Below are 115343 nucleotides of genomic sequence, written 5' to 3'. Positions count from 1 at the left end.
TAAAGCAGTGTTGCATCCCCTGCTAATTGTTGGATTCCAGCAAGTCCATCCGTATCAGCATTAAGAGAAGCTTTGATCATACGCAAGGCAAGTGGGCTTTTCTTCAACATTTCTTCGGCCCATTCCATCGTAACATCTTCCACTTCTGCTAATGGTACCACAGTATTTATCCAGCCCATATCCAATGCTTCTTCCGCTGAATATTGTTTGCATAAGAACCAGACTTCTTTGGCTTTTTTATGACCGATGACACGCGCTAAATAACCGGAACCATAGCCACCGTCAAAACTTCCTACATTCGGTCCTGTTTGTCCAAATTTAGCATTATCCGCTGCGATCGTTAAATCACACACAAGTTGCAGCACATTTCCGCCACCAATTGAATAGCCTTTAACCATAGCAATTACAGGTTTTGGAATCACACGGATCAAACGTTGTAAATCTAAAACATTCAAACGAGGAACACTATCTTCCCCTACATAACCACCATGTCCACGAACTTTTTGATCGCCGCCAGAACAAAATGCTTTGTCTCCTGCACCAGTTAAAATAATCACGCCAATATCTTGCTTATCACGACTAATGTTGAATGCATCGATCATTTCCATCACTGTTTTCGGTGTAAAGGCATTGTGTACATGAGGACGATTGATTGTGATTTTCGCCACTTTACCTTCTTGTTCAAATAAAATTTCATCGTATTCTTTGATCGTTGTCCAGTTTCTCATTGGGAAACCTCCTTATAGTTTTAAAAGCGAAGCAGGCTCGTTCAGCTCCGACAGAAAAATAGGAAAATAAGACTAAGGCGTTTTTGGCCTTATTCTGATTTTATCTTTTTTCCGAAGAGTTAGCCTGCGAAGCTAGACAGTTTAAAAGCGGAACAAGCCCGTTCAACCTCGACAGAAAAATAGGAAAATAAGACTGAGGTGGTCTTTACCTCGTTCTGATTTTATCTTTTTTCCGAAGAGGTTAGCCTGCGAAGCTAGATAGTTTAAACGCGGAACAAGCCCGCTCAGCTCTGATAGCAAAATAGGACTGAGGACTTTTTGGCTTTATTCATATTTTATCTTTTTCCGAAGGGTTGATTTGTATAACCTATTTATTTTCCAATGCTTCTATTATACACAAATATACGATTTTTAGAATGATAGACGGTTTATATAGTGATGAAAAATATGGTGAGACACATCTAAAATAAAGCAGAATTTTTAGAAAATAGCATGAAAAAACATTTATTTAAAGTATAGTTACTTTTTTCTCTGAAAAACACATACAAAAAAACTGTCTGATACAAACTCCACAAAAAGCTTGTATCAAACAGTTTTATTTTCCTTTAATCTATAGCTAGCTGTTACCCCAACTATAAACGACCTTTCGGAAGGGTCTTTCATCTAACAACTATGTTACCATTTGAATTAAGCTCGGTCAACACTAAACTCTGTCATAATTCTCCCAAAAATCAATAGTTCTTAATTATTTCATCAAACATAGCATATTTTTCACGCAACCAAGGTTGATTTATGTATATATGCTTATTACGCTTACATCTAGTCATCAACTCTTCTAACTCAATTTTTCTATTCTTTCTAATACCAGATGATTCTACATAAACATCATGGAGAAATAATACTGAAACTAAATCATGCACTCTCATATTTGTTAAATTATGATAAATACGATTATTTCTAAATTCAGTTCTTTTGACATATTCTGTCAGTTTTCTATGAGGAAACCTTGGCTTTTCTTCATCATTAAATTGAAATTCTTGTTTTAAATATAATAAAATAGGTCTACTATGAGCTGCGCAGTTTCTTACATTTTTTGCATACGGAAGAAAAATTTTAGCCAATTCATATTTATTTGATTCAAACAAATTTTGTTCACAATAAAACTTGATAAATGATGACAATTGACCGAAAGTCATTAATTCTAAAAGTACCCAAATAGATGGATTATCGATTCTTTTGCAGTACAAGTCGTAATCATAATTCTTTGTATTACTTCTCCCTTTCATTATGTTATCCACTACCTGAATATAATTCGTCTTCATCTCTAGTTTTTCTTTATCAGAAATACATTGTCTGTCTATTCGAAGATTAAAACTGTTTTGCTGGTAATTATTATATTCATTCACAATTGAATAGCCATCATCATCACCTTCTGTGATAGTTGATATAATTTTTGTTTTTAATGAATGCTCAATATCTAATGTTAATTTCATAAGAAGATACCTTAAATGCATATCGATAGTGGCTAAATCAGACAAGTGCTTAAAATCTAGATTCACGTATTTTCCATCAGCAGCTCTCTCAAAATTTTTTCTGAATGCCGTTATTTTATAATAATACGTATTTTCAGATAGTATTTTTATTGCGTTTGATTCATCAATTTCATTAAATCCAATATGTTTAAAGCGCATATACTTTATTTGTTCTTTTACACTAATTTTCTGTTGCTGCTTTATCTTTTCAAGTATCTCTAAAATATCACTATCCATTTTTATTCTCCTAAATGTATTTATCTTTATTATACTTCCGGAAAAGATATTTAACAATATGAAAGATGAATCATTTATTTTAACTAATCTATAATTATTTATTAAAAAAACTATATAACTCTCTCAAATAACTCTGCACCATTTACTTCAAAGGTTTTCTATCAAAGAAAATTAATGAAGGTTATATATGCACTGCTTCAATGAAATATACAAAAAAAGACTAGTTTAACCTAATTTCAGCTCAACTAGTCTTTTTTCCTATTCCATATACGTACTATTCGTAGGCACCACCTGAGCGCCAAAAGGCATTAACGCAAGCTTAGCCAATTTAAATGATTGCATCCCAAATGGAATACCAATAATCGTTGCACACAAGATAATGCCACTGACACAATGACCGACAGCTAGCCAAAAACCACTGAGGACAAGCCAAAGAATATTTACCAAAAACGACATACTACTTGTACTATAAACAACTCTTTTGCCAAACGGCCAGAAGCTTAGCCCAGCCAATTTAAAACACTGTAAACCAATTGGAATCCCTACAATTGTAATACACCAAAGAACTCCTGCTAAAACCCAAGTCAATCCGCCAATAAAGCCACCAAAAATAAACCAAATAATATTTCCTAGACACCCCATTTGTACTTCTTCTCCTTTCGTTCAAACTAAACATCGATTATACTACAAAAACTCAAAATATGTGTTAGCTTTTTTAAACAAATTTATTAAAAATCACAAAATCCCTTGTTATTAATCCAGAACTTGTTTACTATTTTTATTAAAGATAAAAAAGGAGTTTTAATGATGAATACAGCAATCGTTGTTTATCAAAGTACACCTATGCTTGGTAAAAATATGCGCCCAAATGGCAATATTTTAGGTATGTTCAAGCAAAAGAAACTCGTCACACAATTGAATCAAGAACTTGCTAAGAGAAATAGTCATTGGCAGGTTGTGCTGGATGATTCTATAGCTGATATAGATAGTATTGCGCAAAAAGCAGAGGCGATTATTTGTGTGCCAGGACTACAAAAACAGTTTGATCTAAAAAATTATCCTAAAAATAAGGTATTTTATTTTGATTCCTTAAGTTATCATCATTTGACATTAGACAAGGTTATTGATTTTCTAGAAACTATTTAGTGTTCTATCGCAAAAAGAAAGGATGAGTTTCATGCATTTATTAGACTATTTACAGATTGAAACAACTGAACTGTCTAAAGACAAAGTTATTTTAACCATGAAAATAGAGGATTTTCATAAACAACCTTATGGAATTGTACATGGAGGAATCAATGGTATTTTAATTGAAACTGCTTGTAGTCTAGGAGCCAAAGAACAACTAGATTCAGAATCTTACGCTGTTGGTGTAGATCTTCAAATCAATCATCTAAAAAGTGTTGCCACAGGGACTTTAACTGTGATTGCAACAGCCGATCGTGTTGGACAAGCCATTCAAGTTTGGGAAGGAAAAATTTATACGGATTCTGGAGAGTTAACTGCGGTTGGCCGCTGTACGTTGATGAGCCGCAAACAAAAATAAGAAACGCCATGGAAATTAAAGATAGATTCACTAAAGTAGCTCTTTCCCTTTTGTGTGTCTGATCTTATTTTCCATAGCGTTTTTTTATTAAAGCCTAGTAAATCCATAACTCCTTTTATCTCTAAATATTTGCTAGTTTAAAGACCTGCTGATTGGTCCCCAATTATTCGATTGGAACGCTCGAACTGTAATAAGTGCCTGATCACTCACAACAGCTTGTGCATCAAACTTCACAGCACGTTCTGAGACAACTCCATCTGGCCCCATCGGATCCGTGCCATCTAACGTATAATATGCTTCTGTTTTTGCATTTTTATTCTTAAGAATCAACTGATTATTTTCTTTGATGATTTCAACAGGATCTAATGTGTGCGCCATATTGTATTTTTGCCACATTTGAAGAGAGAATTTTACGCGATCCTCCACTTGGGGAATAACCTTCTCTTGTTGTTTCAACCAGTCTGTATAAATTGTTTTTCTCGTTGCCATAAACGCTGCGTCTAATTTATACGGAAGTTCTAGTTCTTTTATATTCTCTTTGATTACACGCTGTACATTATCAACAGAAAGAGGCGCGCCTTTTGCTCCTCTAAAATCTCCTTTAGTAGGACCGATTTGTTGAAGAACTTGATCTTTAACAAGGGTTTTAAATTCTAAATTTCCTACAGCAGGGTTGGTGCTATCGCCAGAAAAAACACCAAACATACCGCCCGCACCTTTTCTTGAAGTGGTGTCACTGTTCCATTTATAACGATAGGTACCGCCACCTCCAATTAAGCTAGATTGACTTGTTCCAGTTAAATTATTATTATGAAAAGCGCCATCTGTATCATTCACATTAAACATCATCTTCGTTGCATTGGGATCACCGTGCACTGTGGCATTTCCAATAACCGCATCTATTTCTCTTTCTGTATCGACAAACATAAACAGAATTTGTGTTTTAATAAAATCATCGACATCTATATACTGTTTCGCTTCTTGAAAATCTTTGGTTTTAATAATAGCTGTTACACGTGCCTTAATCGCCGCATCTTCGCTTTCAATCGTACCACTTGGGAAACTGCCATCTTGGAATCTGATTTTAGTATAGTCTGTATCGTTTCCACCAAAGTACTCTTCAAACATTTTCTCCCCAAAATCTTCCTTCAATGTTTTTAAGCCCATATAGCTTCCATTGTAAAAATAATGAACGTAACGGGAATCCAGCGCCAACTTTTTCATGTCTTTTGCAAGAGTGTTGGTTACTTTTTCATCATAACGATTGTAGCCTAAGTTATAAATATCATTTTGGGGTCCATCTTGTCCTTCCTTTAGTTTAAGTCTTGCAAACTTGTTCACTACAGGAAAAGCATCGTTAGGATATGGTTCAAAAAAGGAGAACTTGGCTTTTTTAGTATTTGCATTACGATTAAATTTGACTGTTACTCCTGAATTTTCTTGATTGGCACTAAACTGCCCGTATTTTTTACTTGCAGCTGAGCTGACGTAATTCTTATTGCCCTTTTTCAAATGTGCATCAATGTATTCAAAAGTACCGATTGCATCCTTATTTTTATCTAGTTTTTTTAAATCGCTTGTTACAGAAATAATCGGGAATTGTTTCAATGAAGTAGCATATTCTTCTTCCGTAACAATTTGTTTGTATCGCCATTTTATTCCACTTGCTTTTTCATTTTTATAGTTATCCTGTAAAACAAATGTATGACTACTTACCTCGGTTGTTCTGTCATTATCAAAAGCTACTGCTTTTACTACACATGTTTGCGTAATTGCAATGGGTCCAGTATATGTTTGACCATTCGTTTTTGTTGGATCACTGCCATCTAGTGTATAAGCAATGGTTAATCCTGGATCTGCTGTTAATGAAAGGCTAAAACCAGTTTCATAAATTCCTCGTTCATGATCAAAAGTCAAGGTTGCGTCTGCTTTTGCTTCATTATTGGAATAATTGAATGTCGGCGTATTTAAAAGTGTCATATTAGAGCTACCGTCTGGCTTTCGGCCATAGGTTTGATTATATTTTTGTTTTACAAAGGCAAGAGTATCTATCACTCTATCCTTCCCTTGGCTTTTTTCTAAAAGATTGACCTCTCCTTGAGCACTTAATTCAAAAGCAAGGTGATCATTGCCTCGTTCTGGTTTTTTATCCAGATAAAGAACGCGATGATCTTTCGCTGGGATAATTAGTTTATTAAGCTCAGCTTGTTTCTTTTTGTTCGTTATATAAACATTCTTATCTAATAAAACAGCTTGGTCATTATTGTTATAAAGTTCGATCCAAGTATCTTTAGACTCCTTTGTTCCTTCAGAAGAAACTTCATTGATAAACACTTGATCAATTGCTTTAGCATCAGTAATTACGTTATTAAACAACGGCGGTGAGGCATTATATTTATAACGGATCACCAATTTTGGGGCTGTTTCTTTACCAGAAGAATACACGCTCCCAATAAAATTATTTCCATCAACTTTAAATGCCAAAGCATTTCCGGAGTTCCAGCCATTTAGTCGTTGTTCATTGATTAAATCACTAAGATCCGCTGTTCGAACCACTTCTTTACGATTTATAAACGCTTTTTGATCATATCGTGTGACTAATTGCCCATATGATCGATTGCTAATGTTTTTAGCCGTACTTTGATACTCTTTAGCATCACCTGTCTCAGCACGAATTTCCATAGCAGAAACAGCATTATTCTTAGTCGTTACAGAGGTAACAAATTCCAGGTAGGCTTCTTCAATCTCTGCTTCTTTTGGAAGTTGTACATTATTGAAACGAAATCCCGTAATCTGCTTATTACCTGGCGTCAATGAATTAGAAAAATATCCTCCAATTTCTAAATTGCCTCCCTGTGTTACATACTGCGCTGCTCCGTATTCTTCCGCAATATTTTTAGGTGTATCAATAGCATTGACTGTTTCTCCAAAAGCAGATTCATATTCAATAACCAATTTTGGTGCTAGTTGAGCATTCGCTTCAAAAGAATGTGCAATAAGTGAACCTTGCCCATCTCCAACTACTTTAAATACACTATTTTTAAGAGAGGTATTACTTGCTCTCATCTCATTTACAATAGCAAGAAGACTTACCGTTGTGACATTCTGATTAGCAACGATATTATCCGGTGCACTCATTTGCGCAACATTTTGGCTCATTGTTCTACTTGTAAAAGAAGCTACTTGCGTACCAAACTCAAGACCTTCACCAATTTCACCAAAAATACTTAAATTGGTCGGTTTATTAGACGCATTTCTAGCTGAAAAAATTAAATAAGCTTCTTTGATTTCAGCATCTTCTGGAATGGATAAGTCTCTAAATCGAAGATACGTATCAAATTGCGCTGGTCCGTGAAGGTCCAATCTACTACTAGTTAAGTTGACTGAACTTTTGTTAACTTTCCCATCATCTTTTCCTGTAGCAATAGAAACTTCTTTTTTTATTATAAAGCGATTATTTTCAAGAGAAAATGAACTTTGCACAGCATTAAAATTATCCAAATCACTCTCTTGGGCGTTAACACTTTCTTCTTCTACCGACTCTTGCTCTTCAGCAAATCCATGAATCGGTAAGATCAACAAACATAAAACTAGCAGATAACATTTAGTGATCATCTTTGACAACACGTTTATATTTTTCATATAGCACCCCTAATTAAAAATTGTTTTACCCCAACTATCAAATAATTTATTTCTGACCTACAACTCATCTCTATTCGTAGAAACTTTTCCAGAAACAATGGTCAAATTCCCATTTCTTACTCGTAGTGCATCTAATAATTCTTTTTCATCTTGTTGATCTTTTAACATCACTCGATAACGTAACTCATACAAACTACCCATTGTTGTTGTTTTAACTGAATTTAATGTTGCATAATACGTGTATTTTTGAAATAAATCATCAAATAATCCTGGATAATCCAAATCTTCTGGAATCGTGATTTTTAATTCTCGTTCTGTGATTTTTTGTTTCTCACCAAAACTCAATGTATTCAAAATAATTAAAAAACAAGCAATTACAAACGAAAATAATACAATGTATGTCACATACCCCATTCCTGTTGCTAAACCAATCCCCATTGACCAAAAAATACTCGTAATTTCCCGAGCACCTCCTGCAACCGAACGAAATCTTATCAAACTAAAAGCACCTAAAACAGCTACACCTGTACCTAAATTACCGTTTACTAATATAATGACTAATTGAACCAATGTCGGTAGTGCTGCCAAGGTTATAACAAAATTTTTACTATAGACATTTCTATACATATGAACACAGGCTACTAGAATACCTAATAAAATAGACGCACTAATACAAATCAACAGCTTACGAAATGACAAATCCACTGTAGCTCCTGCTGTTGAACTTTCCACCAATAAACTAGACAACATAATTAAAATCCTCCTTACAATATAAATAACGTTGATATGTTTGAGCATATTTCGAAAATGATGTGGGATAAATCATTAATTCTGCTAATATATTAGAGAACCAAATAGGATAAGCGCCTAAAGCTTTGACTTCCATCAATACATCAATTTCAGGTGCGACACGGTCTCCTATGTCAATTAACTCACCTGTCAAACATTCTTTTTTGTATCGAATATTAAAATCAAACGTAATTCGAAAATCCTCATCACTAGAATCAAATAAGGCTCGTCGATCGTAGGCGATCATGACTTTTGACTCCAAGTTATTTTGTGTCATTACCCAATCTATTTCTTGTTTTATTTGCTGATCTTTCCTATCCAATAATTCAACTGATTGAGAATTCTTGATATATTCTTTAGCTGCTGAGTACGTCAACGCTATTCTTCTTTTATAAACAACACCTTGGACTTTCTTTTTTATTTCTAAAAAAACAGTTGAATCTTCTTTAGGAACACCGTAACATCTCATTCGAAACTTCTCTTTATAAAGCGGCTTACTTATTGAATGACGAATCATTTTGTAGCATTTTGTATCAAAATAAACAGAAAGAATTGTATGAAGACCATACTCATCTTCTTGCATATAAGGTGATACTTTTTCTCTTAATTTATGATACATTTCTTCAGTAAGTGCATACTTTTTTTCTTTTCTTTGAAAACTTTTTTTTAATTTAACCATTTACCTCTAACTCCTTATTTATAGCAGTGTCTCCTCCATATACTTGTTCTACATTTCTCGCAGATTCATTCAATGTTTCTCATTTGTTCCCTTCCATTTCCCATTTAATCCCTCCATTCTGTTCATTTTTCATTATGCTATTCAAATCTAGTATTTGATGATTGCTAAATTTGTTTAACATTTGCCTTAAATGGGCTGAAACATCTTTGTCAGATCAGTAAAGAGCGTGGCCTCATAAAAAAATGATCTACTTTTTTTAGTCTATTTAAGAACATACCCACAATTAACCACTTCAACCTTTGAAATCTAGTATAAGTAGCCCAATATACAAAAATACTATCTAATGATAAATTAAAACAAATCCAAAAGCAATGTTTTCTTTTTTTAATGTTAAGTTTATATTATAAAGTAAATTTACAAAACAATAAATAACAAAAATAAAAAATTACGAGAAGAAAAACCGTAAAAAATACACATAAAAAGGATTCTTATTAATGGATAAAAACTAAAAAATGTCTATTAGTTGGTACTAACAGCCATTCTTCAACTAATTATATATATGCTTTTTTTCATTTAATTGCCAACTACTTTCAAAAAAATATTCAAATCATTCCTCTTGTTCTTTACTAAACAATTGGTTAAATGAGGAGGATAAGATGAGCTTTTGGAAGAATAACACTTACGTTTATTTACAACACAAATAAACAGGGAAGCTATAGTTCAGTTATTCTTCTGATCTATAGCTTCCCTGTGCATCAAAGGACAGTGGAAACAACTTATTCTTATTTCTCGGAGTAAACCTAGATAATTTCTCCAGTTATTATTTTTAATTTCATCAACAATGACGAAACAATGTCTAGTTCATTTTGATCTACTGTGGAATACTTTTGATTTATAATCAATTCTCTTTCTTGTTTTACAAGTGAACGCATAATACTCAATTCTTCCAAAGACAGATTGGATAAATAACCATGATTCGGTTCAGAATATGCAGTTGCTTTTATTTCAAACGTTTCCGGATCTCTTTCAAGACTGGTTCGGACTTGAAAGCCATTGGAAAAAGTAATTAATTCAACATAAAAATATTCCGAAAAGGTAATCGGTCTACGTTCAAAAACAGTTGTCTTCTCTCCAAATATATCGAGGATGCTTTCGATGAAGTTTGATAATGCGGTTCCAATGTTCAATTGCTTTGAAAAAGTTTTAGACAGTAATAATTTTTCTTGTATCATCTCTTCACCTCATACTTCTTATTACTTTCTATTATAAACACACTTTTTTTCAAAACAAATAAAATGCTAATAAATTTTTTATAGATAAGTGAAATTTATACTTCGGAAAATAAGCGGAAAGGGAGGGTAAAGCAAAAGTATTTTTTTACTTTTGTCTTACCCTCCCTTTCTTTTTCACACGCTTTGTTCGAATTTTTGATTATTCTTCCGTTGTATCAGCATCTGGTGTTTCTGTTTCAACAATTGTTGTTTCCACACCTTCAACTTCTTCTACAAGTTCTTCTTCTGGCTCTGGCTCAACTACAGCCATCGTAACAACTTTTGCATCTTCTTCCATTCTCATCAAACGGACACCTAATGTAGCACGTCCTGTTTGAGAAACTGAATCTACGTTGAAACGAATAATTACACCTTTATTTGTGATTACTAAAATATCTTCGTCCCCACGAACAGTTGTAAGTCCTGCTAACGGACCATTTTTCGCTGTAATGTTTGCTGTCTTGATTCCTTTACCGCCACGGCCCTTCACAGGGTACTCAGAGGCTTTTGTACGCTTCCCGTATCCATTTTCCGTCAACACTAGAACTTCCGTGTCAGCGTCCAGTAAAGAGGCTCCTACGACGTAATCATCTTCTCTTAGACGAATACCGCGTACACCTGATGCAGTACGTCCCATATCACGGACGGCTGTTTCAGCAAAGGTCACAGAATAACCATTATGTGTTCCAATGATCATATTTTGTTCACCATTCGTTAAGACAACATTGACTAACTCATCATCTTCTTTTAAACCGATCGCAATCAAACCATTACTTCTAATATTAGAGAATGCTTTAACAGCTGTACGTTTAACAGTCCCTTTACGGGTCGTGAAGAATAGATAGTGTCCTTCTTCTGCTTGTCCTTCAACAGCGATGATTGCTTGGATTTTCTCACTAGAGTCGATCCCTAGCATATTGATTACTGGAATTCCTTTAGCCGTTCTGCCGTATTCTGGAATTTCATATCCTTTGGCACGATACACTTTACCGTTATTTGTAAAGAATAGCAATGTGTCATGCGTTGAACAAGAAACCAGGTTTTTCACGAAGTCATCATCATGGACACCCATTCCTTGAACCCCACGTCCACCACGACGTTGTGCTCTAAATTCGCTATTTGCTACACGTTTGATATAGCCATTATTTGTTAAGGTAATAACTACTTCCGCTTCCTCAATCAAATCTTCGTCTTCTAGACTTAATACTTCACCGACTAATAGTTCAGTACGACGAGCATCACCGTATTTATCACGAATTTCGCCTAGTTCCGTTTTGATGATTTCTACCACACGTTCTGGACGCGCTAAAATATCATTCAAATCAGCAATAAGTTTTAATAACTCTTGGTATTCGTTTTCGACCTTGTCTCGCTGCAAACCTGTTAAGCTACGTAAACGCATGTCTAGGATTGCTTGCGCTTGACGATCTGAAAATTCAAAACGTTCGATTAATGACGCTTTAGCTTCATCATCTGCTCTTGAATTTCGAATAATTGAAATGATTTCATCAATGTGATCTAACGCAATACGTAAACCTTCTAAGATATGTGCACGCGATTCTGCTTTTTTCTTATCAAATTCAGTACGACGTGTGATAACTACTTTTTGGTGTTCTACGTAGTTTTCAAGAATTTGTTTCAAGCTTAGAATCTTCGGTACACCTTTTTCGATGGCTAACATATTAAAACCAAAAGAAGTTTGCAATGCAGTCATTTTATATAAATTGTTCAAAATAACTGAAGCACTCACATCACGGCGAACGTCAATGACAATACGCATCCCCTCACGAGAAGATTCATCACGTAAATCAGTGATTCCTTCAATCCGTTTTTCACGATGCAATTCAGAAATTCGTTCGATTAATTTCGCTTTGTTGACCATATAAGGTAATTCAGATACTAAGATCCGCTCTTTCCCATTCGGCATTTCAGTGATATCCACTTTTGCCCGAACAGTTATTGAGCCGCGGCCTGTTTCATATGCGCGACGAATACCGGATTTCCCCATCACTAGACCACCTGTCGGAAAGTCAGGTCCAGGGAGTACTTCCATCAATTCATTCGTTGTAACGTCTGGGTTTTCCATCAATAAGCCAACTGCTTCAATGACCTCAGTTAAATTATGTGGTGGGATATTTGTCGCCATCCCAACCGCAATCCCTGTTGTTCCGTTAACTAAAAGGTTAGGGAAACGGGCTGGTAATACATCTGGTTCTTGCTCAGAATCATCATAGTTACCATGAAAATCAACTGTATCTTTGTTGATATCACGGAGCATTTCCAACGCAATTTTACTCATTCTTGCTTCGGTATAACGCATTGCCGCTGCTCCATCCCCATCGACAGAACCAAAGTTTCCGTGACCATCTACTAACATACTACGATAACTAAAGGGTTGGGCCATCCGCACCATGGCTTCGTAAATTGATGAATCTCCATGGGGATGATACTTACCCATTACGTCCCCTACGACACGGGCAGATTTTTTATGTGGTTTATCAGGTGTTACGCCTAACTCATTCATTCCGTATAAAATACGACGGTGAACGGGCTTTAACCCATCACGGACATCTGGCAGCGCACGGGCTACGATAACGCTCATTGCATAATCAATGAAGGATTCTTTCATTTCACTGGTCAGATTGACGTCTTGAATGTTCTCTTTCATTTCTTCACTCATGAATTTGTCTCCTTTAAATTTGTAGGTCTGACATCCTTATCCCTCATTCGTTTTACTCAAAGGATAGAGGTTTTTCTTCTTCATTAGATATCTAGATTCTTCACGTAATGGGCATTTTCTTCAATAAATGCTCGGCGTGGTTCAACGCGGTCTCCCATCAGCATTTCAAAAATTTGATCGGCTTCAATCGCATCATCAACACTAACACGTGACATCAAACGTCTTTCAGGGTCCATCGTTGTTTCCCATAATTGATGATCATCCATCTCCCCAAGACCTTTATACCGCTGAACGCTTGGTTTAGGACTTGCTGGTAAAGATTCTAAAATTTTAGCTAATTCTTCTTCAGCATTTTTTCCTGGCTGTACGTAAGTGATATTTTTCCCTTGTTTGACCCCATATAAAGGCGGTTGCGCGATATAAACGTAACCAGCTTCAACAACAGGACGCATAAAACGATAGAAAAGCGTCAAGAGTAGGGTACGGATATGCGCGCCATCGACATCGGCATCGGTCATGATGACTAATTTGTGGTAACGAGCTTTAGATACATCAAAATCAGCACCAAATCCTGTACCCATCGCTGTAAATAGTGAACGAATTTCTTCATTGGCTAAAATTTTATCCATAGTTGCTTTTTCAACATTTAAGATTTTCCCACGAATTGGTAAAATGGCTTGGAATTCACGGCTACGTCCTTGTTTTGCTGAACCGCCGGCTGAATCTCCTTCGACGATAAAGATTTCGCATTTTTCAGGATCTTTACTTGAACAATCGGCTAATTTACCAGGTAAATTACTGATTTCAAGTGCGCCTTTACGACGAGTCACTTCACGTGCACGCTTCGCTGCTAGTCGTGCTTTAGAAGCTAATAGACCTTTTTCTACGATTTGTTTCCCAACGGTTGGGTTTTCCATCAAGAATTTATTGAAATACTCAGAAAATAGGCGGTCAGTTACTGTCCGAACTTCTGAATTTCCTAGTTTTGTTTTGGTTTGTCCTTCAAATTGAGGCTCTGGATGTTTGATGGAAATAACAGCTGTCAGTCCTTCACGAACATCTTCCCCTGTTAGATTTTCATCGTTTTCTTTCATGATCTTTTGTTTACGAGCGTAATCATTGATCACACGTGTTAACGATGTTTTGAATCCAGATTCATGGGTTCCGCCTTCATAAGTATGAATATTGTTCGCAAAACTCAACAAGTTAGAGTGATAACCATCTGTGTATTGCATCGATACTTCAACAGTAATATCTTGTTGTTCCCCTTCGATAAATATCGGTTCTGGGAATAATACCTCTTTATTGGCATTTAGATGCTCAACATAACTCTTAATCCCGCCTTCATAATGGAACTCTTTTAAAACAGGCGTTTCTTCACGCTTATCCTCAATAGAAATTTTTAGACCTTTATTCAAAAAAGCCAACTCTCGAACACGTGTTGCTAACTTATCAAAGTTAAAAACTGTCGTTTCTGTAAAAATTTCTGGATCAGGTACAAAATGGACGGTGGTTCCGTGACGATCAGTATCCTCAATGACTTTCAAATCATTGATTACGGCACCTCGTTGAAATTCTTGATAATACACTTTGCCGTCTTTGTAGACTTTTACATCTAAAGTTGTCGACAAAGCATTAACTACGGAAGAACCAACCCCGTGAAGTCCACCAGAAACTTTATATCCACCACCGCCGAATTTTCCTCCGGCATGAAGTACAGTAAAGACAGTCTCTACGGCTGGGCGTCCAGTTTTTACTTGAATATCGACTGGGATTCCACGACCATCATCGATAACTGTAATACTGTTATCTGGTTCAATGATTACTTGAATACTTGATGCAAAACCAGCTAAGGCTTCATCGATGGAATTATCTACAATCTCCCAAACTAAGTGATGTAAACCTTCTGAACTTGTTGATCCTATGTACATCCCAGGACGTTTACGAACAGCTTCAAGACCTTCTAATACCTGAATCTGACTGGCATCATATTCTTGTGCACGTTCTTTCATGTTTTTTTCTTCTTCTGTCATATAGATGCTTCCCTCTCTATCTCTCCCTGATGAACGTAAAAAATATCTGGTTCAACAGTTAATTTATTGTTTAAATGATCCAAACTTGTGGTTGTTAAAAAAGTCTGAACCTTTCCTTCAATCGTTTCTAGTAGGTGCAATTGTCGTTCATTATCTAATTCACTCATGACATCATCCAATAACAACACAGGATATTCTCCTGTTTCTGAATACATTAAATCAATTTCCGCAAGCTTTACGCTAAGCGCCGTGGTTCGTTGTTGTCCTTGTGAACCATATGTCTGAACATTTTGCCCGTTGACATTGAAAATCAAATCATCTCGATGAGGGCCTAAAAAGGTATTCGCTTTAAACAACTCTCGTTTCCGACTATCAATAAGGCTTTGCAGCAACTGCTTTTGAATTTTTTCTAGTGAAACATTTTCTTTGTCTAATGGGATACTTGAAAAATACTCGATTGCTAATTCTTCTTTTTCATGGCTAATTTTTTTATGGAGCAAATTCGCCCAATGCTCTAATTTTTTGATAAACTCTAAACGAGCAAATAGCACTTTACCGCCAAATTCCGCCAATTGTTCTGTTAAGATATCTAAATAAACAAGATCTGATTGTTTTTTTTCAGCTAATTGCTTCAAGTATTGATTCCGTTGTTTTAAGACAGACTGAAATTGAACAAGATCGTATAAATAAATTGGATTAACTTGCCCTAATTCCATATCAATAAATTTACGTCGCAGCTGTGGTGAGCCCTTGACTAAGGATAGATCTTCCGGCGCAAATAAAATCACATTCAATTGACCGATATATGAACTCAAGCGTTTTTGTTCAATGTGGTTGACCTTCGTTTTACGACCTTTATTAGAAATAATGATTTCCAGTGGAACTGTACCCGTCTTTTTTTCAACGACACCGCTGATTCTTGCAGAATCAATATCCCAATGAATCAGTTCTTTTTCATTACTTGTTCGATGGCTACGGGTCATCGCCAAAACATAGATACTTTCTAACAGATTGGTTTTGCCTTGCGCGTTTTCTCCTAGAAAGATATTCAATGTTTTAGGAAAATCTAAGGTCAGCCCATCATAATTACGATAATGCTGTACCTCGATTTCATTCAGTCTCATCGACTGTCTCGCCTTTTTTCACCATAAAAAAAGTACCTTCTTCAGGTATCTCGATCATCATGCCTGCATATAATTTTCTTCCGCGGCGATTCTCTAATTCCCCATCTACGAAAACACTATTTTCAGCTAAATACCATTTTGCTTGGCCGCCGCTGCCGATAACATTGACTTCTTTTAAGACTTGACCAAGTGTCATGAAATCCGTCTCTAAAACAATCGTTTTTTTCAAAATGCATCCCTCTTTTTTGTTTTCACTTTCACTCTAATATTATACCCTTTTTTACATCAGAAAACAAATTTATCCGTCTAATTTTGTTTCTAAGCAATTTTAAATACAATCGACAAAAAATATTCTAACGATAAAAAAAGCCTTAAAATGCATTTTAAGCTGAAATTTAGAAGTTCATTCTATTGAGTTTTTTCAGTAATTTTCAAGAAAATAGAGAGAAAACTCATCAAAAATGAATTTTCCCTCTATTATTTTATTTATTTTCGTTCTAATTAGTACGAACAGGTGTAATCAATTGAATAAAATCTAAATCAGTTTCTGTCGGTTCCAACGTAAATGGACGGATCGCAGAAATAAATTTAACCGTGATGCTCATATCACCAAAGGCACGTAAAGCATCTTTCATGTAATCTGGGTTGAAAGAAATTTCCAACGGATCACCCGTTACTTTTTCATAATTCAATGGTTCTTCTACTTTACCAATTTCTGGAGAGTTTCCGTATAAGACAACAGAATCAGAAGCAATCGCTAAACGAACAATATTATTACGTCCTTCATGAGATAACAAGGATGCACGATCGATCGCTGATAATAATTCAGGTACATAAAAATCGATTTCTGTGTTGAAGCTTGTTGGAATCAAACGATTAGTGTCAGGATAGTTTCCTTCAAGTAAACGAGAATAGAAATACATATTTTGTGTTTTGAACAATACTTGATTTTCCATGATGCTGATTTCAACCATTTCTTCTTCGTTTGTAAATGAACGAGAAAGTTCTGTTAAGCTTTTTCCTGGAATAACAATGTTGAAATCCTCAGCTGCTTGCTCAATTGGAATAATTCGTTGACTCAAACGATGTGAGTCCGTTGCAACAGCCAATAATTTTTGATTTTCTAGAATAAAATGAACCCCAGTTAAAATGGGACGACTTTCATGCATAGAAACAGCGAAGCCTGTTTCATTAATAATTTTTGTCAACAGGTGGACAGGTAATTGAATTTGATTTTTCGCATCAATAACAGGAAGATGTGGATAATTATCTGCATCCAAACCATTAACGGTAAAATCAGCTTTTCCTGAAGTGATAGCTACTTGATTGTTTTCTAAAACTTCTAATGTGAATAACTCTTCTGGTAATTTACGGATGATTTCTCCAAAGAAACGAGCTTGTAAAACGATACTACCTGTAGATTCAATGGTCATTTGTGCTTTCTCGTCTTCTTGACTTAAGAAGCTTTCAATAGAGATATCTGCGTTACTACCTGTAAGTGATAAGCCTTCTTCTGTTAAAACAATTTTTACACCCGTTAAAATAGGGATTGTTGTTTTAGAAGAGATAGCTCGTTGAACCGTTTGTAATTCTTGTAAGAATGTATTTCTTTTTACAGTTACTTTCATAATGCTTGAACTCCTTTTTCGTTTAGTTTTATATGTGTAAATTCTGCTAAGACAGTTTTGTATTTATATATAAATAAATAATAAAAGTAGTAGGGCTTGTTAATTCTGTGGAAAAGTCTAAAAACGAAATGAAAGATAAGTTTTCCACCTGTGCATAAGTTGTGGAAAACTTTTTTCTTTTTCTTCTTTTTATCCACAGGCTATGAATTTAGCAAGTTTTTAATTTCGCTCACTTCTTTTTGAATGGCTGGATCTTTTTCCATTAATTGCTGAATTTTTTCATGAGCATGAATTACGGTTGTATGATCTTTTCCGCCAAACTCGGCACCGATTTTTGGTAAGGAGTTATCGGTCATCTCTCTAGAAAGATACATTGAGATTTGTCTAGGCACAACGATTGATTTCACCCGTTTTTTGCCTTTTAAATCTTTTAATTGGATATGATAATACTTGGCGACTTCTTCTTGAATCTGTAAGATCGATAGATGATTTTGACTGCCGACCGATTTTAAAGATTTCAATGCATCTGCTGCCAGACTTGTAGTAATATCTTCGCCATTGATTGTAGCAAAGGCTTGTACTCGAACAAGTGCGCCTTCTAATTCCCGAATATTGGAGTCGATTTGGCCAGCAATATAACTAAGTGTATCGTCTGGGATTTCTAGACGCTCTGCATCGGCTTTTTTCCGTAAAATGGCAATTCGGGTTTCCAAATCTGGTGGTGTGATATCCACAGACAAGCCCCAAGCAAAACGGGAAACCAAACGTTCTGGTAATTTAGGAATATCATTAGGTGGTCGATCACTAGTTAAGACAATTTGCTTGTTTTCATTGTATAGGTCATTAAAAGTATGGAAAAATTCTTCCAATGTTGCCTCTTTTTCTGCAAGAAATTGAATATCATCAACTAATAGAAGGTCGACATTTCGATATTCTTTTCTAAATTGTTCAGAATTTTTTGTTTGGATTGAATTGATGAACTCATTTGTAAAGGTTTCGCTGCTGACATATTTTACTTTGGCATCGGGTTGATTTTGCAACATTTGATGACCGATTGCATGCATCAAATGGGTTTTTCCTAACCCAACCCCACCATAAAAGAAGAGCGGATTATAAATGGAACCAGGATCTTCTGCTACGACTAATGCTGCGGCATGAGCCATTTGATTTCCTTTTCCGATGACAAAGGTATCAAATGAATACTTTGGATTTAATAAAGCTTTTTTGCCGTGATCATCAAGTTTTTCTTGCGTTACAGGCGCTTTTTTTTCTTCCTGGGCTGGCAGTGTTTCTTTTTCACCAGTAACAACAAAGTGAGGCATCACTTCAGCACCAGTTAATTTAAAGCCAGTTTCAACAATTTTCGCAGCTAAATTTTTTTCCCAATAGTCCTTATGAACAGCTGAAGGAACTTCTAACCATAATTGGTTATTCTCCAGCTTTAATGGTTGTGTCGTTTTTATCCAAGCATCAAAACTTGGTGCAGATAACACAGATTGGTAAGTATCTTCTAGATCTTTCCAGAAACTTTCCATATCGGGCATGTAGTGACCTCCTTAATTTAAAAGCGTAGTGCTTCTTTTCAGTGCTAAACAGAAAAGTAAGAAAAGTTGACTAGGATATTCCTTATCATAACCAGCTTTTGTTTTTTTTCTGAACCTCATGACAAGTTCACAAAAAGGAATAAAATTTTCTATATAAAATTGCTGTGCAAATATAAATAGATAAGCAAATAGAATTTTAGCATTTTTTTAGAACTTTTTCCACAGGCAAATTGTGAATTGTGGAAAAAAAATGCACAGAGGGGAATAAACTTATCCACAAAGAGAAAATAAATAGTGGATTTCTCATGAGGATTTCATTTATCCACAGCAACATCTGTAAAACAAAGCTTATAAATCAAGCATTTTTTTGAGTTATACACATTTTTAAAATAGGATGTGCATAACTTTTTAACAGCCTGTTTTTTTGTGTAAAAGAGGGGAGAAAAGTAAAAATAGATGATCGTTATTAAAAAAACTATCCACAAGTTATCCCAAACCATTTTCATTTTGTGGATAACTTTTTTTATTAAGAAGAAAAATTTATTCCAGAAAATTTATTGACAAATCTACCTAATACTAGGTATACTATCAAAGTATGTCTATGTATTGATGGATAGTTACAATTTCAGGAGGTGGAACAAGAGATGAAAAGAACGTATCAACCAAACAAACGTAAACGTCAAAAAGTTCACGGTTTCCGTAAACGCATGAGCACAAAAAATGGTCGCAACGTATTAGCGAGCAGACGTCGTAAAGGCAGAAAAGTTATTTCAGCATAATCTATGTTGACTTTAAATAACGAATCAAGTTTAAACTAAGAACCCTTTATTATCTTCACAATCTATGTGTGGAAATAATAAAGGGTTCTTTGATTTTTCGTCATAGAAACGTTATGACCTTATAAGAAATAAAGTGAAAAAAAACCTAAAAAATGATAATATATGAAATTAGAGTCACTATCACCAAAATCTGTGGAGATTTTCCCTGAAATTTGGAAAAAAATGACGGAAATATGCTATTATTGTAAAGTGAGCAAAAAAGAAAGATAGAAAGAAACAAAGGGATGCATATGAAGAAATCCTATAGAGTAAAAAAAGAAAAAGAATTTCAAGCAGTGTTTCAACACAAACAATCTTGTGCGAATCGCAGATTTGTTGTCTATATCCTAGAAAAACCAGAACAAAAGCACTTTAGAGTAGGGATTTCCGTGGGTAAGAAGATTGGTAATGCAGTTGTCAGAAATGCTGTGAAACGCAAGATTCGTACATCGATCTTTCAGTTAAAGGAATCCATCGCTCCAACTTGTGATTTTATTATCATCGCAAGACCAGGTGTGGAGAAATTAACATCTGAGGAAGTGCACCAAAATGTAACACACGTTTTAAAACTTGCAAAAATTTTGAAATAAGAGAGGAACAGTTTTGTGAAGAAGTATAAACGCTTATTATTAATGGCAGGTTTAGTGACACTTGTTTTTGTATTGTCTGCCTGCGGAACAGCTCCGATTAACGAGAGCAGTACAGGAATTTGGGATCGTTATATTGTTTTTTATTTTGCTGAAGCAATCAAGTTTTTATCTGTGTCAGCAAATACAGGGATTGGGATTATCCTATTTACATTAGTCATTCGGGTTATCTTGTTACCATTGATGCATTTCCAGACGAAAAGCATGCGTAAAACCCAAGAATTGCAACCCAAATTAAAAGCACTACAAAAGCAATATTCATCAAAAGACCCAGAAACACAACGTTTGTTCCGTGAAGAACAACAAAAATTATATGCTGAAAATAATGTAAATCCATATGCAGGATGTTTACCATTATTAATTCAAATGCCAATTATGATGGCGCTGTATCAATCCATTTCTCGTGTACCAGAATTGAAACAAGGAAGTTTTATGTGGTTAAACCTAGGTAAACCAGACCCGTATCTGATTTTGCCAATTCTAGCGGCTGTCTTTACATTTGCGAGCACATATCTAACAAGCATGAGTCAAATTGAGTCAAACGCTTCATTGAAAATTATGAATTTCGTAATGCCTGTTATGATTTTTGTTATGGGGATGAGTTTAGCCAGTGGATTATCTCTTTACTGGGTAGTTTCAAATGCGTTCCAAGTAGGACAAACCTTACTGCTTAACAATCCATTCAAAATTCGCAAAGAACGTGCAGAAGCAGAAAGACAAGTCAGAGAACGAGAAAAAGCATTGAAGAAAGCAATGAATCCTAAGAAAAAAAATAAGAAAAAATAAAAGGAGGTTTTCCAGATGCCGGTATATGAGGGAAACACAATAGAAGAAGCAACAACTAAGGGCTTACACGCACTGAGCTTATCAAAAGAAGATGTAGAGATCAAGGTGATCACTGATGCGAAGAAGGGTTTTTTAGGTTTTGGTAAAAAACTTGCCCAAGTGTCCATCGAACCAACAGTCAGTGAACAAATCGCAGAAGCAGTTGAAGAAACAGTCGAAGACATTATTGTGACAGATGAGGAAGTCAAAGCAGAAACCACAGTTGAAGAACTGCTAGCTGCTAAAACATCAGATTCTGATGCCTCCAAACCAAAAGTCTTGGAAAATCTTGAAGATGAAGAAGCAATCACTGAATTAGCTTTATATCTAACAACCATTTCAAAAGAATTGAATGCACCAGCCTTGGTTCGTTTAGAGCGTAAAGATGGGCTACTTGTTTTCCATTTAGACACGGATAAACAAGGAATCTTGATTGGAAAACACGGAAAAGTTTTAAATGCCTTGCAATATTTAGCACAAGTATTTGTTCATCGTGTAGCTGCGAATAAATTATCAGTCGTAGTTAATGTCGGTGATTATCGTGAAAAACGCCAAGCAATCTTGCAGCGTTTAGCAGAAAGAACAGCCGAAAAAGTCAAACAAACTGGTCGTCCTGTTTTTCTAGAACCAATGCCAGCATTTGAAAGAAAACAAATCCATTTTACCTTGAGTAAAGACGAAGGAATCCAAACCCATTCAGAGGGGGATGAACCTTACCGTTATTTGGTTGTTGAACCTGCCAAAAAACATGTGTAACTAAATAAAAAGCCTCTTTAAAAAGTAATTTTTTAAAGGGGCTATTATTATTTAGTTTAAGGAAATCGATTAAAAAAATACATTGACAAATGCTGATAAACAAAGTATATTTTAAACGAAATCATTCTTATCAACGTACAAAATACGATGATAAAGTAGTTGGAGCATTCGTGCTTCTTCCAGCCTGGTTCTTTTGGATCAGGTTTTTTTATTATCAAAAATGATGACAAATGTCATAAAAGACGGTGACAAAAGAATCTAACGCAAGATGAGGATCTCCTGCATAATAAGTGTATCAACTACTAAGGGAGAGAACAATATGAATAATCACACAAACAGAATCGAAGAATTAGAATTGGAAAACGAAAATTTACGTTTAAGATTAGCAACAATCAAAGAAGAAAATAAAGATGCTTGGACCAGTTGGGTGTGGGTGTTAGTACCTGTTGTGGGAATGTTGGTCGGTGCATTTCACACGATGATGTAGATAAAAAATAAAGAGTACGAAACAAAACTAAAAATCAGTTTTGTTTCGTACTCTTAACCTCGTTATTTAATCAACCAATATTTGTTTGAGTAAATTGAACCACAGTTCCATAAGCAAAAATTTCCACGACCCATTGGCCTTGATATTCCACGTATTTCTCTTCAAAATGGCAATTAATCACCGCATCTGCTTCATATTCAAAGGCAATTTCTTTTAACTGACGATAAACCCCGCTAAAGACCTCATTTGGATTTACCTCCGATGAAAATAAATCAGTTTCGATACGATCAGTCGCAAATACAATATCTCGAAGAATATATTTTTTATTGACATTTCCTGTAGACAAAGTGATACTACTTAAGCGATTTTCTAATTCTTGTTCAGTCAATTGCTCTTTTTTAGCTCGTCTCATCATAGAAACCTCCTCACTTACTTACATATAGTTTAATGATAGTTTAAAATAAAAGCAACGCTAACGAATGGTTTTGGGAAATAAACAATGTTGCGAAAAAAATAAAAATATGCTATTATTTGTCAAGAAATTAATAGGAATTGATGCAGTGAAAGTGCTAGATCCAACCTGAAAAAATAGGGGTGGAGTGGGCGCTTTTTTTGTAGTCAAAAATAGATGTATACATAGTTAAAAAAAATAGTAGTTCTTTAACGTAGTAATTATTACGCAAAAAACTGCTCAAGCCATTAACGAAAGGAAGTCAATTATGCAACAAATAACGTTAGAATTCGATACGATTGCCGCAATTTCAACCCCACCTGGCGAAGGAGCAATCAGCATTGTCCGTTTAAGTGGTGATGAGGCCATCACTATCGCAAATAAAGTTTATCGCTCTGGCAGTAAACAGTTGCTGGATGTACCTACGCATACCATTCATTACGGGCACATTTTTGATCCAAAAGAGGATACACTGGTAGATGAAGTAATGGTTTCTGTCATGCGCGCACCAAAAACATTTACTCGTGAAGATGTTGTTGAGATCAACTGTCATGGTGGAATCGTAGTGGTGAATCAATTACTGCAATTGCTCCTAAGAGAAGGCGCTCGATTGGCTGAACCTGGTGAATTTACGAAAAGAGCCTTTTTAAATGGGAGAATGGATCTATCACAAGCGGAAGCTGTAATGGATTTGATTCGAGCAAAAACAGACAAAGCTATGCATGTGGCTTTAGATCAATTAGATGGGAACTTATCTTCGTTGATCCGCTCGCTAAGACAAGAAATTTTAGAAACATTAGCTCAGGTTGAGGTAAATATCGATTATCCTGAATATGATGACGTAGAAGAATTGACAACAAAATTATTGCTTGAAAAAGCTGGATTTGTTAAAGCACAAATCGAAGGTTTATTAACGACAGCGAAACAAGGGAAAATCTTACGTGAAGGCTTAAGTACAGCTATTATCGGTCGTCCAAACGTTGGAAAATCAAGCTTGTTGAATCATTTATTACGAGAAGAAAAAGCGATTGTAACAGATATTGCAGGAACGACTCGTGATGTAATTGAAGAATATGTCAATGTCCGTGGTGTACCGTTAAAATTGATTGATACAGCTGGTATTAGAGAAACAGAAGATATCGTAGAACGAATCGGTGTGGAACGCAGCCGTAAAGCGTTAGCTGAATCAGATTTGATTTTGTTGGTTCTTAATCAAAATGATGAACTAACAGAAGAAGATCGCCAATTGTTAGCTGCAACAGAGGGCTTAAAACGTGTGATTCTATTAAACAAAATGGACTTGCCTTCCAAACTAGATCGAGAAGAATTAAAACAGCTAGTGAAAGACGAAGAAATTTTGCCAGTATCTGTTCTGTCCAATACAGGAATGGAACAATTGGAACTGAAAATCGCTGATTTATTTTTCGGCGGTCAAACTGGGGAAAAAGATGCTACATATGTATCCAATACCCGCCATATCGCCTTACTAGATCAGGCGGCCATCGCATTAGACGAAGTTATCCGCGGAATTGAAGCGGGAATGCCAGTCGATCTCGTACAAATGGATATGACCCGCTGCTGGGACTTTTTAGGTGAAATCGTCGGTGACAGTGTCCAAGATGAACTGATCACCCAATTATTCAGTCAATTTTGTTTAGGAAAATAGAGAGGAAGAGTCGATGAATCAATTTAAAGCAGAATCTTATGACGTAATCGTAGTCGGAGCAGGTCACGCAGGCTCAGAAGCCGCCTTAGCATCCGCTCGCATAGGCAGTAAAACCTTACTTTTAACGATCAATTTAGATATGGTGGCATTTATGCCATGCAACCCATCTGTGGGAGGCCCAGCCAAAGGCGTCGTCGTTCGAGAAATCGATGCATTAGGTGGAGAAATGGGGCATAATATAGACAAAACATACATCCAAATGCGGATGCTAAACACAGGAAAAGGTCCAGCGGTTCGCGCCTTGCGCGCCCAAGCGGACAAACATGCTTACGCCACTGAAATGAAACACACGATTGAACGTACTGACAACTTATCTTTACGTCAAGGTATCGTAGAACGCTTGATTGTAGAAGATGGTATCTGCAAAGGGGTCATTACAACAACAGGCGCACAATACCAAAGTAAAGCGGTAATCATTACAGCAGGAACAGCTCTTCGTGGAGAAATCATTATTGGAGAACTAAAATATTCTTCAGGTCCTAATAATTCATTACCATCCATTGGTTTAGCAGATCATCTAAAAGAATTAGGACTTGAAATGGATCGGTTTAAAACAGGGACGCCGCCGCGTGTAAAATCCAGTACAATCGATTATTCTGTGACAGAAGAACAACCAGGGGATGAACAACCAAATCATTTTAGTTTCAGCACGCCAGATGATGCGTACAATTTAGAGCAACGTTCTTGTTGGTTGACTTACACGAATGAAGGAACCCACGAAATTATTCAAGAGAATTTACATCGTGCACCGATGTTTACTGGAATTGTTGAAGGTGTTGGGGCACGTTACTGTCCTTCGATCGAAGATAAAATCGTTCGTTTCTCTGACAAACCTCGCCATCAATTATTTTTAGAGCCAGAAGGATTGAATACAGAAGAAGTTTATGTTCAAGGACTTTCAACGTCATTACCGGAAGATGTCCAAACAGATATTTTACACTCGATTGCTGGTTTGGAAAAAGCCGAAATGATGCGAACAGGTTATGCGATTGAATATGATGTAGTTGTTCCTCATCAATTACGTCCAACTCTAGAAACAAAAGTCATCGACGGTTTATTTACAGCAGGACAAACCAATGGCACAAGCGGGTATGAAGAAGCTGCAGGACAAGGGCTGATTGCCGGAATCAACGCAGCGTTAAAAGTGCAAGGCAAAGAGCCTTTTGTAATGAAACGTAGTGATGGATATATTGGTGTCATGATCGATGACCTTGTAACGAAGGGAACCAATGAACCCTATCGGTTACTCACATCCAGAGCAGAATATCGCTTGATTTTACGTCATGATAATGCCGATTTACGTTTAACAGAAAAAGGACACGAAATCGGTTTAGTCAAAGAAGACCAATATACAGCGTATCTTGAAAAGAAAAAAGCAGTCGAAGCAGAAATTGCTCGTTTAAGTTCAGTTAGAGTGAAGCCTACAGCAGACGTACAAGCATTTTTAGAAGCGAAAGGTTCTGTTCTATTGAAAGATGGGGTATTAGCCAGCGACTTCTTAAAACGCCCAGAAATGACCTATCATGAAGTGATTCAATTTATTCCAGCATCTGAAGTAGAATTAAATGATAAAGTCATTGAACAAGTAGAAATCCAATTGAAATACGAAGGCTATATCAAAAAAGCCTTAGAAAAAGTGGATAAACTAAAACGAATGGAAGCCAAACGCATCCCAGAAAATATCGATTATGAAGCGATTAATGGACTAGCGACAGAGGCAAAACAAAAACTACAAAAAATCCAACCAGAAACAATCGCTCAAGCAAGTCGAATTAGTGGGGTTAATCCAGCAGATATTTCGATTTTGATGGTTTATATTGAACAAGGGAAGATAGCGAAAACTACTTCTAAAAGTGAGTAATAGCAAGTCTTTAAATCGTTCAATATAAGGTTTCTATAGAGATATTGGAAAATGTGAATGTTAGGAACTGATTGAATCCATCACCTATCCTTAATCTATATTGCGCTAGTATTATTAAAGTGACAATAATCAATTCCTGAAGCGTTATGGATATATGATATATAAGAGCAAATATATCGTTGTTCAAGTATCAGGCGTAACAGGATATGCAGCAAGAGTGTATATGAGAACTGATTTTCAAACAATTAAAAATCCATACTTTGTTATCTATGGAATCAAATAGAGACAAGAAGTCTTTCTGTAATGGAAAGGCTTTTTTTATGTATTTACTCTATAGAAAAATATTTATCCTATATCTATATGGTTGGTTCGTTTGAAAATCATTTAATTATACTTATTTTATAATATTATTTATTTATGATATAATCTAAATGTAATTTTTTTATTTATAATTGTAAAAGGAGTTGTGTTTTGTGATGGTTGAAAAAGTTAAGAATTTAACAAGTAATGGGGAATGGATAAAAATCGTTTTTATTTCTATTGTAGTTCTGGCTTTGCTAATTTTATTGGTTTTAGGAATTGAAAAATTGTTATTATTTATACTATCAAAAATTGATGATAACAAAAATTACGATGAAGATAGATTACTAAAGCAAGTATTAAAATTAAAAGGAAAGAAAAAAAAACAGAAACATTATTGGCAAAGAGACAAAAATACAGGAGAGCTGTATTATTGCACTGACCATTGGTGTTGGCAATACAATAAAGTAAATGTATTATCCGGAATGTTCAAAAGGGACAAGAAAATTGATTATACAGATAACATAGTTGTTAGAGTTGCTGAAACAGATAAGTTAAACAAAAAAAATAAGATTCGTAGATATAGAAAAGAGTTTCGTGTCTACTTTAGATGAAAATTACTATAAATGTTTCTAGCTAATCCTTTTGTTAAAAACTTATGTATCAATAGTTACGAGTGTTCAATATAAATAAAACTAGATTTAAAAAGCCTTGTATTTAGAAGAGCTATAGACTATTTCATATTTCACCATAATATTCGGACAATTATCAATAAAGATATTGTTATTCTTGATATATAGAATGATTAAAGTTGTAAAAATGATTGATGAAAAATATGAAAAATCAACAACGGGATATGGAATTATTGTTAATATTTATCACCAGTAGAAAGGGAATAGGGTTAAGTGATACAAACCAAAAAGAAATTTATTAGTGATAACAAAGTTATCATAATAAATGAGTTATCCCATAAAATAGAAGATATAATGATATATCGAAGTGTCACAGTATTTGAATGCAATATGAAAATTTAACAGCTGGAGTAAAACGAAGTTTAATATTACTGATGATGATAGATTTTTCAAGTAAATAATGTTGATTGATAGCTTTTCCTCTTGGAAAGGCTATTATTTTTTTACCCGGAGCACTTTTCTTTTAAAATGCTTATATAGTGGATAATAATGTGGTTTTAGCTACTTTGTTTCATGTGAAACATTTTTATTTAATCATTTATACAAAGACAGGCAACCAAATTATCATAATACTTGCATCTTCATAGACAGCAATGGCGGGCTGGATATATAATGAAGACACGATAGAGGAACTTGGAGGGAGTTTGGCATGAAGGAATTTATTACCGAACAGGATAATAATAAAATCCAAGTATTAGATTTTTTGATCAATGAAAATAAAAGTGTAAATATGGCAGAAATTTGTTCTGCCACACAGTTGTCTTATAAAACGGTGCGCAGCGTGATTGATTCTTTTGAGGAGAATACACATATTGATAAAAAAAACTTAGAGATCTACTATAACAAGGTTGGAAAAGTTGAATCTGTTAAGCTAAGTAATAGCTCTCATGTAGATGTTTCATTTTTTTATTTAGAGAAGTCGATTTTATTTATTATGATCAAAGAGTTGTTTTTAAAAGGGCGAATTGATAATAAATACATTTGCGAAACGTACTATATAAGTATGACTACTTGTGCCAGGTATAAAAAAAAGCTTAGGAGCTTATTAGAAAGTTTTGGACTTGAGATGACGAGTAGTGGTGAGTTAACAAGTGAGGAATACCGTATTCGGAATTTTTTCATCCATGTGTTTTCTAATGCAAGTTCTAACTGGATTTTTTCCCAAGAAGCGTATCATTTTTTGGAACATTCATTAGAGTCTCAATTTCCAACCCTTGTTCATATGGATTCGGCTCAAAAAGAATTGATGAGATTACTATTATACATAACAATAAAAAGAAATAGTCAAGGAAATATTCTTGCAAAAGAAAGTGAATTAGATATATATACCCAAGGAAAATTATCGAAAATATATGAGAATGTTTCTACTTATGTAAATAAACATTTTCCTTATTTTGAAAATAAAGAATCTGAAATTCTATATCTATTTGTTTCGATGTTCAGGATTCAAATCATTAGAGCGAATAGTAAAAATGAGGAAAATGAATTAAAAGTAGTGATTAAGGATAGACCCGACTTTGATGAGATCTGTGATTCTTTAACAGAGTCAATCATCACTACTTTTTTTCAAAAAGATAAAGAGTATTTTAGTTTTATCCGTTCCAATGTGACCTTGTTTTTGGTATATGCAACAGCTAGTTTTTACGATACCAGAAGATTTTTTTACGTTTATGAAGAAGAGATTTTTGTGAAGCGAAATACTTATGAGGAACAAATGTATCAAAAAGTATTCGAAATAGTTGAACGATGGGAAAATGAACATAAAGGATTTTCCACTGTTTTAGAGATTCAAGGTGAACAAAATCAAACCTCTTTCAAGCGGCAAGTTTATTTGTTAGTTTATAGTCTTTTGTGTAGGATCAAACCTGTGCAGCATAAGGAAAAGGTCAAAATATATGTGCAAAATTCTAAAGTATATATAGCAGATATTATCCGAAGAAAAATTGAAAAGCTCTTTTCTGACAAGATCACTATTTTAGACACATACAGCTCAGATGTTGATATTTTTGTAACAGACAAGGAATACAAAACAATGAACGAATCCGGCAATAAAGTATTCGTTCAAACATTTTCTGATTCCTATGCTATTCACCGACTGATAGAAGCAGTAGATAATGAGATATTGAAAAAGTTAGACTCGGAGCCCTTTGATGACTAGGTATGGGGGATGGAGGGAATAAAGAATCTCTTTTATAACCTTGATTACACTACTTATCTGAACAAGGCAGCAATTTATTTCCGAAGGGATTAACTCGTACGTAAGGTGTAAAACAAAAGTGTTCTTTACTTTTGTTTTACACTTTTTTTGTCATTGAGGGAGAATACATTGGAAAAAAATGGATAATTTTTATTTAAAAAAATGATATAAATAATAAAGAAAACAAAAAAACATTTCTTGTTCTTCACTAAAACAAGAAATGTTTTTATTTTATTTTTTTACAATGTAAAGAATAGTTTGACTCGTTACCATTCTATTATTATTTTATCAGGAAATCAATACTATTTTTTAATTTCATTGTAAAAATATTTAAAAATTGTAGAAAGTTTTTATTGTTTTTGCTTTAAATATTTTTGTTTTTCGGAAAAATTATACACTAGTCAAATTTATTCAAGAATCGATCGGTTTTTGTAGCCGTCAATTCCGCCGTCAAAATATGAAAGGATTGAACATAAATGGCAAGAGGAGAAAATATTTATAAACGTAAAGATGGTCGCTGGGAAGGTAGATATCCTAAGGCAAGAAAAATGGATGGTTCTATTCACTATGGCTACATCTACGGACGTAATTATCGGACCGTACGCAATCAATTGATAGAGAAAAAAGCAATATACTCTATTCAAAATGAAAAAGGAAATCATGTATTTCATGGTACTGTAGGTGATTGGGTCAATATTTGGCTAAATCAACAAATGGTAGAACAGCTAAAAGAAAGTACGTATGCTAGCTATCAAAGTAAATTAACAATTCATGTTTTACCTGTAATTGGAAGGATCCCGCTAAATAGCTTGCATACAGGACACTTAGATCAATTAGTAACCCAACTTAATGAAAAATTAGCTCCTAATTCCGTACATATCGTCTTTCGTATTATTAAAAGCTGTTTAAAAGTAGCGCAAGAAAGAGGCCATATCTTTTTGAATCCAGCAGAACATACAAGACTGCCAAAAATTGAGAAAAAGCAACTCCCTGCGTTAACACGTGGACAGCAAGCACAAGTGATAAAAGAAAGTAAGAAAAATACCAAAGGGCTTCCAATCCTTTTAGCACTAGAAACAGGTATGCGGATTGGTGAAATTTGTGCTTTAAAATGGTCAGACATAGATTTTGAACAACAAATTATTAACGTTCGTCGAACAAAACAAAGAATTACCTCTCGATCATTTGGAAAAGAAAAAACAAAATTAATTGAAACAACACCAAAAACAAGAAAAGCAATACGAACGATTCCAATCACTGAAACCTTGATGGAGCAATTGTTAAAAGCAAAAGATCAAGCATCTTCTGCAGCTGTTGTTGAAATAAATGGTCACGCAGTTGAGCCACGGACGATTAGCTACCGTTTTGAAAAATTGAAAAAGAAACTTGGACTTTCAGATATTGTGTTCCACTCATTGAGACATACCTTTGCGACTCGTTGTGTTGAAATCGGTATAAATATTGCAACTGTAAGTGCATTATTAGGGCATGCCTCTATCAAAATGACATTGGATACGTATACGAGCTCATTTATTGATGATCAACGAAACGCTATGCGTCAATTTGAAGGTATTATATTATAAAAAATTAAATTTTTTTAATTTTCACCTCTTTCTCATCTCCCTTTTTTTCATTTTAAAATAACTTGAGTAATTTAATTTACTCTCTTTTTTTATGCGTTTTGGCTGTTCATTTGGTAGGTATAAAAACAAGTACTTGTTTAATAACCGTCAATATAGCCGTCAAGCTTTTTTACAAATGCATATAAAAAGAGGATAAAGAACAGAAATTCTCGTTTTAGTGAAAAACGAGAATTTCTGTTCTTTATCTATTTATAGTATATCTTTTAAAGAAAAATATAGCAATTAGCGAATACATGTAAAATAGATCGACAACATTAACTAATCTACGAAATAGTTTCCTTAAATATATGAAGAAACTAAATTTTTCGCTCAGAGTTTAAACCAGGGAGGACTTTAACAATGAAACAAGTTGTATTAATTGCATTAAACAAAGAGTTTGCACAACCATTTAAAGAGGAAGTTGAACGCTTAAACGGTCAAGCAGAGGTACTATTACCAAGCGAACTTGATTATATAAAAGAACGAAATCTATCCCCTGATATTCTATGTATTTTAGAAAGTGAGACATGTTCAGCTGGGGAAGTTGGACAATTGCTTTTACAAGCAAAACAATATAAACCATCGTATCTATGGGTCTTTTCTTTATCAGATCAGCTCCCTTACCGATTAGTTTACGCTGGATTAGGCGCTGATGGCACGATATGTATGAACGAACTAGCGGCAATTCAAGAGTTGTTTCGATTCACTTTTTGCCAAATAGAGAAAGTAGAAAATTTGAAAAACAATCTTTTAGAAACAGCTGTGAATGAAAAGCAAGAATACCAAAATAGAAGGAAAACAAAGAAAACAGAGTATCAATTGAAAGAAAATAATTTGAGTATCTGCATTGATGAAACAGAAATATTTTTGACTCGACTTGAGTTTCGTTTGATGAGTATTTTAAAAAGAAATTGTGGAAAAACCGTTACATATCAAGAATTGGGAAACTTTATTTGGAATGAAGACCAAGCTGATTGGCAAACAAGTAGATACCGAACAGCCAATATTATTTATAAAATACGCTATAAAATTGAACAACGGAATCAAAGTTCAGACTTTATCCAAACTGTACGTTCAATGGGGTATCGTTTAGGCAATGAATGAGAATCTCTAAATTTGGGATGGGTGGATGGGGAAAAAAAGTGAAAGGGGTTGTTGATGTAACTATTTTTGAACGCCAAAAAGAGGATTTTTTAAGGAAGGAGGTAAATGATGAGTAAGTTCATCTATCTTAAGAGCGCAAGTAAAATAGCTATTTGTTTCGGTGTAGTGTTAGGATTTGCTGGTGTTATTTGGCTAACTAATCATTTCAATACAGCAATTAAAGCACATCCAGTTGAAGAAAGCGTGATTAATACTGGTTCAGATTTGTCTGTGACGGTTCCTAAAGATTCCCCACCGATTTACGAACCAGAGTTAAAACCTAAATATCCAGATTATTTTCAAGGTGATACTAGTTTGATCAATTTGACGAAAGAAGAGCTTTATGGGAGTAGTTCACCAATCAATGATACTGTATCGGCTGCAGTTAAAACGCCAAACGGCAATGTATTAGAGATCTGGTCCCATTCTACTTATGGCTTAGAAACATCAGATTGGATGACGGTCGCTGAGATTGTTTTGCTCTCAAAAGACAACAAAATACTCAAAAGATTGTGGATTGATGGGAAAACACCTGATTTAGACTCAACGAAAAATAATCTGGAAATCCAAAAATCAGAGAGTAGTTTTGAATTAATTGGCGATAACAAAGATGGAACCTTTAGTATTGTGTATTCGGGATATGTTGAGAATGAAAAAGGGCCAGCCATTTTGACCATTGATAGTGATTTGAACGTTATTAGTCGCAAAATAATATCAAGTGATACGTTTCCTTTAGAAGGACAAACGTATAACCGATCAAGTATAGACTTTGAGGATACAATCTATAAAACATCGTACATCTCTTGGCGATCCAGTGAAAAGAACAATTATAATGTGTTTACTGTGTCAAAAAATGCTGTGTATTCAAAATTAGATAAATTAGAAGCCACGGATGCAAATGATTTGTATTCAAAAAAGTTAGGATTTCCTAAACCTTCTTCAGCTTATGATGGTTTAGCTCAGTTGACAAAGACTAGAAATGGCGATTTTGTCGGAGTGACAACATTAGGAAAAACAGATCGAACATTAGATATACCACAATATAGTTTTTTAAATGTCTGGGATTCTACGGGAAAACTGAAATATGTGTATGAACCAGATGAAGGAGATAAATCGATCAATATCAAAAAAGAGATTTCAGATGTTGATACTATCTATTTTTTTGAATCAAGTTCAACTAAAAATCCATTGTATTTGAAATGTTTAGATACAGCTACAGGACAAATACGATTGGTAAAAGAATTTCCAAAGGGGACCAGTCCAAGCTCGTTTCACTTTTCCAAAAATGATCAGACAGGAAAAATTGTATTTTTCGGGTACATATCCTCCTTTACAGGTGACTTCGTAGGGTATGGCACTGAGCCAAGTGTTGTATCAGGATTCATGGATAAAAACTTTAAAATTGAAAGTATGTCCACTATAAGTACAGATGGGGAACGAGTGTTACCTAATGTGGTTGTTTCCATGGAAGGTGATAATGTCCATCTTGCTGGAACATTACAAGGAACGAAATTTGTTCATTCCTATCCAAGTGGTGGACCAACGACCAAAAGAGTAGATACAAAAAATAATATTTTTTATGGAAATATCAAACAAGTAGCGGATTTTCCACCAGTTATTCGAGCACCCAAAGAGCTTTTGATCAACCAAAATAACCCGGTTTATCAAATTCCAGAAAATGTGGAAAGAAAACTACTCACAGGTTCTCCAACTGGGAAATTTGACCACAGTAATGCAGTGAAGGTTTATGATTTCTACGATTTTAATAAAAGTATGGATTTAAAAAAACAAGAGTGGCTCAATGCCAGAATAAATCGAAACCCCCATGATATTACCCAACCGATTGACTGGAAAGCACTTGGTTTTGATATAAAAAAAGTAGGACCACAGCATGTTACTTATTTTGTAACGGATTCACAAAAACAGTTTTCAGTGACATCAAGTGTTGTTAGTGTTCTATCAAGTAACTCTGTGTACAATGACAAAGCGGTTATGGATGCACAAAACTTTGCGATTAGTTTTGAACAAGCTCAAAATTTAACTGAAAGTATGTTGCGCAGAACCAATGATTTTGCGAAGTTGTATGCTTGGAATATGCTCACAGGTTCAAGAATTTCTGGTGGTGTATTAAATGTGGAAATTGATCAAAATGATCTAAAAAAAATCAATAGTGCGACTTCAACAAATCCTGCAGAAACGCAGATATATGATTTAACGTTTCGACTAAAATTTGGTGCTGTGAGCGGCGTAATGAAAGAAATAACGGTAAAGGTATTTGTTGGTGGAGAGATTGCTGGTGATTATGTTTTTAGCTCTAATAATTTTCCAATATTTTGGGATACGTCTAAAACTATTTCAGGTGATCAACTTTTAAGCCCTCAATATGGAAATGTTAAAGTATATCAAATCTCTAAAGGAAGTTTAATTGATGAGACCCAAGATAAAATAAAAATAAAAGATGAGTCCCTTCAAGCATTCCAAAAAGCAGAACCAACTTCAGGTACTTTAAAACAACCGCTAACCCTTCAAGTTGTTGGAAAAGATAATACTGTATTAACTGAAACGAAACGTCTGGATCAAAGAGTCGGAACGATAGACTATCGTTATGAAGATGTCACCGTTTCTTTTATAGATGAAGAAGGCATGAAACTTTATGATGAGAATAATCAAGATTTGACCAAGAACGTAGTTAACTTACCTAAAAAAATCGTAGGAAAGCCATTGATTTTTGAGCAAGAGCCTACTTTAGTGACGGAAGTAGAAAAAGCAACCAAAAGCCAAGGATATGTGTTTAAAAATTATCTTTTAGAGGATAAAACAACCGTCTATCCTACTGGAACGGAGATTCCTTATAAAGGCGGAAATGGCTTACAATTGTATGCTTCATTTAAGGGTGTATTGCGTTTTATTTCTGTGCCCAAACAAATGCAATTTCAAGATAGCCGTGTTTTAGCGAAAGATCAAGTTGTTTTACCTGCGGATAATAATCAAGACATCGTGATTGGTGACAACCGAATTACTGGAGAAAAAAAGGATAAGGGCTGGCAATTGTATGCGCGTTTATCGAGTGATTTTACGTCGGTCACGAAAGATAAGCTAAAAAATGTCTTGTATTATGACAAGGATTTACTTGGCTTTGAAAATAGTCGAATCCAAACGAATCGAATGCAGACAAAATCTAGAGTCAACTTAACCAAAACGGGTCACTTCCGACTACAGGTACCTATCGGAATGGCAAAAAAACAGTCTTATTCTGCCACAATTACCTGGGAATTGGCGACAGGACCATAGAAAGGAGTAGCAGTAGAAATGAAACAAAAACTATCTATCTTTCTGTTTTTACTGTTGTTGGTAGGGCTATTATTTAACAAGTCGATGATTAGCTATGGGGCTGAAATGGCGTCCAATGTTGGTTTGACCTTTACGGATGACGTTTCTATAAAAGAGGATACCAAGTTTACTGGAAATGGTGATGTTTCGATAAAAAAACAAACGAGTAAGAGTGCAAATAGGAAATTACCTGCAACAGGAGAAACAATTGTTTTCTTTTTTCTATGTTTAGGGCTTCTTGTTCTTTTGATTTGGGCAACGATCATTAGCAAGAAATATAAAGGGGCGAAGCATAAATGGTAAGGGGTAGCCGCATTGTTATAACGTTGTTGCTGTTACTGTTGTTGTTCTTTGGTATTGAAACAAAGGTGTTTGCTCGTGAGACGGTCACAAACGGGACGATTAACTTTTATCCTGATGAATCCAAAGTAGATCCCATTGATCCAACAGATACAAAAAATGACATTTACCCTAATCAATTGCCGATAGCTTCGGCGTTGAGCTTAAGTTATGTTAGTGATCTTTCATTTGGGACGCATGCAACGGCGAATCATTCTCAAGAGTTCTTTGCCACACCAGATAAAATTACCGATAAAAACACAAATCACACGAAGCAAGTGCCTAATTTTGTACAGTTAACAGACAAAACAGGGAAAAATTTAGGGTGGGAATTAACTGTGGCACAAAGTAAACCATTAACAAATGAGCGAGGCTTTGCTTTAGAAAATACACGATTTATTTTTAGAAATATAGTCCTTAAAGGTTTATTACCTGAAGCGAACTCACCTATTATACCGGAGCAAGAAATCACGTTAACTAAAGTAAATCAGCCTGTATTGATTGCTCGGGCAGCAAAAGAAACCGGTCAAGGAACATGGTTTGTGCAATTTGGAAAGGAGGGGAATGAAGCAGCTAAAAGTATCTCACTATATATTCCTGGGAAAGTCAAAAAAGAGCCTGGGTCGTATAACACAACATTGACTTGGACATTAACAAATAGTTTATAAAGAAGGAGAGAGTTCATGAAAAAAAGGATAGTAACAGTTTTTGCACTAGGTATCGCACTATTAGTGATTATTCCAAAAGCAAATGTAGCCGAGGCAGCAACAACTAAAGGGGATATCCATTTCTTAGAAGGAGATGGTTTTGATGCATCAGAGATAGAAGTTAATGATCCAGGAAAAGGGGGACAGCATGAAGGGGATGGCAGCATCATTATTCCACCTGCTGGAGGAAGCTTTACTACTGGAGCTTTACGTTTTAACTATATTCCTTCAATTAGATTTGGTCAAAATCGCTTATCCACTAAGACACAAGAGTTTTTTGCCTTATTTGATGAGATTGAAAGAGATGGTAAAAAAGAAGAACGTCCCACTTTTTATGAAATTGTTGACTTAAGAGGGGGGACTAAGGGATGGACAGTGAATTTGAAAAATGACCGTATTTTCCGTTCAGCCGATGGTAAGCAATTTAAGGCAACCCTAGCATTTAAAGACATGACGATTCAAAGTAATAGCTCAATTAGTAACAAACAACAATATCCAATAGTTCCAAAAAGTACAGAAGAAACAGCAATTGGAACAGATGCAGGAAGCTCAGTAAAAATTACCGAAGCTAAAAATACAGAAAGTCAAGGGTATGGTAGTTGGTCTGTTCGTGTAGGGGATGTTACTAAGAAAATGACGAACCAAGGCAAATCAGGTTTTCAAAAAACGACGGAAGTTGATGAGACAAAAGAAGCTAGAAATACGTCAATAAAGCTGATTATTCCAGGTGGACAAATTATTGATACCTCTAAAGATTACAGCACAGATTTAGTGTGGGAATTGGTTTCAGCACCGTAATTCCAAGGAAGCAAAATAAAGAATATAAGGAGAATAAAATGACAGTTCGTGTATGTTTATTTAGTGCGGCAACAATGTTTATGATTGGAGGAATTCACCAGTCATTTGTTCCTGCAGCAGCAGAAACATCAACAGAAACCACTTTAGAATTTATACCAAACGATGCAAATGGAGGAAATCCTGTTATTCCAGGGAAAGGACCAGATGAAAAAGCGCGAATCTATCCAGAAACAACAGATGGAAGCTATACGAATGGCGCATTACGTATTGAACACATTCCTTCTATCCGTTTTGGACAACAGAAAATTAGTTCGAAAATAGAATATTATCAAGCATTATGGACAATGGGAACTGTAGGCGAAGAGGAAACAAAAGTAAAAATTCCAACGTTTGCACAAGTTACCGATGAACGAGGGATTCAAAGTTCGTGGAAGTTAACAGTCTATCAAGAAAAAGCATTTCAAAATACGAAGAATGAAAAAAATGTATTAGAAAATACACGAATTGAAATTCATGAAGGGCAATTGTTTAATACAGTAGAACCTGATGCTAGTGTTTTAGTTAGCGGTGTTTTAGGTTTAAGTCCAGCAAAACCAGTAGACATTCCAGTAGGAGCCAAAGGAAATGCTCTACAAGTAATGGCAACCAAAGAAGGTAAAGATACCGATGGCTCTAAAACATCCGTTGTTTTTGCTTCACCAACAGATTATGACAACGAAGCTACATTTTACGCAAAAGAAAAACAGGAAACACTGTTAAACGATCACGGGGGATTGAAACTTCGCACACCAGGGAAAGACAAAAAAGAAAAAGCGACTTACTCTGCGAATTTAGTTTGGACATTAACAGATAGTATTTAATAAAAGAGAGATGGGGAAAAAAGAATGAAAAAGAAAAATATATCAAAAATTATTTCAAGTATGATTTTAAGTAGTATAGTACTTCTACCTATAACTAGCTTGGCAGCAACAGAAGAAAAAAATACAGAATCAACAGTGACGTTTAAAGAAAATCCAATTGATCCAGAAAATCCAGCGCCAGAATCATTAGGGTTAGTGAAACCAGGTACGGTAGAAGATAATATTTGGGTAGGAAATGATGGTTCTTTTACTACAGGCAGTTTACGTTTTTCAAATATCCCTCATATTCGATTTGGTGAAGTGAACATCAAAGCACAATCTATGCGTTATGATGCATTAATGACGACTTATCAAGTTGCTCCAAATGGCGAAAAGCCCAAAGAAACCGATCCAAAAATCAATATTCCTCACTTTGCTCAAGTCGTTGACGAACGTGGAACGACAGGACAATTTGAAGTGAAAGTTTCAGCAACAGAATTTGCTCAAGTTAATGATGCAACTAAAAAATTAAAAAATACGCGAATCGAATTGTACAATACAACCCTTAGAAATAACAAAGTAGATAAAGATAATGCATCTAGCCACGATGGAGATGCGTCTACGCTTTTAGATGCTCCAGGGGTTAAAAATGACGAGGCTACAGCTATTCCAATTAGTAAACAAAGTAGTATTTCTTTATTGAAAGTAAAAACTGGAAAAAATGCCAATGCAACAATTTCTTCTGTTGTATTTGATAAAGGCTATACATCTACAACAGATTATAAAGCGATAACGAATAACACTAGCTTGAAGCTGTTTGTCCCTCAAGGAGAACAAGCTGAAAAAGGTAAAAATTACAAAGCAACATTAACATGGGAATTAATTGATTCAATTTAAAATATAAAGGATTGAGAGTGGGACAGAAGCTTATTTTTGAAGGAAAAGCTTCTGCTCCCAACATTTATTCAGTTCAATAACTTAGTAAATAAATAGAGGTGGAGATTATTTTGTACATATTAAAAATGACACATAGCTCAAAGCAGTTGATTTTAAAAATCGCCATTTTAGTGAGTTGTATAATCAGTGCTTTATGCATGTTAGCTACTCAAAGTCAGGCAACAGAAGATGATACTGGTGGTTTTTCCGTGAAGGCAATCTTACCAGAAAATCAATTAAATAAAGATGTTACATATTATGATTTACGTGTGAAACCTAACTTAGAACAAACACTGGATTTAGAATTATATAATTCAACCAAAGAAGTCCAAAATGTTTCGGTTACGATTAATCCAGGGATAACCAATGATAACGGCTTGATTGACTATTCAGAAAGAGAAAAAGAGTATCAATATGACGACTCTTTAACCCTTTCAATTACGGATATAGCATCAACAGATAAAGAAGTCAGCATTCCAGCATTAAGCAAAGTGACAACTAAAATCCATCTAAAAACGCCAAGTCAACCTTTTAAAGGAATGGTTTTGGGTGGAATTTATGTCACATCACTTTCGAAAGATAAAGAGAAGCAAGAGAGTTCAGAAGGCGGGATGCAAATCAAAAATAAAGTTGTGTATTCTGTAGGAATCAAGTTAACCGAAAGTGATGAACCTGTGGAAGGTGATTTGTTATACGAAAAAGGGCAAACAAAAGCTGGACAAGAAGCTGGGCGCAATATTATTAAATCAAAAATTCGAAATCTTGCTCCGATTAATGTAGACGAGTTATCTTATCACGCTAAAATTTATGCTGAAAATGCTCAAGAGATAGTAGCCGAACGTGCTGTATCAGGCTACCGAATGGCACCAAATTCTTATTTTCATTATCAAGTTCCTTGGGGAAGTCAACCCTTTAAAGCGGGAAAATACCGAATGGAATTGTCAGCAGAATCAAAAGTAACTGGACAAAAATGGCAATGGAAAGATAATTTTGAAATTACACAAGAAGAAGCGAAAACATTAAATGAATCAGCAATCGATCTAGAAGAAACCACAAATTGGCTATTGTATGTGGCGTTAGGAATCGGATTAATTCTGTTGATTGGTTTAGTTATTGTGTTTATCTGGTTACACAAGAGGAAAAAAGAAAAACAAAGAAAACTTAAAGCTCAAAGAAATCGAAAAAAACGTAAAAAGAAACAAAATCAACGATCTACTGAAAGAAAACGTGTAGAATCTTCATCTAAGAAAGTTAGGCGCTAAGAATGAATGAAGAAAAAGAAGCTATAGCCACAGAGGAACAAACAAACGCAACAGCTGCTGAGCGAGGTACTGATTATTCTAATTCGAAAAAAGTGTTAGTATTTCAACTATGTTTAGGTGTAATTATTTTATCATTGCTCCTTTCGTTAGCACTTTTAAGCTACCGTTTAGTGCCAAACAATCACAAGCTGTCAGGGGATTGGCAAACCGTGGATCAAGTGTACCAACTAAAAATAACAGGTGATGAGGCAACGTTGCTCGTAGAAGAACTTAATGGAATGACTGGAGTCCAAATGGAGATAAAAACTACGGTTCATCCAACAGATTCAACGTACTATCAAGGTAAAGGGACTTCGGTATCTTTAATGATTACTAAAGACAAGCAAGATCAACAAACATTAGAAGCCATAAAACAACAAAATAACTACTATAAAGTTATTAGTGAAACAGCTAAAAAATTAATCGTAGCATATACACCAGAAGCAACAATTGCAGCGTTTAACGTTGAAAGCCTGGACGCTTCTTTTCGTTTCAATATAAAGAAATGGCAGTATGGTGTAATTCCAAAAGAAATCCATTTTCAAAATGATACATTTGCGGCGAACGGATTACGTTTGATTAAAAAATAGATAGTAGATGAAGGGATAAAAAGTAAAGCTTCTGACTTCCCTGTTTATCGAAGATATAAACGACTGAGAAATGACTTACAAAGTCATCTCTCAGTTTTTTATTAGAATATTTTTAATACATATAAAAAAACATTTGTTTTTATATGTTAAAAATGATAAGTTGAAATATGTAAAAAAAGACAAAAAGATATAAAAAAATATCTTTTTTTAATTTTTAAAACATTGTGATGTTTTGATCAATGAATATTTTTTATAAAAAGGAGAGAAACAATGAAAAAAAAGATCATAGCACTATATATGCTAATGAGTTTGGTCATACCTATTTTTTTAGGTCCAATTAATGCTTACGGAATATCTGCAGATGCAAGGGAAGAAGGCGTTGAGCAGACTTCTGAAATTGAGAGTCAACCTTTATTGAACGATCAAGAACCCTTAGTAAGTACGGACATAATGAATCCTGTTGAAGAAAAGATATCTAATGTTGTCGATCCTGTGAAAGAAAATCATTTAACTCTCTCATGGTTATCGGCAGATGGCACTAAAACCAATCATCTTGATGAAGCAATCACGCAAGAATATTGGAAAGGACAGTTACAAATAACAGGCAACCTCTCATTGAATGAACAATCTGAATTGAACTATATTATTGACATGGGCAATAAGTTCCAAGGAACGTTGTCTAGCCAAAACCCAGATGTTCATATTCGCAATCTAGCGCAAAAAGGTCAATGGGAAGTAAGTGGTTATCCCTCCGTTGATAAACAAGCGGATTATCAAGAAGAGATTGATGTTGTTATTGAAAAACAAGCATTGAAAGAGATGTTGACTCAAAATAATGTGTTTTCACTTGATGCTATCCAGTTAGTGTATGAGAAAAATCAAACAGAAGTACCAACATTAACATTATCACTAACGCTTCCCTTAGATGAGCCAATTGTAGAAGAAACACCAAAAACTGAGCGTCCTCTTCAAGAAAGTCCGCTAACTATAAATGAAGAAGCAGAGAATAAAACAAGTAAACAAATAGTAGCTAATCTTTCTGTATCAGAAGTTTATTCTAATACTTCACCACTTGCAGGAGAATATTTTGATATGACTGTCCGTGTCAATAGTGGGAGTATCGGTGAGTTTGAAGAATCGATCAAGAATACTCAAATCACAGTCACATTTCCTGATAGTATAGATATTATCTCCTTGCCTACCAGCAATAATTACCGAGTAAAAACGGAAAAGGTTGGTTTAGAGACAAAAGTCACCATCGATTATTTAAATGAATTACCCGTAGGAAAAATGCTTGCGCTCCCTTTTGGTTTACGTTTTAAACAAGGAATTAGCCTACCTACAACGACATTGAATGGTTCACTCAAAGTTACCGCAAGCAACGCTAATGGTAAAGACAAGCTATTGAACGGTATTCATCCACGAATCAATGTGCCGACGAATCATTTAGTTGCTGAAAAAGATCCTGATGCAGAGCCAATTGAAGTGCATACATCCAAAATAACGATTATTCCAGAAGCCGAAATTGGTGGAGTAAACATCAAAAATGGCAAGCTGCACATTGAGTTTCCAGCAGATATTGAGCTTTACAGTGTGGTGTATCAAGGGGTAAATTATCCAGTTAGCGGACCGGTGAATGGTGTGTATGCGGTCGATATTTTAGTCGGTGATATTCTGGTGTCCAATACCTCAACAACCGTCGAATTGACATATGAATATCCTTATTCCTCCACAGGTGCATCCAAAACACATGAAATCAAAGCGACTTTAACCGGAGAACGATTGGATGGAACACTTGTAAATGACGATGGGGTATTATCTGAGACGGTTCCAGCACTTGGAAATGTATCTGGTTACCCTGGAATCAAATTTTTTACAAAAACCGCTCCTGAAAAACTTTTGAAAAACAAAGATCAAACATTGGCTTACACATTGACCTTTACACCAAGATTAGATATGCGTGATGTGTACTTAGTGGATGATCCTATTAGACAAACCAATGAACCTGATTTTTTTGAAGGATTCCGTTACCAAAGCTTCTCTTGGTCTGCTCAAAAGAGCAAAAACCCAGCAATTAAAGGTTTGGTTAGTACAGAAATAGTGTACCAAACAAAAAAGAACCGTAATTGGCAGTCAATGGGTGTGACAAGAGTGGCTAACACGATTTCAGTAGCCAGTTTAGGATTAGCAAATGACGATTATATTACGACAGTGAAATATATATTTACGTATCAAGGATCAACAAAATTACCTAAGGATGCGGGAAAAGTATCTATCTCAGCAATCGGAAAAACGGCTGATGGTGTCAAAAATTCTACCCTATCATTAGCAGATGGCTTGACCAATACGCTGCATATTTATGGCGATCGTAAACATGCCAATGCTCCTGACAGTTCTTACGAAGCGTTTGTTGAGGGTGGTTATGAAGCGAATCAGGATGATGCGAATAATACTCAGACCGCTACAACGATTTTTACAGGTGAGGGAGCATATGCTGGGTACTCTAATTGGGAGCAACCTTTTTCACCACGTATCAATGACATTGATTCAACGTTTATCTATCAAATCAACGTAAATAATGTATCAGGTTCTGGTCCTTTGAAAGATGCCATTTTGTATATTACGGTACCAACTAGTATTAATATTGAAAAGGTCGAACTTGTCAATCCACAACATGATCCTAATGCTCAAATCGAAATTAGACGCGTGAATGATAATCTACAATTAGTAGTCATTCGCTACAATAATGATTGGCGTAATAATGAAGGACATAATGACAATCACGCCATAAAAATCACTGCTAATGGTTCTGAAAAAGTCAAAAAAGTAGAAGAGTTTAACAATTATTTGGTATCAGGAGACAAAAAGCAAAATTATGATGGCGGAGCGGCTTGGGTTCCCAATGTTCCTGGCGTTGGCGGGGTCGTAGCAACGATGTCTAAGGAGCGAAAAGTAGAGTTTAATCGTTCTGTAGGACTAGATAGTCAGAAAGAAATCTCTAAAGATGGCGTGAATTTTTCTCGTGTAATCAATCTTTCAAATCAGCAGCAAGGAACAGATGTTACCTACCGCTTAACTGTGCCAAATAATGGCAGTATTAAAATTAATGAACTGCATATTATTGATAGTCTTCCTAGTACCAATGATACAATGACCATCTCAAATAGTGATCGTCATTCTACTATTGGAGGACAATTGAAAGCAATCGCTTTGGCAGATGGGACAGCACTAGGAAGCAACTACGAGCTATACTATTCCATGGATGCATCTGCTGAAAATAATCTAATAGAATTAACAAACCTAACCAATGGCCAATCCACTTGGCACATATGGGATGGGCAAACACCTTTAGATAAAACGACAACAGCCATCAAAATCATAAAAAAAGATGGCTTAGATAAGCAACAAGCTGTTTCTTTCCACCTGTCATACCATATTCCTAAAATTGAGGGTGAATTAGAAACCGTTTGGAATAGCTTTGCAGTAGGAGGTAGTTATATAGATGGGGCAACCAATGCCACTTTAGAAGTGGGTGAGCCTATAAAATCGGGTGCTTATGTAGGACAAGAAGAGCCGACTAAAAAAATAGCAGGCATTATTTGGTCAGATGAAAATGCTAATGGATTGAGAGAGCAATCAGAAGCAAGAATCCCTGATACGGAAGTCAATCTTTATGACTGGAACAATGATTTAGTCAGCACAACCAAAACAGCTGCCGATGGATCATATGCATTCAATCATTTGTACAATAAAAAATACCGTGTAACGATTAAGCGCGTCCGTTCAACATTTAGCTTAACAACGTATCAAACAGGTTCAGATAAAAAAGTAGATAACGACTTTTTAGAATTAGATGAAGATAATCAATACGGGCAAGCAGTTGTTGACTTACAAACGGAAAATGAACCATTAAATATTGATGGAGGCTACACTGAGCCAACAACGATCGATGGCTATATCTGGTATGACAGCGATCGAGACGGGGTACAAACAGCTGGCGAACGTCCTGCAAGTAATATTTCTGTTTCTCTTTATCGTCTGGATAATACTAGACAAGAAACCTTTGTACAAACAGTCCAAACAGGAGCCAACGGGAAATATTATTTTACAGGAGCCCAAATCAAACCTGGAAATTACTTGATCCATGCTAAAATTCCTGAAAATCATGCAGCAACTATCAAGGGAAGCAACACGGAAACACAAAATTCAAAATTCAACAGCAATGGTAAAACAGATGAAATAACAGTAAAAAAAGGGACGAACAGCGATTGGGATTTAGGCTTAGTGATAGATTTACCAACATATACACAAGTTGAAGGAAAGAAGATTTGGAAAGGTGATCAAAATAAAAAGAAACAACGACCAGAGTCAATTCTTGTTCAAGTACTTCAAGACGGAATAGAATATGGTGATCCAATTTTAGTGAAGTCAAACCAAACAGATGAATGGCACTTTTCTTTAGATGGATTACCAGAATATCAGCCGCAAAGTGATCAAAAATACGTTTATACAGTAAAAGAAGTCAATGTGCCGAAAAACTACACTAGTGAAGTGGATAATGCTACATTTACGATTACAAACACATACTTAGATAATGATGTGCCTACAGAGGAGTCTACCTCTAGTGAGCCAGAAGAATCAACAAGTGAGACGCAAGGTAGTACCGCAAGTTCTGATAAAAAAGGACAGAGCAGTAACACAACTGAAAGTTATGCTAGTACTAAAGGCTCTGACACAATTGATCCAAGTAAAAGATCTAACAACAATAACCGTACAAATCAAACAACCCTGCCCAAAACAGGTGAAAAAGTTGAAAGATACATTCTTATGGGGATAATGATGATGACTGGAACAATTGGTTTTTCTCTATTAAAAAGAAATCAATACAGAAAACTTTGAAGAAAAAATGAATTTACGCAGGAAATGGCTAAAAAAGTCTAATTTTAAATAAATGATTGTAAAAAAGAAACCAACCTTTCTGCATAAATAATTCACAATTTCTGGTTATTATATATTCATACCAAACAACAACCCTAACAAAACACTTTTTCATTTTTAACTCCTTTTCCCGCTCTTTCCCCAAAGAGCGGGTCTTTTTTTATTTCTTTTAAAAAGGGTGTTTGAGAAGATAGATAGTCATTTTTGACACTAGAATCTTGTCTTCGGAAATAAGCTTCCATTTTAGCCTTAATTAAGGAAATCTAAATAACCTTCAGAGTTTCGTTAAATAATCGTAAAAAAGAAACCAATCTTTCTGCATAAATAATTCACAATTTCTGGTTATTATATATTCATACCAAACAAACAACCCTAACAAAACACTTTTTCATTTTTAACTCCTTTTCCCGCTCTTTCCCCGAAGAGCGGGTCTCTTTTTGTTTCTAGGAGATAAATAGTCAGACTTTACTTATCTCATTTGATTTTTCGAAGCCCGAAAATCAACGGAGCACTTAAAAGAACCGTAAGTATGACAAAACTTAGAATGAAGGTAATTACCATAGAATAGATAGAACCTTGCATAATTGCGTTATGATTTTCTAAGAAGTTACCAAGCAGTATAATAAAAGAAAAACTAGCGACTGCAAAAAATAGATATCGTTTTTTACCCTTTTCTTTTACCCGTTTTACAAGCGCCATCACTACATACACCATTACCAAAAACAGTATTGTTTCATTCATTTTAAAAACTCCTTTTTTATTTTATTTGATAAAACAACTATATCATCTGGATTCTCAGAAACACACTTACACTTCTCTGTGCAAAATGACAATTATGAAAGATTGAAAAGGATGTGCATGTTTACATAAAAAATTGATGTTCATTTTTCGAATGAATATTCTTCCTATTAGCAGTAAAATATAGAAGTAATCTATTACTAATGAACTCAGGTTGTGAATCAAATTTGACTCTTCAATATAAATTAAATGAGAAAGGAAGGTTTCCGATGATTAGTGAAAAAGACAAACAACACTATTACCAAGCATTACTGGCAAAAGATTCCACCTATGACGGAATTTTCTTTGTGGGCATCAAAACAACTGGTGTTTTTTGCCATGCAACATGTCCAGCAAGAAAACCTAAATATGAAAACTGTACCTTCTACGAAACAGCAGAAGAAGCTCTCTTATCTGGCTACCGTCCTTGTAAACGATGTAAACCCTTGTCTTTCCCAAGAGAAATCCCGCCATTGGTTCAACAAATGGTAGAGTTAGTGGAAGAAAATCCTGAAAAACGTTGGAAAGACCAAGATTTTGCTGAATTAGGGATTCATTCGATGACAGCTAGAAGACAATTTAAAAAAGTGTACGGGATGACATTTGTTCAATACGCCCGTTCAAGAAGGATGGGGATAGCGTTGAAATCAATCAAAAATGGCGAAAAACGTATCGATACACAATTAGATATGGGCTATGATTCGCCCAGCGGCTTTTATGATGCTTTTTCAAAAATCATGGGTAGAAACCCAAAACAATCAAAAGAGATGAAAATCTTATCGGCTGACTGGATTGATACGATTTTAGGACCAATGATGAGTATTGCGGATGATGACTACCTATATTTACTCGAATTTGTTGACCGCCGAGGACTGGAACGAGAAATCGAGCGATTAAGGAATCGTTTGAATGCATCAATTGTTCCAGGAAAAACCAAGATCAATGAACAAATCAAAGAAGAATTAACACTGTATTTTGACAAGAAACTAGAGACCTTTCAAACACCCTACAGTTGTTTAGGTTCCGATTTTCAAAAAAGTGTTTGGCAAGCGTTGACTGAAATTAAGCGAGGGACAACGTCTTCTTATAAAGAGTTAGCCACTGCCATTGGTAATCCAAATGGCATGAGAGCTGTTGGAAACGCCAATGGAGCCAATCAGTTGGCGATCATTATCCCATGTCATCGTGTGATTCAGACAGATGGCAGTTTAGGCGGTTATGGCGGCGGTATCGAACGAAAGAAATGGTTATTAAAACACGAGCGAGAGTATCATCAAAAATAGCAAGAAAAGGTCATTTTCCTGTGAGTTGGGGAAATGGCCTTTTTAAAACGTTTATTATATTAATTTGGCTCAAAAAGGGAATAGGTTTGTACTATTTTGAGCTGAAACATTCGGAAAAAAGGATTAACATAAAGATATATTTAAAAGTCTTTAAGAAAAAATTTAAGGAAAGAGTGGTTAGTATTTTGAAAAAAACGTTATTAAATGTCTTGTTTATGTGTATTGGGAGTGCAACTTTATTTTCTGCAGGTGTACAAGCAAGTGCTCAAAACATAGCGATTAATGAAGCAAACAACCATGTTATGGGAAACAATTTGCCTTCTAAGAAAAGTCCGCAAACCCGTTTACCTTTTACACAAGAGCTTCATCCAAGAGCTGATTTTATCGATATTTCCTCTTGGAATGGCGAAATATCTGTGGAATCATACAAAAAAATGAATGCACAAGGTGTTAAAGGCGTAGTTGTAAAATTAACAGAATACACAACCTATAAAAATCCTTTTGCTAAAATCCAAATCGAAAATGCTAAAAAAGCAGGTTTAACTGTTTCAACCTATCACTATTCTTGGTTCGTAGATGAGCAAAAAGCAGTTGAAGAAGCCAATTATTATGCGGATTTTGCACAAGAACTTGGTTTAAACCCTGATACAGTCATGGTGAATGATGCAGAAGAAGGGGAGATGATCCCAGCTGACGTTACGATTACATCAACGGCATTCAAAAATCAATTGAATAAACGTGGGTTTAGCAATGTCATCCATTATAGTATGGCTAGCTGGTTTACAAACAACTGGTTGGAATTTCCAGTTTTAGGGAAAGAAAATAGCTGGGTAGCAGAATGGCCGAAGAATCCTTCAAGCGACAATCTATTACATTCAGACACAGCAGCGTGGCAATGGAGCTCTCAAGTAGAATTTACCGGAGTGACAGGTGTATTTGATGCCAATGTGGACTATCTTGGTCGATTTGTAGACATCCTTGAGTTTAAATTAGGAACAGATGTGAAACCGATCCAATATTATCAAGGGGAAGAAGTAACATACCAAGGGAAAACATATACAGTGATTCAAACACATAAAAACTATGGTGATCCATGTGGTGTACCTGGTGTTGCGGAATCGTTGTTTGCGGTGAAAAAATGAGTGTAAAATTAATTGTAAAAAAATAAATAAAAAATAAAAAAACAATCAACAAAAGCTATATTTAATGTAGCCGATATTGATTGTTTTTTCTTACATTTAACGCTTTAACCTTTGTGTTTCAAATGTATTTATCCTTTTTAAATAATTACTATATATTTTTTATCTCAAATGAATTAAATTAAAAATATATATTACTAATAAATTTGTTTTTATGACTTAAAAACTTCTAAAAAAGACTATTAGGTTTATGATATCTTCCTAAAATAACAATTTTTTTCTAAAAAACATTGACAAACTTACTAATTGACAAATATAATATATTGTAGTAACAATTTTATTTACAGATAGGAGAGATATACATGGCAGGAGCAATTTCCGTCACACCCGAACAACTGAAATCACAAGCAAAGGTTTATACACAATCACAACAACAAATTCAAGATGCGATTCGTAAAGTTAACTCTATGAACCAACAAATCGCTCAAGAATGGAAAGGTCAAGCGTTTCAATCGTATTTAGAACAATACAATCAATTAGAAGGAAACGTGAAGAAAATGGAAGAATTATTGCTTAGCATCAACAGTCAATTGAACAAATATGCTGATACAGTGGCACAACGTGACCAACAAGATGCAAGTTCTTTCGGCTTAAATTAATTTAATTTTAAAATAAAAAGCGTCAGTGCAATTCATTGCGCGGACGCTTTTTTCATTATCGAGCTGTACGAGCTAGTCTTTAGAAAAAAGAATATACCTATTTTTCTATGAGCCAAAACGAGCTCGTTACGCTTTTAATTAAGGGGAGAAGAGTAAATTGAAACATAAACTAAAAAAGTATCTTCCTGTTATTTCAATCATCGTCGGCAGTGTGTTGTTCTTATCCATCCTTTCTTATATCGGGTTTAAAAGTGAGAGTGTCCAACAAACCTCTAATGAAAAAATAAAAAAAATGCAGTATGTATTGGTAAATGAGGACAAAGGAACTCTTTTTGAAGGAAGAAAGTATTCATTAGGAACAGACTTTGTCACGTTGATTAATCAAGATACTGCTAATCGATGGGAAACAACAACGAGAGATATTGCTAGTCGTGGTGTGGCAGATGGACAATTTGATGCGCAAATTATTATTCCACAAGATTTTTCTGAACGACTACTTTCATTGCAAAGTATTAATCCGGAAAAAGCACTAGTGGAGTATCAAGTACGGGAAGGTCAAAATGAAATAACCAATCAAGCCATTCAGGTAAAAGTGAATGATATTTTAAAAGATTTTAATCAACGAATTGTCCAGATGTACTTTTCAAGTATTGTAGGAAATTTAACAGAAGCACAACAAAACGTTAACCAGATTGTGGGACTAGAGGCAGACCATAAAAACAATTTGGAAAAAACAATTTATTTGCCTTTTAAAGAAGTACCAACGAATTTTTCAGGTGTTATCGATACTGCAAGTATTTTAGAGGAAGACAATAAAATGTTCACATCAGAACAAGAAGCATTTGTTCAATCTGTGAAGCAGTTGATGGAAAGTAATAATACTAGTTTAGAAGAAAATAGTCGATCGACTGAAGAAGTACAGAAATCTGTGAATGATTACGCAGACGAAGCAAATGAAAAATTAGAAACATCAATTAAACAATTTAATGAACAATTCGAGCTGCAAAAAGAACAATTAGAAACCCAATGGAAAAATGATTTAACCGGTTATAAAGAACAATATGATGGATTCAATGGAAGTATAAAACAACAAATGGGCTTATTTTTACCAAAGGACCAGAAGGGTCTGAGGATTCAGGTGTTTACGCAAATTTCTTAGCAAATGCCCAGAAATTCAAAGAACAACAAAGTAAGAGAATAGAAGAATTGACAGGACACATAGCCGAATTAGAAAAACAGGTCTCGGCATTAACAACGCTAAAAGAGGATATTGCAGAAAAATATTACCATGATAGAAATGCAACTCCAGACACAGCAACAGAAGAACAAGTAAAATTAGCGATTTCAGAATTACTATCACCTACCGAGAAAGAATCAGAGATCAAGGAAGATGGAGAATACTTAACTGCTGTAAATAATGACCTGTTGCACTTGCAAAACCAAGCACTGCCAACTAGTACCGATTTTTCACGTCTGTTAGCTAAACTTTCAGGTGACGATTTACTAACACAAGAGGCAATCGATAAGTTAAATGCTTCCTATCATTTAGTAACACAATACGACCCAACGTTAACTGGACATGAAGATCAATTTAAAATCTTGTCAACAACGCCAAAAGAAGATCTTTCTACGGTATTTACTGTAAGAAATACACTCGATATACAGTTGGAGCCAGGAACGCGTCAATACGTACAATTCGGACATACGTTTAACCCTGGAAGCCAAGGGAATGTCACAGTTCTTAATATGGAAGCAATCAGAGGGGAACTAGAAAGACAAATCAGAAAAAATGTATCTGATCCAGATTATACAGCGGTTGTTTCGATTGACGAGACAGGAACGCGATTAATTATCGACATTATGCTTAAGGAAGTAGAAAGCAGTGAAACCCTCAAAGCACCCTTAGATGCACATTTGTCATACACTTTTAATTCTCAAATCGAATGGACGTATCCGAACGATTATAGCAGAGATGAATATTTTCAATGTAACTATTTTTGGACTGCAAATAGTTCAGCAACATCTGGGCAATTAGCAGCTTATATAAATAAAGATCAGCCATTAAAAGAAGATCTACCTAAATTGTTTGATCTTTTTACAACGTTAACTGCTACTGCTGAAAAGCTAACTATGATCTATGCTGATCCGACGCAGTTAGATGTTACTAGGTTTTCCGAATATGTTGCCAATCATCCAGATACGCCTTTCAGCGAATTAGCGACACCGAACTCTGTTTATTGGCTATACAATAACGTTACCGATGATAAAAAAGTGTTACAAATTTCAGATTCCTTATATGAAAATTATCGGGCAAATGGGGATAGCTTATATAAAGATATTGAAGAGCAAATCAATAAATTAAAAGCGACGATTGGAACAAAAGAAGACAAAAATGAAGGCGAAGCGCCGAGTTTATATGGCACATTAAATCTTATGACCGTTCCAGAAACGATGATACAAGAAGCCGCTTTATTAGGAGATTGGTTTGAAAAAGCGAACCAAGAAATCGATGCGACGTACAATTCATGGAAAGAAACAGAACGAGTGGCACCAGAATCTGTGATTACAGATACCAATGCACATCCTGAAAAGAACGATACGGCTGCAATCAATGCAGAGACAGAAAGCTTGGTAAAAACGATCCAAACATTAGCTACTAGTTCAAAAGAAACAGCGAAAACGACAGAAGAAGCTGCGGCACAAGTAAAAGACATTGCGCCTATTATTCAAAATTTGAAGGAATCTACAAATAAAGTCCAAACAAATGCTAATGATATCTTAACGAACTTAGATAAGACGGTTTCTGACGTACATGAAACAACAAAGGGCAATAGCAAATATGCAGAAACATTCAACAAAGTGCTTTCAAATACAAGAAATGGCGGATCGGATAATACAACCGTATTTAATTTTCTATCTAATCCGATTCAAGACAAAGGTGATTTTGGAAAAACAAGACAAAACTCCTTGATTCCTTATTATGCAACGATCATAGCGGCATTTATGATTATTTTAGTTGCGACTGGGATGCAAAAATACATGAAACGAAGAAAAGTCTCTAAGACCGACTTGCTAATGAACCCATCAAGAGCTTGGTACAATACCTCAAACGTCGTTGTAATACTACTAAGCAGTGTGGCATTATCGAGCGCATTTGCTCTTAATCTGAGTCTGGTTGTTGGCATGGATGCTAAATTCGCTTGGTTTAGTTACGCGTTTTTAGTCTTGTTAGCAGGATTATTGTTGACTCTTGGTTGTATGAGACAGTTTAGATTACTAACGCTTTATATTAGCGGCGCCATATTAGGTTTATTCTTCATGCTTACACCATTACTAGGCGTAGCAACCAAAACAGGCACATTTACGAATATATTGTATCGACTATCTCCTTTACAAAATATTCAAAATGGCTTCACTGCACTATTAAATGGAGGCAGCATTGGTTGGGTAAGCTATCTGATTTTAGTAATCCTAGCAATTGGCGGTATTCTATTGAATTTCTGGGTAAAACCAGAAGAGAAAAAAGTGACTGCATGATCTTTTCTATTATTTACAAGGGAGAAATTAGATGCAACGTAAATTGAAAGTGAAACCAAACGTAAACACAATGCTAAAAGGGATGCTTATTCCCATGCTATTTCTGTTTTTACAAAGTGTTCCAACCTATGCAGAAAGTGGCGATTTAAAAATAAATAACCAAGTAATCTATGAAAAAAATGAAGGTAGTCAGAGTAACTCTGCTACCTTCACCATTCACCAATTATTTATGCAGGATATGTCAGCTCAAGATAAAAAATTAGACGAAGAAAAAATGCAGGTGCTTGCCGCTGCACAAAAAGAAGTGTTTATGAAGGAAACACCAAAAGTACAGACAATTAGTCAACAAATAACCCCTCTTCTGTTCTCAAATGGCTACGTCTTGAATGACAGTTTAGATAATGGAGAGTCTGGACTGAAAAAAGGCAACAACATCGGCTTTCTTTTATTTTGCACAGTCGGTGGCGTGCTTGTCATAGGTTTAGGTATTTTACTAGGCCGAGCATTTCCAACATGGGTAAAAAAAGGATAGGAAGGTAGAATTTTTATGAGGAAAGATACATCTATTGGTATTGGTTTACATGTAGGGAAACAAGTGATTGATTTGCAGGTTCCAATAAAAGTATCTGCTAATCGCTTAAAAGAACTATTAAGAGAATCATTAGAACTATTAAATATAACATTACCAGACACATTTGAGTTAGAAATCATCAATAAATCAATTAAGTTAAATGGAGAAGTCCTCTTAGCCAATTATGCATTAGGTGACGGGGATCAAATAGCTGTTAAAGAGACTATGAAAAAGTAAAGGGGCTTAAGACGTGAGTGAAGTAAAAGATATATCGGAAAAAATAGATATCCAGATTCAAAAAGATCAGGTGATTGTAACACTACAAGCCAATCAATACCGTCTATCAGAATTAGAGCAATTTCAAACGGTTCTTCAAAAAAAGAATACGTTATTAGCGGGAGAAGTATTGGAAGCAACAGAAGAAAAATTAGTCGTGGCTTATGAAAAAGATAATTATGCCCTGCCTATTGAAGAAGCGGTAAGAAAGATGACGTCATTTAATCGACTGTTATTAGCACAGAAAATCCGGTTCATCACGCCATTTCTTCATTCAACCATTCAACCGTTTATCCATCCAAGAAATATTTTCCTTTTTGGAGAGGAATTATCTATTGCTCATAGAGGATTTATGAACCTAGTTGTCCCTTATGTTGCAAATGAGGAAGCATTTTTAAAACAGTATCGTGCATTGATTCTATTTATTCTTCAACCAAAACTAGATTATGAACGATTGATTGAAGGCGCTGGAACCTTACAAGATCCACTTTCTAAAGCTATTCAAGCAGCTCAGTCACCAGAAGAAATCAATCAGATCATCAGTGAACAAGTGGTCATCCAAAAAATGAAACAAGAAAGACAAAATCAATTAGTAAATAAAAAAGCTACACCTTGTTTAAGTGGGGAAGCCTTGTTTTATTAGTTGCAACATTGATTTTAGGCTTTTTCGTTGGGAACTATGCCTTAAAAGAAGTGCCTACACAAGAAAGAATTATAACGGCAGAAGCCAATTACATTGCCAATGATTATGCAGGTGTCTTAAGCACGCTTAAAGAAGATACCCCAGAAGACTTACCGAAAAGTGCGCAATATGTATATGCGGTAAGTTCGATCCAATTAGATAATTTGTCCAATGAGCAAAAAGAGATGATTTTAAATAACATTTCTCAAAAATCAAATGAGAACACGCTTCTATATTGGATTTACATCGGAAAAGGAAGCTTTGAAAAAGCACTGGATATTGCCCAAAACGTAGGGGATAATCAGTTCATTTTACATGCCTACACTAAATTATATGAAGCGACAAAACTGGATACAAAAATGAATGGTGAAAAGAAACAAGAACTATTAACGAAATACGAAGAAGCCATTGCGAAATATATGAAATTATTAGGAGGGGCAACGGATGATTCTGAAAACGAATAAAACAGAAGATGAGTCATATGTTCCTATAGATGACCAAATGCAACCGGCTGCCGATGTGCTTTTTGATGTTTTCTATTTTGGCGAAAATTTTTCACATCATCAACTAACAACATCTAAACCAGAACGAAAAATCAACGGACATACAGTGGCTTATGACGGGCAGAAGCTGCTACTTGATAATCAACCAGTTGAAAAAGAAAACAGCCAATTTATAATCGTTAAACCAACGGATTACCAGACGATTGCGACAAACAAGCCTAAAAAAGAATTTACGATCTCTGCGATGTCTTCTTCAGCGATCAGCTTACCAACAGAAGCATTTATTTCACTTTCAATTGCAGACAAAGCTGATCACTATAAAGTGGAGATTTACGCCAATAAAGAAGCGATCTACTTTAATGGGCAGCTAATCGAAAAAGGAACCATTGATTTTCATACAGGCGATCAATTAGCCGTAGGAAAGTTGATTATAGAAGTACGGGAAAAACAATTAAAGCTAACGGATTTAGGATCAGCGTTTGCTCTAAATCCATTTGAAATTGTTGAAGAAAGCTATGAAGCTGAATATCCATCAGAGTTCCCATTATTCAGACGAAGCCCGCGTATCCATCTAAAAGAACCAAAGAAAGATGTAGAAGTAATGACACCTACACCTAAAGAAAAAGAAGGGAAAAATGAACTCTTAAGAACCCTAGTTCCACCTTTAGGAATGGTTGTGTTAAGTGGTGCCACAAGCTTTTTAAGTGGTGGAAACCCGATCATGATGCTAAGTATGGGCGGCGCTAGTTTACTAACAGCAGGTTTTTCTGTTTCTAGTTATTTTACCAATAAGAAAGAAACCAAAGAGAAAAATCAACAAAGCGAAAGCTCTTATAAACAGTATCTAATCCAGAAAAAAGGAGATATCTCCCTGCTACAACAAGAGCAAGAGCATGCTCTTACGTATATGTATCCGTCGATGAATGACCTTGCATTAATGGCTAAAGACTATCAAGCACGAATCTACGAGCGCATGACAACCAATGAAGATTTCTTAAAAGTCCATGTCGGCACAGGAGAAATCAACTCAAGCTTTTCTGTAAGATATCAACCAAATGAAGAAAGCGAATTGAGTTCGTTAGCGGAAAAACAATTGGTTTGGCCGTATCAACAATTAGAGTCAGCGCCAATCGTTATTCCTTTGATGGATCAAACAGTAGGTCTAGCAGGAAATTATCCTGTGTTACGAACGGCGATTCAAACGCTATTATTCCAAATTTCAATGCTACATTCGTACAGAGATGTTGAATTTGTGACACTGGTTCCTGAAAATGACTATGACGTCAATTGGCATGCGTGGCGATGGCTGCCTCATTTGAAGATTCGCAGTTTGAATCTAAGAGGAATCATCCATAATGCCCAAACACGGGATATGGTGCTGAATTCCTTTTACCAAATATTGACGAAAAGAAGACAAGAAGTAAAAGAAGCCGGCAATGAAAAGATTCGCTTCCAGCCTCATTATGTATTTTCTATTTTAGAAGAAAGCTGGTTATCAGGTCATGGCTTGAATGAATTTTTAGCAGAAGATATGAGCCCATATGGCGTAACCGTTATTTGGGGGAAAGACGCTTTGCCGATGTTGCCTGAGACAACGACAACATTGATTGATTATCAAAGTAGTGAAGCCGCAATCCTAATCAATCAAAACAATGAATATGTGAATCAAGCGTTTGTACCTACCCATTTACCGACTGCTTATCCGATTGAAGAAGCCTTGCAGAGATTGGCGAATTTACATCATGTTGAGGTGGAGAAGAATGCGATCCCTGAAGCAATTGATTTTCTTGAGTTGTACGATGTAAAAGCAGTAGATGAGTTAAATATCGGTACGCGTTGGACCAAAGCAGATACGTCTAAATCGTTGGCTGTTCCCTTAGGTGTGCGCGGAAAAGACGATATCGTTTACCTTAATCTACATGAGCGGGCGCATGGGCCTCATGGTTTAGTTGCGGGTACAACAGGATCGGGTAAATCTGAAATCGTACAAAGTTATATCTTGTCGTTAGCAGTGAATTTTGCGCCAGAAGATGTTGGCTTTTTACCTATCGACTTTAAAGGTGGAGGGATGGCGAATTTATTTGCTAACTTGCCTCACTTGCTTGGTTCTATTACCAATCTGGATGGCGCGAGTTCTGCCAGAGCCTTACAAAGTATTCGTGCAGAATTACAAAAAAGACAACGTAAATTTGGTCAATTTGGTGTGAATCATATCAATGGCTATACCAAATTATATAAACAAGGCAAAACAATCACAGATCCAGAAGAAAAGAAAAAGTACCCAAGCGATCCACTTCCTCATCTTTTCTTGATTAGTGATGAGTTTGCCGAGCTTAAAGCCAATGAACCTGACTTTATGGCGGAACTTGTTTCAACTGCCCGAATCGGACGGTCTTTAGGCGTTCATTTGATCTTAGCTACTCAAAAACCGAGTGGCGTTGTTGATGACCAAATCTGGTCGAATTCTCGTTTTAAACTGGCATTAAAAGTGGCAGATGCGAATGATTCAAATGAAATCATCAAAACACCAGATGCAGCGACAATCACACAACCAGGTCGTGCCTATTTACAAGTGGGGAACAATGAAATTTATGAGTTATTCCAATCTGCTTGGAGTGGGGCTAATTATGATCCATTTGTTTCACGGGAAGAAAAAGTGGACGAGCGCATTTGGCTGATCAATCAACTAGGACAATATGAATTACTAACGGCAGACCTTTCACAAGAAGAAGATACTGTCGTGAAAAAAGAAGAAGAACAAACGCAATTAGATGTGATTGTTGATGCAATTCAAGCCTATTCAGAAGAAACTAACGCTGTATTACCAGAAAAACCATGGCTTCCTCCACTAGAAGCAATGATAGATTCACCTATCTTATCAAAAGAGTGGGGCGAAACAAGACAATTAAGCGTTCCGTTTGGCTATATGGATATTCCTTCTAAACAAGAACAAGTCGTGTTCAACTTTAATTTTAATGAGCTGACACACACTGCGTTTTATGGTTCACCTGGATTTGGTAAATCAACGGCACTTCAAACATTAGTGATGAACCTTGCCCGACTAAATACACCAAGTCAAGTGCAGTTCAATTTATTTGATTTCGGTACAAACGGCTTACTTCCGTTGAAAAAACTACCTCATGTCGCTGACTTAGTTCGTTTAGAAGAAGAAGAGAAATTAGTGAAGTTCTTGAAACGAATCCGAAAAGAAATTCAAGAACGAAAAGATGCCTTTACTGATTATGGCGTAGCGAGTCTTTCACAATATGAAGAAAAATCAGGGAATAAACTACCTGTAGTAATTACGATTATTGATGGATTCGATGCGATCAAGGAAAGTCCATTAGAAGAAGAAATCGAATCAGTGGTGAATCAGTTGCTACGAGAAGGGGCTAGTGTAGGCCTTTACGCTGTTTTATCTGTTCTTAGAACATCTACCTTCAAGATGAGCATGGCAAGCAATATTCCGTCTCATATTGGCTTATTCTTAGTAGAAGAAGGAGCAATCAGAGATGTGGTTGGGCGAGATGCGTTGATTCCACAAGAAATCATCGGACGAGCACAGATCAAATTAGATGAGCCACATGAGCTTCAAATTTATCTTCCGACTCATGGCGAAAATGATATTGACCGATTGAATCATTTAGAACAAGAAATAGAAGCAATGGATCAAGAGTGGACAGGCGAACGTCCGATTAAGATTCCAATGCTGGCAAAAGTTGTTTCAATGGCTGATTTCTACGAGTCAAAACAAACACAAATGATGCTGGAACACCTACAATTACCAATCGGTTTGGATAAAGAAACAACCAATGTTGTCGGTTTTGATCCACAAGAACAGGGCTATTTTGTGATTGGAGACGACTCACCGCAACAAACAGAATATATTGAAAAAGTCATAGTAGAAAATCTAAAACACTTTGAAGGACGAGCACAACGGGTTGTCTTTAACGGTTCAGAACGTTTCGGCGGCTTTACAGAAAGCTTTGACATGATGGTGGCAGAACCGGATTACAGTACCTTTGTCAATGATTTAGTCAGTGAAATCGAAGTACGTCAAGACGCAACAGAACATGAACCAATGTTTGTCTATGTCCCAGAAGCACATATTTTCGGAGACAAAACATTCATTACCAATGACGCAATCGATGTGTATTTAAGAAAAGCTGCCAAAGTGAACATCTACTTTATCTTCCAAGGCAATCAAAAACAAATTGAAAACAGCTTTGATGACTTTAACAAACGACTACGTACGAATATCCCAGCAGGCATGATCGGCACACGTTTAGCAGACCAAGGATTTATCAATATTAAATCAGGTTACAGTGAACCTGTAGTGGAATTAGATGAGTCTCATTTCTTTATTGGACGAAATGCATGCCGAGTGAAGTTGGTTAGTGAGTAAAATAAATGATTGTTTGCTGTAACAAGGAGGGAAAAAAATGGCCAAAGATGAGGCAGCAGAAAGAAAACGCCAAGAGCGAAATGCTCAAAATCGACGAGAATCGACAAAATGGCAACGAATCGGAAATGAACGAAAAGCCGCTTATGACAAAAATCAAAAGAAATTAGAACGGCTGAAAGAAGCAAAAAGCAAATTAAATAAATCCATGAAAAACTTTTCGCAATTTGAAAATCAAGTGAAGCAATACCCAACAAAGTTGAGTACAGGACAGTTCAAGGGAACGCTTCGAGATAAATTTGACGAAAAAGCGCAAAAAATGGGTACAACATTGCATAAAGAGGAAAACGCCTATGAAAAAAATATGGCAAGACTAGATGCAGAAATAGCAAAGAAAGAATTAGAGCAAGGGGATTTGTTGAGTGCTGTAGAAAGTGCCTTTGATATGGCAAAAAACTTCTTGGCTTCAATCTTTTAGCCTGACAAAGGAGAGAATATAAATGGGAAAAACAGGTGTTGATAAGGCAGCGTGGGACGCCGTTGTTTCAAAAGCAGATAGCGCAGTTTCAAGTATTTCTAAGCCTACAATCAATGACTTAGGTAAAACAACCTTAAAACGATTTAAAAAAGTCATAGAGACGCAAAAAACACTGGTAAATACAGTCGAATCCTTCAAAAACGTGTCTAAAACAGATACGCAAAAAATGAAACAAGTGGCTGAAAATATTGTCAACGAAGACAAGCAAGCATCTAGAACATTTGAGCAAAATACAACCAAAGTGAGGTTTAAGTGATGGCGAATTATGATTCAAAGAAATTTTTTGAAGGTGTGTTGATTAATGATGAATCACTTACGTTTGAAATCACAGAAGAGTTGATTTTAACAGGTGTTCTCTTAGGAACTAATTTTCAGCTATTAAAATCAGTTTATAAAACATATCGAAATTTGGAGCAACAATTTGAACACAAGCCAATGGTTGGTGCTAAATTAAGTGTTTTCTTCGATTACGAGGAACAATCTGTTACCTTTGATCGCCAAGCAAACCAAGTGGTCTTAACTATTCCTCAATTTTTACAATACATTGGCAAAATTGATGTTGCATTTGCGCCGATTTATCCGGTTGGAACGACAGTTGAGCTTGATGAAAGTATGTTGCCAGAAAGCGTAGCAGGTATGTTTAAAGACAGAGAATTAGGGGCGATTGTTACCCTTACAGGAAGAAAAGTCCCGTTGATGTCAGGCTTTGATCACTATATTGTTGATTACTTAGGACGACTATGGCCATTTGGTGAAATCCCAGGAAATGATCCTGTTCTGATTTCTAATATGATGATTAAACGTGTAATCGCAGAAAGTTATACGAATGAGTATGAGGAAGCCTTCTCATTTGATGTATTACGAGCGACGCAAGTATTGAATCAACAAATCTCTACAGCGTATATGACGACAGAAGATGCGATTTCCTATTATGAGGCACTGACTGAAATGACACCAACAGAATAGAGGATAAAAACACAAAGAAAGGAGCTAGTTATGGGCTTTCACGTAGAAACAGCCGAAATGAAAAAGGCGTTGGAACAGTATCAAAAATTATCAAGAACCGCACAAGAACAACTAAATAATGCCAAAAATTCAATGAATGGGATCATTAACAGTAATGCGATGCATGGGCAAGTCGGACAAGCAATTGCGGCAGATATCAATAATAATAAAAATGCCGTACTTGTCGGTTTAAAAAACAGCTATAAACTAGTAGAATTAGATTTACAACAAACATATGCCGAATTTGCGGGAACCACCGGAGAAACGTCACAAAATGCGGTGTTAGACGAAGCGGTCTTAACGAAGGCAAAAGCATCTATTGATAAATTTAAGAGCGAACACAAAGAGAAAAGACAGGCGATTAAGTCCGTATATAGTGATATATCCGATTTGATTTCACTTTCCATGCCAAGTAGTAGCTCATTCACCAGTGCTTGTGATGAAGCCAAAAGGCATTTGGATAAAATCATTCAAAAAGTTAATGAGTTTGATGATAAGCAGAAGCCAAGTCAAGCAGAAGAAATCATCAATGTCCTTTCTCAACAAATAAAAATGTCAGAAACGGCAAGTGGTTTAAGCTATACAGACCCAAGATTTATGGAATTCGCCTCCCAAACTGGGTTGGCAGAAGCAATCAAAGATATCGATAGTCAAATCGCTAAGGCAGAAGCAGAGGCCTTACGAGAAGCAAAAGAAGCAGAAAAGAAAGCGAAAGCAAAATGGGCAGATCGTCACCCCGTTGAAAGCTTCCTCCAAAATATGTCCGATAATATAGGCGGCTGGTGGGGGAATGTAGTAGAGGGGACAAAAAACCTCTCCATCCCCCAAAAATTTAAAAATGAGTTACTCCTGTTAGAAGGATTCATTGGCGGTGCAGGTAAGATGGTAAGTTCCATCGCAATAGGTGCTAGTCAGCTCCTTCATTTAGGTATCGAATTAGGCGAATGGGGACTTGACTCCTTAAGAGGCATAAAAACACCAGAATGGAAATTAGACGATATTAAAGGGGCATGGGAAAATACGAAAGCGATCGGAAGTGTCTTGAAGACCTTTGCGATGAACGCCCAGACAGTGACTGGACCATGGATATTATTAGTTAGTCCTGCGCATAGAGAAGCAGCAAAACAAACCTTTGACATGGGTGTAAGTTTCGTTAATACTATAGTTAATGATATAAAAACAGAAGGTGCGTATGCGGTAGGCGGCTATATCTTTGATGTAGCGAGTATGTTTGTAGGAGCCGGTGAAATAAGCGCGGCACTGAAAGGAACGAAGCTGGCAGGTAAACTATCCAAAGGAATGGACGCCTTTAAAGCAGCATCGAAAGCAACGACCTTGAACAAAGTAGGCAAGGTTACATCCCTGATGAATAAAGGATTGAAATATGGAGATGAAGCGACCAAAGCCTTTATAGCGAAGGTGAAGAATATCCCAATGCCGATTATGGACGAAGTAGCACTTGCTGGGGCAAATGGATTTGGAAAAGTGAATATCGGTAAGGGGACGTTGGGTGATTACATGGAGTTAGCTAAAGCTAACTTTGGTAAAGGTAGTGGCGCTGTTGATGATTTTAAAGGTAAACTTCGTGGGAAAGAACATACTTTAAAAAATGTAAAAACTGAGGTTATTGATTATATTAAGAGAAGTCCTTCAGAAACTAAAAAATTAAGAAATAAATTTGATAGTTCAGTAAGAAAAAATTTCTTAAAAGAGTTGGGCGCCAATGAAAAATATCTCAAAGAATTGGGATTTAGTGAGAAAGATATAGCAAGAATTAAAAATGGAAATGTACCGCAGGGATGGCAAGTTCATCATAAATTGCCATTAGATGATAGTGGGACCAATGATTTTGCTAATCTCGTATTGATAGAAAATGAGCCTTGGCATAAAGTTATTACTAATCATCAGAATAGTGTAGCAAGAGGAATGAAGCCTGGAGAAATTAAACAGGTTGAATGGCCCATGATTGATGGAAATATATATCCTAAGTAGGAGGAAAATAAATGTGGAAAGAAAATTTAAATCGTGTAAAAAAAATAGAAGAATCCTATGGTGATAAAATTAACAGGGGAGCTACGAATGATGAAATAGCTAAGTTTACAAAAAAGATAAAGAAAGATCTTAATATAGAATTTCCAAAAGGTTATATTGAGATATTAAAAGAAATAAATGGTCTAGATTTTAATGGTTTTGTGTTATATGGTGTGGATGAGGAGCTGATGGAAAATAGGGAAAATATTGAGCAAAGAGTTTATGGAGCTATAGAGTATAATGAGATATGGTATGACGTAGAGGAGAATAAGGCGTATATATTTTTAGGAGAATCCAATGTTAGTTGGTATGTATATGAAAAGAAAACAAAGTTATATTGGGAGTTAGATAATCCTTCTGGAAGTGAAATGTATAGTTTTAAGAAATTCTCAGAACTGTTTGATAAGATGTTAAATGATTCCTTACTATAAAGATTTCTTATTAAAGTCAAATATAGGAAGTTAGAGCATCATTCTAATAATCAATCTTTTCGATAGATAAGTCTAATAAAACGATATCAACTAAAAAGTTGATATCGTTTTTCAGCAATGAAGTGTTAGAATATTATTTAGAGTAGATACAAAAAATTAAATAGAGCTATTTAATAACGAAGAACGTTTAAAATAAGATTAGAAAAGAAAGCTAATACTTTAAAAGGGCTAGAGAGTCTTTGGAAATATCCATAAGAGGGAGGTTAAAAATAAATGCGAGAATTTAAGCAAAAGATAGGGAGCAAAGAATTTACAGCTGTTGCAGAAAAAGAGTTAGAGCCTCAAGTATTAAGTCTGTTCTCTGTTCTAAATAATATTAATGAAGAAGAATTTGTCAATGGATTTTCATTCCGGCTTGAGTGGTCAATTTATTTTTTAGAAGAAATAAATAAAGACTCATTCGTTATACTAACAAATGATACTAGCAAAAATCCTTTTGAAGATAAGACTAAAGATTTAACCTTGGCTCTATGGGTACAGTTAGAACAAGGTCATTTTTTGAGAAAACTAAATTTAGAAGGCAAATCAATTAGTTTTGGCGATAAAATCATACTTCAAAAAAATATTTTAACTTTCGATACAATGTATATGCAAAGATCTAGTGATGCAGAATCAGGTGATTCAGGTTGGTATATAGGTAGTATAGAAGAGGATAGTTCAGAAGAAGATCTATATTCCTTATATGCTTATCAACTTTTAAAACAAAAACCTGAGATAATTCAAGTTCTGGCTCTCCCAGATGAATATATGGTAATTTACGAAAATCATGAAATAAAAACTGTATTGAATGAGAAGGATGAACCGATTCTTTAAAGAATATATAAGTAAAACTATATCTATTTATGAGAAAATAAAGGAATAACAGCTTATGACTAAATGTATAGAAGATAATAGTGGGAATACTTTTTACAATGTAAAAATGGAAGGCATAATTGAATTAGAAATTCCTAAAGAACTAAAGAAATTTTTTTGAGTGTAGGTTATGGTTTTATAAAAGGCTCTGAATATAATATTAACCGTGGATTTAAAAATGGGCGAATTGGTCAATTATACGAATTAATTAAGTAGGTGAAAAAGTGTTCACATGTACATCATATATGTTAAAACCAGGCGCCATTGTTACAATGGACAATTTAAAAAGTAATTTTGTAAATATTGATAATTTAAAAGAAGTATCCGTTATTAAAAGTGACGTTGACCTGTTTTATGTAGAAGGAGCGATATGTTTAAAGTACATTGATGAAGAAATTTTAGGACAACGGCATTGGGATTTAGTTGATCAACTTTGGTCTTACTTGGTGGAAATGATTAGTATAGTGCTAGAAAAAGGTCAATCGGAAACATACTTTCCAGACCAACCAATCAAATTAGAAATGAACCGAATAGCAAATAATCAAATTTCATTTTCTGTGGAATCATCTGAAATAAAAAAATGGAATGTGCCAGAGAAAGACTTTTTTTCAATAGTATTGAAGTCTGCGGATGAGTTTTTTAATTTTATGATTAATGAATTTCCAGAAACAATTGATCAATATAAAAATGAATTAATAAAAATTGAAGACTTAATGAATAAAATTCAAACCCAAAATAGAAGTAATGGTATATAAGAAATGTCAATTCGTTCAAATTGTAAGAAGTGATGAAGGTTAATCAGATAGGTTTAAAGAAAGGTTTGGAGGTTGAATGTATGACAGTAACTAATAAAAATAAATCTCCAAAGGAAATGAACAAGGAATACTTTAAATCATTTGTAGCTACTAGGGGAAGTATTGCCTCCTTAAATATATCTTTGGCTGGTTTAGCGATTGCACTTCTTTGTTTACCTATAACTTGGCATGTTGCTATTTTAGGTTATGGAATAAATCCACTACAAAGTAAGGTTAATATCTTTGTTATATTTATAGCAAGCTTTATGCTACTAACATTTTTAACTATTAGACTAAGGTTTACAAGAAAAATTTTGATTCGACATCAGGGCTTCGCAAGCATCTGGCTAACAATTTTTTCAGTTTTACTTACTTCTATAATACTATTTATGTTTTATATGATAACGCAAAAGGATCAGCCAAATGAAATATGGTATGAATCTAAACTATCAATAATTGTTCTACTAATATTCGGGCTAACCTATATAGGTTCACTCTGTTATAATATTTATTGGTTAAAAAAACAAATAGAAATTGGTTTTTCTGAAAAACGTACAACTGCTAATTATATGGCGCAATCTAAGGCTAAGATTTACGAGTCAAAATCACTATGGATAATCGTTGGGTTTTCAACGCTAGGCGCTTTTTTTACAGGGAACTTATCAAGAGTCTTTGGCTTAGTGTTGGGAGTATTTTTAGGAGCTGCTTTTTCTAGATTAACAATAGAATTTGCTTATTCCGCATTTCTATTAAATACAGACAGAGAATACTGGGTTAATTATATTGATGAACCAGAAAAACCGTGGAAAGAAATCGTGAAATCACGGTTAAGAAAAGCTTCAACATACGTTTTTATAGGCTTTTTTATCCTCATAGTCATGGTGAAAATAGATGAGAAATACACTCTATCTAGAACAACAAAAAATGTATTCGGATTTATTATGATTCTCATTTTACTTGGGTTTGGAATAATTTTTATTCAATGGGTTATAAAAAAGTTAAGAAGAAAAAGAAGCTAAAGATAAAGCAACTTAGCATAGCCATAGAAGTGTTTTAGAAGAGAAAAGGATGGAGACAAAGCGTGAAACAAACTAGAGACAGTCGCACAGAAATAGTTGTGATTAAAAAGAATGTCATCACTATGGTTGTATCATTGTTGTTATTATTCCCCATGTTATTCACCTTTCCGTTTTTATTGATTGTAGCAATCCCAATGATGCCATTTTTTGCTATTATTCCGATTTTAATCACTTTAATGTTTATTATTTTAGGTTTACAAGCCCTTAACATGTTGATTAGATTTTGAAATAAGAAGATGGTGGTTTACGAAGAAGGCATTGAATTTTGCTTGTGGCGTGTTCAATTTTTAGCATGGGAAGAAGTAGTAGATGTCAAATTAAGTAAAATCGTGAATCAAGAGTTCCTCGTTTTAACTTTACAAAATGGAAAAAAAGTAGAAATTAACATAATGGATTCACAATTAAATCGATCAAATGATGAAATTTATTCTATTATTCTTGAAAGCTGGTATCGAGCAGTAGAAGAATAAAAAATATCCTTGGAAAGTGTTGGACTACTTGAAGAGGAATGTAACGTCATTTTAGAATTACTAAAAATTATATAAGAGGAGAGAAAAATAAATGAATGAAAAAAAGGTGCAACGCAAGTGGGCGTTAGTAGTAGCAATAATATTTACAATGTCGTCAATTGCTCAAGTAGCTAAAGGAATAGATGTATCCGATTCTTATGGCTTAGGTGGTTTGATAGGGTTATTCTTTTTCCCTGCGATATTTTACTACCTAGCTTTCAAAAAGAAAAAAGGAAAATAATAGAGACTAAAAAGAACAATCTAATCAGAAAAAATATCTGAAGGGGTTGTCCTTTTTTTCTTGTCGCTATATGCTATAGAAATAAGAATTATTACGATTGTAGTTAATGATGTAGATGGATTCAAAAGTTAGTTATTGGGAGAATTATATGACAAAAGAATTAAAAACGGTAGAAGGAGAACTATTAAATATTTCTCTTAATAAGAAGAAAATTGTTCAAGGTTGGCTGTTGCTGATTACTACGAATGAGGAAGAGTATTTGATACAACAAAACTTTTTATTAGCAGGTTTTAAACAATATACATTTAATCGAAAAATATATAAATCGAATAAATCATTAAAAGAATTTGCGATTAGTGGAGAAGAGGTGATAAACCAGGCAAAGCAAGAATCTGAAAAAAACTATCTGGGAATCGCAATAGCCATTCCTATAGGTGCTTTATTAAGAAACATACTTCCAGTTGAATGGTTATGGGGAAAAAGTAATCTACCAATTAATTTTTTAACAGGTATGTTTAATCTTAGCTATTTTTGGTTAGTATTAATGTTAAGTTTTTATCTTATTTCCTACTATCGGAAGAAAAGATTTGAATCAAACTTAAAAAAAATAGGTGGAGATTTGGTGAGAATAGGAGAAGGATACGCCAAAAGTCCCTTACGGATTACACAAAAGATACTAAAATGGTGGTGAAAAAATGAACAAATGTAATAGGTTGATAGCTATGGGAATATTAGTTGGTTTAGGAATTTTTTTATTTGTATTTACACTTTTCATTCCTTTCATTGTTCAAGAAAGGCTGATGCTGTTTTTGACAATAGGTGTTTTATCAGCACTCTTTTTTAACGGAAAGGTTAGCTCAGATAGACGTGTGATATATAAATTAAATATAAAGGATCCTGAATAATGGAGAGTTTTGTGGCTAAGAAAGGAGAGTTCTTCAATCTTTCTTTTGATGGAAAAAGAATAACTTCTGGTTGGTTGTTGTTCATTACTGAAGAAAAAGAAGAGTATTTAATTAGACAAAATTCAGGGGTAATTGGCTTTAAGGGATTTACTATTCAGAGGAAAATTTACACATCAGACATTTCCTTAGAAAGTAAAAAAGTTTTAGGAAGCAAAGTTAAAAAAAGAATAAAGAACAACTCCGAATATAAATATATTGGCGTTGTAGCAGTTTTAAGTGCGATTATAAGAAATAACGTTCCAAAAGATTGGATATGGGGAGAGACTAATTTACCTATAAATGTTATGACAGGGATAGTCAATCTGTTCTTTTTTTGGTTGCTTCTAGCACTATGTTTTAGTGTCGTTTCATTTTATCGAAAAATGGTTTTTGACAGTCATCTAAAAAAATTAAAAGGTAATTTAATTTTACTAGGAAAAGGTTGCGAGTATAAAAAACAAGGAGAATATAATGTGATTAAAAAGAGATCAATTGTGATTTTCGCAATCTTCGTTTCTTTTTTGTTCGTTTTAACAGTAATTTTGCCTTTTGTTGTTCAAGAAAGATTATTTGCTTTTGTAATAATAGTGATCTTAGGCATGTTATTTTTTAATGGAAAAGTCTATTCAGACAAAAAAGTGATTGAGTACAGAATGGTTGAGTTAAATAAAGCATCCTGAAAATAGGTGAGAGCTAGATTGTCTTAGCACTGTTTTGTATAATGCTATTCAATATAGTCATTGGAACATAAATAATTTCAAAGTTTAGTGAGGGGGACAAGTATTGTTGCTTAGGAAATTAATTTATATGGGAGAAGTTAAGGGTGAAACAATTTATTTCGATGTAAAGAAAAAAATTCCTATGAAGGCATTAAATACTCAGCGCTTAGATAGAAAGAAAAAAAATTATTGGTGGAGTGGTATAATTGTAACGTTATTTTTTATAATAATAAGCAGTATTTTATCTACAAGATACACACCTATAACTCTCGTATTAATAGTGATACTTTGGTTTTTGGAAGTATTTTTTTTAACTAGACTAATTGATAATACGCTATATAAAAATGTGAAATTAGCGACCCCAGCTACAAAAAAAGAACTAGGAGATGCTATTAAAACAAATAGTATATGGACTATTTTCAATAATAAAAAGGTTACTATTTGGAAAAAGTTGATAGCGTGGATTTTAACTATTGTGGTGGTACTATGTACTATTTCAATTCTTCCTATAGCATATCTTATAAATCAGAATGGGGAATTAATTGGTCACCAAATTGGTAGTGAGATAGTAGCGATAAGTCTAACAGGAATATTGCCTTTTTCCTCAATCCTTCTTATCTGGGAAAATAATCTCATCCGATGGCTAAACGCTGTAGAAAAATACCAAAAAAAGGAACTTAATCCAATTTGATTATAAATGACCAAAAAACATTGTAATAAAAGGAGTTATTCAATTGAAAAATAAAACAGTACCATTACTGAAAATTGCTTCAGATAAATCAATATATTTTGATTTATCTACACAGGAATTATTTATTCAGGAATTCGAAGGTCCATTTACTGAGAAAGCTGGAGGAAGTTATTCTAAATCTACTACATGGTCAATCAGTATGTTAGGAGGAATGGTCATAATTCCATTGTTGGCTAAGCAGTTTAAGTTTGTTTCTTTTATGCCGATTTATTTGACTGTACTTTATATTTCTGGAGCTAGCTGGTTCTTAGGAAAATTTTTAGCAAATATTTTAGTAGAAAAATCAAAAGGGCAAATTACTAAGAGAATTTTTAAAAAAGAAGAAGTAGTAAAAGTTCTTAAAAATTCAAAAAATTTAATCCCTTTAGCATGGCTAGAGCGTTTATTTTTCGTAGGATACATAGTATTTTTCTTATTCTCTTTGTCTATGGAAGATATCTCAACAGAAATCGCAATAGAATTAATTTTATTTTGTTTCGGTATAGGGCTTATACATTATTCTGTCCATCCACTAAGGCAACGAAAAGCTTTTAGAATTTTAAAAAGACAATTAAAAGCAGGTAAGTTTGATGAGCAATATATGACTGAGACGGATTAGCTGTAGTATTGAAGAAGTCCAGTTAAATAGCTATTTGCATCGATTTAATAAAGGAGTTTTTGACTATGAGAAGATATATTTGGTTGGGAGATAGTAAATATGGTGGAAGCGTATATTGGGATAAAAAAAGAGATGTCGCAGTTAGAGACGGAGGTATAAAAGTATCTACAAAGAAAAGCAAATCAAACAGGTATATAATTGGTGGACTATTTGTTTGTCTTATTATCATTAGAGTGATTACTTCATTTTTTAAAATGAAATTTGTTAGTAATGAAATCAATAATATTAGCATGATAGTGTTTACTATCTTTTTTGCAACTACAATAACGCTATTCATCAATCGTATGATGTATGGGAACAGCGAAGACTATACTGATACTAGCATTGAAGATGCGATGCATGCAATCAGAAGTACTGGATATTTGAAGAATCCATTGATTTTTATGCTCGTAGACAAAAAGCTTCATTACATGGTGCTGGTTTTAGTTCTATTGTTTAGTTTTATTGGGTTATCTGAGACAATTCCTAATCTTAATAGCTTACAAGAATTTTTTCGTATACCAACTATGATTTTATTTATTAGCATACCTGTTTATATGGTCTACCTTGTAAATTTTAAGAAAGACAATAAGTTGAAATTATGATTATAATAAAAGAGCTTTTTCTTTCCCTAGTTTTAGGAGCAGCAATCGCAGGGTTATTAACTGTACTTTTAGTGAATAATCCAAAAGTATGGTATAAAACAGCTAAAAAAATCAAGAACCAACAGAAAAACAACTAAAAGCAGGTAAGTACGATGAATAATAGAAAATAAATACAACCAATCGACCAAAGGAATCGAATTGACTACCCTAACACAGATCAAAGGTTCCTCAAAGCTTAAAAATAAAAAAGAAGCGATCCAATCAGAAAAGTAGTAGGTTGGATCGTTCTTTCTTTTAATGCACTGTCTTAGCTAATCTTGAAAAACATGTCAAAAACATCAAAAATAAATTGAGATAAAGAGCATTAAAATATAAATAAAGCACTCAATTTTAGTGAAATTTATATTATTATAGAAAGAGAACGATATATATAAAACGTTAAGCTTTTTAGATTCAATTAAGGTACAAAATTATGAAATAAAGAAGTATTTACTTTAAGTCGTTGTAACTTTTTTTAAAATAAAGGGTATTAGAAGTGAGGGGAAAATATGAAAAAGAGTAAACTCGTTGGGTTAGATGTAGATGAGATTGTGGAAGAATATGCTGATATGGTCTATCGTATTGCGTTTGTTCAAATGAAAAATCAAAGTGATGCAGAAGATATTTTTCAAGAAGTATTTCTTCGGTTAGTGAAATACAGTCATACGATAAAAGGAGAAGAACATATTAAGCCGTGGCTGATTCGTGTCACAATCAATTGTTGTAAAAAGCAGTTTGACAGTGCTTGGCGTAAAAAAACAACAAGTATGGATGAAGAACAGATGCCTGAACAGGCTGATGAGCGTGCGTCAGCAGCTTTTGCTATTGGCGATAATGAAGAGTTACTAGATGCTTGTTTGTCGCTTCCAGAAGCACAACAGTTAGTGATTCATTTGTTTTACTTTGAAGGCTATTCTATTCGGGAAATCAGCACCTTAGTCGAGCAATCAGAATCATCAGTAAAAACCAGACTTTCAAGAGCAAGAGAGGCTTTAAGAAAAAAAATGAAGGGGGATTTTTAAATGAAGGACGAGTATAACAAGGAAATTGAGAAAATCCGTGCACCTAGACATTTAATAGAACGAACAAAAATTGAAATGAAAAAAGAAATAGAAAAAGAACAAGAAAAACAAAGTAAATTCACTGTTACAGTCGTTCTTAGACGAAGTGCCGTTGCAGCAATCGTTATTTTAGCTGTAGGTGTTGGTGGCTATAGTTATTACTCATCACAAAATCATATTGATATCGCCTCTGTTGAGCAAGCTGATTTTACAATCGATAAGAACTTCGGACAAGCAATTGGAAAAGAAAAAAAGGACAAGATACAAGTAACAGAAGGAAAAGACAAAACAATCATTCCAGAATTTTTAGCAGAAGTGAAAGAAAGCAAAATCAAAGGAACGACTATTCTGTTAGGAAAAGATAGTAGGAATATCTTTTATGCCGCTTATAGCAAGGAAGATAAGTATTATTACATCGTTGGAAAAGACGTTACAGAAAAAGAATTTATCGATTTTATCAAAAATAAATTATAAAGGTGTAACCTTTTTAGAGGATAAAAGGTATTAGTAGTAGAAAGGTGGAGTTAAAGTGAAAAAGAAAGTGGTTGTGGGGGTATTATTAACAACACTTATACTTGGGGCATGTCAGCAAACAAAAGAGTCCGAAAAACAGAGTAGGAAGGAGGTTACTGTTGGTCAATTAGCATCAGAAGTAAAAAAGAAGTACAAAGAAGATAACATTTATTCTGATGAAAAAATCGTACTTAAGCGCGAGGAAAGTATCAAACTTGAATTAGGATTTGATCCATTAGAAAAAGGAATAGAAAAATTCAATGAAATCGTTGAAATATTTCCCACTTCAGACTTCACTCATAGTATTAAATCTACCTTTAAGCTATTTAATGATGGAAAAGGTATTGAAATAATGCCGCCAAGAACACCACAAGCCACGGTCAGAAATGTGAATGCAAATGCAGAACAAGACCTCACCAAGCAAGAAAAAGGCTGGGGAAATCTTCCTGAATATTACATGGTACTCTATGTTGATTTACAAACTGGAAAAAAACTGGAGAAACCAGAAGTTCGAGTATTCACGGTTAAGCACGAACTTTCAGGCCGATTACGAATGAAAATGAAGATAAATGATAAGGGAATACCTGAATTTTCTTGGAATAAAGTTGCTGGTGCAGAGTATTATTATGTAGTAAACATCAATAATTCTGAAGACTCTGGCCACTCAAACACCGCCTTTGTTACTGAGAAAGTCGAAGGAACAAAATGGTCTCCTAAATCGGTTAGCAAGTTTAAATCGTTTAAAGTTTCTGAATTGGATCGTCAAAAAGAAGATAATGTTAAAAAATATGGAGCAGGCTCAGATCCGATTCCTGCAGACAGTGATCAGCAGGATTATGCTGTAATCGCAGTTTCAAAGAAAGGTACCTCAGCCATCAGCAATTATTTAGACTCAAGAGCTTTAGCTAGTAGAATTCCATATGCCGATGAAGTAAGTTTAACAATGAATAAAGAAGGAAGCGTAAGAACAGATAACATTCAGCGCCTTCCAGCGTATCATTGGGTTACGATGTGTGATGGAAAATTAGTTCAAAAACGAATCAATTATGATATTTCTAAAGCGGAAGAGACAACAGAAACATGGGGAACCTACGAAAAGGAAGATATGTCCGACTTAAAAGGAGTCCGTGTCGATTTAGTCAACATTCCTTATACCGTTGAAGGAACTGGATATACGGAAAATGCCAAAGTGGAAAAATACAATAAAAAAACGTTGAAAAAAGAACTACAAAAATTAGAAGAACGTCAAAATAAATTGGAAAACAAAGCTGGTTCAACGGATATCGAACTGACAACGGCAGACGATGATAAAGAGGACGACAAAGCAAGTCAATCAAAGGATAAAACCTATGAAACAGATGACAAGATCACAGCCAATAGTGCACTTAGTGAATACTTAGCTGTTAATATGTTGTCAGGAATCCGTAAAATCGATTTGAAAGAATTCCCAGAAGCAAATGCGCAGCAATATTTACTAGATGCTTGGATGGAAGCTATCTATCAAAATCCATTGATTTTAGGTGTTGAAGGCGCATCTATCTCAAATGACGGTCAGTCACTGATGGTTACTTATAATATAAAAGCTTCTGACATGGGAAAAAAACAAGTAGAACTCAAAAAAGAAGTGAAAAAAATCGTAAGTAAAATTATCAAACCTGATATGACTGATTTGGAAAAAGAGTATGCGATCAACCAATATCTCTGTGACAATGCAGAATATGATATGAAGGCACTTGAAAGCGCAGAGAAAAATGATTTTAAAACGGTTGATGAAAAATACAATGACTCTTTCACTCCATATGGCGTTTTGATCAATAAAATCGGGGTTTGTGCAAGCTATGCAGGGGCGTTTAAATTATTAGCGGATGAAGCTAAACTCGAAACAATCGTTGTTACGGGATTTTTAGATGGAGATGTACCACATGCGTGGAATAAAGTTAAAATCAATGGCGCGTGGAATATTGTTGACAGCACCAATAATGACAACGAACTTTTAACAAATGCATTATTGAATTTGCCAGAAAAATCATCTAGAAAAATCTTAGTTGAAGACGATCGCTACGTACTGGATGAGCGTATTAAAGAATACAAAGCAGTAAACGAAGACAAAGACAACGAATATTATCATGTAGAAAATAGATTCTTTGATGAAGATAAGATCACGAATGAATTGGTGACTTCTTTGGAAAAAGGCAACAGTACTACCTTGAGAACAAAATATAATCTGAATGATGAAGAATTTGCTAGGATTAATTTGAATGTTAATGAGAAAATGAAAAATGAAGATTTACAAGGCTTTTACTGGATGGGTGTTATTTATTTAACAAAAAAATGATAAGTTGGACAAATAGCTGAATCATTTTTATATCAACTTAAATGAAGAAACAAAAAAGGTTGTTGTATGGATTGATTATTTATAGATTAGTTGTTGGGACAAAACTTGAATAATCACTAAAATCTATAAGGTCTATTGTCTTGCTGTCATTAAATAAAGTTGTTTGGGTAAAAATATGACATGAATTGAGGAAGGTACATGGATCATTATATAGATGACTCTACTAAAGAACACGGAATAGAAATAGGTACGTATTATAATGGGAGAGCAGTTGGCTATGAGAATAAAGTAGAAGGAAAGGTTCGCTCAGTCTTAACTCGAACGATTATCTTAGAAATCAGCTCATGCGATGTTGTTGATAATGAGCGGAAAATAGATAACGGTGGTGTCTGCTTGGTTCAATTGAACGATTTCTTGAATTTTCTCGAAAAGTGAACGAAGAAACGTTTTGACTACTATTATTTTAAATGTGAAAAAAGGGCGGGAAAAGCGCTGTTTACTTGAATACTGTAGTTAGTCATTGCTAAAAAGGGTGAAAAAATAAAAAGGTTGTTTAAAATAAAATGAAGAAAAAGGTTTAGTAATAAAAAAGTCATGTAAGTGTGAGGATGGTTCACACACAGATGAACAATGCGTTTAGTTTCAAAAAACTGTGGCCGAAACGCAAATTATTAAACGTATTAAAACGGCAAGGAACATCTTTTCCCGTCGTTATTCAGGTTTAAAAACATAGAGGAGAACTTGGTTGGGACCAGAGTTTGACTTCAAAGCAAGCTGACAGGGTGAGAATTATGCCATCTGTCAGCTTGTTTGTATTTAACGCCAAATAAACCACCATAAAACTACAAACCCACCATCCTTTTTGTTACACTAAGCAGTGAGAAGGCTATAAAAAAAGAACCAACCAGAAGGGAAAGAAACCAAATGACACAGCCAACCATCCAATTGACCACGATTGCTAAACCAACTTGCTACACGAATGTAGCGCCAACGTTCTTAACAGATGAAACAATGCAGGAAAGAAAACAAAACGTTTTGGAAAATATGAAATCAGAAGACTATGATACATTAGTTATTTATGCTGACAAAGAGCACGGTGGAAATTTTGAATATTTAACAGGCTTTATTCCTCGTTTTGAAGAGGGATTACTTGTCTTGAACGTTACAGGCGAGTGTACGTTGATCCTTGGGAATGAAAATTTAAAAATGGCAAAGGTTGCTCGAATCGACAATCAATTAATCCATTCTCCATTATTTTCGTTGCCGAATCAACCGATGGACAATGAAGCAAGATTAGAATCTATTTTTGAGCAAATAGGCTTATCTGAAAAGCAAAAAATCGGTGTCGTCGGCTGGAAGATGTTTACCACTGCCGAATCGGATAACGAGGCTTATTTCGATCTTCCGTATTTTATTATCCAAGCACTTTTAACGAGTAAAAATGAACAGGTAGTTCTCAAAAATGCTGCTCATCTGTTTATTCGTGGGGATAAAGGGGTTCGCACCATCAATAATGCGAACGAAATCGCGCATTATGAATACGGCGCTAATCTATCTTCTAGTTGTATATTGAAAGCAATGGATGCTGTTGAAGTGGGCGTGACAGAAGCTACATTAGGGAGTTTGTTGACAGCGGAAGGTCAAACCAATACGGTGGTCACGATTGCAGCGACGGGACAGCGTTTTGAGTATGCAAATGTTTACCCAACGCATAAAAAAGTGATGTTAGGTGATCCACTATCACTAACAACAGCTTTCAAAGGCGGATTATCTAGCCGGACAGGTTTTGTGGTAGAAAATGAAACCCAATTACCAGAAAATCAACGAGATTACTTGGAACGAGTGGCAAAACCTTATTATCAAGCAGTGACTACTTGGTTAGAAACAATCAAGATTGGGATGCAGGGAAAAGAGTTATACCAAACGATTCATTCAGTTTTTCCAAAAGAACACTATCATTGGCATTTAAATCCAGGTCATTTAGTCTCAGATGAAGAATGGATGTCATCACCCATTTATGCGGAATCAGAGGAAGTATTAAAAAGCGGGATGATTTTGCAGATTGATATTATTCCTTCCGTTGCTGGCTATACAGGTGTTAGCGGAGAAGAGTGTGTGGCACTCGCGGATGCTAATTTACAAAAACAACTGAAAGAAACGTATCCAGAGCTATGGCAACGAATTTCTGATAGAAGAACTTATATTAGAGAAACATTGAATATTGAATTAAGTGAAGATATTATTCCACTATCTAACACAGTGGGGTACTTGCGTCCATTTTATCTTGCGAAAGATCAAGCCTTTTGTTGGATGAAATAGCTTAGCATTATAGATAAAAATAAGTGGCAAGGGCAAGACAGAAGTGTTCAGCTTATTTTCGAAGAGATTGCTTCTAATTCCGCTGTTTTAAGTAGGTTGAGACAAAAGTCGATTAGGTTCGAGCAATTGGAGTAAAAATCGAACAATACGCTTCTTGTATTGCTCGATTTTTGCGAAATTGCCGAAGAACCTGGCTTTTGTCCACCGTTTATTAGAATTTAGAGTGTGACACAAAACTGATTTTTAGTTTTGTGTCACACTCCTTATTTTATTTTTGAACGATATTGTTACACGTGAAACATTTCCTATAATTCTTTTAAAATGATGTTATTTTTTAGCATGTCAACAGATTCAACCGTTACAAAACCAACGGCTTGTTCAAGCGCATTACTCATGCCGCAAGCCATGCCATAACGAAGTGTTTCTTCAATAGACAATCCTTGATCTAATGCAAAAGCAATACCGCCGACCGTAGCATCTCCAGAACCTGTTGGATTAATGATATCAATAGTAGGAATGATTACATCAAATAATCGATCTTTATATCTCGCTACAGCCCCATCTCCGCCACAGGAAACAAGAATAAAAGGGATGTCTTTGAATAGTGGATGACGGATATGGTCGATAACTTGCTTTTTACTAGTAATAGTTGTACCTAGTAATTCTGCAAATTCGTGAATATTTGGTTTAATGAAAAAAGGTTTCACCGTGCCTTTTAGTGCGTGAGTGAGTTGTTTTCCTGAAATATCTGTCAAAATTTTTATATCCCTCGGCAGTTGGTTCGCTAACTGCTGGATATATTCTTGGTATAAGTATTCATTGTTGGTATTTGCAGAGCCACATAAAGCAATAATAGGGTCATTCTGCTGGTTTATAGAAAAATCAATGACGGTATCAATGATTTTTTTTGCGGTTTCTGCGGTGATTTCAGGACCTAGTTCTACAATTTCTGTTTGATTTTTTTCTTGATCCATCACGGTTACTGCATTTCTTGATTCCCCAGAAATTGGCAAAAAATGTGTGTGAAAGGGCTCTTGTTTTAGTGCTGTCCGAATAAATTCACCGTTCATACCAGCTAAAACACCGATTGCTGTGACATCTCCACCTAAAATGGCGGCTGTTCGACCAGCGTTTATTCCTTTTCCGCCAACAGCTTTGACGGGGTTTTTGCACCGATTCATCTCACCTAAATAAAATGTATCTGTAAAATAAATAGAATCCATTGACGGGTTTAGTGTCACTGTTAAAATCATTGCCATATCCTCCTTCAGATGTCTAGTTAACTAGGGTTCTGAAAGAGAATACAGAACCTTAGTTAACGTGGTTTGTTTAACAACCTGCCATACGATTGATAGAAATTAAAGGTTTGTTCATCGATCTTATCGTCTGTGATTACATAATCTAAATCAGAGAGTTTATAGAACGTGTAGACATCACTAACATTAAATTTGGTGCTATCGGCGACCACTACTTTTTTCTTAGCATTTTTAAAAGCAGCCCGCTGTACGCCTCCTTCTAAGTAGTTTGAAGTCGTCACGTTATTGTTGTAGATGCCATTTGTTGCGGCAAAAGCAATGTCAATGTTGATCGTTTCAAATGTTTGTTCCGCATGTTCCCCAATAAACTCTTCGGTAATTGGTGTAAAATCCCCCCCTGTAAGTAAAATCCGATAATTCGTGCGTTCAATAACATAATTAAATGCCAACAAACTATTGGTAACAATCATCAGATTTTGCTTTTTAATAAAAGGCAGTGCATATAAAATGGTTGTTCCAGCACCGACGAAAACAACTTGGTGATCTTGAATCAACGAATTCATGATTTTACCAATATACTCTTTTTGCTCAATATGTAGATTGATTTTCTCGTGAGTAGCCAGTTCTTTGTCTTTTCGGTCGATTTTTTGTGCACCGCCATATAAACGAACTAACTGATTTGAATCACTTAGCTCATTGATATCTCTGCGAATAGTCATTTCAGATACATGTAGTTCGTTAGCGATATCGGACACAGTCATAAAGGTGTTTTTTTCTAGCAATTCTAAAATATGCGCATGACGCTCTCTTTTTAACATAATATGTCCCCCTTTTTGTTCGAAAATGTTTATCTACTATATTTTAAACGTAAAACGAACAAAAAACAATCAAAAGAAAGCGTTGACAAACCTTTATACAAGTTGTATTCTTTTTGTATAAACAAAGTTTAACATATTTTTACAAAGTTGAACATAAAAAGTTGAAATTGTAAAAATATAAAAGGAGGAGTCAAAGAGATGAAAGAAATGTTTCAACCAGAATTAATCGATTTACATGTAACGGTCCAAGATGAAGAAGAGTTGTTTGAATGTATTGCAAGCCGACTGAAAGAAGCAGGGTATGTCAATTCTGGCTATTTGGAAGGAATTCGCTCAAGAGAAAAAATATTTCCAACTGGTTTGATTACAGAACATCTGAATATTGCGTTACCTCACTCAGACACCGAATATATTGAAAGGCCTTTCATATATATTGCAAGAACAACAAACCCAATCAAGGTCAAACAAATGGGGGATAATCAAGAAATGGAGGTGAGAGATTTATTTTTCCTAGGTATCAAAGAACCCTCAAAGCAGGTTGGATTGTTACAGGATTTAATGCTCTTATTCCAAAATAAATCGTTCGTAACCGAATTGAAAGCAACAACAGAAAACAAAGCAGTCTTCAATTTATTTATGAAGCAATGGGAGGAAGTTAAAAATGGCTAAAAAATTAATCGTTGCATGTGGTAGTGGAGTGGCAACAAGTACAACAGTAGCAGAAAAGATCAAAAGTAAGCTGGAAGCAGATAATATTGATTACCCAGTAGAAGCTGTGGATTATAAATCGATCATGCAAGAGTTACCCAGTGCTAGTATTTATGTTTATATTGCTAAGCCAGATGATGAAGTGTTACAGGCAGCTGAAAAATTAGGCATTTCTGTCTATGCAGGCGTGCCATTTTTGACAGGGATGGGTGTTGATGAGATTTATGAGGGAATTGTTAACGATACGAAAAAATAAAAAAACATCTATAGGGTGGTCTGATGTACATTTCAAGTGTTTGAAAGATGTAAAAAGGCGGGTAAAAGTTGCTACTTCCGAAATAAGTTAGCCACTTCTGTTTCCCACCTCTTAAAAAATAATATAGATTCATCATACCAAAAAATAAAAAAGATAGGTAGGTAGAAGAGATGGAAATGTTTCAATCCGTGATTGATTATATATTGAACCTCGGTTCAGCTATTTTTGTTCCTCTAATTATCCTGATTATTGGGCTGATTGCACGTATGCCGCTGAAAAAAGCGTTTATGTCTGCTGTTACATTAGGCGTTGCTTTTACTGGAATGAGCATGGTAATTGGGTTTATGTCAGATGCAGTAAGTCCTGCATCTGAAGCCATGGCTAAAAATACGGGCATTGATTTACCTGCGCTTGATTTAGGGTGGACGGGTGCCGCAAGTATTACATGGTCTTGGTCGTATGCCTTTGTTTTTTTCGCTGTGGTTCTAGGTGTTAATTTCATTATGTTGTTATTGAATTTGACGAAAACATTAAACGTAGATATGTGGAATGTCTGGGGGAAAGCTTTAACCGCCTATTTAGTCTATTTTATTAGTGGTTCTTTAATTGCGGGTTTTATTGCAGCGGTTGTTCAAGTAGTTTTAGAGTTGAAAATGGGGGATATGTTTCAACGCCATATTCAAGATTTAACGGGTATTCCTTTAGTTACTGTAACCCATTTGATGAATATTTCAGCAGTATTGATGTTACCAGTTAATCTAGTTATGGATAAAATTCCATTCTTCAATAAAAAAGCAGATACGTCCGCTTTGAAAGCGAAAATTGGTATTTTTTCTGAAAATAGCGTTATGGGATTCATTATCGGAATACTTCTAGGATTTGGTGCAGCTTATGGTCTGTCTGGTTCATTGAATTTAGGGATTAAAGTGGCTACAGCGATGGCGTTATTTCCAATGATTAGTAAAATGTTTATGCAATCTCTATCGCCGTTAGCTGATGCGATGTCAGAAATGATGAAAAAACGCTTCAAGGATCGTGAAGTATACATTGGTCTAGATTGGCCTGTACTAGCTGGCCGGTCTGAGATTTGGGTAACAGCGATTATCTTAGTGCCTGTATTTATAGGGTATTCTATGATTTTACCAGGTAATCAAGTATTGCCTTTAGCTGGAATCATTAACTATTCTATTGCAGTTGGCGGACTGCTTCTAACTGGTGGGAATTTATATCGAATGATCACATTAGGGGTTATTTATACACCACTGTATTTATATGGTGCAACGTATCTTGCTCCAGTTTTGACTGGATTAGCGAAAAAAACGGGCGCAGTCGATTTAAAAGGCGGAAGTATCACGTGGTCATCGATAGAAGGACCAGAATTTAGAATCTTATTTGCAGAAGCTGCCAACCTAAACATTATGGCAATAGCAGGATTCATTCTTTTTCTAGCAATGTTTGTTTGGTTGTATAAATATATGGCAAAAGAACCGGTGCCAAGCGAACGATACAAAGAAGCCGAACCATCAAATTAAATCAAAAAGGGACGGATGGACATGAGTCAAAAAAGGAAGTGGATGATGTTGCTGTTTTTAGACACGCTGCTATTTTTACTAGCACTATCAATGAATATCATTCTATTCTATTTTTTAGTTATACTTCTTTCTTTTTTCATTTATAAAAATGGATATCAAAGTCTGTTTAAAGAATACGATGAAAGTAGAAAGCAAAAATATGAAGAGTATAGACTTGTTCAAGAAGCTGCAAAAAAGGTCATTCGATCAGGAAAATTACTCAGTAAAAAGGAGCTGTAATAAATCATGGCAGACGGAAGAATTTTATTTGAACGTGAAAGAGAAGATATGGCGAAAATCGTACAATTGATTTTCGAACGCAAAAATACAAATGTTGCTGGTGGAAATTTTTCATTTAAAACAACAGATAAAGAGGGCAAAGAATATATCATTATGACACCCACTATGATGTCTCAAGCCTATCTGGGACATGTTTCTCCTTCGCAGATTTTAGTGGTTGAACCTCATACGAGAAAGGTTGTTGCAGGGGAAGGTGGATTGACTAGAGAGATCAATATGCACGAAGCAGTATATGATGCAAATCCTGAAATCAAAGCGGTATTGCATGCTCATGCACCCAATAGTATGTTTTGGGCTACTAGCGGGTTAGACATGCCCAATTTGACCGAAGCTACTCAGAAAGTAGAATATATTGAAGTGCTGGATTTTGAGCCGAATTGTTCAGAAGAATTGGCCGAAATTGTAAGTAACCATATTAAAACGATGGCTAAAAAGACATTACCCCATGAGTTCTTATTAGATAGTCACGGGGTGTTGATTACTACAGGTGGTGAAACAGGCATGGAAGCTATTCATTCTGCTTTAGCCATTTTAGACACAGTTGAATGGAACGCTGAAATTGCCTATAAACAAACGATTTTCCAAAAATTAGGCATTTTAGACGGTTATTATTCTAAAGGTGTAAAAATAGGAACGATTGAAGACTTGATGAAACATGAACCCATTTATAATAAAATTGTCAAAATGACAGTTGGTGGAGATTAAAAAAGAAAGAACGGATTTGAGACTCTTTTGAGTTTTCGATCTGTTCTTTCTTTTTACTGTATATAGAAGAAAGATTTTATTACAACTGCTATAAATCTTGTTAAAAACATTGCAAGAAATCACTATTTGCGTTAAAGTAAGAAAAGACAACTGTGAAACATTTTCTGTTTCACGCAAGGAAGGAAACATATGACACCAGAAGAATTTAAACAACTATTAGCTCAAAAAGAGATCCATTTAACGGATCAGCAAATGGAACAGTTTGCCCGCTATTTTGACTTGCTTGTTGAATGGAATGAAAAAATGAATTTAACAGCAATCACGGAGAAAAAAGAGGTTTATTTAAAACACTTCTATGACTCAATTTCGTTGGCGTTTTTTGAAGACTTTTCAACAAATAAATCGATTTGTGATGTCGGCGCAGGTGCAGGATTTCCAAGTATCCCACTAAAAATTGTTTTTCCAACATTAAAAGTAACAATCGTTGATTCATTAAATAAACGGATCACCTTTTTAACAGAATTAGTGAATGAATTAAACTTAGATAATGTTTCTTTGTACCACGATCGCGCAGAAACATTTGGTCAAAAAGAGATATTCCGTGCTTCTTTTGATTATGTAACAGCTCGTGCAGTTGCGCGTTTAAATGTGTTAAGTGAGCTATGTCTGCCATTAGTGAAAAAAGATGGCTTTTTCTTAGCACTGAAAGCAGCTAAAAGCGAGGAAGAAATTATTGAAGCAAAACCTGCTATTGCTACTTTAGGTGGGAAATTTCAAAAAGAAGTTTCGTTTAAATTACCTATCACAGAAGACGAGCGACATATCGTTGTGATCCAAAAGAAAAAAGAAACACCAAAAAAATATCCAAGAAAACCAGGCTTACCAAATAAACAACCAATCAGATAAGATGGAGGGACACAAATGGCACGAATAATTTCTGTAGCGAATCAAAAAGGCGGCGTTGGTAAGACAACGACCACTGTGAATCTAGGTGCTTGTCTTGCCTATTATGGGAAGAAAGTGTTGTTAATCGATATTGATGCTCAAGGAAACGCAACAAGTGGTATCGGCGTCCGTAAGCCTGATGTTGCAACGGATGTTTATGATGTATTAGTAAATGAAGAGCCAATCAAAAATGTGATTCAGCAAACGTCTAGAGAAAATCTAGATATTGTTCCAGCAACAATCCAATTAGCTGGGGCTGAAATTGAGCTAACATCAATGATGGCTAGAGAGTCTCGTTTGAAAGCTGCAATCGATGAAGTGAGCGATATCTATGACTTTATTTTGATCGATTGCCCGCCTTCGTTAGGGCATTTGACCATCAATGCATTTACAGCAAGTGATTCGATTTTGATTCCAGTACAATGTGAGTACTATGCCTTAGAGGGATTAAGCCAACTATTAAATACAATTCGATTGGTTCAGAAACACTTTAATCCTGAATTACGTATCGAAGGTGTGTTGTTGACGATGTATGATGCCAGAACTAATTTAGGGGCAGAAGTCGTTGATGAAGTGCGTAAGTATTTCCGTGAAAAAGTGTATGACACGATCATTCCTAGAAATGTTCGTTTATCTGAAGCGCCAAGTCATGGTTTATCAATTATTGATTATGATCCTCGTTCACGTGGTGCCGAAGTGTACCAAGCACTAGCAAAGGAAGTGTTGGATAATGAGTAAAGGAAAAGGTTTAGGTAGAGGTATTGATGCATTGTTTCAAGATTTTGCTAGTTTGGAAGATGTAGATGTTCAAAAAGAAGAAGTGCTTGAAATTCCTCTAAATGAACTTCGTCCCAATCCTTACCAGCCTAGAAAAACATTTGATGAAGCCTCTCTTCAAGAGTTGGCGAATTCTATTCAACAATCAGGGGTTTTCCAACCAATTATCGTTAGAAAATCGGCTGTCAAAGGCTACGAAATCATTGCTGGTGAAAGACGTTTCCGTGCTTCAAAATTAGCAGATAAAGAAACGATTCCAGCAATCGTTCGTGAATTTGATGAAGAAGCAATGATGCAAGTCGCTGTATTGGAAAACTTGCAACGTGAAGATTTAAATCCTTTAGAAGAAGCAGAAGCGTATGATATGCTGATGAAAAACTTGAAATTAACACAAGTAGAAGTCGCAGAACGTCTAGGAAAAAGCCGTCCATATATTGCCAACTACTTACGCTTGTTAACCTTACCTACGCAAGTCAAAGAGATGGTTCAAAGTGAAACATTATCTATGGGACAAGCCAGAACATTACTTGGCTTAAAGGACAAAGACTTTATTTTAACATTGGCCAAACGAGTAGTGGAAGAAAATTTAACTGTTCGCCAACTGGAACAAATCGTCAATGACTTAAACGAAAATCAAGGCAAGAAAGCACCGAAAAAAGATAAGAAAAATATCAAAGAAAAACCTTATTATATCCGGGAAAGTGAAGACCGCCTAATGGATAAATTTGGTACAACCGTTGCAATTCAAGAAAAAGAAGGCAAAGGGAAAATTGAAATTGAGTACCTATCGCAATCAGATTTAGCTAGAATTTTAGATATATTGGAAATTCATTTTGATGAAACGTAATGAATTAATTTTAGCAGAATAAATAACCTAAAGAGGCTCCACTAAAACCACACTGGTTTTGGTGGAGCCTCTTTTTTGAGAAAAAATAGCTGAACGCTCGTTTTATTTTCCAACATATTACCAAAATATTCGCTTATATATTCATTTTAATAAATATACGTATGAGCATAGATTTATTAAAATGCTTTTATTAAAAAAAAAAAAAATAATTTCTTATTCTTATATAAAATAAGAAAAATTTATAATTGTACAAATTAAAGCACACAGACATCACTAGATAGGTGCCTACTCAACTACTTATATAACGAGTATACAATAAATAATTTGAACATGTCAATGAGGAATAAAAAATAACAATATTTTTAATTAATGTATATTATGACTGATTTAATCGAACAAATCGTGGGTTTAACAATAAAACATTGATAAATAGCTATATTATTATGCAAAAGTTAAGATAAATTCTTCTGTTTATTTTTTTGTAAAATTAAATAATTGTAGCACGCTATTTACTTATTTTTATACGCCGTCAAATAAACCGTCAAATAAATCATTTATTGCTCGTTTAATTTTGTATTGGTAATTAAGAAGTAAAATAGAAAATCTTGTTTGTGCCTTTTATGAAACTTCTTAAAATTACTTTCTTTTTTAAATTAATCATTTTTATGGAAACTTACTTCTTTTAATTATTTATAATTCATCGTCATCAAGCCGTCATAGGTGATATAGAATCATTTATATTTCCTACATGAAAAGTCTTTTTTTCTTATTTTATATAAGAATAGGAAATTCTTATTTTCTAAAATTACAGTTCGGGATATCTTCTCACTTCACTTAAAAAGATTCTATCAAATATGAATGGTTGGCATTTACTATATACAAATTAAAAGGAGGATTTTCTATTATGAGGAAAAAAATTATTATATTGACTGACACATTGAGTGCAAATGGGCTGTTGCAAAATAGTTTGTTGAACATGGATTATGAAATTATGGTTTCAAAAGATATGTTGACTCAACCAAAAGATAAAGAATTCTATTTTCTGCAAAATTTTGATCTCATTATCTATCAACAATCAATGTATAGCGGATTAAAAGAGTCATTTTTAGACAATTTAGTACTACTGAATAAGCCGATTGTCGTTTTAACTTTTGAATCTGAGCAAGTCAATAAGACGAAATATCTTAATAATTCTAAGGTTACGTTTGTCCCATATCCAATATCTGTTACGGATTTAGCTAGTAAGTTAGCAACGATTTTTGAAGAAACTGCTAATCATGCAAGAAAGACCAATCAAGACGGCGGTAAAGATAGTTACCAAAATAGCGAAGGAGCAAGCAAAAAAGTGTCTTCGTTCTCAAACGTGGTAAAAGTGAAAAAACAATATTCTTTCCAATTAAAAGATCGAACATTGATTATTGATAACTGGCTGATTCCCCTAACTAAAAAAGAACATCAAGTATTAGAGCATTTTATTGAATCAGAACAAAGAGTTTTTTCAAGTCAATCATTATGTGAAGCCATTTGGACTAATGCGAAACAAAAAAATAAACAAGCTTTACTAAGTAACTTAATCAATAGAATTAAACAAAAAATAATGGAAAAAACATCAATTTTTGAACCGTTTATTTTAAACAAAAAAGGCATTGGGTATTACTTGAATCAAGAGTTTATAGAGTTGGATGAACACCATGAAGAACAAGCAAGAGAACTACTGGTAGGCAGTGTTTAAGCAAAATAGCTGTAATGCGAAAGGGAGAGAATAATTTGGCGATGTTTAATAGAAAAAAGAAAAAAAAAAAGAAGTATGAAGATGAGTATGAAGAATATTATGATGAGTACGATGAATATGACGAATACGATGATTACGAAGAGTATGAGGACTATGAAGACGACTATGAAGAAGAACCGCGTGAACGTCCTAAGAAAAATCGTCCAGAAACTTCAAATAAAAGAGAGCGTTTGGATAATAATATGAAAAAACAAGAGCAAGAGTTGAAACAAGAACAAGCAAGTGTGATTGAGCATCTAACAAATGAAAATCAGCAATTTCAAAAAGAAGTCCAAAGACAAAAAACGATGGCTGAACGATTAAAGGCCGAAGTGGAAAATAAGCAACAGGAAATTGACCAATTGACTATGCGCTTAACAAGTTCATCTAAGTCTAAGGAAAGAATCAGCATATTAGAAGATAAGCTAAGACAATCAGAAGACCACAGAACACAAATTGAAGAACAATTAATGGAAGAACGAAATAAAAATTTGGATTTTGAACAACAAGTACGTCAACAAGATTCTATGAAAAATCAAATTGCTGAAGTCTTGATGGAAGCAAAAGAAAAAGCACAGCAAATCATTGAGCGGGCTACGATAGAGGCTGATAGAACGGTAGAAGCAGCAAGACATGAAACGAAAAAAGCTGTTTCAGAAGCTTCTATTGAGTTAAAAATGATTAATCAGGAAGCGGCCAATTATCATAATCGAATCCTTCGTCTTCAAGGAGAAACAAGTGCGTTAATGGAAGACTTGCTAAGTAAATCAAGCCGTTTAGCCGACCAATCATTAGAATAAGGGAGGAGAATGCGAAGTGGTTTACCAAAATATTGTGGTTGACATTTATCAAGCCGCTTCTCCAGCAGTAGGTGAGCGCCTGTTTGACGATGACATGTTAAGAGATATTTATTATATCTGTGAAGAGATTTTTCAAGAAAAAAACAATGGGCTTCCATATCCTCAAAAAGAAGTGGAGGAATATTTTGAAGAATTTCATACAATCATTTCCTTCTTTAAACATGTAGAAATTACTTTAGATTTCGTAGATCTTAATTGGTCAGCCCTATTGGAAGAACTTATACAAACCTTCCCTCAAATTGCTTGGATTGGAGGTTCTAAAGAGACCGAAGACAGTCGTGTGATTTACTATATTGATTTTGTCCCTATTGCTTACAGAGAAAGAGGTTTCCCTTTTATGGTTAATCTATTGCAGTCATTAGAGCAACAACTGATAGGTGATTGTGAAGATATACTGGAAGCATTTGTATATGAGATCGAACAATTAGTATCTAAGTTTATTAGGCCTCTTCATGTTGCAAATCCAACGACTGAGGTAAAGGCAGAGGTCGTTGAACATGAGATAGAAGACAGTGATAATAACAACTATTTGGTGGAAATCGAAGAAGCTTTGAGCCGTGAACGGTACGCCAAAGAAAGAATGCGCCTTGCAAATAAAAAATTAGAAGTCGTTATTGAACAAATGGAACGCCAAAATTTATCAAGAGCAATCAAAGAACTAAGTAAGCCAAGCAGTGATGGAAATGAGAAATGGGATCGAATGTTAAGGGTTGATTTAAGAGAATACTCTCAATTGCTCCAAAAAGCAAAGTTTCTGGAGCAATCTTGGTTAATGAACAAAGATTTGATGACCAAATCGGAAAAAATGACAATTTCTGATAATCAATTGATTTATGAAAGAGAACAAGTTAGAAGTTTTAAAGAATCCGTTTCAACGAATGAAATTTATTTGATTTTAGACGAATGTAAGTTAATTGAGTCCAGAATAAAAATCAAAAAAAAATCATGGTTTAGACAGCCATATGTTCGTATTATGAAGATGGACTATGACAGTTTACTAAATAAAGCTGCTTATTTTGACTTAATTCAAGGTGAAAATTATTTATTAGAAAAAATAGTACTTAGCGAAGAAGAAATTGTTGGTGATTGACAAACACAAGGGAAACAATCGTTCTAAAAATCAACTCAAAAAAGGATTGGGAAAAGCCAACTTTCCCATCCGCTATTACATAATATAAAAAATAAAGTCAACTGTCCGAGTCGTCTACGGCATACGCAATACTATGCGTAATGATTTTACATACAATTTACGATGCAGGGAGTTTAAAAATAATGAACAATAAACGAAAACCACTTCACCTGATTATTCCAATAATGGGATTTTTTCTTTTATTATCCCTATCGATAATTGTTAAAACAGAAATCGGTTGGGCTGTGTCAGTAAAACCGATTTTACCGGAAAATCAACATAATCCAAAAGCAACCTATTACGATCTTAAGATGACCCCAAAACAAGAACAAGATTTAAAGCTTGAATTGACCAATACTTCTGATAAAGAGCAGGAAGTGATTCTTGAAATCAATGATGCTACAACAAATGAATCAGGGGATATCGACTATTCAGATCGATCGAAGCTTATTCCAAGAGATAAAACGCTAAAAGTTTCGTTGAAAGATATCGCAACAACAAATAAAAAAATTGTGGTTCCGCCAAATCAGACGACTGTTGAGACGATACACTTAAAAATGCCCGCTGAACAATTTGACGGAATGGTCTTAGGTGGAATTAAAGTAATTTCCTCTAAGAAAAATAGTAAAAAAGAACAGACGAGCTCTGATGATGAGAAGATATATATTGTGGCCGTCAAAATAACTGAAACGGATATTCCAGTAGAGGCAGAATTGAATTTGGTTAAAATTTCACCTCCAAAGGATTCAGATAAAAATATTATAAAAGCAACAATACAAAATAATCAGGCAGTGAACTTAGAAGATATTGAGTACACAGCTAAGATATACAAAAAAGATTCAAAAAAGATTCTTCATCAATTTCAAGTAACGGGGTATCGAATGGCACCCCATTCGAGTTTTGACTTTGTAATCGATCTGAAAAAACAATTACTTCAACCTGGTGACTATCAGCTAATGATGACTGCTAAATCTAAAGATACTGGACAGATTTGGAAATGGGAGGAAGCATTTGAGATTGTCAAAATGAAGAACAAAGAATTGAATGCTCGTAATAGTAATTTGGACAAAGAAAACATATTGTTTTATATCATTATTTGTGTGATCACACTTGTATTTTTGTTATTGCTTCTTATAATTTTACTCATTTCAAGAAAGCGTAAAGAAGAGCGTTATCAAATAGAAGTATATTACAAAAATAAAAAACGTAAGCAGAAAAAAAAAGAGCAAATGCAACATAGTATAAGACCAAAAAACTCCTTTAAAAAAAGTAGAAAAAAGAGAAAACAATCATAGGATCTAAACAATTGCTTACCTAAATGTTAGAAATGGAATTGATTGGATTGAGATCTTTTTATTTATTATCCAATTCTAGTTTAGTCGGATAATGACTGAAATAAATGGTTGTTTGATCTTTTCAAGTGTATAAAAAAATTATAGTACAAAGATTTTAGGAGTTGGAGGACATGAGTGAATCGATCAAAAAAACTCAAAGGCAAGAAAAAAGAGCAATTAAAAAGTATATTCTCCATCAAAAAGTCAATCCGAAACTTTTAGGAGTAGCAATTTATAATCAAGAACTGTTTACCCCGTATAACGCATATTTGTCTTGTAAATTAATCTTCAAAAAAGATATTCAATCATTCGCAGAACTTGAATACATCGCTCAGAAGATAAGTGATACATGGAATGCTAAAAAGAATGACTTGTTAATTAAAAAAATCAATATTTTTACGGCTATTGAACATATCATCGTAACCTTTACAATTGGTTTTTATGAAGAAGAACATGTTAAGCAACTGCGTACATTAAAGCAATTTGCCATTGATTTAATTGAATCAGGTAATAATGTTATTCAACAAGAACAAGAAATAGCCGATCAAAAAAGAGAAGAGTTAAATGAGATTCTTGCGACCTGCACTCAGTTAAGTAAAAAAATGGAAGGACTTGAAAGCAGACTTATAAAAAATGAATCAATTGTTTTGGGTTCTGGAGAAGTACTAAAAAACGAAATAACTAAAGTAAGTCAAACGATCAAAGAACAAATGGACCAAGTTGATTACAAAGTGAAAAATAGTCAGGAAAACTTACAAACCAAAAAACAAGCGAATGCGATTAAATTAAAAAAAGAACCAATACAAGTAGTCGATTCAATCAATAAAACCACTAACGAAAAAAAAGAGAAGAATGAAGATCCCAAGAAGGTCCGGAAGTATTTTTTTGATAAATCTAAACGGCTTTCTCTGACTTTGACAATACAAGACTGGGAAGCAACAAGGCAATCTTTAAAGCAAGCAAGAGTACAAAAGATAGCCATCAAAGAAGCCTTACCAGAGCCTACATCACAGCTTGAATTAGAGATTTATGCGTGTTTTAAAGAAAATGAAAACGCAAGTAAAAAACGAATGATACCCAAAAAGGAATTTTTTGTTCTAAAAGCAAAGGTAGAGTTCATAGATTATTTATGGATGTTGTTGGAATTAGAAGGAAAAAAGGAAATTATTATTGCCAATAAAATAAGTTGTAGGCAGTTAGTTGAAGAGTTAAGTAGCTTTACTGAAAAGATTGAAGAAGTTGCTGGGGGACCTACAATTTTTAATTATTGGTTTTATTGTCCAGAAGAATTATTGATTAAGCTAAAAGGATATGCAGCATTAAAAAATTTTTTAAGCAATTTCTTGAAATTGAGCAATAATACAGTTTTGGTCAATGAAGTATGATTATTAGGGAGTTATTTCAATAAAAGGGGTGATATACAAGAAGCTGGAAAAGTTTCAACTGTATGATACCTCTTTATTTTTCATATAAATATTATGTGAATAGTAATTCTATAACAAAACAATTTAAGTTTATACTTCCAAATATTTTGTTGTTTTCCAAAAAAAAGAAACAATTTCAAAAAAATAATAATGCATACTTAGTTAAGAAAACTAAACGTAGTGTATTTAAGTATCGTTCGAGGGTATGGAATAGACGATTATAAGATGCAAATACAGTCATTTGTGGACGAGTGGTTTTTCGTGCAGTAAAAACAATTATTAATAATTTGTTTGGATTTTATTTTTTTAAAAAATAAAGTTAACTTTTGGAAAGGATCTTAGTTATGGCAAGAAGAGGAGAAAATATATACAAAAGAAAAGACGGACGCTGGGAAGGTCGATACATAAAAGGAAGACAGGAAAATGGCAAAATTCACTACGGATATATTTATGGATATAAATATTCAGAAGTAAAACACCAACTTATTTTAGTAAAATATGAAAAGCAAGCAAATGATAATAAAAATCTTCTACCTTATGAAGGGCAGTTAATAGACTGGACACAGTATTGGTTGGAGACCTTTGTTCGTCCAAAGGTTAAAGGTAGCACTTATGCAAGTTATAAAAATAAAATGGATGTTCATGTTTTACCTAAAATCGGTACAATAAAGTTACAGAAGTTACAGAGAACGGATATTGACTTTTTATTAAAGCAGATGAACCAAACATTGAAGGCTAGTTCGATTCGATCAATTATTTCAGTTTTTAAAAACTGTATGAGTAAAGCAGTCTCTTTAAATCTACTCAGAGAAAATCCTTGCGTCGGATTAGAGCTACCTAAGACCAAAAGAAAGACAGTACAAGCGTTATCCATCAATGATCAGGCTAAACTCGTCAAAGAAATAAGTACTAGCCAAAAATTTTTCTCAATTATGTTGGCATTACAGACAGGTCTTCGAATTGGAGAAATTTGTGGGTTAAAATGGGAGGACATTGATTTTGAGACAGACACACTATGGGTGAACCGAACAATATTGCGTATTCAAACAGAAGATGAGTCAGGTAAAAAGACTGAAATTATTGAAGTAACACCAAAAAGTAATTATTCACAACGGAAAATTCCCATTACGAAATCTCTAAAGAAAAAGTTGTTGGAATTGAAGAAAGGATCAATCAGTGACTATGTTATTTCAAATAAAAACAAAGCCCTCGAACCTCGTACCATTGCATATCGTTTTCAAATGATTCGCAAAAAAATCGGGTTGGAAAATTTTTCTTTTCACTCATTACGACATACATTTGCCACCAGATGCTTAGAAGCAGGAGGTAATATTGCAACAATAAGCTCTCTTTTGGGTCATTCATCAACAAAAATGACTCTTGATTGTTACACCAATTCATTTTTTTCAGAGGAACGTCAATTAATTGAAAAATTGGAATTTATTGACCACTGATTTAAGTGTAAGCATATTTTACTAATATCTATACCTTCAAAAACACAGAATAAGAGAGGAGTATTCCAGTTAATAGGTACTATGTATTGCCTAAGCCTTAGTTAGTAAATAGGAGTATCCAATAGCTATGTTATGAACTATTCAATTTAGTATAAGAGGAATAAATATCATGTAATAGTTGATCGATATCGTTTATATCCATTTTTTCATTATAATTAGTTAAAAAGAAAAAATACTTTCCCTTATGTTTCAGATGTGAACAATTAACGTTACTGATGACTAAGTCATAGGTTTTACTGACTGTTAGTGGTTCTGCTTTTACAAAAGTAGTCAATTCAATATGCTTTATCCACCAGTCCATAAACTTTTTTCTATAGAGTATATCGCCTTCAATAAAAATACCGACAGAGATAGTTGTTTTTATGCACTCTTCGTAAAAACTTATTAGTTGGATATATTTCGAGAGTAGCGTTTTGTCATGCGCATTATCTGCAAGAAGTACTGAGTATTTTTGTTTTAGGTGATTGATAAACGTTCCAACAGTATCAGAGTAATCATTTTTTTGCCACTCTTGATATATCGGCTCCCAGTAGTAATCAATATGTCCTTTGAATATTGTATGGCGATATGTAACAGCATTTAAATAGGACAAAAGAGCGGTTTTTTTAGTACTATCCAAGTCAGAATGGGGATAACACTTTTTCATAAAACTTAAAAACTCCATGTTCAATTTAGGAATAAAGAAATTACTATACTTTTCGACTAATTCTAATTCCTTTAAGCGATAGGAATGCATAGGAATAATTTCTTCACCTAACATAAAAAGAAGCAAAAGCACAGTTTCATTCGGACGCATTTTAAAAGAATAGTAAACTAAAAAAGATTCTAGAATTTCGTTCATTTTTTTAAATAATTTTGTTTTTTTAAGAGCACTTATGAATCTTCTTTGACTCGGAATGTCTGTTTTATTGTGAAAAAACGTTCGCTGTTTACTAATATCCTGAATCATTTTCTGTGCGTTCCTTCTTTTCAGTAGGCTAAAGTAAAGAGTCAACTTTTTTCTGGAAAAAGGCGTAATCTGACATCCTAAAGCTAATTGAATATTATTGATTAATTCATAAATTCTAGGATCGATGTTCGGACTTTTTAATTGCTGGGTAGGATTGGTCATTGAGTAAAGGGATACATAAAAAAAACGGATCTGTAACTCACTGCCAAGCAAGTAACCATTTTGGATAGATAAATCAAATTCTTTTAGCAAAGTATTCAATTCGTGAATTTTTCTGAAATAAGTGGAATGACTAATACCAATTCGTTCACGTAATCGAGTAGCATCAATTGATCCACATAAAAGTAATTCTTCTAAAATTTTATATTTTGGTGCAGATAAAAGTAAGTCATTATAAAGTGTATGAAGAGAGTAATCAGATTTTGTTTGAAATGTGATTGTTTGTTTTTTCATTTCAATAAAAAATCCTCCGTTTGATTTCACCGCTGAGGTCATTAAACTTTCAATCAACTTTGCTAGAAAGTAATCGCCAATTGCTAAATGATTCAAGAGTTCTTTTTTCGTTGCTGTTCCTCCAACACCGCTCAAATAGATTAATAAATCAATTTGATAAACCTCTAACTTTTCTAATAAGTCAAACTTTCTCATAATAAAACTCCTTTAAGTATCATTGTGAGGAAAGAGTATTCAGGCAAGGTGCCATAAAATGATTTTTCCAATGTTTTTTTTGATTATTGTCTACTTATAAATATAGCAAATAAAATCTGGTTTGGAAGCCTAATTATTTATTTTTTAAAATAAAAAAATCGGTTAATTTCATTTTTTGTGAAATAATCAAAATGAATGAATCCATAAAATAGCTTTTGCTTGATTGCTCAAAAAATGGTATTGTATCTTTGTATGTTTATGTCTGAGTTTAAAAATATTAACGGCTGTTTAGAAAGGATCTGTCTGTAATGTATGAATTTGGTGATATTGTCGAAATGAAAAAGCCCCATGCTTGTCAGGCAAATCGTTGGGAGATTATCCGAATGGGTGCTGATATTAAAATAAAATGTACAAACTGCGGTCATATCGTTATGATGTCACGCCGTGATTTTGAGAAAAAAATGAAGAAAATAGTAGAAAAAAAGACTGATAAAGAAAGAGTGAATGATTAATGGCATTAACAGCTGGAATCGTAGGTTTACCAAACGTAGGGAAATCTACCCTTTTTAACGCAATTACAAAAGCAGGAGCAGAAGCGGCAAACTATCCATTTGCTACAATCGATCCTAATGTGGGGATGGTAGAAGTACCAGATAATCGCTTGCAGCGTTTAACAGAGTTAGTGAAACCTAAAAAAACAGTACCTACAACCTTTGAGTTTACAGATATAGCTGGAATCGTAAAAGGAGCAAGTAAAGGGGAAGGATTAGGAAACCAATTTCTAAGCCATATTCGTCAAGTGGATGCTATTTGTCATGTAGTCCGTTGTTTTGATGATGATAATATAACCCACGTTGAAGGACGTGTGGATCCTTTAGCTGATATTGATACAATTAATTTGGAATTAGTGTTAGCGGATTTAGATTCTATTACTAAACGTTATACACGCGTTGCAAAAATAGCGAAAACCAAAGACAAAGATGCGGTCGCTGAGCTTGCTGTATTAGATAAACTGAAACCAGTATTGGAAGAAGGGTTATCAGCAAGAACCATCGAGTTTACTGAAGAAGAGCAAAAAATTGTTAAAAGTCTATTCTTATTAACAGCAAAGCCGATTTTATATGTGGCAAATGTTTCAGAGGATGAAGTATCTGATTCCGACAATAACCCTTATGTGCAACAAGTTCGGACATTTGCAGCAAATGAACAAGCAGAAGTAATCGTTGTTTGTGCGCGTGCAGAAGAAGAAATTGCTGAATTAGACGATGAAGATAAAGCAGAGTTTTTAGAAGCATTAGGCATTGAAGAGTCTGGATTAGATCAGTTGATTCGTGCAGCCTATGACTTATTAGGATTAGCAACTTACTTTACTGCTGGGGAACAAGAAGTTCGGGCTTGGACGTTCCGAAAAGGAATCAAAGCACCTCAAGCAGCTGGAATCATCCATACTGATTTTGAGCGTGGCTTTATTCGTGCAGAGACAGTCTCTTTTGATGACTTAAACACATATGGCAATATGCAAGCAGCAAAAGAAGCGGGCAAAGTCCGCTTAGAAGGAAAAGAATATATTGTTCAAGATGGCGATGTTATGCTTTTCCGTTTCAATGTATAGGAAAAAATCGCTAAAAACTGTTTTTCTCCCTAAAAAATGTGTTAGAATACTTTTTAGGTAAAGACTGCCCATTGACCAGGAGGGGCGAGGAGGACGCAAAAATGGAAACAGAAACACTTCGAGACATCGTTTCAGAAAATCGTGAACTTGAACAAAAATTGACGAAAAGAAATGAGCAGTATATTTTTGATTTAAAAAAATCATTAGTAGCCGCTAACCTTTCAGAAGAAGCCCAGACTCTCGCTCTACACGAAATTCTACCTCATTTAGTAGAAGGTCAAAAAAGCGGAAAAACTGCACGTCAGCTTTTTGGTACAGTGGCTGAACGTACAGAGTCTATCTTAAATAAACCAGAGGAATTACCAGAAACAACACCAATCTTAATGTGGTTAGATAATACATTACTATTATTTGGTGTGATGACAATTATGTTTTCTGTTATGATGATGTGGTCAAAAGGTAAATCCCAACCATTAGGCTTACTGACGTTGGTATTAGCATCAATGGCTGGTGGGTATGCATTTTATTTGATGTATAAATACGTCTATCAGTATGATCGTCCAGGAGTAGATAAAACAAACCGTCCAGGTTGGCTTAAAACCGGACTTATATTAGTGGGTGCAATGCTCTTATGGCTGGTAGTTTTTACAGGATCAGCAATGTTTCCACCAATTATCAACCCTGTATTAGATCCAGTTATTGTGATTATTATTGGCGGGGTAGCTTTAGTTACTCGTTATTTATTAAAGAAAAAGTATAATATGCGTAGTAGTTTAGCGCGTTAAATAGTTAAAAAAGAGAAGAATAGATCGTTTTCGTATCGTTGTCTGTTCTTTTTTTAAAAGTGTTTGGTGCATAACGCCATGAAAGTTATGCACCAAACACTTTTTATTTGCCAAATAAACTGCGATTCTAATTCTTTTCTTAGAGTGGAAGTGTTTCTATTTGAAAGAAAAACCTTCGCGCTATACGATAGTAAAAAAGAATGAAAATTTCAATTTCTTTTCATTATAAAAGAGGTGAAGAAGTGAAAAAGTGGATTAGCCAACATAGTCAATGGTTGATTATGTTGAGTTTTTTGATTCTAGCAATCGCATCTTTATATATCGTTTACTTTCAAAACAATCACATTCTAATCGGTGATGATTATCATTTTCATCAAAATCGTATTGAATCATTGGCATTATCCATAAAGCAGGGTATATGGTTTCCAAAAATCAGTTACTTTTTTATTGGTGGTTATGGTTATGCTTCTAGTTTGTTTTATCCAGATTTTTACTTGTATTTCCCCGCAATGCTAAGAGTAGCAGGGGTTTCACTTTCTGATAGCTTTATTATTTTTGCAGTGGCTATTAATTTTGCAACTTTTATTTTAACCTATATATCAGGTAGGTACATGAAGTTATCTAAAGAAAAAAGCTATCTCTTTTCATTGTTGTACACACTCTCTATTTATCGCTTGCAAGATTTTTTTAATCGCCAAGCACTTGGAGAATTATTGGCAATGAGCTTTTTTCCCTTAGTTTTGGCCAGTATGTATTTATTGAAAAATGGTAAACAGCAAAGATGGTATCTGCTGACCGTTGCGATGACAGGGATTGGTTTAGCTCATGTTATTTCGCTGGAAATCACGAGCTTGTTTATTGGCTTATACGTTCTTTTAAACGGGAAGGATTTCTTTAAGAAACAACCCATCCTATCCTTACTAAAAGCTACAGCCCTGACGTTCTTGTTACTAGCCTTTTATTTAGTACCTGTATTTGAACAGATGAGACACGTAACGTTTCAAGTAACATCCAATCCACTGACATTGATTTCAGAACGAGCGTATTCGCTAGTAGAATTGTTAACGCATAGCTTTAAAAACAGTGTCTTCCATGCATCCTCGGCCAATATTGGACTTATTTTATTACTTAGTTTATGCCTTTACGCGATGACACTTTTCAAAAGAAATAGCCCAAATTATGACTTGATTTTACTTGCACTTTTGTTTATGTTTATGACTACAAACGTATTTCCATGGCAACTTTTTGATCATACACCATTAAATACGATTCAATTTCCGTGGCGTTTACTGTCAATCGTGACAGTATTGATTTCTTACCTTATCGCAAATGATGATTTAGGTCTTTTTAAAAAATGGCCTAATGCTCGATGGTTGCTACTTGTGCTTATTATGTTGGGTGTTGTGACTTATGAATGGGAAACTCTATCTACAGAAGGGAAAAGAATTCTTTCTCACCAAGAGTATGATCATGCCAATAGTTATTATATCGGTGCAGGGCATGAATACTTACCAAAAGAAGTAGATTATTCTAGCATTAAAAAGGATAAAGAGCGTGCGGTTGGCTATAATTCAGACGAAATTGAAATTAAAGATATAAAAATGACATTTGATTCAGTCACATTTGCTTATGAGATGAGAAAGCCAGGTAAAGGGACTGTGACCATTCCATTTATCTACTATTATGGCTATCAAGCAAAAATAAGGAGTAATGGGCAAGAAAAAATATCTACAGCTTCGTTGAACAAACAAAATGGATTAGTTGATATTTCATTGTCGGAAAAAGGCAGTGTATCTGTTTGCTATCAGACGACGCAACTTCAAAAAGTTTCATTCATAGTATCTATCAGTACTCTTTTTGTGTCGATGCTATGGAAAGTCTTTTGTATCCATTCTTCTCGCACGAAATTTAAAAAATAACCATAGTTATACTTTGTTTTTGATAATAAAAAAATGAGGAAACACTCATGTTTCGGAAAACGAAAAGAAAATTTCTGTAAACAGTGAAATGCGGTTGACTTCTATTTTATTATCTGTTATTTTCTTATATAAAATTAAATAGAGGAGTGGTCTGAAAAATGTCTAACTGGGAAACAAAATTCGCGAAAAAAGGTCTTACATTTGATGATGTTTTATTGATTCCAGCAGAAAGTCATGTACTGCCTAACGAAGTGGATATGAGCGTGCAATTAGCAAAAAATATTAAGTTGAATATTCCTCTGATTAGTGCAAGTATGGATACTGTAACAGATAGTAAAATGGCAATCTCAATGGCGCGTCAAGGCGGCTTAGGTGTGGTTCATAAAAATATGAGTATCGCACAACAAGCAGACGAGGTCCGTAAAGTAAAACGTTCTGAAAGTGGCGTAATCATTGATCCATTTTTCTTAACACCGACAAATTTAGTAGCAGATGCTGAAAATTTAATGAGCAAATACCGTATCAGCGGTGTACCGATCGTAGAAACGATGGATAACCGTAAATTAGTTGGGATTATTACGAACCGAGATATGCGTTTTGTGACCGACTATCAAATGAAAATCGAAGAAGTAATGACAAAAGACCACTTAGTGACAGCCCCAGTTGGCACTTCTCTAAAAGATGCTGAAAAGATTTTACAAAAACATAAAATCGAAAAATTACCAATCGTTGATGAAAATAATCGTTTGAGTGGTTTGATTACAATTAAAGATATTGAAAAAGTGATTGAATTCCCAAATGCTGCTAAGGATGAACATGGTCGGTTGTTAGTAGCTGCAGCGGTTGGCGTTACAAGCGACACCTTTGAACGGGCAGAAGCCTTGTTAGACGCAGGAGCAGATGCAATCGTAATTGATACAGCGCATGGGCATAGTGCAGGTGTTATTCGTAAAATCAAAGAAATTCGTGAAACATTCCCAGAAGCAACGCTGATTGCTGGAAATATTGCGACAGCTGAAGGTGCAAAAGCACTTTATGATGTTGGGGTAGATGTTGTTAAAGTTGGGATTGGACCAGGTTCAATTTGTACGACACGTGTTGTTGCCGGCGTAGGTGTTCCTCAATTAACGGCTATCTATGATGCGGCATCTGTTGCTCGTAAATACGGCAAAGCGATTATTGCTGATGGCGGAATTAAATATTCTGGCGATATTGTAAAAGCATTGGCTGCTGGTGGTCATGCCGTTATGCTGGGTAGCATGTTAGCTGGTACGGATGAATCACCAGGTGAATTTGAAATTTATCAAGGCCGCCGTTTTAAAACGTATCGCGGTATGGGTTCATTAGGCGCTATGGAAAAAGGATCAAGCGATCGCTATTTCCAAGGAGGCGTTAATGAAGCGAACAAACTTGTTCCAGAAGGGATTGAAGGTCGCGTAGCTTATAAAGGAAGCGTGTCAGATATCGTGTTCCAAATGATTGGTGGATTAAAATCAGGTATGGGTTATGTTGGTGCAGCAAGCTTGCAACAACTACGTGAAGAAGCGCAGTTTGTACAAATGAGTGGTAACGGCTTGAAAGAATCTCATCCACATGATGTACAAATCACTAAAGAAGCACCTAATTATTCTGTGGAGCAATAAGAGAGTATAGAAAAAACAAACCTCCTTAAATCCCTAATGGATTAGAAAGGAGGTTTGCTTTTTTATTGTACGACTCTTTCATCTTTAGAACCATAATACATATGCAAAGGGCGAGCTTTTTTTCCTAATAATTGTTTAGAAGGAAGAATGTCATAACCTTCATTACGTAATCGGTCAATCACATCAGCAACAGCATCGACCGTTTCTGGATGGATATCGTGCATCAAGATAATTGTGTCATTATAGGCAGTTTCATCAATTCGTTTAATGATGGCTTGGGCATTGTGGCTTTGCCAATCTTGAGAATCGACAGACCATTGAATAATCGGTTTTCCAATAATTCTTGCAACATCTTTATTTACTGCACCATAAGGCGGTCTAAAATCAGTTGGAATTTTACCAATTGCATGATAAATGGCTTTATCTGTTTTTTGAACTTCATCTTTTACTTTTTGGGCATCTGTAGTAGTTAGTTGAGGATGGGAATATGAATGACTGGCAACTTCATGTCCTTCTTCATTGACTCTTTTTACAAGTGCTTCATGTTTTACTACATTTTGACCTAACATAAAGAACGTTGCTTTGACTCCTTTTTCTTTTAGAATATCTAAAAGTCTAGGGGTTGTTTCTGGGCTGGGCCCATCATCGAACGTTAAAGAGATATATTTTTTATTTGGATCTAACGGTTCGGGTAAGGCATCTTTGATGGAAACAGAATCAACAAATTCAGGATTGACGTAGCCTGCGATATCTTTGTAGTCTAAAGTAATGTCACTTTTACCAGTTGCATTTTCCGGTAAGGGCAGGGTAATTTTATCAGAATAGTAAACAAAATTTGTTGCATCCATAGGTACTGCGGGCATATTGATAATATTGTCAATAATAGCATTGCCATCAGGACTATCATCAAGCAATTTTTGTTGGATAACTTGTTGAACCGCAAGAAGGTTCGCTTCGTCTACGAAAATATCTTGAAGAGCCAATGGCTGTTTTGTTTTTTGATTAACGAACACAGTTGTTTTCCCAGCTTCCGTTTTTTCAGTCCACTCTTCTTTTTTTGGATCCCAAGTATAGGTCTCGACGATTGGTTGGTAACTTGTTACTTGTTCATTTACAGTGACCGATTTTATATATCCGACTAACTTTGTCGGAGTGTCTGTTGGATTGTTTTTTTTAGCGGCTTCTATTAAGGCTGTTAGCTCATCTTTGATTGCTGGAAATTGTGGAATCTCGTCTGTAGCAATTGGTTCATAAAGTAGTGTTTGGCGTTCACCGTCTTTAGTGCTCTGTTCAGCACTTTCAGGACCTTCATTTTTTTGATTTTTTCGGATTTTTTCTAGCAAAGACGCTTCTTTATCCTCATACTGACTGTTATCTTCCACTACTGTTTTTTTCTCTTCTGGTGTATGCTGCATAGCTTGAGTAGCGTAAACGCCGCCACAAATCAAAAGAATAAAAACAATAATGAGCAATATGAAAGGCCATTTTTTTGAAAAACCTTGCTTGTATCTTTCTTGCCTACTTTGTGGGTACTTCTTTCTATTCATACGTTTTATCCTTCTAATTTAATAGTCTGTCTGTTTCTAGTAATCCAAATGTACCATTTTGGATTTATTCTTTCAACAGACAGACAAATAAAATTAGTAATTCTTTCTATTTATTTAATTAATTTCAAGTTACCCATATAAGGAACTAGAACTTCTGGAACAGTGACTGAACCATCTTCATTTTGATAGTTTTCTAAAATTGCTGCTACAGTCCGTCCTACAGCTAAACCAGAACCGTTTAACGTATGTGCATACTGGACTTTATCATTTTCATCACGGTAACGGATCATCGCACGACGGGCTTGGAAATCTTCACAGTTTGAGCAAGAGCTGATTTCGCGATAAGCGTTTTGCGCTGGAATCCAAACTTCTAAGTCGTAAGTTTTCGCAGCAGAAAAGCCCATATCACCGGTGGCTAGTGACATCACACGATAAGGTAAATTCAATTTTTGTAAAATATCTTCTGCATTTGCGGTCATTTTTTCTAACTCTTCATAAGAATGTTCTGCATCGCTGAATTTGACCATTTCTACTTTATTGAATTGATGTAGACGAATCAACCCTCGAGTATCACGCCCAGCACTTCCTGCTTCAGAACGGAAAGACGGGCTAAGAGCTGTGAAATAAATAGGTAAATCTTTGCCATCTAAAATTTCGTTATTATAATAGTTTGTCAAAGGTACCTCAGCTGTAGGAATCAATGTCATATCAGTTCCTTCTAACTGGAAAACATCTTCTTTGAATTTCGGGAATTGACCCGTGCCGAACATAGAATTGCTATTTACGATATAAGGTGTCATCATTTCGGTATACCCATGGTCATAAACATGTATATCCAACATGAAGTTGTATAATGCACGTTCTAGTCTAGCACCCAATCCTTTATAGTAAACAAAACGACTTCCTGAAACTTTCGCTCCACGCTCAAAATCAAGAATATCTAGATTTTCTGCTACATCCCAATGTGGTTTTGGTTCAAAAGCAAAGTTTCTAGGCTCACTCCAGCGGCGTACTTCAACGTTGTCATCTTCATCTGCGCCTACAGGAACTGACTCATGAGGAAGATTTGGTAATGTTGTTGAAATGTTTTGCAGTTTAGCATCGATCTCTTCAATTTCTGTATCTAGAGCCTTGATATTTCCCCCGACTTCTTTCATTTCAGCAATTTTGGCTGTAGCATCTTCTTTATTTCGTTTTAATTGCGCGATTTCCGCTGAAACGTCATTACGGTATTTTTTCAGTTCTTCTGATTTCACCAATAAATTACGACGACTTTCATCTAAGCGCAAAAATTCTACTAATACCTCTTCTTTTACACCACGGGTTTTTAATTTTGCTTGTACTTCATCAAAATTTTGACGGATCATTTTTACATCTAACATACTTACTCCTCCTTAATATAAAAGCGTAGCGGGCTCGTCCAACTCCGACTGGAAAATAGGAAAAATCGATTGTGGTGCTTTTTACCACAAACTATTTTTATCTTTTTCCTAAGGAGTTAGCCCGCGTAACTAGATAACCTTGTAGCAAAATAAAAAGCCACTCCATCCCCAGAAAAAATTCTTGGGACGAAATGACTTGAATTTCGCGGTACCACCCAAGTTCAGCGTAATGCTGCCCTTGTATTGCAGATAACGGCTGCAACCGATTCGACTTATTTCGCCAAATGCATGGAATAGAGACGGACTTCTTTATAGTAGAATATTTGCTTTCACCACCGCAAACTCTCTTTGATTCAAAACTATAAATACTTTTTCTCTGTGCTTGACACTAGGATACAAAACTTTTGTTTGGATGTCAACTGTGGTCAGCGATTAAAGAGATTATTTTTTTAATCTCAGAATAGGATATTGATTCTTTAAAGCATATGATAAAATTATAACCAATTAGTGAAAAATGAGTTAAGAGCTGTTAATGTCTTGGAGGATAGAACTTGAATAAATCAAGAAGAAAATCATGGATTCAACTAAGTGCTTTATTGTTAATAATCTTTATAGGAGTGAGTGCTTGTTTTTTTGAGTTGGTACTATATCAAAGCAATTATATAGGTGTGGAAGGAAGAAAAGAAGGCTCTACTTGGGTCGTAACAAAACTACAAGCAGATGGAGCAGCCAATGCCAGCGGTGTAAAGATAAACGATGAAATAAAAATGATTGATGGAAATCCCGTAAACGAGAATAAATTACTGAATAACTGGCTGATTGTAGAGCAAGCAACAAGTGTAGTTATTTCAAGAGATGGTATCCAACAGACACTATTGTTTTCTAAAAACAATCGAAATTTAAAAGTATTCGGCATTTTTTTTGCTATCAGTTTAATCTATCTGATTTTTCTGATCGAACTTTCAAAAAAACAAATAGCAAATAATAGTTCTAAACGATTTTATCAATTTAGTGTACTTGTTATCTTTACGTTGTTATCAGTCGTTCCTTCCAGTATAGGGGATTATTTTGGAAGAACAGTGATTATCTTGTTTATCTCCGTTTTTCCCTTCTACATTTATACATTTTTAAGCAAAGCAATACCAGTAACGGAAGTAAACACAAAAGTTATGCGCTTTATTGGATTAGTTGCTTTAGTAAATGGTTTTTTGATGGTTACGGTTTCTTTTGTCCAATTGCCAGTTTTTTTGATTGAATATTTATCTGTTGGCGTATTTTATATGTTAGGGTTTAATTTGCTCATTTTATCGATCAGTGATTTGCAAAAGAGGTTTTCCAATAGGAAAGGAAAAGAAGTAACGCAAGTTAATATATCATTAATCAGCCTATTAAGCTTTGTCCCATTATTTCTATTTTATATTTTACCTACCGGTTGGGTCGCCCCATTTTATCTAGTAGTGATTTTTACGATATTCCCAATCTTTGGTGTGATTCATCTATTGATATTATCCCGTTTTTTAAGGTATCGATATCGGATGAATCAATCAATGTTATATTTTATTTTGGCGTTTATTCTATCTGCTACAATCGTTCTTGTCTCCTTGCTAAGTAGGTATGTTCCTCTTGCCATCTTATTATGCTATGTTTTTCTATTGATCTATTCTTTTTTTCCATTAATTGGAGAACTGATTTTAACTGTGAAACGAAAGAAAGAGTATAGTGATCCTGTTTCATTATTTGTTGCTGTTGAAGACGAGAGAGAAAGTATTTCTACCTATATTCATGATACAGTAATCCAAGATATCATTTATTTAATGAAGATTGCTGAAGAAAAAGAAAGCAATGTTGAAAAAGAACTGATTATTCAGGAGTTGGACGAAGTAATCTTTAATTTAAGAGAGCTTTGTTCAGATATTTATCCACTGATGATTCAAGAGATGGGATTGACTAATACGATTGTTTCTATGATTGAGCAGGTCATGAAAAAATACTCTGTAGCAATTACGCACACTATAGATACAAAAATAGAACACTACCCCAAGAAAGTGAATAATTTTATTTTACGTTCATTGAAAGAATGTATAAACAACAGTATTTTGCATGGAAAAGCAGATGAAATAGAGATAATGATTGCTTGTAAGAAAGAGGCTTGTGAGTTTCAGGTATTGGACAATGGAAAATATGTTCAAAAGAAAGCAGATGATCAATCGCATTTTGGGTTGGAAGTGATTAAAGAGAAATTGATTTTATTGGGTGGAGAATTATCGATTGAAACAAATGATCAAACGATTATTACGATGACTCTTCCCTACAATCATTTAAAAGGAGAAGTAATATGAATATTAGGATCGCATTGATTGATGACCATCAGCTTGTACTAGAAGGATTGCGTAATAAATTAGAAACAATTTCAGCGTTTGATATTATTGGAGCGTATACGACAGTAGAAGAGTTTTTGATTTGTATTAAATATAAGAATATAGATGTTGTAGTGATGGATTTAATGCTGGATGGGATTCATGGTTTTGATTTGGTAAAAAAAATTAAAGGGATGGAAAATAATAATACAAAGATTATTTTGATTTCAGGTTTTTACGAAGAAATGCTTCATAAAAGAGCCTTAGAACTAGGTGTAAAAGCATTTCTTCGGAAAGAGACAAGTTATGAAGAACTCATTAGTACAATAATCAATGTCCATAAAGGAAATCATGTGCTCCCTGATTTTCTCGTTTCAATAGAAAAAAATCCAATTTTAAGTGAAGTTGAGATAAAAATCATCAACTTAATTGTCAATGAATACACAAATGAAAAAATTTCAAAAGAACTTTATGTAAGTCGTAGAACGGTTGAGTCTCATGTGACCAACATATGCAGAAAGCTTGGAGTAAATAGTCGAATTGGCGCAGTGAGAGAAGCGATTAAATTAAATCTAATTAACTAAAATGAGGAAACCCGCAAGAAAACATTCGGAAGATACGGATGCTTTCTTGTAGGTTTCCTTTTATGCTGAGTATATCGAAATAGAAAAGTTTCACTAACGTTTTAAATTAGGAGGATACAATGCTAGAATTTAAAAATATCAGTAAGGTATATGAGGTAGGAGACCAACAAGTTAAAGCGCTGGATGATGTGAATTTTACAATTGAAAAGGGAAAGTTTACTGTCATTCTAGGGCCTTCAGGATCTGGGAAAAGTACAATGTTAAATTTATTAGGTGGAATGGATCGTGCTACAAGTGGAAAGTTCTTATTTGATGGCCGAGATATAACAAAGCTAAATGATTTTGAATTATCTGTTTATCGTAGAGACGTTGTGGGGTTTGTTTTTCAATTTTATAACCTTATCCCTAGTTTAACTACCTATGAAAATATTGCAATTGCAGCACAATTAACAGGAAATCAAAGTAAGGCGGAAAATTACTTGAAAAAAGTTGGGTTAGACCATAGAAAAAATAATTTTCCAACGCAAATGTCTGGAGGTGAAATGCAACGTGTATCTATTGCTAGAGCTTTAGCAAAGTCCCCAGAATTATTACTTTGTGATGAACCAACAGGAGCGCTCGATTCAGCTACAGGAGTAAAAATCATGGAAATCCTTAGAGAAGCTGCGAATGATTCGAATACAGCAGTTGTTATGGTAACACATAATGCTGAATTTGCTAGTATTGCTCATAGAGGGATACGTCTACATGATGGTAATGTTGCATCTATTGATGAGAATTTAGCGCCGATTGCTGTTCAGGAGGTTCAATTATAGTGAGCTTTTTAAATCTGAAATTAAGACGTGATATTTTAAAAAATTGGACTCAATTTTTTTCGGTATTTTTAATGTCATTTTTAAGCGTTCTAGTATTCGTTGGATTACAAGGGGCATGGGGCGGTTTAGAGAAAAGTCTAGATAATTTTACCACAACTTCTAATTTAGCAGATTCTTGGATATATAGTACTGGTTTCACACCAGAAGATATCGAAAAGATTGGTGAAATCTCTGGAGTAAACGAAGTTATTGAAAAAACGCAGATAAAAGTAACGGATGTAAGAGATGATAAGCGAGATAAATATTTATCATTAGATACGTACTCTAAAGAGAATTTATCAACTCCGTTTTTAGCAGAAGGGGATCGTTTGCCTTCAAGTGAAGAAGACGGCATTTGGTTAAACAAGGAATATGCAATGGAAAACAACATTGTATTAGGAGAAGTTATTCAACTAAATTATAGAGAGAATAAAGTTGATTTGAAAGTCAAGGGGCTTATTCAATCGCCAGAAAAAATTTATTATACTGGCATGCAAGAATTTATTGCTCCAAATTATTCAGAGTATGGCTATGGAGTCATTTCAAAGAAAACGTTAGAGCGGGACTTTCAATATAAAGGACCTTCTAATGTCGTTGAGATGAAAAACACTAAGAAAGATATTCGTAAAAGTATTGAAAGTATTTTAGGAGCGAAACAGATTGCTTATTATAATAGAGAAACATTGAATGATGTAGCCAATGCATTAGATCGAGTTGGTCAAATTCGTAATTTATCGTATATGTTTTCTTTTATATTTATTTTACTCGCAATTTTGGCTATGTATACAACTATAAAAAGACTAATTGAATCTCAAACAAAAGAAATTGCTGTTTTAAAAGCGTTAGGCTTTTCAAACTTGAGCATTGGTATTCATTATGCTAGTTATGGTCTTTTAATCGGTGGCGGTGGAGCTTTTCTTGGAGCTGTGGCATCTCCGTTACTGTCTTGGTTTGTTTTGAACACGCAAAAAGATATGTTTTCAATTCCAGAGTGGACGATTTCATATAATTATACTTCGTTAGTTGTTGTTTCTATTGTGATATTCACTTGCGTTGTATCAGCCTTCTTAGCTTCCAGAGAAGCACGAATAGGATTACCCGTACTATTTCTTAGAGGTGGAAGTACCAAAAGTGTTCACTCTATTATTTTAGAAAAAGTTCCTTTCTTATGGAATGCATTGAGTTTTGAAAATAGATGGGCTTTTAGGGATGCTGCAATCAATAGAGTAAGGATGATAATGGGCATTATTGGTGTTGCCGGTGGAATGATGTTGCTTACAGCTGGATTTGGTATGCCAGAATCGATCAATCATTTAGTAGATAAAGCATACAATCAAGATTTTACTTATGATAAAAGGCTAGAAACGACAAATTTTGAAGCGCTGAATGATGAGTTTAAAGGGCAAAGTGTACAAATTTTGCCAGCTAGATATACACCAGATGATGGATATAATCGTTTATTGACTATTATAAGCGAAGGTTCTTACGTCAATATGAAAACAAAAGATAAAAAAACAGTGTCAGATGATGGAATTTATTTAACGAATGGTTTTGCGAAAAGAGCTAAATTAAAAGTAGGAGATAAGGTTAAGGTACAATCTTCTTTAGATAAGAATCACTATGAATTCGAAATCAAAGGGATTATCACCAGTGAAACCAACCAAGGCGCTTATGTTATGCAAAAAACTTGGGAAAAAGCTGGTGGTAAATTTACTCCACATACTTTGTTAGTAGGAACTGTACCATCACTCTCAGATATTAAAAACAGTCCGAATGTCGAAACAATTATTAACATAGCTGATCAAAAAGAAAACGCCTATGCGTTTGTTGAGAGTTTGGCAAGTATTTTTATGATGATTATAGCGTTTGCGATATTGTTAGTTGTAGTCGTTTTATATAATTTAGGAACATTGAATTTTGTTGAGAGAGCAAGAGATTATGCAACGTTAAGAGTGCTTGGCTTCCATAAAAAAGAGCTAAGAAAAATTACGATGATTGAGAATCTGTTTACTACAACGATCGGTTGGCTTATCGGAATTCCATTAGGACTATGTTTTTTGGATCAATATGTTAACACATTTTCAACAATACATTTAGAATATACTTCCTATATAGGCACATTAAATTTGGCACTAGCATCACTTGTTGTTTGGGGGTGTTCATTAACAACGACGTTCTTTATTGGAAGAAGGATACAAAAACTTGATATGGTGGAGTCATTAAAAGGTGTCGATTAAATAAAAAATAAGAGATAGGAAACTTGCTTATTCAGCGAAGTCCCTGTCTCTTATTTGATAAATCAGTTTCTTTTTAAAGGCAGATGGATGATAAAAGACGTCCAATGATTATCTGAAGTCGCATAGATGTAACCGCCGTGTAAGGCTATAATACTTTGTGCAATAGCTAGACCAAGGCCTGTACCGCCAGTTTCTTGCGAACGTGACTCTTCTACACGATAGAATCGATCAAACAATTGATCTAATGATTTCTTCGGAATCGGCGGCCCATCATTCCTTACAGCAATGACAGCTTCCGTTCCAACTTTCTCTACATCAATGACGATATTCTTGCCACCTTTACCATATTTAAGCGCATTTGATAAAAGATTGTTGAAAACACGCACTAATTTTTCAGTATCCCCATCCATTTTGATTGAGGTTGGATTAGCATTGACTTGAATCGTCATATCATTTTTATCAGCTTCTAACTCAAAGTCGGCGGCTAGTTGCTCAATTAGTTGTGCCATATCAAAATTAATACTATTAATAGGAACAGAAGGTTGGCGAACTTTTGTATATTCAAAAAGGTCATCAACCAGTAATTTCATTTGTTTCGCTTTCACATAAGCGGTGTGTGTATATTTCAGCAAATCCTCTTCATTATGAAACTGTCGATCTTCGATCAATCCTAAATAACCTATAATAGAAGTTAAAGGTGTTCGAATATCATGACTAACATTAGTAATCAACTCGTCTTTTGATTTTTCAATTTTACGCTCGTCTTCAATCGCTGCTACGGTACTGTCAACCAAACCGTTAATACTAGTGACAACTTTTGCTAAATCGCCACTTAGTTCAAACGGAATACGGTGATCATAATTTCCGTCAGCAATATAATGAAGCTCACTTATAATATGTCGCAACTGCATCTGGCGATAACGACGAATCAAGCGCCAATACAATACCCCAACATCTACTATAAAAAATATTGGGATAACAAATTTGCTTAAACTCCAAAATAGATCAGTATTTAATTCTTTGGCAAAAGCTCCTTTGGTCGCCCAAATAACCCCTTTTAATGTTTCACTACCGCTTAGTAGAACCGTAATTGAGACATTTAATAGAAGTAACAGAATAATTGTTACAATTCCTTCAGCAAGTAACTCGCTGATTTCTTTAGATGTTAAAGTGATTCGTTTTTGCTTTTCGATTTTTTTTTGTCTAACGAGCATCGATTTTATATCCAACTCCCCAAACTGTTTGAATGACCTTTTCTCCACCAGTAGCCTCTTCAATCTTATCTCTTAAGTGGCTAACATGAACCATCACTGTTTTGGCTGAGACAATACTTTCCTGTTGCCAAACGCGTTCAAAAATCTCATCGGCACTGAACACTCGGTTTGAATGACTAGCAAGCAAGTATAAGATACCGAATTCTAAAGCAGTTAATTGAATCTCTTTTCCATCAACAGTTTTCACTTCGTGAGAATCCTTATTGATGATTAACGACCCAATTTCAAGAACATCTGGTTCGTCTGCTTTGAGTTGCATTTGGCTGCGACGCAAGATTGATTTTACTCGAGCCATCACTTCTAGTGGATTAAATGGTTTTGTTACATAATCATCTGCTCCAGCAACTAATCCTTTAATTTTATCCATATCGGTTGTTTTGGCTGTCAACATAATAATGGGAATCTGTGATTCTTTTCGTAACTCTTTAACAACTTGCATACCATCCATAATTGGCATCATAATATCTAAAATCATTAAATCAATATCTGAGATTGTACGAATCTTAGACAAAGCCTCTTTTCCATCATAAGCTTTAACCACTTCATACCCTTCATTGTGTATGTAAATACTCAGTAGTTCTACAATTTCTTTATCATCATCAGCAACTAAAATTTTCATATCATCCATTTCCCCCATTATATAGTAGAGTTCTTCATCTATATTCTAACAAAAAAAAAGAAAAATTGACAAAAACAAAGAGAAGTTATGGGAAATTTAGAATATGTTATCAAAAATTAAGAATTGAGTCGAAAATCTTTGTTTTTTAAGTTAAAAACGAACAATAAAGAACAAAAGTAATAAAACAATCGGGAACGAAAAAAAGTTTAAAAAAAGTGCAAATTTTAGTTGACCTAAGCCGATAATCTTGGTATATTATATCTTGTCGCAAGGCACTGATGAAATACGCCAAACGACGAAAATAGAATAACATTTCAACTTTCGAAAAAAGTTGAAAAATCAGGAAGAAAGTTGTTGACAAATAACAAACAACCTGATAAACTAATGAAGTTGTCGCTGAAACAAACGATAACCGCAAGCAGAAAAACTTTGAAACTTTTTTAAAAAAGTGTTGACATCGAATTTCAGATTTGATATGATGTAAAAGTTGCTGCGAGGTAACACAGTAGACCTTTGAAAACTGAACAAAGTAAGACGAACCAAATGTGTAGGTTGTTTTTACAACGGTAAAAACAAACAACAATTTTTAACAAGCGAAGCAATATGCTAGCAAACAAATGAGCTTAACGATCGCAAGATCGTGTTCAACTTTTATTATGAGAGTTTGATCCTGGCTCAGGACGAACGCTGGCGGCGTGCCTAATACATGCAAGTCGAACGCTTCTTTTCTACCGAGTGCTTGCACTCATTTGAAAAGAGGAGTGGCGGACGGGTGAGTAACACGTGGGTAACCTACCCATCAGTGGGGGATAACACTTGGAAACAGGTGCTAATACCGCATAATAGTCGACACCGCATGGTGTTGATTTGAAAGACGCTTTCGGGTGTCACTGATGGATGGACCCGCGGTGCATTAGCTAGTTGGTGAGGTAACGGCTCACCAAGGCCATGATGCATAGCCGACCTGAGAGGGTGATCGGCCACACTGGGACTGAGACACGGCCCAGACTCCTACGGGAGGCAGCAGTAGGGAATCTTCGGCAATGGACGGAAGTCTGACCGAGCAACGCCGCGTGAGTGAAGAAGGTTTTCGGATCGTAAAACTCTGTTGTTAGAGAAGAACAAGTAGGAGAGTAACTGCTCTTACCTTGACGGTATCTAACCAGAAAGCCACGGCTAACTACGTGCCAGCAGCCGCGGTAATACGTAGGTGGCAAGCGTTGTCCGGATTTATTGGGCGTAAAGCGAGCGCAGGCGGTTTCTTAAGTCTGATGTGAAAGCCCCCGGCTCAACCGGGGAGGGTCATTGGAAACTGGGAGACTTGAGTGCAGAAGAGGAGAGTGGAATTCCATGTGTAGCGGTGAAATGCGTAGATATATGGAGGAACACCAGTGGCGAAGGCGACTCTCTGGTCTGTAACTGACGCTGAGGCTCGAAAGCGTGGGGAGCAAACAGGATTAGATACCCTGGTAGTCCACGCCGTAAACGATGAGTGCTAAGTGTTGGAGGGTTTCCGCCCTTCAGTGCTGCAGCTAACGCATTAAGCACTCCGCCTGGGGAGTACGACCGCAAGGTTGAAACTCAAAGGAATTGACGGGGGCCCGCACAAGCGGTGGAGCATGTGGTTTAATTCGAAGCAACGCGAAGAACCTTACCAGGTCTTGACATCCTTTGACCACTCTAGAGATAGAGCTTTCCCTTCGGGGACAAAGTGACAGGTGGTGCATGGTTGTCGTCAGCTCGTGTCGTGAGATGTTGGGTTAAGTCCCGCAACGAGCGCAACCCTTATTGTTAGTTGCCATCATTTAGTTGGGCACTCTAGCGAGACTGCCGGTGACAAACCGGAGGAAGGTGGGGATGACGTCAAATCATCATGCCCCTTATGACCTGGGCTACACACGTGCTACAATGGGAAGTACAACGAGTCGCTAGGCCGCGAGGTCATGCAAATCTCTTAAAGCTTCTCTCAGTTCGGATTGTAGGCTGCAACTCGCCTACATGAAGCCGGAATCGCTAGTAATCGCGGATCAGCACGCCGCGGTGAATACGTTCCCGGGCCTTGTACACACCGCCCGTCACACCACGAAAGTTTGTAACACCCGAAGTCGGTGAGGTAACCCTTGTGGAGCCAGCCGCCTAAGGTGGGATAGATGATTGGGGTGAAGTCGTAACAAGGTAGCCGTATCGGAAGGTGCGGCTGGATCACCTCCTTTCTAAGGAATATTACGGAAACCTACACATTCGTTAACACTTTGTTCAGTTTTGAGAGGTTTACTCTTATAACTTAAGAAAGTAATCATTAGATTCTTTTCTTATTCTATAATTCTCTCAAACGAATTGTTCATTGAAAACTGGATATTGAAGTAAAAAAGTAATCAAAACAAACCGAGAACACCGCGTTGAATGAGTTTTTTAATTAAAATTGTTCGAAGCTTATTTTATTGGTCACGCCTCTATCGCTAGAGAAACGAACCAAACAAAACCGATCGTAAGATCGTAAGGTTAAGTGAATAAGGGCGCACGGTGGATGCCTTGGCATTAGGAGCCGATGAAGGACGGGACTAACACCGATATGCTTTGGGGAGCTGTAAGTGAGCTATGATCCAGAGATTTCCGAATGGGGAAACCCAGCATCTTTTATAGGATGTTACTTTCCAGTGAATACATAGCTGGTTAGAGGTAGACGCAGA

The 115343-nt window shown here is 35.0% G+C and carries 98 protein-coding genes, 2 rRNA genes, 2 pseudogenes and 1 other annotated feature (2 of these 103 running past the window's edge); of the genes and pseudogenes, 80 read left to right on the top strand and 22 right to left on the bottom strand.

The window, feature by feature from the left end; genetic code table 11:
* From menB to A5880_RS07800, 3 genes are all read right to left on the bottom strand, one after another.
* Positions 1-728, bottom strand: partial view of a 1,4-dihydroxy-2-naphthoyl-CoA synthase gene (menB, locus tag A5880_RS07810; RefSeq protein WP_086330420.1) — the 5' portion only. It extends 88 nt beyond the left edge of the window; 728 of the gene's 816 nt are visible here — the first part of the coding sequence; it begins with the start codon at positions 726-728; its stop codon lies beyond the left edge, outside the window.
* A 731-nt stretch (positions 729-1459) separates the two neighbouring features.
* Positions 1460-2497 (bottom strand): Abi family protein, encoded by a 1038-nt coding sequence (locus A5880_RS07805; protein WP_336577034.1) that lies wholly within the window; start codon positions 2495-2497, stop codon positions 1460-1462.
* A 258-nt stretch (positions 2498-2755) separates the two neighbouring features.
* Positions 2756-3139 (bottom strand): YccF domain-containing protein, encoded by a 384-nt coding sequence (locus A5880_RS07800; protein WP_086330418.1) that lies wholly within the window; start codon positions 3137-3139, stop codon positions 2756-2758.
* Between the two features lie 165 nt (positions 3140-3304).
* Between A5880_RS07800 and A5880_RS07795 the strand changes: the two genes are divergently transcribed.
* Together A5880_RS07795 and A5880_RS07790 are read left to right on the top strand one after the other, a co-directional pair.
* Positions 3305-3643 (top strand): hypothetical protein, encoded by a 339-nt coding sequence (locus A5880_RS07795; protein ID WP_086330417.1) that lies wholly within the window; start codon positions 3305-3307, stop codon positions 3641-3643.
* A 31-nt stretch (positions 3644-3674) separates the two neighbouring features.
* On the top strand, positions 3675-4043 hold the full coding sequence (locus A5880_RS07790; protein WP_086330416.1) for a PaaI family thioesterase: 369 nt from the start codon (positions 3675-3677) through the stop codon (positions 4041-4043).
* Between the two features lie 132 nt (positions 4044-4175).
* On the opposite strand, the gene A5880_RS07785 is transcribed toward A5880_RS07790, so the two are convergent.
* From A5880_RS07785 to dnaA, 10 genes are all read right to left on the bottom strand, one after another.
* A complete protein-coding gene (locus tag A5880_RS07785) occupies positions 4176-7685 on the bottom strand; it encodes an FN3 associated domain-containing protein (RefSeq protein ID WP_086330415.1) in 3510 nt (1169 codons plus the stop codon).
* 57 nt (positions 7686-7742) lie between these two features.
* On the bottom strand, positions 7743-8435 hold the full coding sequence (locus A5880_RS07780) for a DUF4956 domain-containing protein (protein WP_086330414.1): 693 nt from the start codon (positions 8433-8435) through the stop codon (positions 7743-7745).
* Complete coding sequence (locus A5880_RS07775; protein WP_086330413.1) at positions 8425-9153, bottom strand: polyphosphate polymerase domain-containing protein; 729 nt, start codon at positions 9151-9153, stop codon at positions 8425-8427. The genes A5880_RS07780 and A5880_RS07775 overlap by 11 nt, the downstream gene beginning before the upstream one ends.
* Before the next feature lie 800 nt (positions 9154-9953).
* Entirely contained in the window at positions 9954-10385 is a 432-nt protein-coding gene (locus A5880_RS07770; RefSeq protein WP_086330412.1) for a hypothetical protein, read from the bottom strand.
* 199 nt (positions 10386-10584) lie between these two features.
* Entirely contained in the window at positions 10585-13104 is a 2520-nt protein-coding gene (gyrA, locus tag A5880_RS07765; RefSeq protein ID WP_086330411.1) for a DNA gyrase subunit A, read from the bottom strand.
* Positions 13105-13187: 83 nt separating this feature from the next.
* Positions 13188-15137 carry a DNA topoisomerase (ATP-hydrolyzing) subunit B gene (gene gyrB / locus A5880_RS07760; RefSeq protein ID WP_086330410.1) on the bottom strand — a complete coding sequence of 650 codons (1950 nt, stop codon included), beginning with the start codon at positions 15135-15137 and terminating at the stop codon, positions 13188-13190.
* The gene (gene recF / locus A5880_RS07755) at positions 15134-16261 is read right to left on the bottom strand and encodes a DNA replication/repair protein RecF (protein WP_086330409.1); all 1128 of its coding nucleotides are present in this window, start codon (positions 16259-16261) and stop codon (positions 15134-15136) included. Before recF ends, gyrB begins: the two co-directional genes overlap by 4 nt.
* Positions 16248-16490: a S4 domain-containing protein YaaA gene (gene yaaA, locus A5880_RS07750; protein WP_086330408.1), complete on the bottom strand. Its 243-nt coding sequence runs from the start codon at positions 16488-16490 to the stop codon at positions 16248-16250. Before yaaA ends, recF begins: the two co-directional genes overlap by 14 nt.
* A 268-nt stretch (positions 16491-16758) precedes the next feature.
* Positions 16759-17889 (bottom strand): DNA polymerase III subunit beta, encoded by a 1131-nt coding sequence (dnaN, locus tag A5880_RS07745; protein ID WP_086330407.1) that lies wholly within the window; start codon positions 17887-17889, stop codon positions 16759-16761.
* 200 nt (positions 17890-18089) lie between these two features.
* Entirely contained in the window at positions 18090-19433 is a 1344-nt protein-coding gene (gene dnaA / locus A5880_RS07740; protein ID WP_086330406.1) for a chromosomal replication initiator protein DnaA, read from the bottom strand.
* A gap of 644 nt (positions 19434-20077) precedes the next feature.
* Between dnaA and rpmH the strand changes: the two genes are divergently transcribed.
* From rpmH to A5880_RS07715, 5 genes are all read left to right on the top strand, one after another.
* Complete coding sequence (gene rpmH, locus A5880_RS07735) at positions 20078-20212, top strand: 50S ribosomal protein L34 (RefSeq protein WP_010762140.1); 135 nt, start codon at positions 20078-20080, stop codon at positions 20210-20212.
* 290 nt (positions 20213-20502) lie between these two features.
* Positions 20503-20841 carry a ribonuclease P protein component gene (rnpA, locus tag A5880_RS07730; RefSeq protein ID WP_086330872.1) on the top strand — a complete coding sequence of 113 codons (339 nt, stop codon included), beginning with the start codon at positions 20503-20505 and terminating at the stop codon, positions 20839-20841.
* 15 nt (positions 20842-20856) lie between these two features.
* On the top strand, positions 20857-21684 hold the full coding sequence (locus A5880_RS07725; protein WP_086330405.1) for a YidC/Oxa1 family membrane protein insertase: 828 nt from the start codon (positions 20857-20859) through the stop codon (positions 21682-21684).
* Positions 21685-21699: 15 nt separating this feature from the next.
* Positions 21700-22479: an RNA-binding cell elongation regulator Jag/EloR gene (gene jag / locus A5880_RS07720; protein WP_086330404.1), complete on the top strand. Its 780-nt coding sequence runs from the start codon at positions 21700-21702 to the stop codon at positions 22477-22479.
* A gap of 319 nt (positions 22480-22798) precedes the next feature.
* On the top strand, positions 22799-22966 hold the full coding sequence (locus tag A5880_RS07715) for a hypothetical protein (protein ID WP_179190404.1): 168 nt from the start codon (positions 22799-22801) through the stop codon (positions 22964-22966).
* A gap of 70 nt (positions 22967-23036) precedes the next feature.
* Here the strand turns inward: A5880_RS07715 and A5880_RS07710 are convergent, their stop codons facing one another.
* A complete protein-coding gene (locus A5880_RS07710) occupies positions 23037-23378 on the bottom strand; it encodes a heavy metal-binding domain-containing protein (RefSeq protein ID WP_086330403.1) in 342 nt (113 codons plus the stop codon).
* Between the two features lie 307 nt (positions 23379-23685).
* Between A5880_RS07710 and mnmE the strand changes: the two genes are divergently transcribed.
* From mnmE to A5880_RS07630, 16 genes are all read left to right on the top strand, one after another.
* The gene (gene mnmE, locus A5880_RS07705) at positions 23686-25083 is read left to right on the top strand and encodes a tRNA uridine-5-carboxymethylaminomethyl(34) synthesis GTPase MnmE (RefSeq protein WP_086330402.1); all 1398 of its coding nucleotides are present in this window, start codon (positions 23686-23688) and stop codon (positions 25081-25083) included.
* A gap of 13 nt (positions 25084-25096) precedes the next feature.
* Positions 25097-27004, top strand: coding sequence for a tRNA uridine-5-carboxymethylaminomethyl(34) synthesis enzyme MnmG (mnmG, locus tag A5880_RS07700; protein WP_086330401.1), 1908 nt, complete (start codon positions 25097-25099; stop codon positions 27002-27004).
* A gap of 154 nt (positions 27005-27158) precedes the next feature.
* Entirely contained in the window at positions 27159-27287 is a 129-nt protein-coding gene (locus A5880_RS07695; protein WP_336577033.1) for a hypothetical protein, read from the top strand.
* A gap of 190 nt (positions 27288-27477) precedes the next feature.
* Positions 27478-27918: a hypothetical protein gene (locus A5880_RS07690; RefSeq protein ID WP_143353642.1), complete on the top strand. Its 441-nt coding sequence runs from the start codon at positions 27478-27480 to the stop codon at positions 27916-27918.
* A 727-nt stretch (positions 27919-28645) separates the two neighbouring features.
* Complete coding sequence (locus tag A5880_RS07685; protein WP_086330399.1) at positions 28646-30154, top strand: helix-turn-helix domain-containing protein; 1509 nt, start codon at positions 28646-28648, stop codon at positions 30152-30154.
* 515 nt (positions 30155-30669) lie between these two features.
* Positions 30670-31776, top strand: a complete 1107-nt coding sequence (locus tag A5880_RS07680; protein ID WP_336577032.1) for a tyrosine-type recombinase/integrase — start codon at positions 30670-30672, stop codon at positions 31774-31776.
* Positions 31777-32175: 399 nt separating this feature from the next.
* Entirely contained in the window at positions 32176-32919 is a 744-nt protein-coding gene (locus A5880_RS07675) for a winged helix-turn-helix domain-containing protein (protein ID WP_086330397.1), read from the top strand.
* Between the two features lie 108 nt (positions 32920-33027).
* Positions 33028-36249 carry a hypothetical protein gene (locus A5880_RS07670; protein WP_086330396.1) on the top strand — a complete coding sequence of 1074 codons (3222 nt, stop codon included), beginning with the start codon at positions 33028-33030 and terminating at the stop codon, positions 36247-36249.
* 18 nt (positions 36250-36267) lie between these two features.
* The gene (locus A5880_RS07665; RefSeq protein ID WP_086330395.1) at positions 36268-36591 is read left to right on the top strand and encodes an LPXTG cell wall anchor domain-containing protein; all 324 of its coding nucleotides are present in this window, start codon (positions 36268-36270) and stop codon (positions 36589-36591) included.
* Positions 36585-37295, top strand: a complete 711-nt coding sequence (locus tag A5880_RS07660) for a WxL domain-containing protein (protein ID WP_086330394.1) — start codon at positions 36585-36587, stop codon at positions 37293-37295. Before A5880_RS07665 ends, A5880_RS07660 begins: the two co-directional genes overlap by 7 nt.
* Before the next feature lie 15 nt (positions 37296-37310).
* Complete coding sequence (locus A5880_RS07655) at positions 37311-38132, top strand: WxL domain-containing protein (RefSeq protein ID WP_086330393.1); 822 nt, start codon at positions 37311-37313, stop codon at positions 38130-38132.
* 38 nt (positions 38133-38170) lie between these two features.
* A complete protein-coding gene (locus A5880_RS07650; protein ID WP_086330392.1) occupies positions 38171-38992 on the top strand; it encodes a WxL domain-containing protein in 822 nt (273 codons plus the stop codon).
* A 24-nt stretch (positions 38993-39016) separates the two neighbouring features.
* Positions 39017-39868 (top strand): WxL domain-containing protein, encoded by an 852-nt coding sequence (locus A5880_RS07645; protein ID WP_086330391.1) that lies wholly within the window; start codon positions 39017-39019, stop codon positions 39866-39868.
* A gap of 110 nt (positions 39869-39978) precedes the next feature.
* Positions 39979-41169, top strand: coding sequence for a WxLIP family cell surface protein (locus A5880_RS07640; RefSeq protein ID WP_086330390.1), 1191 nt, complete (start codon positions 39979-39981; stop codon positions 41167-41169).
* A 2-nt stretch (positions 41170-41171) separates the two neighbouring features.
* Positions 41172-41798 (top strand): hypothetical protein, encoded by a 627-nt coding sequence (locus A5880_RS07635; protein ID WP_086330389.1) that lies wholly within the window; start codon positions 41172-41174, stop codon positions 41796-41798.
* A 270-nt stretch (positions 41799-42068) separates the two neighbouring features.
* The gene (locus A5880_RS07630; protein WP_086330388.1) at positions 42069-46697 is read left to right on the top strand and encodes an SdrD B-like domain-containing protein; all 4629 of its coding nucleotides are present in this window, start codon (positions 42069-42071) and stop codon (positions 46695-46697) included.
* Between the two features lie 513 nt (positions 46698-47210).
* On the opposite strand, the gene A5880_RS07625 is transcribed toward A5880_RS07630, so the two are convergent.
* Complete coding sequence (locus A5880_RS07625; protein WP_086330387.1) at positions 47211-47477, bottom strand: hypothetical protein; 267 nt, start codon at positions 47475-47477, stop codon at positions 47211-47213.
* Between the two features lie 266 nt (positions 47478-47743).
* Here A5880_RS07625 and A5880_RS07620 point away from each other — a divergent pair, with 266 nt between their 5' ends.
* The 32 genes and pseudogenes from A5880_RS07620 (at position 47744) to A5880_RS07460 (ending at position 78028) form a co-directional block, all read left to right on the top strand.
* Entirely contained in the window at positions 47744-48796 is a 1053-nt protein-coding gene (locus tag A5880_RS07620) for a bifunctional transcriptional activator/DNA repair enzyme AdaA (RefSeq protein ID WP_086330386.1), read from the top strand.
* Between the two features lie 185 nt (positions 48797-48981).
* The gene (locus A5880_RS07615) at positions 48982-49938 is read left to right on the top strand and encodes a GH25 family lysozyme (RefSeq protein WP_143353641.1); all 957 of its coding nucleotides are present in this window, start codon (positions 48982-48984) and stop codon (positions 49936-49938) included.
* 359 nt (positions 49939-50297) lie between these two features.
* Complete coding sequence (locus tag A5880_RS07610) at positions 50298-50594, top strand: WXG100 family type VII secretion target (protein ID WP_086330385.1); 297 nt, start codon at positions 50298-50300, stop codon at positions 50592-50594.
* A 157-nt stretch (positions 50595-50751) separates the two neighbouring features.
* Positions 50752-51570, top strand: a pseudogene (esaA, locus tag A5880_RS16205) (type VII secretion protein EsaA); the annotation flags it as partial.
* 230 nt (positions 51571-51800) lie between these two features.
* Positions 51801-54131 (top strand): hypothetical protein, encoded by a 2331-nt coding sequence (locus tag A5880_RS07600; protein ID WP_336577030.1) that lies wholly within the window; start codon positions 51801-51803, stop codon positions 54129-54131.
* A 31-nt stretch (positions 54132-54162) separates the two neighbouring features.
* Entirely contained in the window at positions 54163-54663 is a 501-nt protein-coding gene (locus A5880_RS07595; RefSeq protein WP_086330383.1) for a hypothetical protein, read from the top strand.
* A gap of 15 nt (positions 54664-54678) precedes the next feature.
* Positions 54679-54939, top strand: coding sequence for a type VII secretion protein, YukD family (locus A5880_RS07590; protein ID WP_086330382.1), 261 nt, complete (start codon positions 54679-54681; stop codon positions 54937-54939).
* A 13-nt stretch (positions 54940-54952) separates the two neighbouring features.
* A pseudogene (gene essB, locus A5880_RS16200) lies at positions 54953-56124 on the top strand (type VII secretion protein EssB).
* Positions 56105-60568 (top strand): type VII secretion protein EssC, encoded by a 4464-nt coding sequence (essC, locus tag A5880_RS07575; RefSeq protein ID WP_086330380.1) that lies wholly within the window; start codon positions 56105-56107, stop codon positions 60566-60568. Before essB ends, essC begins: the two are co-directional and overlap by 20 nt.
* A gap of 37 nt (positions 60569-60605) precedes the next feature.
* Entirely contained in the window at positions 60606-61043 is a 438-nt protein-coding gene (locus A5880_RS07570) for a DUF5082 domain-containing protein (protein ID WP_086330379.1), read from the top strand.
* A gap of 22 nt (positions 61044-61065) precedes the next feature.
* A complete protein-coding gene (locus A5880_RS07565) occupies positions 61066-61359 on the top strand; it encodes a TIGR04197 family type VII secretion effector (protein WP_086330378.1) in 294 nt (97 codons plus the stop codon).
* Positions 61359-62069: a DUF4176 domain-containing protein gene (locus A5880_RS07560; RefSeq protein WP_086330377.1), complete on the top strand. Its 711-nt coding sequence runs from the start codon at positions 61359-61361 to the stop codon at positions 62067-62069. The genes A5880_RS07565 and A5880_RS07560 overlap by 1 nt, the downstream gene beginning before the upstream one ends.
* 30 nt (positions 62070-62099) lie before the next feature.
* On the top strand, positions 62100-64100 hold the full coding sequence (locus A5880_RS07555) for a T7SS effector LXG polymorphic toxin (RefSeq protein WP_086330376.1): 2001 nt from the start codon (positions 62100-62102) through the stop codon (positions 64098-64100).
* 11 nt (positions 64101-64111) lie between these two features.
* Complete coding sequence (locus A5880_RS07550) at positions 64112-64570, top strand: YrhA family protein (RefSeq protein ID WP_086330375.1); 459 nt, start codon at positions 64112-64114, stop codon at positions 64568-64570.
* Between the two features lie 273 nt (positions 64571-64843).
* Positions 64844-65443, top strand: a complete 600-nt coding sequence (locus A5880_RS07545; RefSeq protein ID WP_086330374.1) for an immunity protein Imm33 domain-containing protein — start codon at positions 64844-64846, stop codon at positions 65441-65443.
* Between the two features lie 263 nt (positions 65444-65706).
* Positions 65707-66237: a hypothetical protein gene (locus tag A5880_RS07540; RefSeq protein ID WP_143353640.1), complete on the top strand. Its 531-nt coding sequence runs from the start codon at positions 65707-65709 to the stop codon at positions 66235-66237.
* Between the two features lie 80 nt (positions 66238-66317).
* Positions 66318-67295 carry a hypothetical protein gene (locus A5880_RS07535; RefSeq protein ID WP_086330372.1) on the top strand — a complete coding sequence of 326 codons (978 nt, stop codon included), beginning with the start codon at positions 66318-66320 and terminating at the stop codon, positions 67293-67295.
* Positions 67296-67357: 62 nt separating this feature from the next.
* Positions 67358-67582 carry a hypothetical protein gene (locus tag A5880_RS07530; protein WP_086330371.1) on the top strand — a complete coding sequence of 75 codons (225 nt, stop codon included), beginning with the start codon at positions 67358-67360 and terminating at the stop codon, positions 67580-67582.
* Between the two features lie 9 nt (positions 67583-67591).
* Positions 67592-67825: a hypothetical protein gene (locus A5880_RS07525; protein ID WP_086330370.1), complete on the top strand. Its 234-nt coding sequence runs from the start codon at positions 67592-67594 to the stop codon at positions 67823-67825.
* A 91-nt stretch (positions 67826-67916) separates the two neighbouring features.
* Entirely contained in the window at positions 67917-68105 is a 189-nt protein-coding gene (locus tag A5880_RS07520) for a hypothetical protein (protein ID WP_086330369.1), read from the top strand.
* A gap of 148 nt (positions 68106-68253) precedes the next feature.
* A complete protein-coding gene (locus A5880_RS07515) occupies positions 68254-68796 on the top strand; it encodes a hypothetical protein (RefSeq protein WP_086330368.1) in 543 nt (180 codons plus the stop codon).
* Positions 68797-68800: 4 nt separating this feature from the next.
* A complete protein-coding gene (locus A5880_RS07510; RefSeq protein ID WP_086330367.1) occupies positions 68801-69010 on the top strand; it encodes a hypothetical protein in 210 nt (69 codons plus the stop codon).
* 11 nt (positions 69011-69021) lie between these two features.
* The gene (locus tag A5880_RS07505; protein WP_143353639.1) at positions 69022-69729 is read left to right on the top strand and encodes a hypothetical protein; all 708 of its coding nucleotides are present in this window, start codon (positions 69022-69024) and stop codon (positions 69727-69729) included.
* Between the two features lie 103 nt (positions 69730-69832).
* Positions 69833-70459 (top strand): hypothetical protein, encoded by a 627-nt coding sequence (locus A5880_RS07500; RefSeq protein ID WP_086330365.1) that lies wholly within the window; start codon positions 69833-69835, stop codon positions 70457-70459.
* Positions 70460-70502: 43 nt separating this feature from the next.
* Complete coding sequence (locus A5880_RS07495; RefSeq protein ID WP_086330364.1) at positions 70503-71117, top strand: hypothetical protein; 615 nt, start codon at positions 70503-70505, stop codon at positions 71115-71117.
* 65 nt (positions 71118-71182) lie between these two features.
* The gene (locus A5880_RS07490) at positions 71183-71761 is read left to right on the top strand and encodes a hypothetical protein (RefSeq protein WP_086330363.1); all 579 of its coding nucleotides are present in this window, start codon (positions 71183-71185) and stop codon (positions 71759-71761) included.
* Positions 71758-71898: a hypothetical protein gene (locus A5880_RS07485; protein WP_179190402.1), complete on the top strand. Its 141-nt coding sequence runs from the start codon at positions 71758-71760 to the stop codon at positions 71896-71898. Before A5880_RS07490 ends, A5880_RS07485 begins: the two co-directional genes overlap by 4 nt.
* Before the next feature lie 411 nt (positions 71899-72309).
* Entirely contained in the window at positions 72310-72822 is a 513-nt protein-coding gene (locus A5880_RS07480; RefSeq protein ID WP_336577027.1) for an RNA polymerase sigma factor, read from the top strand.
* Positions 72823-73335 carry a hypothetical protein gene (locus A5880_RS07475; RefSeq protein WP_086330361.1) on the top strand — a complete coding sequence of 171 codons (513 nt, stop codon included), beginning with the start codon at positions 72823-72825 and terminating at the stop codon, positions 73333-73335.
* A gap of 55 nt (positions 73336-73390) precedes the next feature.
* A complete protein-coding gene (locus A5880_RS07470; protein WP_086330360.1) occupies positions 73391-75709 on the top strand; it encodes a transglutaminase domain-containing protein in 2319 nt (772 codons plus the stop codon).
* 198 nt (positions 75710-75907) lie between these two features.
* On the top strand, positions 75908-76144 hold the full coding sequence (locus A5880_RS07465; protein ID WP_086330359.1) for a hypothetical protein: 237 nt from the start codon (positions 75908-75910) through the stop codon (positions 76142-76144).
* A 489-nt stretch (positions 76145-76633) separates the two neighbouring features.
* A complete protein-coding gene (locus A5880_RS07460; protein ID WP_086330358.1) occupies positions 76634-78028 on the top strand; it encodes a M24 family metallopeptidase in 1395 nt (464 codons plus the stop codon).
* Positions 78029-78333: 305 nt separating this feature from the next.
* Here the strand turns inward: A5880_RS07460 and A5880_RS07455 are convergent, their stop codons facing one another.
* Together A5880_RS07455 and A5880_RS07450 are read right to left on the bottom strand one after the other, a co-directional pair.
* Positions 78334-79281 (bottom strand): 1-phosphofructokinase family hexose kinase, encoded by a 948-nt coding sequence (locus A5880_RS07455; RefSeq protein ID WP_086330357.1) that lies wholly within the window; start codon positions 79279-79281, stop codon positions 78334-78336.
* Between the two features lie 62 nt (positions 79282-79343).
* Positions 79344-80102, bottom strand: a complete 759-nt coding sequence (locus A5880_RS07450) for a DeoR/GlpR family DNA-binding transcription regulator (RefSeq protein ID WP_086330356.1) — start codon at positions 80100-80102, stop codon at positions 79344-79346.
* Positions 80103-80300: 198 nt separating this feature from the next.
* Between A5880_RS07450 and A5880_RS07445 the strand changes: the two genes are divergently transcribed.
* The 14 genes from A5880_RS07445 to A5880_RS07380 all read left to right on the top strand — a co-directional run bounded on the left by A5880_RS07445 (position 80301) and on the right by A5880_RS07380 (position 94183).
* Complete coding sequence (locus tag A5880_RS07445) at positions 80301-80771, top strand: PTS sugar transporter subunit IIA (protein ID WP_086330355.1); 471 nt, start codon at positions 80301-80303, stop codon at positions 80769-80771.
* Positions 80764-81066, top strand: coding sequence for a PTS sugar transporter subunit IIB (locus A5880_RS07440; protein WP_086330354.1), 303 nt, complete (start codon positions 80764-80766; stop codon positions 81064-81066). The genes A5880_RS07445 and A5880_RS07440 overlap by 8 nt, the downstream gene beginning before the upstream one ends.
* 170 nt (positions 81067-81236) lie before the next feature.
* A complete protein-coding gene (locus tag A5880_RS07435) occupies positions 81237-82598 on the top strand; it encodes a PTS galactitol transporter subunit IIC (RefSeq protein WP_086330353.1) in 1362 nt (453 codons plus the stop codon).
* Positions 82599-82619: 21 nt separating this feature from the next.
* Positions 82620-82877 carry a hypothetical protein gene (locus A5880_RS07430; protein WP_086330870.1) on the top strand — a complete coding sequence of 86 codons (258 nt, stop codon included), beginning with the start codon at positions 82620-82622 and terminating at the stop codon, positions 82875-82877.
* 6 nt (positions 82878-82883) lie between these two features.
* A complete protein-coding gene (locus A5880_RS07425; protein WP_086330352.1) occupies positions 82884-83642 on the top strand; it encodes a class II aldolase/adducin family protein in 759 nt (252 codons plus the stop codon).
* Positions 83643-83831: 189 nt separating this feature from the next.
* Positions 83832-84548 carry a 16S rRNA (guanine(527)-N(7))-methyltransferase RsmG gene (gene rsmG, locus A5880_RS07420; RefSeq protein WP_086330351.1) on the top strand — a complete coding sequence of 239 codons (717 nt, stop codon included), beginning with the start codon at positions 83832-83834 and terminating at the stop codon, positions 84546-84548.
* Positions 84549-84563: 15 nt separating this feature from the next.
* Positions 84564-85325 carry a ParA family protein gene (locus A5880_RS07415; RefSeq protein ID WP_086330350.1) on the top strand — a complete coding sequence of 254 codons (762 nt, stop codon included), beginning with the start codon at positions 84564-84566 and terminating at the stop codon, positions 85323-85325.
* Entirely contained in the window at positions 85318-86211 is an 894-nt protein-coding gene (locus tag A5880_RS07410; protein WP_086330349.1) for a ParB/RepB/Spo0J family partition protein, read from the top strand. The genes A5880_RS07415 and A5880_RS07410 overlap by 8 nt, the downstream gene beginning before the upstream one ends.
* A 904-nt stretch (positions 86212-87115) precedes the next feature.
* A complete protein-coding gene (locus tag A5880_RS07405) occupies positions 87116-87943 on the top strand; it encodes a helix-turn-helix domain-containing protein (RefSeq protein ID WP_086332012.1) in 828 nt (275 codons plus the stop codon).
* A 41-nt stretch (positions 87944-87984) separates the two neighbouring features.
* Positions 87985-88782 (top strand): hypothetical protein, encoded by a 798-nt coding sequence (locus A5880_RS07400; protein WP_256924854.1) that lies wholly within the window; start codon positions 87985-87987, stop codon positions 88780-88782.
* A 16-nt stretch (positions 88783-88798) separates the two neighbouring features.
* The gene (locus A5880_RS07395; RefSeq protein ID WP_086332014.1) at positions 88799-89932 is read left to right on the top strand and encodes a hypothetical protein; all 1134 of its coding nucleotides are present in this window, start codon (positions 88799-88801) and stop codon (positions 89930-89932) included.
* 182 nt (positions 89933-90114) lie between these two features.
* Positions 90115-91266, top strand: a complete 1152-nt coding sequence (locus tag A5880_RS07390) for a WxLIP family cell surface protein (protein ID WP_086332015.1) — start codon at positions 90115-90117, stop codon at positions 91264-91266.
* A gap of 170 nt (positions 91267-91436) precedes the next feature.
* Positions 91437-92690: a hypothetical protein gene (locus tag A5880_RS07385; RefSeq protein ID WP_086332016.1), complete on the top strand. Its 1254-nt coding sequence runs from the start codon at positions 91437-91439 to the stop codon at positions 92688-92690.
* A 383-nt stretch (positions 92691-93073) separates the two neighbouring features.
* Positions 93074-94183 (top strand): tyrosine-type recombinase/integrase, encoded by a 1110-nt coding sequence (locus tag A5880_RS07380; RefSeq protein ID WP_086330348.1) that lies wholly within the window; start codon positions 93074-93076, stop codon positions 94181-94183.
* A 130-nt stretch (positions 94184-94313) separates the two neighbouring features.
* On the opposite strand, the gene A5880_RS07375 is transcribed toward A5880_RS07380, so the two are convergent.
* Positions 94314-95840, bottom strand: coding sequence for an AcpB/EbpR/MafR family transcriptional regulator (locus tag A5880_RS07375; protein ID WP_086330347.1), 1527 nt, complete (start codon positions 95838-95840; stop codon positions 94314-94316).
* Between the two features lie 308 nt (positions 95841-96148).
* Between A5880_RS07375 and A5880_RS07370 the strand changes: the two genes are divergently transcribed.
* The 5 genes from A5880_RS07370 (at position 96149) to guaB (ending at position 101799) form a co-directional block, all read left to right on the top strand.
* Positions 96149-96352 carry a DUF951 domain-containing protein gene (locus A5880_RS07370; RefSeq protein ID WP_086330346.1) on the top strand — a complete coding sequence of 68 codons (204 nt, stop codon included), beginning with the start codon at positions 96149-96151 and terminating at the stop codon, positions 96350-96352.
* Entirely contained in the window at positions 96352-97452 is a 1101-nt protein-coding gene (ychF, locus tag A5880_RS07365; RefSeq protein ID WP_086330345.1) for a redox-regulated ATPase YchF, read from the top strand. The genes A5880_RS07370 and ychF overlap by 1 nt, the downstream gene beginning before the upstream one ends.
* A gap of 101 nt (positions 97453-97553) precedes the next feature.
* Positions 97554-98237: a DUF1129 domain-containing protein gene (locus A5880_RS07360; RefSeq protein WP_086330344.1), complete on the top strand. Its 684-nt coding sequence runs from the start codon at positions 97554-97556 to the stop codon at positions 98235-98237.
* Positions 98238-98479: 242 nt separating this feature from the next.
* Complete coding sequence (locus A5880_RS07355; RefSeq protein ID WP_179190401.1) at positions 98480-100156, top strand: glycosyltransferase family protein; 1677 nt, start codon at positions 98480-98482, stop codon at positions 100154-100156.
* Positions 100157-100314: 158 nt separating this feature from the next.
* Positions 100315-101799, top strand: coding sequence for an IMP dehydrogenase (guaB, locus tag A5880_RS07350; RefSeq protein ID WP_086330342.1), 1485 nt, complete (start codon positions 100315-100317; stop codon positions 101797-101799).
* Between the two features lie 62 nt (positions 101800-101861).
* Here guaB and A5880_RS07345 read toward each other — a convergent pair whose 3' ends face one another.
* Together A5880_RS07345 and serS are read right to left on the bottom strand one after the other, a co-directional pair.
* Positions 101862-103346 (bottom strand): polysaccharide deacetylase family protein, encoded by a 1485-nt coding sequence (locus tag A5880_RS07345; RefSeq protein ID WP_086330341.1) that lies wholly within the window; start codon positions 103344-103346, stop codon positions 101862-101864.
* Positions 103347-103456: 110 nt separating this feature from the next.
* On the bottom strand, positions 103457-104728 hold the full coding sequence (serS, locus tag A5880_RS07340) for a serine--tRNA ligase (RefSeq protein WP_086330340.1): 1272 nt from the start codon (positions 104726-104728) through the stop codon (positions 103457-103459).
* Between the two features lie 179 nt (positions 104729-104907).
* Positions 104908-105111, bottom strand: a binding site (T-box leader).
* Between the two features lie 168 nt (positions 105112-105279).
* On the opposite strand from serS, the gene A5880_RS07335 reads away from it, so the two are divergent.
* The 4 genes from A5880_RS07335 (at position 105280) to A5880_RS07320 (ending at position 110760) form a co-directional block, all read left to right on the top strand.
* Positions 105280-107067, top strand: coding sequence for an ATP-binding protein (locus A5880_RS07335; RefSeq protein ID WP_086330339.1), 1788 nt, complete (start codon positions 105280-105282; stop codon positions 107065-107067).
* The gene (locus A5880_RS07330; RefSeq protein WP_086330338.1) at positions 107064-107669 is read left to right on the top strand and encodes a response regulator transcription factor; all 606 of its coding nucleotides are present in this window, start codon (positions 107064-107066) and stop codon (positions 107667-107669) included. Before A5880_RS07335 ends, A5880_RS07330 begins: the two co-directional genes overlap by 4 nt.
* Before the next feature lie 119 nt (positions 107670-107788).
* Complete coding sequence (locus A5880_RS07325) at positions 107789-108484, top strand: ABC transporter ATP-binding protein (protein WP_086330337.1); 696 nt, start codon at positions 107789-107791, stop codon at positions 108482-108484.
* Positions 108484-110760 carry an ABC transporter permease gene (locus tag A5880_RS07320; RefSeq protein WP_086330336.1) on the top strand — a complete coding sequence of 759 codons (2277 nt, stop codon included), beginning with the start codon at positions 108484-108486 and terminating at the stop codon, positions 110758-110760. Before A5880_RS07325 ends, A5880_RS07320 begins: the two co-directional genes overlap by 1 nt.
* Before the next feature lie 62 nt (positions 110761-110822).
* On the opposite strand, the gene croS is transcribed toward A5880_RS07320, so the two are convergent.
* Both croS and croR read right to left on the bottom strand, forming a co-directional pair.
* A complete protein-coding gene (gene croS, locus A5880_RS07315) occupies positions 110823-111974 on the bottom strand; it encodes a sensor histidine kinase CroS (protein WP_086330335.1) in 1152 nt (383 codons plus the stop codon).
* The gene (gene croR, locus A5880_RS07310) at positions 111964-112653 is read right to left on the bottom strand and encodes a response regulator transcription factor CroR (RefSeq protein ID WP_086330869.1); all 690 of its coding nucleotides are present in this window, start codon (positions 112651-112653) and stop codon (positions 111964-111966) included. The genes croS and croR overlap by 11 nt, the downstream gene beginning before the upstream one ends.
* A 652-nt stretch (positions 112654-113305) precedes the next feature.
* On the opposite strand from croR, the gene A5880_RS07305 reads away from it, so the two are divergent.
* Positions 113306-114866: ribosomal RNA gene (locus tag A5880_RS07305) — 16S ribosomal RNA — on the top strand.
* Between the two features lie 287 nt (positions 114867-115153).
* Positions 115154-115343, top strand: a 23S ribosomal RNA gene (locus A5880_RS07300); it runs 2722 nt beyond the window's last position.
* Together the 16S and 23S rRNA genes form the textbook arrangement of a ribosomal RNA operon.

Origin of the sequence: Enterococcus sp. 4G2_DIV0659 (genome assembly GCF_002140715.2) — a bacterium.
Taxonomy (GTDB): domain Bacteria; phylum Bacillota; class Bacilli; order Lactobacillales; family Enterococcaceae; genus Enterococcus_L; species Enterococcus_L mansonii.
The sequence above is the reverse complement of the archived record's forward strand: the minus strand, read 5'-3'. Positions and strand labels throughout refer to the sequence as shown.

Coding starts and splice junctions, on each gene's coding strand:
- A5880_RS07805 (WP_336577034.1), bottom strand. CDS start 2,497: ATGGATAGTGATATTTTAGAGATACTTGAAAAGATAAAGCAGCAACAG.
- A5880_RS07800 (WP_086330418.1), bottom strand. CDS start 3,139: ATGGGGTGTCTAGGAAATATTATTTGGTTTATTTTTGGTGGCTTTATT.
- A5880_RS07795 (WP_086330417.1), top strand. CDS start 3,305: ATGAATACAGCAATCGTTGTTTATCAAAGTACACCTATGCTTGGTAAA.
- A5880_RS07790 (WP_086330416.1), top strand. CDS start 3,675: ATGCATTTATTAGACTATTTACAGATTGAAACAACTGAACTGTCTAAA.
- A5880_RS07785 (WP_086330415.1), bottom strand. CDS start 7,685: ATGAAAAATATAAACGTGTTGTCAAAGATGATCACTAAATGTTATCTG.
- A5880_RS07780 (WP_086330414.1), bottom strand. CDS start 8,435: ATGTTGTCTAGTTTATTGGTGGAAAGTTCAACAGCAGGAGCTACAGTG.
- A5880_RS07775 (WP_086330413.1), bottom strand. CDS start 9,153: ATGGTTAAATTAAAAAAAAGTTTTCAAAGAAAAGAAAAAAAGTATGCA.
- A5880_RS07770 (WP_086330412.1), bottom strand. CDS start 10,385: ATGATACAAGAAAAATTATTACTGTCTAAAACTTTTTCAAAGCAATTG.
- gyrA (WP_086330411.1), bottom strand. CDS start 13,104: ATGAGTGAAGAAATGAAAGAGAACATTCAAGACGTCAATCTGACCAGT.
- gyrB (WP_086330410.1), bottom strand. CDS start 15,137: ATGACAGAAGAAGAAAAAAACATGAAAGAACGTGCACAAGAATATGAT.
- recF (WP_086330409.1), bottom strand. CDS start 16,261: ATGAGACTGAATGAAATCGAGGTACAGCATTATCGTAATTATGATGGG.
- dnaN (WP_086330407.1), bottom strand. CDS start 17,889: ATGAAAGTAACTGTAAAAAGAAATACATTCTTACAAGAATTACAAACG.
- dnaA (WP_086330406.1), bottom strand. CDS start 19,433: ATGCCCGATATGGAAAGTTTCTGGAAAGATCTAGAAGATACTTACCAA.
- rpmH (WP_010762140.1), top strand. CDS start 20,078: ATGAAAAGAACGTATCAACCAAACAAACGTAAACGTCAAAAAGTTCAC.
- rnpA (WP_086330872.1), top strand. CDS start 20,503: ATGAAGAAATCCTATAGAGTAAAAAAAGAAAAAGAATTTCAAGCAGTG.
- jag (WP_086330404.1), top strand. CDS start 21,700: ATGCCGGTATATGAGGGAAACACAATAGAAGAAGCAACAACTAAGGGC.
- A5880_RS07715 (WP_179190404.1), top strand. CDS start 22,799: ATGAATAATCACACAAACAGAATCGAAGAATTAGAATTGGAAAACGAA.
- A5880_RS07710 (WP_086330403.1), bottom strand. CDS start 23,378: ATGAGACGAGCTAAAAAAGAGCAATTGACTGAACAAGAATTAGAAAAT.
- mnmE (WP_086330402.1), top strand. CDS start 23,686: ATGCAACAAATAACGTTAGAATTCGATACGATTGCCGCAATTTCAACC.
- mnmG (WP_086330401.1), top strand. CDS start 25,097: ATGAATCAATTTAAAGCAGAATCTTATGACGTAATCGTAGTCGGAGCA.
- A5880_RS07695 (WP_336577033.1), top strand. CDS start 27,159: ATGATATATAAGAGCAAATATATCGTTGTTCAAGTATCAGGCGTAACA.
- A5880_RS07685 (WP_086330399.1), top strand. CDS start 28,646: ATGAAGGAATTTATTACCGAACAGGATAATAATAAAATCCAAGTATTA.
- A5880_RS07680 (WP_336577032.1), top strand. CDS start 30,670: ATGGCAAGAGGAGAAAATATTTATAAACGTAAAGATGGTCGCTGGGAA.
- A5880_RS07675 (WP_086330397.1), top strand. CDS start 32,176: ATGAAACAAGTTGTATTAATTGCATTAAACAAAGAGTTTGCACAACCA.
- A5880_RS07670 (WP_086330396.1), top strand. CDS start 33,028: ATGAGTAAGTTCATCTATCTTAAGAGCGCAAGTAAAATAGCTATTTGT.
- A5880_RS07665 (WP_086330395.1), top strand. CDS start 36,268: ATGAAACAAAAACTATCTATCTTTCTGTTTTTACTGTTGTTGGTAGGG.
- A5880_RS07660 (WP_086330394.1), top strand. CDS start 36,585: ATGGTAAGGGGTAGCCGCATTGTTATAACGTTGTTGCTGTTACTGTTG.
- A5880_RS07655 (WP_086330393.1), top strand. CDS start 37,311: ATGAAAAAAAGGATAGTAACAGTTTTTGCACTAGGTATCGCACTATTA.
- A5880_RS07650 (WP_086330392.1), top strand. CDS start 38,171: ATGACAGTTCGTGTATGTTTATTTAGTGCGGCAACAATGTTTATGATT.
- A5880_RS07645 (WP_086330391.1), top strand. CDS start 39,017: ATGAAAAAGAAAAATATATCAAAAATTATTTCAAGTATGATTTTAAGT.
- A5880_RS07635 (WP_086330389.1), top strand. CDS start 41,172: ATGAATGAAGAAAAAGAAGCTATAGCCACAGAGGAACAAACAAACGCA.
- A5880_RS07630 (WP_086330388.1), top strand. CDS start 42,069: ATGAAAAAAAAGATCATAGCACTATATATGCTAATGAGTTTGGTCATA.
- A5880_RS07625 (WP_086330387.1), bottom strand. CDS start 47,477: ATGAATGAAACAATACTGTTTTTGGTAATGGTGTATGTAGTGATGGCG.
- A5880_RS07620 (WP_086330386.1), top strand. CDS start 47,744: ATGATTAGTGAAAAAGACAAACAACACTATTACCAAGCATTACTGGCA.
- A5880_RS07610 (WP_086330385.1), top strand. CDS start 50,298: ATGGCAGGAGCAATTTCCGTCACACCCGAACAACTGAAATCACAAGCA.
- A5880_RS07595 (WP_086330383.1), top strand. CDS start 54,163: ATGCAACGTAAATTGAAAGTGAAACCAAACGTAAACACAATGCTAAAA.
- A5880_RS07590 (WP_086330382.1), top strand. CDS start 54,679: ATGAGGAAAGATACATCTATTGGTATTGGTTTACATGTAGGGAAACAA.
- essC (WP_086330380.1), top strand. CDS start 56,105: ATGATTCTGAAAACGAATAAAACAGAAGATGAGTCATATGTTCCTATA.
- A5880_RS07570 (WP_086330379.1), top strand. CDS start 60,606: ATGGCCAAAGATGAGGCAGCAGAAAGAAAACGCCAAGAGCGAAATGCT.
- A5880_RS07565 (WP_086330378.1), top strand. CDS start 61,066: ATGGGAAAAACAGGTGTTGATAAGGCAGCGTGGGACGCCGTTGTTTCA.
- A5880_RS07560 (WP_086330377.1), top strand. CDS start 61,359: ATGGCGAATTATGATTCAAAGAAATTTTTTGAAGGTGTGTTGATTAAT.
- A5880_RS07555 (WP_086330376.1), top strand. CDS start 62,100: ATGGGCTTTCACGTAGAAACAGCCGAAATGAAAAAGGCGTTGGAACAG.
- A5880_RS07550 (WP_086330375.1), top strand. CDS start 64,112: ATGTGGAAAGAAAATTTAAATCGTGTAAAAAAAATAGAAGAATCCTAT.
- A5880_RS07545 (WP_086330374.1), top strand. CDS start 64,844: ATGCGAGAATTTAAGCAAAAGATAGGGAGCAAAGAATTTACAGCTGTT.
- A5880_RS07535 (WP_086330372.1), top strand. CDS start 66,318: ATGACAGTAACTAATAAAAATAAATCTCCAAAGGAAATGAACAAGGAA.
- A5880_RS07525 (WP_086330370.1), top strand. CDS start 67,592: ATGGTGGTTTACGAAGAAGGCATTGAATTTTGCTTGTGGCGTGTTCAA.
- A5880_RS07520 (WP_086330369.1), top strand. CDS start 67,917: ATGAATGAAAAAAAGGTGCAACGCAAGTGGGCGTTAGTAGTAGCAATA.
- A5880_RS07515 (WP_086330368.1), top strand. CDS start 68,254: ATGACAAAAGAATTAAAAACGGTAGAAGGAGAACTATTAAATATTTCT.
- A5880_RS07510 (WP_086330367.1), top strand. CDS start 68,801: ATGAACAAATGTAATAGGTTGATAGCTATGGGAATATTAGTTGGTTTA.
- A5880_RS07490 (WP_086330363.1), top strand. CDS start 71,183: ATGAGAAGATATATTTGGTTGGGAGATAGTAAATATGGTGGAAGCGTA.
- A5880_RS07485 (WP_179190402.1), top strand. CDS start 71,758: ATGATTATAATAAAAGAGCTTTTTCTTTCCCTAGTTTTAGGAGCAGCA.
- A5880_RS07480 (WP_336577027.1), top strand. CDS start 72,310: ATGAAAAAGAGTAAACTCGTTGGGTTAGATGTAGATGAGATTGTGGAA.
- A5880_RS07475 (WP_086330361.1), top strand. CDS start 72,823: ATGAAGGACGAGTATAACAAGGAAATTGAGAAAATCCGTGCACCTAGA.
- A5880_RS07465 (WP_086330359.1), top strand. CDS start 75,908: ATGGATCATTATATAGATGACTCTACTAAAGAACACGGAATAGAAATA.
- A5880_RS07460 (WP_086330358.1), top strand. CDS start 76,634: ATGACACAGCCAACCATCCAATTGACCACGATTGCTAAACCAACTTGC.
- A5880_RS07455 (WP_086330357.1), bottom strand. CDS start 79,281: ATGATTTTAACAGTGACACTAAACCCGTCAATGGATTCTATTTATTTT.
- A5880_RS07450 (WP_086330356.1), bottom strand. CDS start 80,102: ATGTTAAAAAGAGAGCGTCATGCGCATATTTTAGAATTGCTAGAAAAA.
- A5880_RS07445 (WP_086330355.1), top strand. CDS start 80,301: ATGAAAGAAATGTTTCAACCAGAATTAATCGATTTACATGTAACGGTC.
- A5880_RS07440 (WP_086330354.1), top strand. CDS start 80,764: ATGGCTAAAAAATTAATCGTTGCATGTGGTAGTGGAGTGGCAACAAGT.
- A5880_RS07435 (WP_086330353.1), top strand. CDS start 81,237: ATGGAAATGTTTCAATCCGTGATTGATTATATATTGAACCTCGGTTCA.
- A5880_RS07430 (WP_086330870.1), top strand. CDS start 82,620: ATGAGTCAAAAAAGGAAGTGGATGATGTTGCTGTTTTTAGACACGCTG.
- A5880_RS07425 (WP_086330352.1), top strand. CDS start 82,884: ATGGCAGACGGAAGAATTTTATTTGAACGTGAAAGAGAAGATATGGCG.
- rsmG (WP_086330351.1), top strand. CDS start 83,832: ATGACACCAGAAGAATTTAAACAACTATTAGCTCAAAAAGAGATCCAT.
- A5880_RS07415 (WP_086330350.1), top strand. CDS start 84,564: ATGGCACGAATAATTTCTGTAGCGAATCAAAAAGGCGGCGTTGGTAAG.
- A5880_RS07410 (WP_086330349.1), top strand. CDS start 85,318: ATGAGTAAAGGAAAAGGTTTAGGTAGAGGTATTGATGCATTGTTTCAA.
- A5880_RS07405 (WP_086332012.1), top strand. CDS start 87,116: ATGAGGAAAAAAATTATTATATTGACTGACACATTGAGTGCAAATGGG.
- A5880_RS07400 (WP_256924854.1), top strand. CDS start 87,985: ATGTTTAATAGAAAAAAGAAAAAAAAAAAGAAGTATGAAGATGAGTAT.
- A5880_RS07390 (WP_086332015.1), top strand. CDS start 90,115: ATGAACAATAAACGAAAACCACTTCACCTGATTATTCCAATAATGGGA.
- A5880_RS07385 (WP_086332016.1), top strand. CDS start 91,437: ATGAGTGAATCGATCAAAAAAACTCAAAGGCAAGAAAAAAGAGCAATT.
- A5880_RS07380 (WP_086330348.1), top strand. CDS start 93,074: ATGGCAAGAAGAGGAGAAAATATATACAAAAGAAAAGACGGACGCTGG.
- A5880_RS07375 (WP_086330347.1), bottom strand. CDS start 95,840: ATGAGAAAGTTTGACTTATTAGAAAAGTTAGAGGTTTATCAAATTGAT.
- A5880_RS07370 (WP_086330346.1), top strand. CDS start 96,149: ATGTATGAATTTGGTGATATTGTCGAAATGAAAAAGCCCCATGCTTGT.
- ychF (WP_086330345.1), top strand. CDS start 96,352: ATGGCATTAACAGCTGGAATCGTAGGTTTACCAAACGTAGGGAAATCT.
- A5880_RS07360 (WP_086330344.1), top strand. CDS start 97,554: ATGGAAACAGAAACACTTCGAGACATCGTTTCAGAAAATCGTGAACTT.
- guaB (WP_086330342.1), top strand. CDS start 100,315: ATGTCTAACTGGGAAACAAAATTCGCGAAAAAAGGTCTTACATTTGAT.
- A5880_RS07345 (WP_086330341.1), bottom strand. CDS start 103,346: ATGAATAGAAAGAAGTACCCACAAAGTAGGCAAGAAAGATACAAGCAA.
- serS (WP_086330340.1), bottom strand. CDS start 104,728: ATGTTAGATGTAAAAATGATCCGTCAAAATTTTGATGAAGTACAAGCA.
- A5880_RS07330 (WP_086330338.1), top strand. CDS start 107,064: ATGAATATTAGGATCGCATTGATTGATGACCATCAGCTTGTACTAGAA.
- A5880_RS07325 (WP_086330337.1), top strand. CDS start 107,789: ATGCTAGAATTTAAAAATATCAGTAAGGTATATGAGGTAGGAGACCAA.
- croS (WP_086330335.1), bottom strand. CDS start 111,974: ATGCTCGTTAGACAAAAAAAAATCGAAAAGCAAAAACGAATCACTTTA.
- croR (WP_086330869.1), bottom strand. CDS start 112,653: ATGAAAATTTTAGTTGCTGATGATGATAAAGAAATTGTAGAACTACTG.